The following is a 103,538-nucleotide window of genomic DNA, read 5'->3' on the forward strand; positions in this document are numbered from 1 at the left end:
ATTAATTAATGCAGGAGTTAATACGAAAGAAACGACTAGGTCAGGTGGGACAGCACTTATTTCTGCATCTGAGCGTGGCCATGTAGAGGTTGTTAAAGAATTATTAGAGCATACAGATATTGATGTGAATTATAAAAATGAACGTGGTGGAACAGCGTTATTAGAAGCAATTGTATTAGGAAATGGTAGTGAAAACCATAAGAAAGTAATTCAATTACTTATTGATCACGGTGCAGATGTAAACATGGCTAACAAGGAACATCTGACACCACTGCAATACGCTGAAAAAAGAGGTTTTAAAGATATTGTAAATATGTTGAGGGTAGCTGGAGCGAATGAAGTAGTACAGCCACAACAACCAGTAGAGTAAAAAACGAAAAATAATCCCATTTAGATAGACAGAATGAAGAAATCAGTTAGTATGATGGATTCAGTAATGTGTATTTGAATGGGATTTTTATTTTGAACATGAAAAATAGATTATGAATGGATGGTAAATGGAGTAAATAAGGAGGCAACCTTATTTGGCAATTGTAAAAAATGAAAAAGTAGTTTCTGTTTGTTGCAGTGCCAGAAGTACGCCCGTAGCTGCTGAGGCAAGTGTGGAAACTTTAGCGGAGTTTCAAGGGAACGGATATGGTACTGATGTTGTTACAGCCTGGGCCATATCAATACAAGAGAAAAGGCGCATTCCACTTTATAGTACTGCTTGGGATAACTTTAGTTTGCAAGCAGTGGCAAGCAAACTAAAAATCATTAACTATGGAATGAATTTACATATTGATTGAATTTTAAGTATTGTTTCGTTCTATTTATTTATATTTTAATATCTAGATTAATGTAAATGATGATATGGTGAATATTAACATTCGATTAACACCTAATTAACAATCTATCAAAACTGACTTAATAAATGCGTAATATAGTAAAGGTAACAAAATAACTAGGGTAGAGAACATTTGAGAACACCCACTTACATATAATGTGCCACTTTCTTAGGTGTGCTCTATTCCCTAGAGTTCAAATAAGGAGAAAGGCGTTCTATGTAAGTAGGTGTTTTTAGTTTGGATAAAAATAGAACAGTTAGGTGGAATAAATGTTTAAAGAACCTTATATTGCGATGATAAAGGATTGGAAAGGATACAAAGCATACAAAAAATTGCCGAAAACAGTTTTTCTTATGACTGGTTCAATGCTGGAATTACCAGAGCGTGTATATGAATTGCAGAAACATGGACATGATGTATTTCTTCATTGTGATTTTATACAAGGCTTAAATACGAATACAGAGGAAGCGCTTTTGTATATTCAAGATGTTATCGGGGCACAAGGTATTATTTCAACAAAGGGTTCAACAATTCGAAATGCTAATAAAATTGGATTGAAAACAATTCAACGTATTTTTATTGTAGATACTTTATCTCTTACTAAATCAATTGAAAATTGTAAAACGACTAAACCAAATGCAGTAGAGATTATGCCGGGGATTATGCCTTCTATTATTAAGCAGCTAGTAGAGGAAATAGAGTTTCCTATTATTGCAGGAGGGCTGATTCAAACGCGAGAAGATGCGGAAATTGCAATTCGTGCAGGAGCAAGTGCGATTTCAACAAGTCATTATGAAGTATGGATACAAGAAGAAAAAAGGAGTGCAACCTTGTGATTGAATTGAAAAATGTTTCAAAGGTATATAAAAATGCAGAAGAGACAGCGGTTAAAGGCGTATCGGTTCATATTAAGAAGGGTGAATTTTTTGTTTTAGTTGGACCTTCGGGATGCGGGAAAAGCACATTATTACGAATGATCGCTGGCTTAGAAGAGATTTCTTCAGGAGATTTAATTATTAATGAACGTGTTGCAAATGATCTAGAGCCGAAAGACCGTAATCTATCAATGGTATTTCAAAATTATGCATTATATCCACACTTATCTGTAGAAGAAAATATTTTATTTGGACTTAAGGTAAGAAAAGTACAAAAAGAAGAGCGACAAAAGCGATTAATGGAAGCTATTGAAATGGTAGGACTGAAAGAGTATGTGAAAATGAAACCAGGCCAATTATCAGGCGGACAAAGACAGCGTGTTGCACTTGCCAGGGCAATTGTGAGTCAAGCGCCAATCTGTTTAATGGATGAACCACTTTCGAATTTGGATGCGAAATTACGTGCGCAAATGAGAATTGAAATTAGAGAAATTCAGCAGCGATTAGGAATTACGATGATTTACGTTACCCACGATCAAATAGAAGCGATGACTATGGGTGATCGTATCATGGTTTTAAATAAAGGAAGTATACAGCAAGTTGGAACACCACTTAACATATATAACGAACCAGCAAACGAATTTGTTGCAAGCTTTATAGGTTCTCCTTCTATGAATATAAATGATGGGGAAGTAAATAAAGAAAAAGGTGTATTACATATAGGACAATTGCAAATTCCATTATCTATTAGACAGTTAAAGCAATTACCAGAAGGAACAATTCGCATAGGCATGCGCCCTGAGCATATTGCACTGTCTGAGGAGGGACAAGAAGTGACGTTGCAATCTGTAGAAGTATTAGGGAATGAATCTATATTGAACTTTGCGGTAAATGGAACAACTTGGAGTGCGAAAGTTATCGGACAGTTACTCCTGAACAAAGGTGACAAAGTAAAATTATTATTCTCGCAAGAAAAGTTATGCTTCTTTAACGAAAACACGAATGAACGCTTAAAAGTGGTAGGTGAAGAAGAGTTGAAAGTGGTGGCGAAATAATGATCGAAGTAAGTAAGTTACCAGTTCAAACAAAGGTGTCAAAAAAGAAAAAATTATGGGAGAGAACGAAAGATTTAAGAATAGGATTATTGTTTTTGGCGCCATCTATTTTGCTATTTTCGATTTTTCTGTTCTATCCATTGTTTAGGACGATTTATTATAGTTTTTATTTAACCGATATACATGGAGAAGCTAATCTTTTCGTTGGCTTAGAAAATTATCAATATTTATTCTCTGATCCAGCCTTCTACAAAAGTATAAAATCAACTTTATTATTTGTTTTATATACAGTTCCTACGAGTATTATATTTGCTTTGTTTCTTGCATTGATTGCAAATGGAAAGGTAAGAGGTATTGGGTTATTCCGAGTTCTGTTTTCTTCGACGATGGGAATATCAGTAGCTGCTAGTGCAGTGATTTGGCTATTTTTATTTCATCCAAGTGTAGGATTATTTAATAATATATTAGCCTCTATGAACCTTCCTGCAATCGCATGGTTAACGAGTCCGGACTGGGCACTATTCTCTGTATCAGTTACAACAGTTTGGGTGAATACAGGTTTTGCATTTTTAGTTATATTAGGTGGTTTACAAAATATTGATACGTCTTTATATGAGAGTGCATCTATAGATGGTGCTAGTTATTTATATAAGCTTCGCCGTGTTACATTACCGATGCTATCACCAACTTTATTCTTTATTGTAACAGTAACATTAATTAGTGCGTTCCAAAGCTTTGGACAAATTGATATTTTAACGCACGGTGGACCAAATGATGCAACGAATTTAATTGTGTACTCGATTTACAAAGAGGCGTTTGTGAATCATCAATTTGGAACAGCAAGTGCACAAGCGATGGTATTATTTGTTTTCATTTTCGTTGCTACATTACTTCAATTTAAGTTTGCTGAGAGAAAGGTGCATTATAAATGATTGTTAAACAGTGGAAACAAAATTTCCTATTATACATGCTACTCATTATTAGTGCAGTGATGGTATTTTTTCCTGTACTGTATGCATTTTTAATAAGCTTTATGACACCAGACGATATTCAAATGAGAAGGTTATTTCCGACCCAGTTTACTTTTGATAATTTCATTAATATTTTTCAAAAAGTACCGCTTTTTACATACTTATATAACAGTTTAATTGTATCGACAGTCGTTATGATTGGACAACTTATCGTATCAAGTTTAGCAGCTTATGCTTTTGTTTTTCTTCAGTTTAAAGGGAGAAACTTAATTTTCTTCCTGTTTATTTCAACGATGCTTATTCCGTGGGAAGCAACGATGGTGCCTAACTTTTTAACGATTCAAAACTTTGGCTGGATCAATAGTTTCGCCGGGATGACAGTGCCGTTTTTTGCAACAGCTTTCGGTATTTTCTTGTTACGTCAACATTTTATGACACTCCCGAATGAACTGAAAGAAGCTGCTTTTATTGAAGGGATTGGAAATATAAGATTTTTATTCAGCGTTGTAATACCGTATTGTAAAACGAGTTTTATTACGCTTGGAGTATATAGCTTTTTAACAACATGGAATATGTATTTATGGCCACTTTTAGTGACCACTGATGAAAAAGTAAGAACAGTGCAAATCGGTGTAAAGCAGCTTCAGTCTCAAGAAGTTGCAACTGATTGGGGAAGCGTAATGGCCGGTGTTACGGTTATCGTTATTCCAACATTGATTTTACTATTTTTAGGGCAAAAGCAATTACAACAAGGATTAACAAAAGGTGCAATTAAATAACTAAGAGAAGGTGAGATTTAAATGAGTCTAGTTAAAAAAGGTGCTGCTCTATTAATGGTAGCAACAATGGCATTATCTAGTGCAGCTTGTTCAAATAGTAAAACAGAGGGAAAACCTGAAGTACAGGCAAAAGTAGCACCAGTTGAAAAAAATGGTGATAAAACTGTAATTCGCTTCTGGCATGCGATGGGTGGAAAAACACAAGGAGTATTAGATGGTCTTGTTGCAGACTATAATAAGTCGCAAAATAAATATGAGATAAAGGCAGAGTTCCAAGGGACATATGAAGAGTCTTTAACGAAATTTAGAACGATGTCTGCAACGAAAGAAGCGCCAGCTCTTGTTCAATCGAGTGAAATTACAACGAAATATATGATTGATAGCAAAAAAATCACACCAATTGATAGCTGGATAAAAAAAGATAAGTACGATACGTCAAAATTAGAAAAAGCAATTACAAATTATTATTCAGTTGATGGAAAAATGTATTCTATGCCATTTAATTCATCTACACCAGTATTAATTTATAATAAAGATGCTTTCGCAAAGGCGGGCTTAGATCCAGAGAAAGCCCCAAAAACATATGCGGAATTACAAGAAGCAGCGAAAAAGTTAACGATTAAAGAAGGCGGAAATGTAAAACAATATGGATTCTCCATGCTTAACTACGGTTGGTTCTTTGAAGAATTGTTAGCGACACAAGGTGCTTTATATGTAGATAACGAAAACGGTCGTAAGGATGCTGCAAAGAAGGCGGTATTTAACGGTAAAGAAGGACAGAAAGTATTTGGAATGTTAGATGATTTAAATAAAGCTGGCGCACTTGGAAAGTATGGAGCAAGTTGGGATGATATTCGTGCCGCGTTCCAGTCTGGACAAGTTGCTATGTATTTAGATTCTTCAGCAGGTGTTCGTGATTTAATTGATGCATCTAAGTTTAATGTAGGTGTTTCACATATTCCGTATCCAGAGGATTCGAAACAAAATGGTGTTGTTATTGGTGGAGCATCATTATGGATGACGAATATGGTTTCAGAAGAAACGCAACAAGGTGCTTGGGACTTTATGAAATATTTAACGAAGCCAGACGTACAAGCAAAATGGCATACTGCAACAGGTTATTTCTCAATTAATCCAGATGCATATAATGAGCCATTAGTAAAAGAGCAATATGAAAAATATCCACAGTTGAAAGTAACAGTAGATCAATTGCAAGCGACGAAGCAATCTCCAGCAACACAAGGGGCTTTAATTAGTGTATTCCCAGAATCACGAGATGCAGTTGTAAAAGCATTAGAAGCGATGTATGACGGGAAGAATAGTAAAGAAGCGTTAGATGAAGCTGCCAAAGCAACAGATAGAGCAATTAGCATTTCAGCTCGTACGAGTCAAAAATAAGAGAAAGCCGTATCCTTAAAAGGGATACGGCTTTCTTTATAGGGAGATAAGGGATCAAAGAAATGATGAAGTCTTATCTCTTTTATATGAGTAAAGGGTCTAGAGTGAATGTTGTCCTTTTCATTATTTATTTAACTCCATTGCGACTTGTTTACCATTTACGAAAACCTCTACTACCGCTACTACAACTTTCATTACTTTTTTCATCTCTCATCTCTCCTTATTTTTTGTTTCATTTCTTACTCTCAGTATAAGGAAATACAGTAATTACAACTATCGAATTGGATGACAAGAGACTTACATTGTTGTAAGGATAATAGTTTAGTTTGTAATAAAGTGAAACTGTAATCAGTGGGGGGCTTACTGCCCGTTAATGCGGGATTTCAATTCTGAACTTTCTGTCGTTTTGAACTATAATTAGAAAGAGGGGGGATAATATGAAAAGAATTCTTGTTATTAGTGATATTCATGGAGAGATAGAAAAGTTCGAACATTTATTGGAAGAAGCTCAATATGATGCGAAACAGGATCAATTAATCTTACTGGGAGATTATGTAGATCGTGGTCCAAATGCGCGTGCTGTAATTGAAAAGGTAAGAGAATTGAAAAAAGATGGAGCACTCATTTTAAAAGGAAATCATGAAGATATGATGATTAAGGCGTTAACGACAAATGAGGAACGTTCATGGAACCATTGGGTAAAAAGAAATGGTGGAGATAAGACATTATATAGCTATGGATTTGTAGAAGAAGATATTGCGGTTAATGAGAAAGACTTCCAAAAACCGATTTTACACTCTCGTGTATTAGAGGAACATATAAAGTTTATTCAAGAATTAGATCATTACATTGAAACAGAAGAGTATATATTTGTACATGCTGGGGTTGAACCGATGAAACGAGTTTCTGAATCTGAACCATATACATTAATGTGGATCCGTAATGAATTTCATAATGGATATAGCGGTGAAAAGGTTATTGTATTTGGGCATACGGAAACAAAAACGCTTCATGGTAGTGAGGATTGCGGAGTGTATTTTGGTAGTAATCGTATTATTGGGATTGATGGCGGGGCTGTGTATGGCGGTCAGCTAAATTGTTTAGAGTTGCCGAGTAAAAAGGTATATGTAATAAAAAATTGAAAGAGATAAGAGGAATCTTATTTCTTTCAATTTTTTATTAAGCTAAATTTAAGACAAAGTTTTTATAATAAAACTTCAAAATTTTAGAAGGAAATAGTTAAAAATGAAATTACGTAATGTAACTACATTCTTTTGTTATGAAGAGAAGAAATGTAATAATAAATAGAATTGAACTATTTGATGGAAGGTGAGAGCATGCGTTTACTTGTAGTAGAAGATAATGCTTCGTTATTAGAGTCTATCGTACAAATTTTACGTGATGAATTTGAAGTAGATACGGCAATAAATGGAGAAGATGGATTGTTTTTAGCTCTTCAAAATATATATGATGCAATTTTGCTGGATGTGATGATGCCAGGGATGGACGGATTTGAAGTGATTCAAAAAATACGAGATGAAAAGATTGAAACACCAGTCCTGTTTTTGACAGCGAGAGATTCTTTAGAAGATCGGGTGAAGGGATTGGACTTTGGTGGAGATGACTATATTGTTAAGCCATTTCAGGCCCCTGAATTAAAAGCGAGAATTCGTGCTTTACTACGCAGAAGTGGTAGTTTAACAACGCAGCAAACAATTCGCTATAAAGGCATTGAATTGTTCGGAAAAGATAAAGATGTTCAAGTAGATGGAAAAGGTATGAAGTTATCATTAAAACAATATGAGCTTCTAGAGTACCTTGTTCAAAATAGCGGAAAGATTTTAATGCGTGAACAAATTTTTGATCGTGTTTGGGGATTTGATTCAGATACGACAGTAGCGATTGTAGAAGTGTATGTGCATCATTTACGTAAAAAATTAGAGCCATTCGGTTATCAGAAAGATATTCAAACCGTTCGAGGTATTGGATATATATTAAAAGAACAATGAAAAAAGGAAGTATGTTTCAAAAAACACGCATTCGTTTGACTATAGTGAACTCATTAGTATTTATTCTATTAATAGGTATATTAGGCAGTATTATTTATTCGTACACATACAAGCGTATTTATAGTGAAGTAGATCAATCTATAAAAATGATAGCTCAGTATAGAGAAAAATTAGATGTTAAAGTACCACCAAGAAAACGCATGGAGAATATCCAAATTGGAGATCCGCGAGTAACTAGAATAACTTGGAATGGGAAAATAGTGAAAATAGAGGGCGATAACCGTAAATTCCGTTCTATTTTTGAAGAGAATTTGGAAAGTTTTTCTCCCGAAAAATTAGAGGAGTTACAAGATATTGAAGTACAAGGACGATATTTTAGAGCATTTTCGCTTCAAAAAGATGGAGAAATAGTTCAAATCGTGCGAGATATAACAGCGGAAGAAAGAATGTTAAATACTTTATTTTTAATCCTTGTTATAGGTTGTAGCATAGGAAGCCTCTGTGCGATAGGTATCGGCTTTTTCCTAGCTGGTAGAGCACTCGTACCTATTCAAAATTCATGGGAGAAACAGCAGCAATTCGTTTCTGATGCATCACATGAACTCAGGACACCACTTGCAGTTATTCAATCAAAAACGGATGTTTTATTCCAGTCACCATCCGCTACGATAGAAGAAAAAGCGATGGATATTTCTACAATTTCAAAAGAATGTAGGCGGTTATCGAAACTCGTTAGTAATTTATTATTGCTAGCACGTTCTGATTCTAATCAAATTGAGATGGATAAGAAAACATTTGAACTTGATAAATTGTTAGAAGAAATAGTAGCTCCATATAAGGAGATTGCTTCTTATCAAGAAAAAGAAATGATGCTAAAAGTAGAACGTGGTGTATCTTTTATGGGGGATAGAGAGCGGATTCATCAAATGATGGTCATACTGTTAGATAATGCGATGAAGTATACAAACGAAGGCGGGCATATTCAAATTGATTGCACGCAAACGAGTAGTGCAATTCGTATACAGGTGAAGGATAACGGGATAGGAGTGAAAGAAGAAGATATTCCGAAATTATTTGATCGTTTTTATCAAGGGGATAAAGCAAGAAGTACGTCAGAAGGAGCTGGATTAGGTCTTTCAATCGCAAATTGGATTGTAGAAAAGCATTATGGAAAAATATCAGTAGAGAGCAAATGGGGAGATGGAACTTGCTTTGAAGTGATATTCCCTAAAAATCAAAGAATATAAGTAAGAAGACGATCTTGTTTTTACAAGGTCGTCTTTTTTTAAGATAAAGTTAAGAAACTATTTATATTATGTATGGCATAAAGAAAGTTCGTTACATGAAGAAGAGACTAGGTGTATGTGAGTGAGTTTTATCAATCATAATGTTATCTCAAGCAGCGATGAGATGTATGTATAGTATTAAAAAAATTATGGGAATGATGGAAAAGAAAGTGTAAGAGGGAGGAATTAATTTTGAAAAAGAAAATGATGACGGTATTCACTATTGGAGTAATGAGTTTAAGCATATTAGGGGGTGCCTCTCCTTCTGAAACATCAAAAGGAAAGACAGATTACACACAGCGCAGTAAAGAACAATTAAACAATGGAAAGATACATGCGGTGAATACAGAAGAAAAAGCGGAGAAACTAGGTATTGAAACGGAAGGAAAAGAACAAATTACGCTAGAAAAAGAAATTCATGAAACAGAAGTAGGAAGAGAAGCAGAGCAGTTAGGCATCTCGATTGAAGGAAAAGATGTTGGAACTCTGTCTGAAGAAATCTATGAAACAAAAGTGAAGCAAGAAGCCTTAAAGCTAGGCATATCGATAGAGAATACATCAATTGTAGATTTAATTAATCAAATTAATACGATTAAAATTAAAAATGAAGCGGATAAATTAGGTATTTCAACAAATGGAAAAGAAATTGAAGACATTGCGGAAGAAATCTACGGAACGAAAGTAAGAGAAGAAGCAGGGAAGTTAGACATTTCGCAAAAAGGGAAGGAAATCGAAGAGTTAGCACAAGAAGTGTACGAACAAAAAGTACAGGAAGAAGCAAAAAAATATCATATTGATTTGTACGGTAAAGATATATATCAAGTGTTAAGAGAAATTAATGAACAAAAGGTGCTACAATTGGCAGATGAGCTTAATATGGACAAAGCGAACATGAATATTCAAGAGCTAACAGAAAAAATAAAAAAAAATCAACCTGAGAGAGAAAAAGAACTAAATTTTGTACCAGTGATTCGAACGGATGCTGACGCATTTTATTCTTATTTAACGAACTAAAAAGGGCGTGAGAGTGATACGGAGGTTTAAGTGGTATATATGTATAGCATTACTAGCTATAGCTGTATGGAGTGTATATACAAATGGAATTACAAAGTATGTGGAGAAGTTGACATTCTTCAATATACAAAATGGAAAAGAACCGGAATTTAGTAATAATGATAAAAAGGCCATTTTATCAGGTGTACCATTAATTCAGCAACTACCAGAGCTAGATAGAGGCTGTGAAGTGACAAGCTTAGCGATGATGTTACAATACGCTGGTGTTTCAGTAGATAAGATGACGTTAGCAAATGAAATAAAAAAAGTTAATTTTATAGAAGATGGTGTGCGCGGGAATCCGAATGAAGGATTTGTAGGTAATATTTATACATTCTCTGAATCAGGATACGGTGTATATCATGGGCCACTTTTTCAGTTAGCGGAAAAATATTTACCTAATAAAGCTGTAGACTTAACAGGGAAGAATATAGAAGAAATTTATAAGAGTGTAAAAGCAGGGCAACCTGTAGTCATGATCACAAATGCAACATTTGCACCATTAGATGAAGATGAATTTACTACATGGGAAACAAATAGTGGAGATGTTTCTATTACGTATAATGAACATTGTGTTGTACTTATTGGGTATGATCAGGAATCTGTATATATTCGAGATCCACTTGAGGATAGCTTAGATGTAAAAGTACCGAGAGAAACCTTTGAACAGGCATGGGTACAAATGGGAAGTCAGGCGATTAGTTATGTAAAGAGCGCTAAATAAATTAGGACGAAGATTTTTAGTAATATGACTATAAGGTGAAGGATAAACATTTGAGGATTATAAGAGAAGTTCTATAGAGTAGACGCTGTTAAGAAATAAGAGAACTTTAGCATATATAATGCTAAAGTTCTCTTATTTTTATGATTAAAATACGTATAAGGAATGAATATGCAAAAATGCATAATTGAAGAAAAAATTACATTTTATCATTATATATTGTTTTATATATGTTAATTGTATAAAATGACACAAGTATCCACATTACATAAAGGAGGCTTATTATGCAAAAAATATTTAACTGGGTTAAATGTATGAGTATCAATAAAAAATTAATCATTTCATTTTTTATTATTTTAACTATACCAGGAATTATTATCGGTGGTGTTTCATATCAAACTGCCAAAACAAATTTTGAACATCAAATGACAGATAAAGCAAAGGAGAATATTTCGATTTTAAATACTGTTATTTCTCAAAATATAGAAGAGAAATTTGTTGATGCGACGTACTTTGCAGACATCTTAACAGAGGATACATATCCAAATGGACAAGAAGAAATAGTAAGAACGAAGTTAGCACAATATATAAAGCTTCATCCAGAAGTAGAAGGTATTTATATTGGAACAGAGACGGGAAAGTTTATAAGAGAACCATTTATCCAAATGGCTGATGGGTATAATCCAACAGATAGATCTTGGTATAAAGAAGCACATGAAAATAAAGGGAAAGTAATTGTTACTGCACCATATCAATCAGCGTCTACAAAAAATATGGTAGTGACAATTGCGAAAGAAGTAAAAGATGGTAAAGGTGTTATAGGAATTAATTTAAATTTAGATAACATCTTAAAAATTTCCAAAATGATTAACATTGGTGAAAAAGGTTATGCAGTTATTTTAGATCAAAATAAGCAAATTGTTAGTCATCCATCTAGAAAACCAGGTGCAAAAGTTACTGATCCTTGGATTAAACCAATTTATGAAGATAAACAAGGAAATGTGTCTTATACAGAACAAGATGATAAAAAGAATTTAATCTTTGCAACAAATGAGAAAACAGGCTGGAAAGTAGTTGGCGTTATGTTCGATGAAGAAATTACTCAAGCTGCCAGTCCAGTGTTTTATAAGACTTTGATTGTCATTGCTATTGCTATTGCATTTGGTAGTGTATTAATTTATTTCATTACAAAGTCTATTACAAGGCCATTACGAAAAATAGCTGAATCGGCATATAAAATTAGTAACGGAGATTTAACAGAGAAAATTACAATCCATTCCAAGGATGACATAGGAAAATTAGGGAATTCATTTAATGAAATGTCTACGTCTTTACAAGATGTTATTACCCAAATTAGCTTTTCAGCAGAACATGTTGCAGCATCGGCAGAAGAGTTAACAGCAAGCGTACAGCAAGCAAATGATGCGACAGACCAAATTACAATTGCAATGGAACAAGTATCAGGTGGGGCCGAATCACAAAGTCAAGGTGTTGAAGAAGGTGCGGCTACATTGCAACAAGTAAATACAGCAATTCAAGATGTAACTGGAAGCGCAGAGTCAATTTCTATTTCCTCATTACATGCGCGAGAAAGAGCAGAAGAGGGAGAAGATTTAGTTGAACAAACCGCAAAACAAATGCAGTCTATTTCTAGATCGGTATCCGAGTCAGATGCTATTATTAAACTTCTTGATGAGAAATCAAAGCAGGTAGGAGCTATTTCTGAAGCAATTCAAAACATTGCTACTCAAACGAACTTATTAGCTTTGAATGCGGCTATTGAAGCAGCAAGAGCAGGTGAACAGGGACGAGGATTTGCTATTGTAGCAGATGAGGTTAGAAAATTAGCAGAGCAATCAGGAGAGTCATCTGGAGAGATTGCAAATTTAATCGCAGAAATTAAGGCGGATATTGAACATACTGTTAAGGCAATGGATAATGTGAATGGAGAAGTTCAACAAGGCCTTGATGTTGTAACAAAAACGAAAGTAAGTTTTACGGAAATTTTAAGTTCTACTACACATATTGTTTCTCAAGTTAATCAAATGGTAGAAACAACGAAGAGAATTGCTGGAGATGCAAATGAAGTGACAAATGCTATTGATGAAATTGCAGCTGCTGCAGAAGAAAATACAGCTAGTATGCAAAGTGTTGCAGCTTCAACAGAAGAACAGGTTAATTCCATGGAAGAAATTAGTTCAGCTTCGCAAAACTTAGCTGAGATGGCCGAAGAACTACAAGCGATGACTAGTAAATTTAAAGTATAATAATAGCAGATAAGTAAGGTGAAAATAATATCACCTTACTTATTTTTCTATTCAGCAATTAGGGGAGTCATTAACGGGATGAACAAAAGAAAAAGACTATGGAATTTGTGGAAAACGATTACATTGTTAGTTTGTACAGTTGTAATTTTTTCTTTACTTGTGACAGATATATTAATTAGTCATAATGTAGAACGGACGACGGAGGATAGCCAAGCAGAGAAAGCAAAAACAATTGCACACATTGTGGCGAATGATTCGATTGTAATCGATGGCTTGGTTGGGAAAGCAGATACCTCTGCAATCCAAACGTATACAAATAGGATATTAAAAAACACAGGTGTTCAATTTATTGTAGTTATGGACATGGATGGAATAAGAAAATCTCATCCAGATCCTCAAAAAATAGGTCATCATTTTATTGGCGGGGATGAAGGGCCTGTATTGAAAGGAAAAGAACATGTATCGTTAGCAGAAGGAACTTTAGGTATTTCCATGCGAGTGTTTGTACCAATATTTTCCGAAACAGGTGAACAACTTGGAGCAGTGGCTGTTGGTATTTCAGCAGATAATGTAAAAGAGAGAGTTAAGGAAAGTAGACATATCATTTATATTGGTGTCGGAGTTGGTGTATTAGTCGGAATTATAGGAGCAATATTGCTAGCTAGACATATAAAGAAAAGCTTATTCGGTCTTGAGCCGCACAGGATAGCAAAAATTCTTGAAGAAAGAAATACGATGCTACAATCTGTAAAGGAAGGTATTATTGCTGTAGATAGAGAGGCTAGAGTAACGTTAATTAATAATGAAGCGAAACGTCTATTTAAAAAAAGCGGACTTGAAGAAGATTTTATCGGTAAAGATGTTGAGTTGTATATGCCAAATTCACGTATAAAAGAAGTATTGCAAACGGGAGAAGTACAATTAAACGAAGAACAAAATATTTACGGAATTACGATTGTGACGAATCGAGTTCCTTTATATGTAAAAGGAGAAATAGTTGGTGCAATTGCAACATTTCGTGATAAAACAGAGATTAGAAAACTAGCAGAGGAACTAACTGGTATTAGACTATATGCAGAAGCATTACGGGCACAATCTCATGAGTTTATGAATAAGATGCATGTCGTATTAGGGCTTACACATATGAAACAGTATGAAGAATTACAGAAGTATATAAGCGGCATGGTATCAGAGCATCAATATGAAATTGGTGGAGTTATGAAAAGAATAAAAAGTCCAGTATTTGCGGGTTTTTTACTAGGTAAGCTCAGCTATGCTAGAGAGAAAAATATAAAATTAATTATAAGTGAAGATTCTTATATGCCGGAAATAGATGATGAAAGTATTGCTCATGAACTTATTACGATTGTTGGAAATTTAATTAATAATGCATTAGAGGCAGTTACGAATTGTGAAAAGAAGCAAGTTGAAGTTAAGATACAACACGGGGATATATTAACTATTACAGTACAAGATACGGGAAAAGGTATACAAGAAAAAGAAATAGAGGAATTATTTACGAAAGGTTATTCCACAAAGGGAGATAACCGCGGTTATGGTTTGTATCTTGTAAAAGAAAGTATACAGCGAATAAATGGGGAAATTCATATGCATTCATTAGTAGGAAAGGGAACAACGATAACAATTGAAATACCTAAAGGTAGGGATGAGAGGCAAATATGATTAAAGTTTTAATTGTAGAAGATGACCCGATGGTAGCAATGTTAAATACGCATTATTTAGAGCAAGTAGGAGGGTTTGAGCTTGTTCAAGCAGTTAACTCAGTAAAGTCGGCGATAGAAATATTAGAGAAATCACGAGTAGATTTAGTATTACTTGATATTTTTATGCCTGAAGAGACTGGGTTTGAGCTTTTAATGTATATCCGGAACCAAGAAAAAGAAATCGATATTATAATGATTTCAGCTGTACATGATATGGGAAGTATTAAAAAAGCATTACAATATGGCGTAGTAGATTATTTAATTAAACCATTTACATTTGAACGATTTAAAGAGGCATTAACTATATATCGAGAAAAACTTACTTTCATGAAAGAACAACAAAAAATTAGTCAATCGGAATTAGATTCGTTAATTTTACAAAAAGAAAAAAGGGAGCCTACTGTCACGAAAGAGCTTCCGAAAGGGTTAACGAAGCAAACATTGCAATTAATTTGGCAGAAGATCGAGTCGTTGAATGGAAGGGTGTTTACAACAGATGAAATGGCACAATTAGTTGGAATTTCAAGAGTTTCTATTCGAAAATATGTAATGTTTTTGACTGACATTGGGGTGTTAGAAAACGAAATGGTGTACCAACATGTGGGAAGACCTGTAAGTAAATTAAGATGTGTTGATCAAAAGAAAATAGAGTTTTACGTATAAGCGACTTAGTATAAGTCGCTTATACTTTTTTTAATTACAAAATCAATTACAAAACTTACAAAAACTATTTTTACTATTGAAAGCGTTTTAATATTGTTATTAAGAAAACGAGGGGGTGCCATATGGGAATTCAAAAGAATGTGGAAGCGGTATCATTTTCTGAAGGAAATGAAGTACAAAGAGAATCTTTCGCTTCTAAAATTATGAATGTAAAAATCGGTGTTATACCTTTACCGTTATATGTAGTATTGGCTGCTATTATTTATGGGGCATCTGTATATAATAAATTGCCAGCAGATATGATTGGTGGATTTGCAGTTATTATGATCATGGGGATTTTCTTAGGCGATATTGGGATGAGAATTCCAATTTTAAAAAATATCGGCGGTCCAGCAATACTTTCGTTATTTATTCCATCATTACTTGTATTTTTTAACTGGATGAATCCAGCTTCAATGGAAGCTGCGACTATGTTAATGAAAAAATCGAACTTTTTATATTTATATATTTCTTGTTTAGTAGTCGGAAGTATTTTAGGAATGAACCGTAAAGTGTTAGTACAAGGTTTCGTTCGCATGTTTATTCCTTTAGTAGTAGGGACGTTAGCTTCTGTAGCAGTAGGGTTATTGGTCGGTTCATTATTTGGATTTGAAATGAAGCACACATTCTTCTTTATCATCGTACCAATTGTGAGTGGTGGTATCGGGGAAGGGATTTTACCATTGTCGCTAGCTTATAGTGATATTTTAAATGAATCGTCAGCAACGTTTGTATCACAGCTTATTCCAGCAGCTATTATTGGAAATATGTTCGCAATTGTAAGTGCAGGGTATATGAAGCGTTTAGGTGAGAAGAAACCGGAGCTTAGTGGTAACGGTGTATTAGTGAAAACAGACAATCAAGCAGAATTATTAAAAGAACAAAATACAGAGAAGCCAATTGACTTCTCATTAATGGGAGCAGGTTTATTAATTGCGTGTACGTTCTTCATCTTCGGAGGATTTGCTTCTAAGTTCATCGGTATTCCTGGGGCAATCATTATGATTTTCTCAGCAGCACTTGTGAAATACTTTAAATTAATGCCAGCAAAAATGGAGCAAGGAGCATTCCATTTATATAAATTTATTTCGAAGAATTTAACTTGGCCTTTAATGGTTGGATTAGGATTGCTATATATTCCGTTAAAAGACGTAGCAGCAGTTCTTTCAGTAGGATATGTTGTTGTGTGCGCATCGGTTGTTCTTACAATGGTAGCATCAGGTTTTCTTGTAGGGAAAGTGATGAAGATGTATCCAGTTGAATCGGCGATTGTAACTGGATGTCATAGCGGTTTAGGCGGAACTGGAGATGTTGCTATTTTATCGGCTTCAAATCGTATGGAATTAATGCCGTTCGCGCAAATTTCAACTCGTTTAGGCGGGGCGGCAATGGTTGTAACGGCGACAATATTATTAAAAATGTTTTCATGATCAAACAAGCTAGCTATATTCGTATAGCTAGCTTGTCAAATTAAGGGGAGATTATAAGTATGTTAGCAAATCAAATTAATGAAAGATCATTGTTATTGCATAAAGAATTAGTAGGGAAAATTGAAATTACAAGTAAAGTGGAGGTAAATTCAGCGGATGATTTAAGCCTGACGTATACACCAGGTGTAGCGGAGTCGTGTAAAGCGATTGCGGCAGATGAAGAAACAGTGTATGACTATACAGCACGTGGCAATATGGTGGCAGTTGTTTCAGATGGAACAGCGGTACTCGGTTTAGGAAACATTGGACCGAAAGCCGCTATGCCTGTTATGGAAGGAAAAAGTATTTTGTTTAAGAAGTTTGCGAATGTAGATGCTTTCCCATTATGTTTAGGCACAACGGATGTAGATGAAATCGTTACCCTTGTAAAAAATTTAGAGCCTACATTTGCAGGGATTAATTTAGAAGATATTGCAGCACCGCGTTGTTTTGAAATTGAAAAACGATTAAAAGAAGAAACGAATATTCCTGTATTCCATGATGATCAACATGGAACAGCTATTGTCGTTTTAGCAGCTGTTATTAATGCATTAAAAGTTGTTAGCAAACAAATGGATAATGTGAAAATCGTTATTAACGGTGCGGGTTCGGCAGGAATTGCAATTGGAAAATTATTATTAAAGGCTGGTGCAAAGCACATTACGCTAGTTAGCCTAGAAGGTATTGTTTGTGAAGGTGAAACATGGATGAACGAAGCACAAATTGAAGTTTCAAAAAAGACAAATCGTGAACATGTGCGTGGAACGTTAAAAGAAGCAATTCACCAAGCTGATATTTTTATTGGCGTATCTGCTCCTAACGTATTAACGAAAGAACTTGTACAGACGATGAATGAGAAAGCAATTGTGTTTGCAATGGCGAATCCAATTCCAGAAATCTTCCCTGAGGATGCATTAGAGGCTGGGGCAGCTGTAGTAGGAACTGGACGCTCGGATTATGCGAATCAAGTAAATAATGTATTGGCGTTTCCCGGAATATTCCGCGGTGCGTTAGATGTGCGCGCAACTGATATTACAGAAGAGATGAAATTAGCGGCAGCATATGGGATCGCTAACATCATTACTGATGAAGAACGTAATGCGAATTATGTAATCCCGAATCCATTAGATAAAAGAGTTGTTCCAAGTGTTGCAGAAGCAGTAGCGAAAGCAGCTATTGATTCAGGCGTGGCACAAATTACGAAAATACCACGTTATTAATAGCGAAAAGCAGTGCCTAAAAGGCACTGCTTTTTTGAGATAAGAAATCAAAATAATGAAGAAGTGTAGAATTATTTATGTTTCTTCACTATTTATTTAATTCCATTGCAACTTGTTTACCATTCACTAAAACCTCAGTTACTGCTACGATCACTTCTATCATTTTTTTCATCTCTCATCTCTCCTCGTTTCATTTCTTACTTTAAGTATAAGAGAAGAGAGATAATTCAACTATCGAAGTACATGACGTAGAAATTACATTGTTGTAAGAAAGTGGTTTATTTTTGTCACTTTACTCAGCAGTGATTACAAACTGATCATAATATTTTTCATTCACATATATATTTAATAACCATAATCCAGATGAAGGTAGTGACATAGTGAGAGGGAGTTCGTTTGTAGTAGAATCGATTGTATTTGAAGTAGTCCAAGTTTGTTTGGAAGTTTCTTTTTGAAAGAGTACTTGTGTCGGAGTTACAGATCCTTGTTTTAGCGCAATAATAGACAATTTTCCAGTTGGTATTTCAGAATCTAGAAAGTGCCACATTATTTCATTTTGTTCATTTGCGATAATAGGACTATCAGCCATTGCGACTTTACCTTCGATGCCTTTTAAAGGCATTTTTCCTTCTACGAAAGAAGGTGTTTCTTCCCAATTTACATCTTTTAAAACACTAAGGTGAAAGAAGGAAGGTGCGTTCACTTGAGTGGATGACGTTGCTATTACGTCTTTTTTTTGTTCTTTTGAATCCGGTTGCGTTTGTGTGCATCCAGTGATGAGGAAGGAGAGAAGTAGCATAGTTCCGATTTTTTTCATGGTGCCACACTCCTAGTTTTTATTGTTAGTGTAATTGTATTTGCTAGAAGGCGGGACAATTCCTTTAAAGTATAAAAAGAGGTCGTAAGTTTTGTACGACCTCTTTTGACATTTTTATCTCGTAAAAGCCCGATTGGTGTAGGTTAATAATTAGTGGGAGATAGTCCCCACTAATTAAAGTTTCATTTTATATTTGTTCCGTTGTATAGGTTGGTTCGGTTTCTTTTTGAGGCATCGTCAAAAAAATAACGGACAGAACGATACATACGCCGCCTAATAATTGATATGTTCCAAAAGATTCATTTAGCCAAGTGATTGAAACGATGGCAGCTACAAGGGGTTCAATGCTAGATAAAATGCTTGTTTCTGTTGCTGCTAAATATTTAAGACTACCGATATATAGAAGGAAAGAAAGGGTACCACTAATAATGATAAGAATAAGCATAGAAAAAGTTTTTAGTGTAAGGGTTTGTGAAAATTGATTCCACCCGAATGAACGATTATAAATAAGTAGTGCAATTCCTCCGATTAACATCCCCCAACCAATTACTACAGTTGTCCCGCATTCTTTAATGAGAGAAGCCGGATGAAGGGTATAAAATGCAAATCCGATTGCTGTTAATAGTCCAAAAATAATAGCTTCTTTGGATAAAACAATATTTTCAATTGAGCCATTTGTAATAATAAAGTATGTTCCTATTAGCGCGGCTATAATTGCGAATAGTTGCATGGAAGCAGGGAATTTTCTTTGTTCAAATGCAACATACATGGTAATAAGAACAGGACCTAGAAATTGAAATAGCGTTGCTGTGACTGCATTACTAATATGAACCGTTTCGATAAAGGCGTATTGCGCACCGAGCATGCCGAGAATAGAGAAAATAATAAGTTGTATAGAATATCTAGGGTGTTTCCAAATTTGAAATATGTTTTGTTTCTTTATAAGTAAGAAAGACAAAATAAATATTCCTGCAAGCAACAATCGAATTGTTAAAAAATCAATTGAGGATACATTAGTATGTTGAAATAGCCACTGAATCATTGGACCAGATAATCCCCATAATGTAGCCCCTGTAATAATCATAATGAGTCCGATACGTCTACCATTGTTCATTATCATGTTTCTCCTCTCCAGTATTTGATTTTTTATGTGTGACATGATAAAAGGAATTATATATAACTTCTGGTACTGTAAAAAGTATCAGATTTTAGTTTTATTAAGGGGTCAGATATTATGTTAGAATTAACGCCTAATTTAAATATGAATAGTAAAAAGGCATTGTATGTGCAATTGTATGAGTATATAAAAAAAGAAATTAAAGATGGATCAATTGTCCCTTTTACGAAATTACCGGCTAAGCGAAAGTTAGCGATACATTTACAAGTAAGTAAAAATACAGTAGAGGCAGCGTACGAACAATTACTTGCAGAAGGTTATATTGAGTCGATATCGAGAAAAGGTTATTTTGTATGCAAGATTGAGCAAATGGTTCATATAGAGGATAGCGGAGATAGAATAGAAGAAGTACCGTTTCAGGAGAAGAGTTATAAATTTGATTTTACACAAACAGGAATTGATACAAATGCTTTTCCATTCAATATGTATCGGAAAATTGTAAATGAAATATGGCAGCCGCATAATAACGAACTTCTCTTTCTAGGACACCCTCAAGGAGAAGCGAGCTTAAGAGAAGAGATTACGAATTATTTGTATGAATCTAGAGGTGTACGTTGTTCAGCTAGTCAAATTGTATTAGGAGCGGGAACACAAATATTAGTGAAACTATTGTTTCAATTGTTAAAGGGAAGCAATTATGCAGTTGAAAACCCAGGGTATCATAGAAAGATGGTTGTTTTTGAACAGGGAGAAGCAAGAGTCCAAATGTTATCTTTAGATAGAGATGGAATTTGTATTGCAGATTTAGAAAATAGCAATGCGAATGTTGTATTTGTTACACCTTCCCATCAGTTTCCGTATGGAATGATTATGCCTATTACGAGAAGGATGCAGCTTTTACAATGGGCCAAGAAAGAAGAGAGCAGGTATATTATTGAAGATGATTATGATAGTGAATTTCGCTATTCTGGAAAGCCTATACCGGCGCTGCAAGGGTTAGATACAGAGGGGAAAGTTATTTATATGGGGACGCTATCTAAAGCATTATTACCATCGCTACGGATGAGCTATATGGTGTTGCCGAAGAAATTAATTAAAAAGTATCAACAGCAATATTTATTTTATACACAAAGTGTTTCAAGAATGGACCAAGAAGTGATTAGAAGATTTTTAAATGAAGGCTATTGGGAAAAACATATTCATAAAATGCGTGTCGTCTACCGAAAGAAGAGAGATCGACTTGTTTTTGAAATAGAGAAGTATTTCTCTAATCGTGTTGAAGTGATAGGAGAAGATTCAGGATTACACATTTTATTAAAAGTGCATAATGGAATGCGGGAAGAAGAATTAATTCAAGAAGCTGCGAAACATAGTATCAAAATATATCCTGTGTCTACGTACTATAAAGACGATACTGCACCTGAAAATGTAGTTTTACTTGGGTTTGCGATATTATCAGAGGAAGAAATTGCGAAAGCGATTCAATTATTACACACGGCATGGTTTACAAGAAAGTAAAAAACATCCTCCAAACATGAGGATGTTTTTTATTATTTATTTTCATCTAAGAATAAGACCATATGCTCTTCGTCCCAATATTGTCCGTTATATTTTAATGAACGTTCTTGTACACCGAATGTTTTAAAACCTAATGATTCATAAAGTTTTTTCGCTCCATCGTTGCCAACAACAACATCAAGCATAACTTGTTCTACTTCTAAAGATTTAGCAAGCTCAAGACATTCTTTAATAAGTGCTTTTCCTGCTCCAAGTCCGCGCGCTTTTGGAGATACATATACAGAACCGATTTTAGCTTTATGTTCTTGTTTTACATATGGTTTCGTTTCCAGTGTTGCAACCCCGATTAATTTTCCATCTTTAAATGCACCTAGCGTATAGTTTTCATCTTGTGCTAATTTTTGTGCTTTATATTCAATCGCACACTCTTTATTAATAATATCTTCATAAGAAGAGCTGAATGCTTCAGGGTTTTGCTTTAATCCTTCTACGCGAAGTTCTAAGTAAATTTCTGCTTCGTCTTTTGTTAATACATGGATATCCAATTATATCACCCTCCAAATCTTTGCAAATGTACCTTTATTTTATATTGAAATAAGAATAATTTCAAAAGCTTAGCTTATATGAGCTGTTTTTATGAACAAAATAACACCAGTAGTGTTTACTACTACTGGTGTTTTCACACGCATATTATTCAAAAGGTAGCTCGATTATAAAGTTTGTTCCCGCTCCTAATTGGCTTGTTACTAGAATAGAACCGTTATGCAATTCTACAATTTCCTTTGCAACAGCTAGCCCGATACCTTTTCCGCCTGTAGCTCGTGTTCTAGATTTATCGACACGATAAAAACGGTCAAATATATGCGGGATATCTTCTTCAGGAATACCTTCACCTTCATCTTGTACACTTATTGTAAAAGAATCTGTTTTTGTAAGTACACGTATCGTAATGGCTGTGTTTTCTGGCGAATGTTGATAAGCGTTGTGTAATAAATTTAACATAACTTGTTCCATACGTCTTTCGTCTATACAAACTTCTAAATCATCTTTGCAATATACATGAAGTTGCATTTGCTTATTCGTTAATGTTGTTTTTGTTTTTTCAACCATTCGTTCTAAAAATGGCTGAAGAAGCACTTTTTGTTTTTTTATAACAAATTGGTGTTGTTCTAATTGTACAAGCATAAATAAATCTTGGACGAGATCGGTTACACTATCCGTTTCATCCTCAATAATTTGTAAGTATTCTTCTCGCTCCTCTTTGGTTAAAGAGTCTCTCTTTGCTACCTTCGCATAACCTTTCATATAGGTCAATGGAGTTAATAGTTCATGAGCGACACTAGCGAGAAATTCATTGCGCTCTTTTTTCATATACGTAAGTTCACTCGATAAATCTTCAATTGTTTTTGCTAAACTTCCGAGTTCATCATTTCGTTTAATACCTAATTGAATTGGCTTGTTTAATTTTGACATTTTTTCTGTCGCTCTCTTCATTTTTACAAGTGGTTCTGTAATAACGCGTGAAAAAACAAAGACAGAAATTGTTGTTAAAATAATTGTTAAAACGCTAATGATAAGAAATTGGTTCATGAGTTTAAGTAACATATTTTCTAGGAAAGATGTTTTTAATAACATATATAGCTTTCCTTGAAACTTTGCTGTGTTAAGTGGGCTTACTGTTGTGATGAACTTTGATTTTTTCCAGTTCCTTTCAACGACCAATCCGCCGTCTGGGACAGTTTCTGTTTTACAAGTAAGTTGTTTTTGCATATCTTTTGTTACGGGTTCTGAGGTGGAAATAATTTTGCCGTTATGGTCAGTAATAATGATAGCTATATCGGAGTTCGAAATTGATTCCGATTCAACTAAGTGTGCAGCCTCATTCGTAATATCGAACTCAGGGTACACAGGACGTTTAGGATTTTTATTATGTTCAGCGTGTTTCATTTCTTTATAATATTCATCCCGTCTCTCGCGGCTTTTAATTTTTTTACTATAGCGATTACCTTTCTCTAAAAGAGCATCTGTTTCCTCTACAATACGCATTTTTGAAAGGCTTTTATAAAAAGATACGAAAGCAATTGTTTCAATACATAAAGCTAATATTAAAAAGTATGTCCCAATTTTAAGGGAAAGTTTACTCATTTTTTCACCATACCTTATTCATAATAAAGAGTCAGTGGTATACGATTTCCCACTGACCGAAGTAATTATTCACTTTTCCATTTATATCCGACTTTATAGACCGTTTCTAGGTAATCTTCAATCGGAAATCCTTTTTTGCGTAGTTTATCACGGATATTACGAATGTGTGAGTCAATTGTTCTATATTCGATATCTGTTTCATAGCCCCAAATTTTTTCGATTAAATCATCTCGGCTATAAGCACGGTTTGTATTTTGTAAAAATAGTCCGAGTAACGAAAATTCGATAGGAGTTAATGAGATTTTTTCATCATAAACTGTGACAGTATGTTTCGTTTTATCCCACTCAATACCATTGAAACTAACAAAGCCATCTTTTTTTGTACGGCGTAATATAGCCTCGATTCGTGCGACTAATACATGCTCATCAAATGGTTTTGTAATATAATCATCTGCGCCCATCGTGAGGCCTTTCACCATATCGTAGTTTTGGTTGCGAGCTGTTAACATAATGATAGGAACGTTGGAAATTTGACGAATTTGATAGCAAGTATCCCATCCATCCATACTTGGCATCATAACATCTAATAAAATAATATCGAATTCTTTTTGTTCGATTAATTTTAGTGCTTCAAGGCCAGAGGTAGCTTTCATACAAAAATAGCCGCGAGGGCTTAAGAACAGATCTAATAATCGTAACATACGTTCTTCATCGTCTACTAATAAAATTTTTACCATAATCTTGTGCACCCCAAACTGTTCATTCTACTTGTATAGTTTACATGAAAATAATAAAAAACTCTTTTTATGTGATTGAATGGAGGGCTGATTTTTTCGCTCAGAGTAATTGACATAAAAAATGCACTAGTTTTGCACAACTATTTTTTATAATAGAAAACGTAGCGACACAAAATACCCTATGTTGCGACATAACGTCATGTCATTTTATTTATAAAATGACAATTCCATTCTATTGTGTATGTGAGATAGAGAGGGTTTTCGTATTCACCTCGCATCGGATAAGAAAAATTTCCTATCTCACACTTTTTTTAAAAGGAGATCATACACATGAATTCAAAAGAAGAAATTTCAAAAAAAGAAAAGCAAGATCGTAATACGGTTGTCATGTGCGTTGCCGTATCTATGGTTATTATTATAAGTTGCGTAAATAAAATTTTGGGGATTTTATAATATAAAAAAAGCTGATTGCTTCTTAAGAAGCAATCAGCTTTTTTCATTGTTAGGGGGAGTGTTCATATAATAAACCAAGGTAAAATTGCTAATCCAGAAGTTACAATTGCTGTAGTAAATATTAAAAGCATAGCTCGTTTGTTTTGTTTCATGTCACATTCTCCTCTACATATCAAGTACATGCGATCAGCGTGGGATGTAGTTCCCCACTGAGTAAAGTTTCACTTTATATTTTTAGTATAATGAATGGAAAGGTTTGGTACGATCGATAAAGGTGACATGAAGATTACATTGTTGTAATGAAAAAAGCATCTTTCTTAATAAAAAGATGCTTTTGGAAAACTATATTGAAGTATTAATCATTTAAGAACAGAACCATATGTTCCTCGTCCCAATATTGACCGTTATGTTTTAATGAACGCTCTTGTACGCCGTAAGTCTGGAAACCTAATGATTCATATAATTTTTTGGCACCAGCGTTACCAACTACAACATCGAGCATAAGTTGTTCTACATGTAATTTATCGGCATTTTCAATAATTGCTTTAATAAGAGCTCGTCCTGCTCCAAGGCCACGCGCTTTTGGGGAAACGAAAACGGAACCGATTTTTGCTTTATGTTCTTGTTTTATAAAAGGCTTTGTTTCTAAAGTAGCAATGCCGATTAAATCATCATCTTTGAAGACCCCTAGAGTATACTTATCCGGATTGCTTAATCGTTTTGCCATAGCAGCTACAGGATCCTCATGTTTCAAAACGTCTTCATAGGAAGAGCTAAAAGCTTCCGGGTTCTTCGTTAAACCTTCCATACAAACTTTTAAATATATTTCTGCGTCCTCTGTCGTTAATAAGCGAATTTCCATAGTTGTAACCTCCTTGGTCGATTTCAAATAAAATAAATCCATTACTTTTATAAGAATGTGTATGTGTTTTGTTAGCAGTCTCTTTTAATTTGTAAAAGAATGAAAAGATATATGCTACAATGTTTTGTTTTTTAATATGTAATGAAATTATATATTAACTTTATTAACTATTCAAGTCTTTAATATATTACATTTTCATAACTAAAATAACTCCTCAATTGAGGAGTTATTTTAGTTATTCGATTGATAACCATCAATTCGATGTGGATGTGTGTAAATATTGCAGGATTCATTTCTGATAAATCCTACGACTGTAATGCCTAAATCGTGAGCGAGTTGCAATGCTAGTTTTGTTGGGGCAGATTTAGATAGAACAATTTCACATCCGATTTTTGAAACTTTGAGTAAAATTTCAGATGAAATACGTCCGCTAAATGCGATAATTTTTCCTATAACAGATATATCGTTGCGCAAACAATGACCATATATTTTATCTAATGCATTATGTCTGCCAATATCCATTCTTGATAGGAGGATTTTGTTTCGATCACAGAGCGCGGTATTGTGAACACCGCCGGTTTGGCGAAAGGTAGTGGAAGATTGTTGTAACGTATTCATTAAGTAAAAACATTCTTCAGGAGTAATTTTTACATGTATATCATGTAAGTCTTTTGCTTTTGCTGCATCGTTTACGAAAATAAAACCTTGTCTACCTTTTCCGCAGCAAGAAGTGACGTATCGTTTATTATATAAAGTTTGATAGAGCGGATTCACTTTTGATGATTTTACATGGACAATTCCGTTATCTTTTTGAACCCATAGTTCTTCAACATCGTTATAGGAAGAAATAATCCCCTCAGAAATTAAAAAACCAATTACCATATCTTCAATATAATTTGGTGTGCATACGACTGTTACATATTCTTCACCATTCAATTTAATAGTAATAGGAGATTCTGTAACAATCTCATCAAGTTGTTTTGAAAATGTACCAGATTGATAACGTACAATTGTATAAGTCTCTTGCGTAGGCCCCATATTTAATTCCCCTTTTATATGTATTTCTCTCCCACATTTATCATAAAACAATGGGAAAAATAAAAACACCTATTAACAAGAAGATCACAGATTATTTTGGTTATTATTGTATATGTACGATATAATAGAACTGTAGAATAGTGATATTTTCAAGCTTTCGTAGTTATACCTTATAACATCTAGAATCGACTTCATAAGAAAGTATTTGGGTAGAGCGTTTCAAAAATATGTACAGTAATGCGATTTTGAAAACGGATTCATGATTGTGTTGTACAGTTGGTTGTAAGGAGAGGGGAAACTATGGCAGAACAGACAGTCCGTGTAACCGTCGATGGTAAAGAATTTTCTGCATCAGGTGAAAAGACGATACTACAATTATTTAACGAGAGTAATTTGGAACATCCTCAAATTTGTCATGTACCAGAAGTAGATCCAATTCAAACTTGTGATACGTGTATTGTAGAAGTAAATGGAAAGTTATTGCGTGCTTGTTCAACGAAATTAGAGAACGGTATGCATATCGAAAGACAGTCCCAGCGTGCAAAAGAGGCACAGACTGAGGCAATGGATCGAATATTAGAGAATCATCTACTGTATTGTACCGTTTGTGATAACAATAATGGTAACTGTAAAGTCCACAATACAGTACATATGATGGGAATTGAGGAACAGAAATATCCGTATGAGCCAAAAGTAAGTGCGTGTGAAGTGGATATGTCACATCCGTTTTATCGATATGATCCAAATCAATGTATTGCTTGTGGACAGTGTGTAGAAGTATGTCAAAACTTACAAGTGAATGAAACTATATCGATAGACTGGAGCTTAGACCGTCCACGTGTTATATGGGACAATGGTGTAAGTATAAATGACTCATCTTGTGTAAGTTGCGGGCAATGTGTAACAGTATGTCCATGTAATGCGTTGATGGAGAAATCAATGTTAGGTGAAGCTGGATTCATGACAGGATTGAAACCGGATGTGTTAGATCCGATGATTGATTTTGTAAAGGATGTAGAGCCGGGATATAGTAGTATTTTAGCAGTTTCAGAAGTAGAGGCTGCGATGCGTAAGACGAAAGTGAATAAAACAAAAACAGTTTGTACATTTTGTGGTGTAGGTTGTTCATTTGAAGTATGGACGAAAGACCGCCACATTTTGAAAGTGCAGCCTGTTTCAGATGCGCCGGTTAACGGTATTTCAACATGTGTAAAAGGCAAATTTGGATGGGATTTTGTAAACAGTGAAGATCGTATTACAAAGCCATTAATTCGCCAAGGGGATATGTTTGTTGAAGCTTCATGGGAAGAGGCTCTTGAAGTTGTTGCATCCAATATGCAGCATATTAAATCAGAATATGGAAGTGATGCATTTGGGTTTATTTCTTCTTCGAAAGTAACGAATGAAGAAAATTATCTTATGCAAAAACTAGCCCGTCAAATATATGGAACGAATAATGTAGACAACTGTTCCCGTTATTGTCAATCTCCAGCAACAGACGGTTTATTTAAAACTGTCGGTATGGGCGGGGACGCTGGAACAGTGAAAGATATTGCGGAAGCAGGCCTTGTCATTATCGTTGGAGCAAATCCGACAGAAGGACATCCTGTACTTGCAACGCGTGTAAAACGTGCTCATAAATTACATGACCAAAAATTAATTGTGGCGGACCTTCGTAAACATGAAATGGCAGAGCGTGCGGATTTATTCATTCATCCGCGCCAAGGAACTGATTATGTATGGCTCGCTGGTATTACGAAATATATTATTGATCAAGATTGGCACGATAAAAAGTTCATAGCTGAAAATGTGAAGAATTTTGATGAATATAGCAAAATGGTAGAAAAGTATACGCTTGATTATACAGAAGAAATTACGGGGATTTCGAAAGAAAATCTGAAAGAAATGGCTCGTATGGTATATGAAGCAGATGGTACTTGTGTACTTTGGGGAATGGGTGTAACGCAAAATACTGGAGGAAGTACAACTTCAGCAGCAATTTCAAATCTATTGCTTGTTACGGGTAATTATCGTCGTCCTGGTGCAGGAGCATATCCATTACGCGGACATAATAACGTACAAGGCGCTTGTGATATGGCAACATTACCAAACTGGCTTCCAGGTTACCAAGCGGTTTCAGATGATGCGCTCCGTGCGAAATTTGAAAAAGCATACGGTACTACAATTCCGAAAGCACCAGGCTTAAATAATATTGCAATGTTACTTGCGGCAGATGAAGGAAAACTGCGTGGTATGTATGTTATGGGTGAAGAAATGGCTTTAGTAGATTCGAATGCCAACCATGTACAACATATTTTAGCGAATTTAGATTTCCTTGTTGTTCAAGATATGTTCTTATCGAAAACAGCTCGTTTTGCTGATGTTATTTTACCGGCAGCACCAAGCTTAGAAAAAGAGGGAACATTTACGAATACAGAGCGCCGTATTCAAAGATTATATGAAGTATTGAAGCCGCTTGGTGATTCAAAGCCAGACTGGTGGATTTTACAAAAAGTAGCTCGTGCGCTTGGCGGGGACTGGAATTATGAAAGTCCAAGTGAAATCATGGATGAAATTGCATCGCTTGCACCTTTATATTCTCAGGCAACATACGATCGTTTAGAAGGATGGAATAGTTTATGTTGGGGTAGCCATGATGGTAGCGATACACCGCTATTATATGTGGACGGATTTAACTTCCCGGATAAACTAGCTCGTCTATCATTAGATGAATGGGTACCACCAGTTGTAGCGCCAGATGAGTATGATTTACTTTTAAATAATGGTCGTATGTTAGAACATTTCCACGAAGGGAATATGACGAATAAATCGGCTGGTATTTTATCTAAAGTATCTGAAGTGTTCGTTGAAATCTCGCCTGAACTTGCCCTAGAGCGCAATGTGAAAGATGGTGGCCTTGTAGAATTAGCATCACCATTTGGGAAAATTAAAGTACAGGCACTTGTTACAGATCGTGTAACGGGGAAAGAGCTATATTTACCGATGCATGCAACGGTAAATGAAGAGGCAATCAATATTTTAACTGGAACGGCGACAGATCTTTATACGTGTACACCAGCGTACAAACAAACGATGGTAAAGATGCGTGTACTACGTGAAAAAGGGAATCGTCCGTTACCATCTTCAAACCCGAGAGATAAAAAGCGTAATCCGCAAAACGGTGTTGAAATCCAGCAAAAATGGCAAAGAAAACAATACGTATCACTTGTGGACTAGGGGGCGGAGATAGTGGCGAAAGAAATTACTGTAATTAAAAAGAAAGTTGTAACAGAGGAAGAACAGAAACAGCAAGTAGCAGATGAACTTCTAAATGAGCTATCTAATAATCGTGAAGCAGTAGAAGAAACGATGCAGCTTTTAGCACAGTTGCAGAAGGCTGGTATATTAGATGCGGCAATTAGTTTACTTGCTGCGAAGGAAGATGTTTCAAAAATCGCTGTGGAGCAATTAAATCGTGAACCCGTTAAAAATGCGTTAAATAATATGATGGGGGCAGGAGAAGCGTTATCTTCAGTTGACCCAGAAATAACGAAGCAAATTACGTCAAGTTTAGTTACAGGATTGCAATTTGCAACAGATGAATTAAATAGTGGCAAAAAAACAAAAGTGATGGATTTCTTTAAAGTATTAAAAGATCCAGATATCAATAGAGCTATTACATTCGGTTTTAGCTTCTTGAAAGCATTTGGACAAGGGCTAGAGAAAAAATAGAATAAATGAAAAAGTGATGGGAAGTAGCCATCACTTTTTTCATTATATGTATAAGTGTGTTCATGTTAAGCGGAATATATTATTATTAAAAAGATGGATTAGAACTGGAAATATGGAATCCATCTCAAATACCGTTTTAGAATTTGGAGGAATATATGCAACACCGTAAAAAACTATCTATACCAGGAGTAATGAGACATTCCTTTCAAACAGTTAAATTTGCCTTTTGGAATGTATTAACTTTTCAACTTGCTTATAAATTATTAGCAGCGATTGTGTTTGTTCCACTATTTGGGATTATTTTTAATAAGTTATTGTATTTTGGTGGTTATGCAAATGCGACAAATGATGAATTATTAGCATTTTTAAAGACGCCTTATGGCATCTTAGCAATCGTAATTTTATCATTGTTAGCACTGTTTCTTATCTTTACAGAATTTGCGGTGCTTATTATTATTTCGTATTTCGCTCATAAAAGACAGAAGGTGAAATTACGTCCGATTTTATATAAAACGGTAACGTATTTACCTACTCTTTTCACATATTGCTTACCAGGATTTATTTTATATGCTGTCGTATTGTTGCCTCTTTTAAATATGGGATATGAAACGGCATTAATCCCGCAAATTCAAATTCCTAACTTTATTACAGGAGAGCTGTTTAAGACAACGATGGGACAAGTTGGTTATTACACGTTCTTTGCTGTAGTCGCGTATTTGAATCTTCGATGGATTTTCGTTCTACCTATTGTTGTTTTAGAGCAAAAACCATTTCGCGTGGCAGCACGTAAAAGTGCAACTTTAGTAAAGGAAAGCTTTTTTAAAGTACTATTCTTTTTAGTAGGATTTTTTATTTCAATTGGAATTGTATATGTCATGTTTTTGGGAATGTATTTATTGTGCCTATGGGGTATTTATGAATTTACAAACCCGAAAGGAACATTTGCATTATTAGCTGAATCAACGATTTCGGTATTTTTAACGAGCACATTGTATTTATTCAGCTTTATCGTGACGCCATTTTATATTATGGCGATTACGCGATTATACTTACAAAAGGTACCGGTTGAAGATGTTTTATTAGAAGAAGGATTAGATTATTCGAAAACGAAAGCAGATAAATGCTTTTTCCAAAAACATCGTTGGAAATTCATTGGCGTATACATTGTAGGGATTATTACTGCGGGAATGGTCGTTGCCTTCATTGTAACGTTTATTTCAAATTCGTATAAAGAACCGATTATTATGGCGCACCGCGGGTATATATCAAAAGGCGTAGAAAATACGAAAGAAGCTGTGCAAGGTGCTATTGATGCAAAAGCAGACTACGCTGAAATAGATGTATTACAAACGAAAGACGGTGAGCTAGCGGTTATACATGATTTGAAGCTGAAACGTCTCGCAAATGCCAATGTACATGTGTCAGATTTAACGATGGCTGAGTTAAGGCAGCTTACCCTTAGTCAAGATGGACTTTCAGGACAAATAAGTACACTTGATGAAATCATTAAGCTAGCAAATGGCAAAATCAAACTTAATATAGAAGTGAAGCTTCATGGGGGCGAAAAAGATTTTGTAAACAAAGTCTTAAAAACGATTAAAGATAATGAATTTGAGAAGCAATGTGTAATTCAAACGTTACACTATCCACTTATTAAAGAGTTTAAGCGTGCAAATCCAGATATAAAAGTAGGGTATATACTGTATGCAAGTAGAGCTAACTTAAAGAATGTGAAGGCTGACTTTTACGTAGCAGAAGAATATATGTTAAATAAGAAATTAGTAAAAGAAGCAAGGAAGTTAAACAAACCAATTTACGTATGGACAGTAAATGATATGGAAAATTTAAAGGCATATTATAAGTTAAACGTAGATGGTATCATAACCGATTACCCTGAAGATGCACGTGAAACAATTAAGATGTTAAAAGAGCAAGAAGCGGAAGAAAGTGATCTGTTTGATAAAATTACTGAAACGACAGATGATTTATTTTCTAAGTTATTTATAAGTTACCCAGCTGCTAGCTAAATGCTAGCAGCTGTTTTTTTGTGAAAAGAATATATCTCTAAAGTATTGAGTAAAGTAATAACTGTATATGTATACGTTATCGCTTAGGTTTCTTACATTGTTAAATTATTGTCAAATAATAAATGATTGCTTTTTATTTTGAAGCAGTATAATAAAAATAGAGTGAAAGATAATGGAATGACACGAAACCTCTAATAGAATCAATGTTTTATATATTTACACTATTCTAAATATAAAAACTTTAGGAAAATGATATGTTAGCGTTTTCATAACTTTTAAGTTATGCTAGAATAAGGACATAAGTTATTAATTATTACAAAAAGAAAAAAGAATCTCTTTTTTCTGTTAATTATAAGGGGGCATTTCATTATGCGTATTGGGGTACCAGCAGAAATTAAAAACAACGAAAACCGTGTGGCAATGACACCAGCAGGTGTTGTACATTTAATTCGTAACAATCACGAAGTATTCATTCAAAAGGGTGCAGGTTTAGGGTCTGGTTTCACAGATGCTCAGTATGTTGAAGCGGGAGCAAAAATTGTTGATACAGCTGAAGAAGCTTGGAATATGGAAATGGTTATGAAAGTTAAGGAACCAATTGAAAGCGAATACAAACACTTCAGTGAAGGCTTAATCTTGTTCACATACTTACACTTAGCTCCAGAGCCAGAATTAACAAAAGCTTTAATCGAGAAAAAAGTTGTTTCTATCGCATATGAAACAGTACAATTAGAAAACCGTTCATTACCATTACTTGCACCTATGAGTGAAGTAGCTGGTCGTATGGCTGCACAAATTGGTGCACAATTCCTTGAGAAAAACAAAGGCGGTAAAGGTATCTTACTTGCAGGTGTTCCAGGGGTTAAACGTGGTAAAGTAACAATCATCGGTGGTGGACAAGCTGGTACAAATGCTGCTAAAATTGCAGTTGGACTAGGTGCGGATGTAACAATCATCGACTTAAGTGCAGAACGTCTTCGTCAATTAGATGACATTTTCGGAAACCAAGTAAAAACTTTAATGTCTAATCCTTACAATATTGCAGAAGCTGTTAAAGAGTCTGATCTTGTAATCGGTGCAGTATTAATCCCAGGTGCAAAAGCTCCAAAACTTGTAACAGAAGAAATGATTAAATCAATGGAACCAGGTTCTGTTGTTGTAGATATCGCGATTGACCAAGGTGGTATTTTCGAAACAACTGACCGTATTACAACTCATGATAACCCAACTTACGAAAAACACGGCGTTGTTCATTATGCAGTTGCAAACATGCCAGGTGCGGTTCCACGTACATCAACTCTTGCATTAACAAACGTAACAGTACCATATGCAGTACAAATTGCTAACAAAGGCTACAAAGAAGCTTGCCTAGGCAACTCTGCATTACTAAAAGGTATTAACACATTAGATGGCTATGTAACATTCGAAGCAGTTGCAGAAGCTCACGGTGTAGAGTACAAAGGTGCTAAAGAATTATTAGAAGCAGAAACAGTATCTTGCTAATAGAAGCATTATACAAAACAAAATCGAACAATATATAAAACAACATGATAAGAGCTAAGAGTGAAGATCTCTTAGCTCTTCTTGGCAAAAGGGGGCATACATCGTGGCCAACCTATTTAAAAAGAAATCCGTTACGCAATTGTTAGGGGAAAGTAAAAGTAAAACTTTGACGAAAACGCTAGGGGCATTTGACCTAACAATGCTAGGGATTGGTGCGATAATTGGTACAGGAGTTCTAGTATTAACTGGATTAGTAGCAGCAAGAGATGCTGGTCCAGCAGTTATTTTTTCATTCATGATTGCAGCCATCGTTTGTGGATTTGCAGCATTATGTTACGCAGAGGTGGCTTCTACACTTCCTGTTTCAGGTAGTGTGTACACATACTCATATGCAACAATTGGTGAGTTTGTAGCTCATTTAATGGGATGGACATTACTATCCGTATATGTTGTAACGACTGCCGCAGTAGCTGGCGGATGGACTGGTTACTTCCATAACTTAGTGAGTGGATTAGGGCTTGAAATTCCAAAAGCACTGCTAACGATTCCGTCTCAAGGTGGTATGGTGAATTTACCAGCAGTTATCGTTACATTAGTTATAACTTGGTTATTATCAAGAGGTACGAAAGAAAGTAAACGCGTGAATAACATAATGGTATTAATTAAAATTGGTATCGTTGTTTTATTCATTGCAGTTGGTGTATTCTACGTGAAACCAGAAAACTGGATACCATTTGCACCGTACGGTTTAAGTGGAGTTTTCGCGGGGGGAGCAGCAGTATTCTTTGCTTTCTTAGGATTTGATGCATTAGCAACTTCTGCTGAAGAGGTAAAAAATCCGCAACGTGATCTACCGATTGGTATTATCGCTTCGTTAGTCATTTGTACAATCATTTATGTTGTAGTTTGTCTCGTTATGACGGGTATGGTTTCTTATAAAGAATTAGATGTACCAGAAGCTATGGCATATGTGTTAGAAGTTGTAGGACAAGATAAAGTAGCAGGTGTAATCGCAATTGGAGCTGTAATTGGTATTATGGCAGTAATTTTTGCTTACATTTATGCAACGACACGTGTATTCTTTGCGATGAGCCGTGACGGTTTATTGCCAGAATCTTTCGCGAAAATTAATAAAAAGACAGAAGCGCCAACATTTACAGTTTGGTTAACAGGAATTGGTAGTGCTTTAATTGCTGGATTTATCGATTTAAAAGAATTGTCGAATTTAGCGAATATTGGAGCGTTGTTAACATTTGCGATGGTTGGTGTGTCAGTTATTATTCTTCGTAAAACACATCCAAAATTACAACGTGGATTTATGGTACCACTTGTACCGATCTTGCCGATTATTTCGATTGCATGTTGTCTATTCTTAATGGTAAATCTACCATTAAAAACATGGATGTACTTCGGTGCTTGGTTAGCAATTGGAGTAGTTGTATACTTTGTTTATTCGAAAAAACATAGTCATTTAAAAGACGATGGAAGTTCGCAGGATAATTTAGAACAAGCTAATTAAAAGCTTAATTAAAAGGGATATAAGTATAGTAAGCCTTGTGCGTCTAGGGAGCGCGCAAGGCTTTTTCTTTTGTTGAAATAAAGGGAATATATATTACTTTGTTGAATTTTTATGTCGGAATATGAAAAAAGGGTGGGAGCAAAATGGAAGAAACAAAAGTTGTAGTTGGAGCAGAGGGTTATAATAATAACCCTGGTTGGTTACATACGAATGAAGAAGAATTAAATTTATTACGGAGAGAAACTTGGCTTGATAAATTTCAACCTAATTCTTTATCAGTAATTTTGGCAGAACATGTATGGGAGCATTTATCATATGAAGAAGGAATTGAAGCTGCAAAAATTTGTTATGAGTTTTTAATGGATAATGGATATATTCGTTGTGCAGTACCAGATGCATTTTTTCCAGATGAAGAATATCAGCAAGGGGTACAAGTAGGTGGACCTGGTCCATTAGATCATCCTGCAGCAAGCCATAAAATTGTTCATAACTATAAAACAATCACGTCCATATTTGAATCAGCAGGTTTTCAAGTGAGGCTCTTAGAATACTGTGATGAAAATGGTAAGTTTCACTATAATGATTGGAATGAGAAAGATGGATTTATTTATCGTTCGAAACGTTTTGACCATAGAAATCGGGATAATCAGTTAGGATTTGTTTCTTTAATTGTGGATGCGGTGAAAATGAAAAGTAAGTAAAAAGGGGTGTGCGAATTGTGCATCCTTTTTTGTATGAGAATATAGAGGATGCGAAAAATATGTATATGACTTATTAAAATGTGAACGGAAAGTTCATAAAAAAAAATCAGATTTCATTGACACATATGAGTAGGCGCTCATATAATAAGAGTATAAGATATATGAATGATTGTTCATATGTTCAATTAAAGAGGTGAGCTATAATGGCTGGAAATAAAGTAGAAACACCACAAGAGACATGTTCTCAAACGATAATTCATGAAGAAGTTGTAGAGCAAGTAAAACAAACAATTCCAACTGATGAAAGTTTAAGTAAAGTAGCAGAACTATTTAAAGTATTAGGTGACCGTACACGTACGAGAATATTACATGCGCTATTTGAAGCTGAAATGTGCGTTTGTGATTTAGCTTATTTATTAGGAATGACACAATCATCTATTTCGCATCAGCTTCGTGTGTTAAAGCAAGCGAAACTTGTGAAGAATCGTAAAGAAGGAAAGGTTGTTTATTATTCGTTAGCTGACCAGCACGTAATTCATATCTTCGAGCAAGCGTTTGAACACGTAAACGAAGAAGAATAAAAAGAACGCGAGGAGGGAGAACGATGGCTGAAGCGTTAGTGAAAAAGAAACTGATGTTAGAAGGTTTAGATTGTGCGAATTGTGCAATGAAAATTGAAAAAGGTGTTGGGAATATAGAAGGAGTAAATTCTTGCTCTGTAAACTTTGCAACAAAGACAATGATTTTAGAAACGGCACAAAATAAAGAAAACGAAGTTGTTATGGAAGCAAAACAACTCGTTACAAAATTAGAACCGCATATTAAAGTGCAAGAAGAACAAAAAAATAAAATTGCTAAAGAAGTATTTATATTAGAAGGTTTAGATTGCGCGAACTGTGCAATGAAAATTGAAAATAAAGTTAAGGAAATGCCAGCTGTCTCAGAAGCAACTGTTGATTTCGTATCGAAGAAACTACGAGTAGAAGTTGCGAATAAAAGAGAACTAGAAGCGACTGTAGCAAATATAACAAATGTCGTTCAAAAGTTAGAGCCAGACGTGAAAGTTGTTCGTGAAGAGAAGAACGGTCATGACCACGGGCATAGTCATGATCATGGTGAAGCAAATGTGAAAAAGATGGTAGGGAGATTAGTGGTCGGCGGAATTTTGACAGCAATTGCTGCATTAGCGGGCTTACCACAAATGGTAACAATTCCGTTATTCGTCCTTGCTTATTTATTAATAGGTGGAGATATCGTTTGGAGAGCGGTAAGAAACATAACTCGTGGCCAAGTATTTGATGAAAACTTCTTAATGGCAATTGCAACTGTAGGAGCTTTTGCAATTCAACAATACTCAGAAGCTGTAGCAGTAATGCTATTTTATCAAGTAGGAGAACTATTCCAAAGCATTGCGGTAAACCGCTCTCGAAAATCAATTACTTCATTAATGGATATTCGTCCTGATTATGCGAATGTAAAGGTTGGAAATGAAACGAAACAAGTATCACCAGAAGATGTACAAATTGGCGATTATATTATCGTTAAGCCAGGTGAGAAAGTGCCGTTAGACGGAAAAGTAATTGAAGGAACATCAATGGTAGATACTTCAGCATTAACAGGTGAATCTGTACCACGTGAAGTTGAAGTTGGAAATGATGTATTAAGTGGCTTTGTGAACCAAAACGGTGTGTTGACAATTGAAGTTACAAAAGAATTCGGTGAATCAACTGTATCGAAAATTTTAGATTTAGTTCAAAATGCAAGCAGTAAAAAAGCACCAACGGAAAACTTTATTACGAAGTTTGCACGTTACTACACTCCAGTTGTAGTTATTACAGCGGCAATCATGGCGTTTATTCCACCACTTATTTTAGAAGGAGCTACATTCTCTGAGTGGATTTATAGAGCTTTAGTGTTCTTAGTAATCTCTTGTCCATGTGCGTTAGTTGTATCCATTCCTCTTGGATTCTTTGGAGGTATTGGTGGTGCATCTAAAAGTGGTGTGTTAGTAAAAGGTAGTAACTATTTAGAAGCTTTAAATGATGTGAAATATATTGTTTTTGACAAAACAGGAACATTAACAAAAGGTGTTTTCAAAGTTACAAAAATGGAACCGAGCGAAGGTACTACAAGTGAAGAGTTATTAGAGTATGCGGCATTTGCTGAAGTATATTCTAACCATCCAATTGCCCAATCTATTCGAAAGGCATATGGAAAATCAATTGATGAAAAAATAATCGATGATTATAACGAAATTTCTGGTCACGGTACAGTCGTAAAAGTACAAGGAAAAGAAATTTTTGCAGGTAATGCAAAATTAATGAGAAAAGAAAATATTGAATTTAAGCAACCAGAAACAGTAGGTACATTAGTTCACGTTGCTGTAGATGGAAGATATGCAGGTTATATTGTTATCTCTGATGAGGTAAAAGAGGATTCGAAACAAGCGATTCAAAAGTTAAAAGAACTAGGTATTAAAAAGACAGTAATGTTAACTGGTGATGCAAAACCAGTTGGTGAAGCTGTTGGTAAAGAATTAGGCTTAGATGAAGTTCATGCGGAATTACTACCGCAACAAAAAGTAGAAGAGATTGAAAAAATTGATGCAGCGAAGCACGGAAAAGAAAAAATTGCCTTCGTTGGTGACGGTATTAACGATACACCAGTATTAGCCCGTGCAGACGTTGGTATTGCGATGGGTGGTTTAGGGTCAGATGCAGCAATTGAAGCGGCAGACATCGTTATTATGACTGATGAGCCTTCAAAAATTGCGACAGCTGTAAAAATTGCAAAACGCACAAGAAGTATAGTGTGGCAAAATATCATCTTTGCTCTAGGTGTAAAAGGGATCGTTTTATTACTTGGTGCCTTTGGTATTGCAACAATGTGGGAAGCTGTTTTCTCAGATGTTGGTGTGACACTACTTGCAGTGTTAAATGCAATGCGTGTATTACGAGTGAAAGATTTATAAAAAAGAGGACGCGAACCGCGTCCTCTTTTTTATTGGTGATTTTGTTGAAATTGACTCAATAAAATAATATCAAATATTATTTTACTTTAAAATAGTATAATATTAAAATTTAAAAATAAAATACATTCGTCTTATTATTTTAATATATTTTTTACAAATATCCATATAGTATTGAAAAAACAGAGAAGGGGAAACTTCTCTGTTTACTTTTGTATGTTTTTTTCAACTTGTTCTCGAACTGTTTGAATGTAATTCATTTTATGATCCCAGCACTCTTGGCTTAAATCGACAGGGTATTCTTCAGGGTTTAAAGTTCGCATATATTCTTCCCAAAATAGAGAGAGGCTCTGTTCATTATATTTTTGAATATCTAATATACTTGGTAGTTCATATGTTCTTTCACCGTTAACGAAAATGTCTTTATGCAGTTCACGGGCTTCAAAGTCTGTTACGAATTTACTTATATATGTGTGAACTGGATGGAACATTTTTAAGCGCTCTTCTTTTCCTGGTTCTTCAGAATCTAACGCAATATAATCGCCTTCTGCATGATCGTTAACCCGATTGACAATACGATAAATTCGTTTCAGTCCTGGAGTGGTAATTTTTTTAGGGTTAGATGAAATTTTAATCGTATCATTTAATTTTCCGTCAGTATCTTCAATCGCAACGAGTTTGTAAACAGCCCCCAATGCAGGTTGCTCAAAGGACGTAATTAATTTCGTTCCAACGCCCCATACGTCAATTTTTGCTCCTTGAGATTTAAGGTGCATAATTGTGTATTCATCTAAATCGCTAGAAGCGATAATTTTTGTATTTGTAAACCCTGCTTCATCTAGTAGTTTTCGTGCCTTTTTCGATAAATAAGCCATATCACCACTATCAAGACGTATGCCATAGAAATCAATACGATCCCCAAATTCTTTTGCAACACGAATCGCATTTGGAACACCAGATTTCAATGTGTCATATGTATCAACGAGAAAGACGCACTTTTTATGAGTTTCAGCGTATTTTTTAAACGCGACGTATTCATCGCGATATGCTTGAACGAAAGAGTGAGCGTGTGTGCCAGCTACAGGGATGCCAAAGCGTTTCCCAGCACGAACGTTGCTTGTAGAGGAGAAACCACCAATAAAGGCAGCACGCGTCCCCCAAAGGGCAGCATCGAACTCATGGGCACGTCTTGTGCCGAACTCTAAAAGCTCATCATTACTTGCAGCATGTTTCATACGTGCTGCTTTTGTGGCAATTAATGTTTGGTAATTCACAATATTTAAGAGGGCAGTCTCAATAATTTGTGCTTCACCAAGTGGTGCATCAACACGTAATAAAGGCTCGTTATTAAATACAACTTCACCTTCTTGCATACTGCGAATCGTCCCAGTGAATTTCATATTTTGTAAATAATGAAGGAATTCTTCTTCGAATTGTAATTCTGCTAAGTAAGCGATATCGCTTTCAGTAAAACTGAAATTTTCTATGTACTCTACAATTTTCTCAAGGCCAGCAAAAACAGCGTAGCCGTTCTCAAATGGAAGCTTTCGAAAATATAAATCAAAAACAGAACGGCGATTATGAATACCATCTTTCCAATATGTATAAGCCATGTTGATTTGATATAGGTCTGTATGTAAGGCATAACTATCGTCTTTATAATGAGTCATCGCGAGAACACCTCCATAATTTGGTTATAGTATACCAATTTTTCACCATTCGTAGCAAAGAAGAGATATTGATGTGAAGTCAAGAGAGAAAAAAATGAAATTATGCATATTTTTTAGAAAATTTATATTTATCAATTTATATTTCTCCAAATTTTATGTATTATTAGAGTAATGGGGGTAATGAGAATGGAGGAGGACAATGCAACAAACATTAGAAAAAATAGGCAAACAAGTCTTTTATAAACGGCTCCAGCAAAAAATGACACAAGAAGAATTATGTCAGGGCATTTGTTCTGTCTCATACTTAAGTAAGATCGAAAATGGAAAGATCGAAGCATCAGAAGAAATTCTACAATTGCTCTGCACAAGACTAGAAATTGCTGTGACGGATTTGAGAGATGTAGAAGAAGATGTGAAGGGGAAGCTAGATGAATGGTTAAATGCACTAGTTCATTTAGACAAGCAACAAGTAGAACGTATATATGAAGAGTTGCAAGGTGAAATGAAGCATGTGTTGGATTTTGAAATTATAAATTATTATAAACTGCTGTATACACGTTATTTAATTATGAAAAGGGATTTTCCTGCTGTCGAAAAAGAGTTAGAGAGCTTAAAGAAGATGTACAAAAAGTATTCACCATTCCAAAAATTATTATATACGTATAGCAAAGGGTTATATTATTTTTTACAACATAGATATAAGAAGGCATTGGAGTATTTGACTCGAACAGAAGTAATGGCAAAGGAACAAGGTTATCATGAGAATGGAATATATTTCAATTTGGCTCTTGTTTATAATGAATTAGAAGTTGAACATATGACTTTACATTTTGCTAATGTAGCAATGGAAGGATTTAAGAATGAATATAAATTCCGTTATGTGATAAATTGCCAGTTACTTATTGCGTTGAGTTATATACAAAAAAAGCAATATAATGAAGCACTATCTATTTATAATAATATTTTGAGGGAAGCAAATTCTTTTGCTGATAAAGAAAGTATAACAGCTATTGCTTTAAATAATTTAGGCTTCTTGTACTATAACTTAAAAGATTATGCAAAAGCAAAAGATTATTATTTACAATGCCTAAAGTACAAAAAGGAAGAGGATTTAAATTATATTGATGCAGTGTATGAGATCGCTTTGCAGTGTATTGAATTAAAAGAATTTGAAGAAGCGAAAGATTGGATTAATAAAGGAATAGATGTTGCCAAGAGGGATGAAAAGTATAAAAGTATGCTATATATACTTTCAATGCTTAAGAATAAATACTTTGAAACGAAAGATGTTTATAAAAGATTTTTAGAAGTTGAGGCAATCCCATTTTTTAGAGGCGAAGAAAATAAAAAGGAATTAAAAATGGTGTATTTAGAACTAGCAGGATATCACGAGGAATTACTAGAATTTAAGGAAAGTAATAACTACTATAAATTAGCAATTAATTTATTAGAAGAAAAGGGAGGAAAATAATATGAAAAAAATAATTATTGGTGCTTTGGCTTTGGTAGCTGTATTAGTGGTATTGGAACCGCAATATGCTTGGACATCGGATATTTATGGTCAAGGCGAAAAAGTAGTAGAATTAATAAATTCTTAACAGAAACCCCTTTCCAATCGGAAAGGGGTTTTTCAATATTTGTTCCTCAAAATTCTACAAAACTTGAGAAAAAAATTATTTGAATTTTTAGTATATTAATAGTGGAAACATAATGCTAATATGAAACTACTCTTTTTCAAAAAAATTTTTATTAGGGGGAAGGTTCATGAAAAAGAAAAGTTTAGCATTAGTGTTAGCGACAGGAATGGCAGTTACAACGTTTGGAGGGACAGGCTCTGCATTTGCGGATTCTAAAAATGTGCTCTCTACGAAGAAGTACAATGAGACGGTGCAGTCACCTGAGTTTATTTCTGGTGATCTAACTGAAGCAACTGGCAAGAAAGCAGAATCTGTTGTGTTTGATTACTTAAATGCAGCAAAAGGTGATTACAAGCTAGGGGAAAAGAGTGCACAAGATTCTTTCAAAGTGAAACAAGTGAAGAAAGATGCTGTAACTGATTCAACAGTAGTACGTATGCAACAAGTTTACGAAGGAGTGCCTGTATGGGGTTCTACTCAAGTAGCTCACGTAAGTAAAGACGGTTCTTTAAAAGTATTGTCTGGAACAGTTGCACCTGATTTAGACAAAAAGGAAAAGTTGAAAAATAAAAATAAGATTGAAGGCGCAAAAGCAATTGAAATCGCGCAGCAAGATTTAGGGGTAACACCGAAATATGAGGTAGAACCAAAAGCGGACTTATATGTATATCAAAATGGTGAAGAAACAACATATGCATACGTTGTAAATCTAAACTTCTTAGATCCAAGCCCAGGAAACTACTACTATTTCATTGAGGCAGACAGCGGTAAAGTATTAAATAAGTTTAATACAATTGATCATGTGACGAATGATGATAAGTCACCAGTTAAGCAAGAGGCTCCTAAACAGGATGCGAAAGCTGTTGTAAAGCCTGTAACAGGAACGAATAAAGTAGGAACTGGTAAAGGTGTATTAGGAGATACGAAGTCGCTTAATACAACGTTATCTGGATCATCTTACTACTTACAAGATAATACACGCGGGGCAACAATTTTCACATATGATGCGAAAAACCGTTCAACATTACCAGGAACATTATGGGCAGATGCAGATAATGTTTTCAATGCAGCGTATGATGCAGCAGCAGTAGATGCTCATTACTATGCAGGTAAAACATATGATTACTATAAAGCTACGTTTAATAGAAATTCTATTAATGATGCAGGAGCACCGTTAAAATCGACAGTTCATTACGGAAGTAATTATAACAATGCATTCTGGAACGGATCACAGATGGTATACGGAGATGGTGATGGTGTAACGTTTACTTCATTATCTGGTGGAATTGATGTAATTGGTCACGAGTTAACGCATGCTGTTACGGAAAATAGTTCAAATCTAATTTATCAAAATGAATCTGGGGCTTTAAATGAAGCGATTTCTGATATCTTTGGTACTTTAGTAGAATTCTATGATAACCGTAACCCGGATTGGGAGATTGGTGAAGATATTTACACACCTGGTAAAGCAGGAGACGCACTTCGCTCTATGAGTGATCCTACGAAGTATGGTGATCCAGACCATTATTCTAAGCGTTACACTGGTTCAAGTGATAACGGTGGCGTTCATACAAACAGCGGCATTATTAATAAACAAGCTTATTTATTAGCAAATGGTGGTACGCATTACGGTGTAACTGTAACGGGCATTGGTAAAGATAAGTTAGGTGCAATTTATTACCGTGCAAACACACAATATTTCACGCAATCTACTACATTTAGTCAAGCTCGTGCTGGTGCAGTACAAGCTGCTGCAGACTTATATGGTGCAAATTCTGCTGAAGTAGCAGCAGTTAAGCAATCATTTAGTGCTGTTGGTGTAAACTAAGGCTTTAAGGAAGAGCTAGTAATAAAATACCTCAAAAATAAAGAAGGAGCATAGGCTCCTTCTTTATTTTTTTCTCCATTTTTTCCACAAATAAAACAATCCAATAACGCCTGCGATTGTTACAACCCACTTCGCTTCATTTGTTCCGTTCATGACTTGGTATGCCGAATATACTTCAATCAATAAGGCCGGTATTTTACCTATTGTACTGGCAATACTGAAGGAGAGTAATGACATTTTCCCTAGAGCTGCAAATAAAGTCACGATACTTGATGGGATGAAAGGTATCAATCGAAACGATAGAACGAGTAGAAAGGCCTCTCTACCTTCTACATAAAGAAGACGCTCTACCTTTGGGTACTTATTTACTTTATCGTGAGTGAACTTTTGAAGGCCCAGGCGGTAAATATAAAACGAGATAATAGCCCCTAAGGCCTCACCTGCGATCGAAATGATTGTGCCATTTGTTACACCGAAGAGCTGTATATTAATGGCGGTTAAAAAGATGCTAGGAATAACACCTAAAAGACTAATGATGATGTTAATTAAGATACTAAGTGGAATTGCGATTGAATAGTATTCTGTTAAGAAATTTTGAATCGTTTCAGCCATTGTTTAAAATCCTTTATCTTTTTTTGCATTACACCATATTTCGATTGTATAGGCAAGGGGAAATTTACATAATGTAGAAAAACGTTGATAAGAAGGGGTACTGATACCTTATATAGGTATTAGGTATATAAAAATAGGGGTATTTTAAATCGTTTTGAAAAACAGTATAAAACCCTTTTTATAAAAAGGTTTTATACTTATATTATTGGTGATTTTATTCGGGAAATAATTATAAAATATATGGGGTATATATTATAAAAGGCGAAAAATAGAGGGTTGATGAAATTGCTGGAGTAAATATGGAAAAATAGATAAAAAAATGAAAACTGATAGATTTTTTCGTTGTGAAATTGACTTTTAGTGAAGTTGCGATAATAATCATGGAAGAGGTGATATGATGAAACGAATAAGTAGTCTTTTCTTCAGTAGTTTATTGGCATTAATGCTGATCTTAAGCGGATGTGCAGGAAAAGAACAAAAAACAGAGAAACAGACAGGGAATCAAGCTACATCAGTAGAAAAAATTAGTGATAATATTTTAGATGAAATGGAAGGACCACCTAAAAATGGTCATACGATTGAAAGACATGTAGGCAAGTCAGAAGAGGATTTGAAGAATCGCTTGAAGACAGATAAAGTGTCAGCCGCAAGTACATACTATGATAAAGAAACAGCGACGAAAGCTGTAAAAGATAGCTTGAAGCAACATGACAAGGAAATTCAAGATTGGTTAAAAAATTCTAAAGAGGCTCGTCTCGTATTAAATACAACTCATTCATTTCCTGTTGGAAAAACGGTAATAAAGAAAAATATGAGTGTAAAAGACAAGTTAGTAAAAACTGTTACTGTTTTAGCAAGAGATAAGTCAGGAGAATTAGGGTTTAAGATTATTACTTCTTATCCATCTGATAAATAAGAAGGGGGAGTACATTATGTATACGACATTACAATACTTTCTTAAATCGTACTGTACGTTAAGTATTCATGAGGATGAAATAGTAAGCGTGATGGAAGAGTTTATTGAACAAGAAGACGAAGAAATTTTTTTGAAATTACGTGATGAATTAATAAATATGAAGAAAAAGAACGCGTGGGAAGAGGCGTGTGTATTAGCTGCGAAGCAAGGAAATCGTATGTGGTCTTTAGAAGAAACGAAAGACCATCTTGAAACTTTTTTACTATTACTGCAAAAGAAAAAGGCGTGATTTAATCACGCCTTTTTCTTTATGCTATTCGGTTGATATTATCTATTCTTTTGGAGCGCTTTTATATACGCTTTTTGAAATTTGTCCATTTGATATTACTTCCCCGTTTTGTGTTACTTTTTTATACGTAACCGCGGTGATTTTATCACTAGTTCTACTAATTACTTGAGAAGAAACTTCAACATTTTTACCAGTATTTGTACCGAAAATGCGTGTAGTAATACTACCTCCATTTGAAAATGCTTGAATATAAATATGATTGCCTGTATTATTTTTAAATTTTAAATCTGGACCATAATCTGCTACTGCTGCATCTTGCCCAAGTGGTAAATAATTTACTGGCATAGAATGATTGCTTCGAGAAACAATGCCTAAATCTGCCCTTAAAGCTGCACTGTATAATGTACTACTGACTTGGCAAACTCCTCCGCCTGCACTTTGTATTACTTTACCTTGTGAATATACTGCTGCAGATTTGTAACCATGTGCAGCATCAGTTACGCCAACGCGACCGTTAAAACTAAATGTTTCATCAGGTGCGACAATAACCCCACTTAAAGTATTAGCTGACTTATTTACGTTAAATGATTGATTTCCGTTACGGCCAGCCATTGGAGTAGAATATTCAGCAATGACTTCTTTAATACCCATTTTCTGTATGTCTTCTGTAGAACGTTCTGGTTTTATGAATGTAACTGGTAATGTAACATCTGATTTACCAGTAGTAATAGCTTCATTTGTTAAACCGCTTAGTTTCCCTTTATCAATTTTTTCTCCGTTTTGGCTTTGACTAACATTTACTGTTGAGCCTTCAATACTTAATTCTGCGTTAACAGGATTTTTTAATGTTTCATTATATTTATCTTTTATAAAGGTTTCATAAGCTGTTGCATTTAATTGTGGTGTTAATTTATAGTCACGTTTTAATTCACCGTTTTCAGCTTGCTTACGCATTTTATAACGATTCATTACGTTTCCTTCTTGTTCTTTGAAGATTTTTTCAATAATATCTTTCTCTTTATAATTTATCCCTAAATCTTTCCATGTGTAAGTTTGTTTATCGTTTTGGAATATGTAGGTAAGGGATTTTTGATCTAATTCAGCTACCTTTTGATTAATAATTGCTTGAATATCTTTCTTATTTTTTCCATCGAGAGAAATACCTTCAAATGTAGTATTTGGTAATGCAGTAGTATCTAATTGATTATTTAATTTGGATACATATTGATATCCTCCAACACCGCCTACACAAAGTAATATGCCCCCAGCAATTGCAGAACCGATCAGTATTTTACTTAGCTTCATTTATTTCCCCCCAGAAATTTATGTATAAATATATGTATTACATTTTTTGTATAAAAATGATGAAAATAACATTATGTACGTACTAGTATACTATTATTTTCACTGTGTGTGTAATGTTTTCATAAAAAATGTTACACCGTTGTAATAATTGTCACTTCTTGTCACAATGTGTATGAAAAATATGTTGAAAAATATAATAAAAAGGCTGTCTAGAAAGATCTAGCAGCCTTTTTATTATAATTTTTTATGTTCATTTTTATTCGTAACACCGAGATGTTTTTGAAGGGTAGTTGAAATAGTATCGACGCTTTTTTCATTTGGAACGTAATAATAAATACCACCTATATATTTATCTGTACCCTCTACTTGCATTTTTTCCATTTTTAAATTTGAATCCATTGAATTTTTTGTAATTGTCATCATATCATCAAAAGTTAAATTAGTTTTTAAATCTTTATCGACAGCGTCTAGTAGGCCACCGATTTTATTAATGGAATTAAGAGATAGTGCCTTTTCAGCAATGGCCTCTAATACAAGCTGTTGACGTTGACCACGCATATAATCACTATCGATATGACGAGTTCTAGCTAGTGCCAGTGCCTCTTCTCCATTTAAATGTTGACGTCCTTTTTTTAGATGAATGGCATCTGCTTCATCTTTACTATTTTGCTCTGTGAACTCAACTGGAACGTCTACAGTAATACCACCAAGAGAATCAACAATTTTAATAAAGGATTTAAAATTGAATTTTACATAGTAGTCAACTGGAACATCTAAAAAGTTCTCTACCGTATCAATTGTGCTGTCTACACCACCGAATACGTGCGCATGTGTGATTTTATCGTATTTATCACGTGATTTAATGTAGACGCGTGAGTCACGTGGAATGCTTACAAGTTTAACGGATTTATCGTTTTTATTAATTGTTGCAAGTAATAACGCATCTGTTCGAGTTGCTTTTCCATAACCTTTTTCCCTAATATCACTTTCATCAACACCCATAATTAGTACGGAAATATTGTCGGTCATAGGTTTAACAGCTTTTTCACGTTTACTGGACTTATCTCCTCGACCTAGTTCAGCATAAGCGTTATTTAAGACGGACTTTGCTTTACTGTATATATGGAAGGAGTAGCCTCCTGCTCCAAGTGCTACAATTAGTAATGGAATAAGAAGGAACCAAAGTAGGCGTTTTTTCTTTGAGCGTCCTTTTTTGGCTCGCGTATTGTTGTTCGTGTCGGATTTCATCATTTTTTCTCCTTTAAAACTATCAAAGTGTATACATTTAGAAGTGTATTCAAACACATAAAAAATATTTTACGCTAAATAAAAGCGATTGTACATGTATAAAAAATAGATGTCTTGATTATTTATAAGACACCTATTCGTTATTGTATACAAAAGATAGGGATAAGAAAATGATAAAATTTTACCTAATTACAACATAATGCTTACGATAATTGCAGATAAAATACTAACGAGAGTAGCTCCATATAGTAATTTAAGGCCAAACCTCGCAACAACGTTTCCTTGTTCTTCGTTTAGTCCTTTTACCGCACCTGAAATAATACCAATGGAAGAAAAATTGGCAAAAGATACAAGGAAAACAGAAATAATACCAACTGTACGGGGAGAAAGGCTATTAGAAATTTTACTAAGGTCCATCATTGCGACAAATTCATTCGTTACAAGCTTTGTTGCCATAATGCTGCCAGCCGCGACAATTTCAGAACTGGGTACACCGATAAGGAATGCGATAGGTGCAAATACATAGCCGATTAATTGTTGGAACGTAATACCGAATATAATGAGGAACAGGTCATTAATGCAACTAATTAATGCGACGAATCCGATGAGCATAGCGCCGACAACAATGGCTACACGAAAACCATCAAGAATGTATTCTCCAAGCATTTCAAAAAAGCTTTGTTTTTCACCTTTGATTTCTAAAATATCTTCGTCATCTTTAACGTCGTAAGGGTTAATGATGAGTATGATAATAAAACCGCTAAATAAATTGAGAACGAGTGCAGTTACTACATATTTAGGTTCAATCATTGTCATATAGGCACCTACGATAGACATAGATACGGTTGACATAGCAGAGGCACAAAGTGTATAAAGACGGTGTTTGGGAATTTGAGCTAATTGTTTTTTCACTGTAATAAAAACTTCTGATTGGCCGACAATGGCAGAGGCGATAGCGTTGTAAGATTCTAATTTACCAAGACCATTTATTTTACTAAGAAAGTACCCGATCCAACGAATAAAAAATGGTAGTATTTTGAAATGTTGTAATATACCAATTAAAACAGAAATAAAGACGATTGGTAATAATACAGTAAGGAAAAATGGCATTTCACCTTTATTTGCAAGACCACCAAATACGAAATTTATTCCATCAGCAGCATACTCGAGTAGCTTGGTAAACAAACTGGAAATGATTCTAATAAGTATGAGGCCGATTTCTGTATTTAATAGTAAATAGGTTAAAATTAACTGTATAATAAGCATGATAAAAATTGGTTTAAATTTAATATGCTTCTTATTATTGCTAGCAATATAAGCGAGCAAGAAAACAACAATTAGTCCGACGAAAAAAGTAATGAATTTCATGGTAAGCCCCCTAAAAGAGATATTCTGCTATATATGTTTTTCATTTCAAGGGAGAATATGCATCTTTGGTAAAGAAAGGAATAGAGAGAGCATGAATATATGTAGAGTGCATCACGTTGCAATTATTTGTTCGAATTATGAGATGTCAAAGGATTTTTATACTAGGATATTAGGGTTTAAAGAGATAAATGAAGTATATAGAAAGGAACGAGATTCTTATAAATTAGATTTATGTGTAGGAGAAGAGTATCAAATCGAATTATTTTCATTTCCAAATCCGCCTGAGCGCAAAAGTTTTCCAGAAGCAGCCGGTCTTAGACATTTAGCATTTGCTGTTACAAATATAGAAGAAGCTGTGAAGCATTTAAACCAATGTGGTGTTGAGACGGAACCGATCAGTATTGATGAAATAACGGGGAAGAAATTCGTCTTTTTCCAAGACCCTGATGCTTTACCTTTAGAATTGTATGAGGTTTGAAAATTGGTGGATTTTATATAGAGTTGCTGTCCAATAATTGAAGAAACTAAAGTGAAACTTCTTTTTAAAAGGAGGTGTAACTTTAGCTAAGAAAGCTAAAGAGCATATGTGGATATTTTAAAATTATTGATGGTAGTCATTCTTATTGGGTTAACAGCATTTTTTGTGGCTGTTGAATTTGCAATTATTAAGGTACGTAGCAGTCGTATTGATCAACTCGTTAGTGAAAAAAGAAGAGGTGCACTGGCAGCAAAAAAGGTAACTTCAAATTTAGATGAATATTTATCGGCCTGTCAGCTAGGCATTACAATTACTGCTTTAGGGCTCGGGTGGTTAGGGGAACCAACCATTAAACATTTACTCGAGCCGTTGTTTTTAAAATTAAAATTCTCACCTGCAATTTCCAGTACAGTTTCATTTATTATTGCCTTTGCAGTAATTACATTTTTACATGTTGTCATTGGGGAGCTTGCTCCAAAGACATTTGCTATACAAAAAGCAGAACAAGTTAGCTTATTGTTATCGAAACCACTTATTTATTTTTACCGAGTTATGTATCCGTTTATTTGGGCTTTGAATGGTTCAGCGAGGGTTGTAACTGGTTTATTCGGATTACATCCAGCTTCTGAACATGAAGTAGCTCATTCAGAAGAAGAATTAAGGTTAATCTTATCTGAAAGCTATGAGAGCGGAGAGATTAACCAAAGGGAATTTAAATATGTAAATAATATTTTTGAATTTGATAATAGAGTAGCAAAAGAAATTATGGTACCTCGCACGGAAGTTGTAGGCTTATATGAGGACGAACCATTTGAAACACATATTAAAGTAATCGCGCAAGAAAAGTACACGAGATATCCTGTATTTGGTGAAGATAAAGATGAAATTATTGGGATGGTTAATGTAAAAGATTTATTTATTCGTTATATGGATGGTAATCGGGATGAGGAGTGCTCAATTATGCCATATACAAGGCCAGTTATTGAAGTGCTAGAAAATATTCCAATTCATGATTTACTATTACAAATGCAAAGAAAACACATTCCATTAGCTGTATTGTATGATGAATATGGTGGTACAGCTGGGATTGTTACACTAGAAGATATTTTAGAAGAAATTGTTGGAGAAATTCGAGATGAATACGATGAAGATGAGAATCCCCCTATAGAGCATATAAGTGAAGGTTATAAAATCGTAGAGGGAAAAGTGCTTATTAGTGAAGTAAATGATTTGCTTGGCATACATTTAATTGCTGATGATGTAGATACAATTGGTGGCTGGATTATGGTACAAAAACAAATCGTTGCTGAAGGAGATATTATTGAGAAACACGGTTTTTATTTTAAAGTCCTTGAAAAGGATATGCATCAAATTAAACGAGTGGAAATAAGGAAAGTAGAAGAATGATTTTCTATAAACTTTAATAAAAAGGATATACAGAAAAATAAATGTTTGCGCTTTCAAAAAAGGTGCTATATAGTGAAGGTGGATACTGAAAAATTCTTCTGAATGATACTCGTGTTTTTAGAGGGCGGATTTTTTGGATAAGGATTTAGAATGAAAAAGTATAGGTGATAAAAATGATAGCAACGAAGGATATACGTATAGAAAAAGATTTTTTAGGTGAAAAAGAAGTACCAAGTGCAGCTTATTATGGTGTACAAACATTACGTGCCGTAGAAAACTTCCCAATTACAGGATATCGCATTCATCCATCACTCATTACAGCAATGGCAATTGTGAAAAAAGCGGCGGCGCTTGCGAATATAGATACTGGTTACTTAGCTAAAGACATTGGACATGAAATTGCAGAAGCAGCGCAAGAAATTGTTGATGGAAAGTTTCATGATCAATTTATCGTGGATCCTATTCAAGGCGGAGCCGGAACTTCTATTAATATGAATACAAATGAAGTAATTGCGAATAGAGCGTTAGAACGTATGGGATATGAAAAAGGGGCGTATGCGAAAATTAGCCCAAACACTCATGTGAACATGGCCCAATCAACGAACGATGCGTTTCCAACAGGGATTCATATTGCAACTCTTATGATGTTAGAAAAGCTTCTTATTACAATGGAAGAACTTCATTCTGCTTTTCGTAAAAAAGCAAAAGAGTTTGATCACGTTATTAAAATGGGACGCACACATTTACAAGATGCAGTTCCAATTCGCCTTGGACAAGAATTTGAAGCGTATAGCCGAGTGCTTGCGCGTGATATAAAAAGAATTAAACAGTCTCGTCAGCATTTATATGAAGTGAATATGGGGGCGACAGCTGTTGGTACAGGATTGAATGCAAATCCTATGTATATTGAACAAGTGGTAAAACATTTAAGAACGTTTAGTGGATTCCCACTTGTTGGTGCAGAGCATTTAGTTGATGCAACGCAAAATACAGATGCATACACAGAAGTATCTGCAGCACTTAAAGTATGTATGATGAACATGTCTAAAATTGCAAACGATCTTCGTATTATGGCGTCTGGACCACGTGTTGGGTTAGCTGAAATTCAATTGCCAGCACGTCAGCCAGGTTCATCGATTATGCCAGGTAAAGTAAATCCAGTTATGGCAGAAGTGATTAACCAAGTCGCATTCCAAGTAATCGGAAACGATCATACAATTTGCTTAGCATCAGAAGCAGGACAATTAGAGTTAAACGTAATGGAGCCTGTGCTTGTATTTAATTTAATTCAATCTATTAGTATTATGAATAATGGATTCCGTGTATTCCGTGAATATTGTATTGAAGGAATTACGGCAAATGAAGAATTGCTGAAGCAATATGTTGAGAAAAGTGTTGGAATTATTACAGCAGTTAATCCTCATATTGGTTATGAAGTAGCATCTCGTATTGCACGTGAAGCAATTGAAACAGGGAAATCTGTTAGGGAGTTATGTTTAGAACATGGTGTACTGACAGAAGAGGAATTGGATATTATTTTAGATCCATTCGAAATGACTCACCCTGAAATTGCTGGAGCTTCTTTATTAAAAAATAAAAAAATGTAATGTGAAAAACACCGATCCACTTGGATCGGTGTTTTATTTTTAAAAGATATTAAATACAGCGTTTAATTGAAGTAAGCTAATAACAGCTAAGAAGATTAAACTGTATTTCATTGCTGTTTTAAATAGAGCAGATTCTTTACCAACTAGTCCAACTGCGGCACAAGCAACTGCTACAGATTGTGGTGAAACCATTTTTGCCATTGTACCACCTACTACGTTTAAGGCAACGAGTGTAGAAGGAACGATGTTTAATTGGTCTGCTGTTACTGCTTGAAGTGGTGCGAATAAAGAACCACTTGAAACTACTGAACCTGTAATGAATACGCCAATCCATCCTAAGATTGGAGAAAGAACTGGGAATGCATTACCAGTAGAAGAGAATGCAAGTCCAAGTGTAGATGACATACCAGAGTAGTTTTCTACGTAAGCTAAAGCGATAACGCTACAAATTGTATATACTGGAGCTTTTAATTCTTTCATTGTTTCAATCATTAATTCTTTAACCATTTTACCTTTTACGCGGTAAACGATAAGTGAAACGATAATTGCTAGTACAATCGCAGTAGTTGTAGAAGAGAATACATCAAATTTGAAAACAGCTGCGAAAGGTGTATCAGCTTTTGTAATTGGTGTAGTTTTCATAACAGCATTATGAAGACCAGGGAACTGAATGTTAAATACTAAGTTTGCTAACGCACCATCTGGAGCAAATAAAGCTTTAATCGGTTTTAAGTTAAAGATTGTTACAAATGCAGTTAAGAATACGAATGGAGACCAAGCGTATAAAATTTGATTGAATGTATGTGATGCTTTAGTTTCTTGTTTTTCTTCTTTAGTAGAAGATTTTGGTTGCCAAACACGTAAGAATAATGCAAGAGCAATCATACTTACAACTGCTGCGAAAATATTAGTAAGTTCTGCACCTAAGAAGTAAGTCACAGCGAATTGAGTAATAGCGAAAGAAACACCACTTACAAGAATACCTTGCCAAGTTTCTTTAATACCTTTAATTCCATCGACCATTGAAACAAGTAAGAAAGGTAAAATAATACTAATGAAAGGTAAAATAAGAACAGTTTGACGACCAATAGTTAATGCGTCAAGTTGAGTTAATTGTGCTGGCACTGTAACTGGAATACCCATAGCACCCATAGCACCACCAGCAATATTAGCTACTAAACAAATACCTGCTGCTTTTAATGGATTAAAGCCCATACCTACAAGTAGTGCGGCTGTAATAGCAACTGGAACCCCTAGACCAGCTGCACCTTCTAAGAAAGCACCGAAAGAATAAGCGATTAATAATACTTGTAAACGTTGATCATTTGTAATGCTTGAAATACTATCGCGAATAATATTGAATTGCTCTGTTTTAACAGTTAATTTGTAAAGGAAAATTGCGGCGATAACGATAGTACAAATTGGATAAAATCCAGATAAAACACCGAATCCAGCAGATGCTACAGCTACTGTTGCTGGCATTTTATAAACAAATATTGCAAGGATAATAGCGACAATCACACTATAAAGACCAGCCATGTAACTTTTCATTTTGAATCCCATTAAACAAATGATGAAACAAAAGATTGGAAGTGCTGCGATTAGTGCAGATAACCAAATATTGTTTAATGGGTCATAAATTTGTGTCCAAGTACTCATAATAATGACAACTCCTATCTATTATATGTGAAGAAATTCACATTATTTGTGAAACTATTCACAATCAACTTACATGCTTAGTATATTCTCCTTCAACACTATTGTCAACGTAAAAAAGTATAATTATTCCATAATAGTGTTAAAAGAAAAGCTTTGTTCATAAAGTAGACAAAAAACACACTCAAATGAATTTAAGTGTGCTGTATAAACTATTTGCATATTATTTTGCTTATTCAGCTGGCATGTTTCCTATAAGTGTATATTAGATGCCATCTTTTATATCGAGTATAAAGTTTGATATATGAACTGATCTGTCCTATTTGATCTAGTGTGAGGGAGGATTGGTGAGTGGATTTAAATAGGAAGTTTTGCACAACAGTCCAACCGCTTGCAATACGAATAAAAAATTAGAAACAAATTTTTAATATCACATCATCTCTTTTTACTGAAAATTCCTTTTAGCGTAACAAAGAGGTTAATTATAGTTCAACTACATTACGATAGGTTATCAATTATAGACGGTATTTTACAATACCGTTACTGTGCGTTTCAATGAGGTGAAAATATAACAAAAAGCTTGATAAAACAACGTTTGCAAGCAAAGTATTCGTAGGCCATTATTTTGCTTTTTCGTTATATCATATAGTATAATATTCAAAATCAGCAAGGATTTTTTCCTGAATTTTTGCTGATAAAGATGGAAAAATTTTTCGGCTTTATAGGTTGATAAAGTTATGTCGTAACAGGAAATATAAGAACAGATATATAAATAAATAAAAAGAACATAAAAACGCAAATAAAAACGAAAATGAGGGGAACTTTATGAGCCAAAATCAATTCGAATGTCGTATTTCAGAAGAAGATGTACAAATGTTAAGAGCGTTAGCTCACCCACTTCGTCTACGTCTAGTAATGGAACTTATGCAAAGAGGAACATGTAATGTAACACAGCTACAGGAAGTATTAGAAATTCCACAATCAACTGTTTCACAACATTTAACGAAGTTAAAGCAAAATAAAGTAGTACGCTTTGAAAGACGAGGATTAGAAGTGTATTATCAAATCCATAATGATAAAGTAAGTGCGGTAGTAAAAACATTATTTTCTTAAAATTTGAATATTATGGAAAAAGACGTATGGAATATACGTCTTTTTTTATTTGTTAGAAAGGTAGCGAGAGAGTAAATATTAGCATGTGAGGAAGAAATGACTATCAATCAACATGCTGCCTTACGGAATATATTCTAAAAGGAAAAGAAAAAATAGAAAGGAGTGTAGTAAGCAAAAGGAGGGATAGTAGTATGGATGTGAAACGTGTGAAACAAATCTTATCTTCTTCAAGTAGAATTGACGTTACATATGAGGGCGTACCAGTATGGATTGAGAGCTGTGATGAGCAGAAGGGGAGTGCTCAAGTGTATGATGTATCTAATCCTGGTGAGAGCGTTCATGTGGACGTGACAGCTTTAGAGGAGAATTAATAAAAAAGACGCTTCTAATTTTAGAAGCGTCTTTTTGTTATTCCATCATATGTGCAATTTTCTTAGAGAACATAAGAAGTACTAATCCCAGTACAATTACGATAATACCGATGCTTGCGAATACTTCTAAATATCCTAAAGATTGAGTGAAAGCGGCTAATTGTCCTGCTAATAAGTTTGCGAAGCCAGTACCAGCTAACCATACACCCATTAATAATGATGCTAATTTAACAGGAGCAATTGCACTTACCATAGATAATCCGATTGGTGATAAGAATAACTCACCGATTGTGTGGAACATGTAAGTGAATACAATGAATAGTAAGTTTGCTTTCATTGTAATGTTACCTTCATCGCTACCAGTTTTTAAAACAGCTAAAGTTAGAACTAAATATCCAATCCCTAGTAAAATCATGCCTAATGCCATTTTTGTTGGGATTTTCAAATCGCCATTTTTTGTTTTTGAAAGCTTAATCCATAACGCAGAAACAGGTAATGCTAGTAAGATAATGAATAGTGGGTTTACAGATTGGAACCAAGGTGTTGGAATTGTAAATCCACCAATTGTACGATCGACGAACTTATCTGTGTAAAGTGTTAAAGAACTACCAGCTTGCTCAAATCCTGCCCAGAAGAATACTACGAAACAAGTTAAAATTAAAATTGCAGCAGTACGTTTTTTCTCTTGTGTTGTTAAAGGTTTTTTCTCAATTGCTTTTGCATTTTTTTCTTTAGATTGTTTACCTACAACAGTTGTTCCGATAGACCCTAAGTAACGAGGTGCTAAGAAATTAAAGGCAAGCTGCCCAATAATCATACCGATACAAGCTGTTAAGAAACCGTATCTATAATCTGCAAAGTAACCGCAAATGAATGGAGCGATAAGAGCTCCTAAGTTAATCCCCATGTAGAAGATAGTGAAGGCACTATCACGACGAGAATCATTTTCGCTATATAATTGACCTAATAAAGTCGAAATATTTGGTTTGAAGAATCCGTTACCAATAACTAATAATCCTAATCCTAAGAAAAGTCCAGTTTTTGTGTTCATTGAGAATAATACAAAGTTACCAATTGCCATGATGATACCACCAATAGTAATGGCATGTCGCTTCGTAATGAAATGGTCAGTTAACCAACCACCAATAATAGGTGTGAAGTATACTAACATTGTGAAAATACCGTAAATTTGAACTGCAACTGCTTTATCAAATCCTAAACCGCCGCTTACTAAGCTCGTTGTTAAATAAAGAACTAATAAGCCACGCATTCCGTAATAACTAAATCTTTCCCATGCCTCTGTAAAGAACAACAAGTATAACCCTGGTGGATGTTTTTTTGGTGATTGTTGCTCTCCAGCTTTGTCTAATTTTAAAGCTGCATCCATTTTTGTTTCCCCCTAATCCTGTATAACGGATATTTATGTAATCATTTTAATTTACAAAATATTTAGAAGTCAATAGAATTATATGGAAATAGAAAGAAAATTTCTAAAAAAGTTCTATTTTTCTTCGACCGTTACTGTATTTTGCCCTGAAAACGAGATGATAAGCGTTTTCAAATGTAATAATTGAATTCTAAAAGAAAATAAAATAGTGATTAATCAGAAAATTTAGATTAAAACATTTATTCTGATATAAAGAAAATATATTCTATTTACTTTCTCAATATAACATATTGGGAATAAAAATACAAAACGAAATAATGTGACATTTAAGTGAATTGAAAAATAACCAGCTCCACAGAAGGGAGCTGGTTAAGGAAATATTATTTAACAAAGCGTTTTTCGATGTCATCTAGTAATAGGTTAGCAGCAATTACACCGCCAGCTGTATTCCAAATAACATCGTCGACTTTGTATGCTTTACCATTCTTTACGGCATTTAAATTTTTAAATAGAGGATCGTTTATATATTCTTTTTCTAGTTCAGATCCTTTTTTCTCATTTCCTTTATCGAATGTGAAGTAGAATAATACGTCACCATCCATAGCAGAAATACGCTCTTTAGATACGTTACGCTCTGCAAAATCATCTTTGTTTTGATCTCCAGGACGTTTAAATCCAAGTTCTTTTAAAATAACACCAGAGAATGTATCGCCATGATAAATACGAACATCACCAGGCATGAAACGAACCATAGAGATTTCTTGATTTACTTTATCGCCAAGTTTGCCTTTTAAATCTTTCATACGTGATTCGTAATCAGCTACAACTTTTTGACCTTCTTTTTCTTTATTTAATGCTTTTGCATAAAATTTGAAGTTATCTTTCCATTCACCACGTAATGTTTCTGAGAACACAGTAGGTGCAATTGCTTTTAATTGTTCGTACACTTTTTCGTGACGCATTTTGTTACCGATAATTAAGTCTGGTTTTAAAGAAGCGATTGTTTCAACGTTAACTTGTCCTTCATCACCAACAACTTTTACATCTTTCATTTTATCCTTAATATGTGGATACCATGGGTCACCAGTCCAAGACTTTACAGCACCAACTGGTTTCACACCTAATTCAAGTAAAGCTTCAGTTCCTTCATTTGTTAAGATAACTACACGTTTTGGATTAGCAGGAACTTCTGTTTTACCCATTGCATGTTCTACAGTAACCACTTCTTTTTTATTATCTTCTTTTGTAGATTCTTCTTTGTTATTTGATTTTCCACAAGCGCTTAAAAGCATTGAAAATGCTAGTAAAAATACAAATACTGTAAACGATTTCTTCCGCATGAAATTCATTATGTACCCCCTATATGTTGAGAATATTTTTCAATAGCAAGCATGATATTAAGCCTTTATCTTTTGATTGTCAATACATATGGTTGAAAATAATTCTCATTTCCGTTGACAATGAGAATTAAGTTGAAATACACTTACAACGTATCATTATACATTGAAGGGGAAACGCTGCATGTTATTAAAAACAAATCAAGCAAAATGGATTGGATTATTTGTTGGAATCATTGCAGTCGTTATTTGTATTTGGGGAAGTATTATTTTCGGATATACAAATACGAGCTGGAAATTAGCGCTAGATGCTTTTTTCCATTTTAATGGTTCTAATGAACATATTATTATTCAAAATGTGCGCCTTCCAAGGGCACTTATAGCAGCAAGTGTTGGTGCTAGTTTAGCCATCGCGGGTTGTCTTATGCAAACTTTAACTAAGAATCCACTTGCTTCTCCAGATTTTATTGGATTAAATTCAGGTGCTGCGTTCTTCATAGTTGTAGCAATTGTAATCTTTTCAGTAACATCATTATCAGCTTTCACATGGATTGCCTTTTTAGGAGCTGCGGTTGCAGCTGTACTTGTATTTGCTTCTAGTTCTTTAGGAAAAGAAGGGACTACTCCTCTTAAGTTAACGTTAGCAGGGGTCGCAATTAGTGCGTTATTTTCATCATTAACACAAGGATTACTTGTGTTAAATGAAAAAGCACTTGAAGAGGTATTATTTTGGCTTGCTGGATCTGTGCAAGGGAGAAAGTTAGAAATTTTACAATCTGTATTCCCATATTTATTAATAGGATGGATTGCATCTCTTATGATGGCAGGGAAAGTAAATACATTGATGATGGGAGAAGACGTCGCGAAAGGACTTGGACAACGAACAATTTTAATGAAATCATTCGTGTTACTTATTATTGTACTGTTGTCTGGTGGTTCAGTTGCGGTTGCTGGCCCAATTGGATTTATTGGAATTATTACTCCGCATTTTGCGAGATTTCTTGTTGGAGTTGACCACAGATGGAGAGTGCCTTATAGCGGATTGTTAGGTGCAATACTACTAATATTGGCTGATATAGCAGCAAGATATGTCATTATGCCACAAGAAGTACCAGTAGGAGTTATGACAGCATTTATTGGAGCTCCATTCTTTATTTATATTGCACGTAAGAGAGGGCTTAGCAAATGAAGAAATATATTCCGTTTCGTATAGGAAAAGGTGAGCTCTCGTTTTTAATGTATAAACGAGCTTGTCTCGTCTTGTTAAGTTTACTAGTTGTTTTAATAGGATTATTCTTTGCGAGCGCAGGTATGGGAGACATGAAAATTGCTCCTTATGACGTATGGCAAGCAATTACCGGAAATGGCGATGCAATGTCAAATATGGTTGTAAATAAGTTTCGTATGCCACGTATTTTAATTGCTATCCTCGTAGGAATTGCGCTTGCGGTAGCGGGCTGTATTTTACAAGGGCTCGTTCGAAATCCACTTGCTTCTCCTGATATCATCGGGATTACGGGCGGGGCAAGTGTCGCAGTTGTATTATTTTTAGCGCTATTTAGTGATAAAAATAATGCGCTAACTGTAAGCATTCATTATATGCCGTTAGCAGCTTTTGCAGGAGCAACGATTGTAGCGGTTTTTGTATACTTATTTGCATGGAAAAATGATGGATTATCACCAATTATTCTCGTTTTAATTGGTGTTGGATTTTGGGCATTAACGAAGGCGGCAACAACATTATTTATGTTGTTAGCACCAATTTATCAAGCGAGCCAAGCGAATGTATGGATTACGGGTACCGTTTATGGCTCTTCTTGGCAAAATGTTATGGTACTTGCACCGTGGGTTCTCATTTTAACAGTAATATCATTTATAGCTGCTAGACATTTAAATGCGCAAGAGCTAGGGGATGATATTGCGGTAGGACTTGGTGTTCCTTTAACGAAGTCACGCGTATTCATGTTATTACTTAGTACGGCTTTAATTGGGGGAGCAGTTGCCTTCGCCGGAGGGATTGGATTTGTCGGTTTAATGGCACCTCATATTTCACGAAGGCTAGTTGGTTCTTTATACGGTGCATTGCTCCCAGTTGCAGCTATTGTCGGTGCAATTCTAGTACTTGCTGCAGATTTAATAGGGCGTACAATTTTCACACCACTTGAAATTCCAGCAGGGGTATTTACATCAGCAATTGGTGCACCTTATTTTATTTATTTACTTTATAAAAGTCGGAATTCATAAAGGGAGATGAATATGCAAAAAGCATTGGAGACGAAACGCTTGACGTTGTCTTATGGTGAAACAATTATTATTGATGAGTTGAATTTAGAAATTCCAAAAGGTGAAATTACAATCTTTATCGGTTCCAACGGTTGCGGGAAATCAACTTTATTACGTTCACTAGCTAGATTATTAAAGCCAACAACTGGTGACATTTTGTTAGATAATCAAGCTATTCAAAGTATGCAAACGAAGCAAATTGCTCGTCAAATGGCAATTTTACCGCAAGGACCGCAAGCACCAGAAGGGCTTACAGTATTGCAACTTGTAAAACAAGGACGCTATCCATATCAAACATGGCTGAAACAGTGGTCAGAAAAAGATGAGGAAATGGTACAGAAGGCACTTGCAGCAACAGGTATGACAGAATTTGCTGAGCGTGATGTGCATGCTCTTTCAGGTGGGCAGCGTCAACGTGCTTGGATCGCAATGACACTTGCACAAGATACAGATATCATTTTACTGGATGAGCCAACTACATACTTAGATATGACTCACCAAATTGAAGTGCTAGATTTATTATTCGAATTAAATGAAACAGAACAAAGAACAATTGTTATGGTATTACATGATCTGAATTTAGCATGCCGCTATGCAGATAACATTGTAGCAATTCAAGATAAACAAATATATGCACAAGGTAAACCTGAAGAAGTGGTAGATGAGAAACTAGTACGTGATGTATTCCGAATGGAGTGTCAAATTAGTACGGATCCGTTGTTTGGAACACCGCTTTGTATCCCTCACGGAAGAGGAAGACGTGTAGTTAAAGAAGTTGCTCAGGCAATGAGATAAAAAAACGATGAGTGATTCATCGTTTTTTTTATTTGGTACAAGAAAATAAGAGGAAGAGAGGAATACGTAAGCGACGTTTATACTCTTCTTCATCTTGAAAATAGGTTGGATTTGGTGTAGCTTCTTTTAATGATGTAATGGTAAATCCGGCTTGCTGTAATAATGTGAAATACTCTTCCGTTGTACGATGATATTTAATAACTTCTTGGTCAATCCATGGTTCAACCCGTTTGCCTAGTTTAAAGTAATCATCGACGAGCCAACTCGTTCTTTTACCACTTGTTTGTAAGCTTTCAAATGAAGAAGTAATAACGGGATGTTGAACGCTAAAGGTAAAGGTGCCATTTGTTTTTAAAGTTTGAAATACATTTTGAAAAATAGTATCAAGATGTTCAATATAATGTAAGGCGAGTCTAGATGTTACTAAATCAAAAGTGGAAGAGGGGTAGGTATAATCTTTGAGGTTTAAAAAATGAACAGATCCATTTTTATTTTCTAGTTGTTTTTTAGCTTTTTCATACATAAGTTCGGAGCCTTCAATGCCGGTGTAAGAGTAGCATCCCTTCTCTAATAATTCCGCGCCAAACTTAGCATCACCACAGCCTAAATCGAGAATTTGTTTTCCTTGTACATGACCAATGAGCTGAAAGAATACTGGTTTTTCAATGGATTCATTTGGGCTATTTTCTCGGTATCTTCGTTTCATATATTGTTCGAAAAATGCTGTGTTATTGTATACATCAGATTCTGTAAATGCCATGTTTGAAACCTCCCGAAATATTTTTTTAATTCTATCAAATATGAAAAGTAAATGATAGATTTATTGTAATGAATCATATATAATCTAGAATTGTAAGCGGTTACTTTAAACTATTTTTCTATAATAAATTCTGAAAACGTGTTAAGCTAGTAGAGGGATTATTAGAACTATTAAGACAATAATCCGCTTACATGAACGATGGGAGGCTTCACGATGTCTAGTAAAACACTTGCGAAATTTTTAGAAGAAAATTTAGAGGATTTAAAATCAAAGGGGCTTTATAACGTAATTGATCCGCTTGAGAGTTCAAATGGACCGATCATTACAATTGGCGGAAAAGAATATATTAACTTATCTTCAAACAACTATCTGGGATTAGCAACAGATAGCCGTTTGCAAGAAGCAGCAATTGGTGCTATTCATAAGTACGGTGTTGGAGCAGGGGCTGTTCGTACAATTAACGGTACTTTAGATTTGCATATTAAGTTAGAAGAAACAATTGCAAAGTTTAAACATACAGAAGCAGCAATTGCTTATCAATCAGGATTTAACTGTAATATGGCAGCGATTTCAGCTGTTATGGATAAAAATGATGCGATTCTTTCAGACGAATTAAATCATGCATCTATTATTGACGGTAGTCGTTTATCAAAAGCAAAAATTATTGTTTATAAACATTCTGATATGGAAGATTTACGCCAAAAAGCAATCGCGGCGAAAGAATCAGGTCTTTACAATAAATTAATGGTAATTACAGATGGTGTCTTTTCGATGGATGGAGATGTTGCAAAACTACCAGAAATTGTTGAGATTGCAGAAGAGTTAGATTTAATGACATACGTAGATGATGCACACGGTTCAGGTGTACTTGGAAAAGGTGCAGGAACTGTAAAGCACTTCGGTCTTTCTGATAAAGTTGATTTCCAAATTGGTACATTATCAAAAGCAATTGGGGTAATTGGTGGATATGTAGCAGGGAAACAAAACTTAATTGACTGGTTAAAAGTTCGTTCACGTCCATTCTTATTCTCTACAGCATTAACACCAGCTGATGCAGCAGCTTGCATGAGATCAATTGAAATCTTAATGGAAAGCACAGAGTTACACGATCGCTTATGGGAAAATGGCCGCTACTTGAAACAAGGATTAAAAGAACTTGGCTTTAACATTGGGGAAAGTGAAACGCCAATTACACCTTGTATCATTGGGGACGAAGTATTAACACAAGAATTTAGTAAACGTCTAAATGAAGAAGGTGTATACGCAAAATCTATCGTGTTCCCAACTGTAGCAAAAGGAACAGGGCGCGTTCGTAATATGCCTACAGCAGCTCATACGAAAGAAATGTTAGATGAAGCAATTCTTAAGTATGAAAAAGTAGGAAAAGAAATGGGCATCATTTAAGTAACGACATCTTTTGAATAGCTTGCAAATGAGGAGTGGGGAAAATGAAAAAAATTCTAGTAACCGGTTCTTTAGGGCAAATTGGTTCTGAACTAGTAATGAAACTTCGTGATGTATACGGCGCATCAAATGTTATTGCAACAGATATTCGTGAAACAGACAGTGAAGTAGTAACGTCTGGTCCATTTGAAACGTTAGATGTAACAGATGGACAAAAACTACATGATATCGCAAAGCGTAATGAAGTAGATACAATTATTCATTTAGCAGCTTTACTTTCAGCAACAGCAGAAAAAAATCCGTTATTTGCATGGAATTTAAATATGGGTGGACTTGTAAATGCTCTAGAAGCAGCTCGTGAATTAAACTGTAAGTTCTTCACGCCAAGTTCTATCGGTGCATTTGGTCCATCGACGCCAAAAGATAATACACCGCAAGATACAATTCAGCGTCCTACTACGATGTATGGGGTAAACAAAGTAGCAGGAGAATTACTATGTGATTATTATTATCAAAAGTTTGGTGTAGATACGCGCGGTGTCCGTTTCCCAGGTTTAATTTCTTACGTAGCTCCTCCAGGAGGCGGAACAACTGATTATGCAGTTGAAATTTATTATGAGGCGATTAAAAAAGGTGCATACACCTCATACATTGCTGAAGGAACGTACATGGACATGATGTATATGCCTGATGCTTTACAAGCGATCATTTCATTAATGGAAGCTGATCCAAGTAAGCTAGTGCATAGAAATGCATTTAACATTACAGCAATGAGCTTCGAGCCAGAGCAAATTGCAGCGTCAATTCGTAAACACATTCCGACGTTTACAATGGATTATGCAGTAGATCCAGCTCGTCAAACAATCGCTGATAGCTGGCCAAACTCTATTGACGCAACAGCAGCAATGAAAGAGTGGGGCTTCAAAGCAGAATACGATTTAGACAAAATGACAACTGACATGCTGGCTAAGTTAAAAAAAAAGCTCACAGCTGAGTTAGTGATGAATTAATAGGAAGAGTCGATTCTTAGGAATCGGCTCTTTTTATTTGTATTTTGGTAATATACAAATAATTACAAATGTGATAGAATGAGTTAATTTGTGTGTAAAGGGGAGACAGGGAATGGAGAAATGGGAATTAGCAAAGGAAATTTACAGTACGTCACGTTTAACGGGAACATTTAAGCTTCGATCAGGACAAGTATCAAATCAATATTTTGATAAGTACTTATTTGAATCTAATCCAGTACTGTTATTAGAAATTACTAAACAGTTGAAAGAGCTCATTCCTCCTGATACAGAAGCACTCGCTGGTTTAGAGATGGGAGGAATTCCAGTAGCAACGGCATTATCTTTACAAACAGGTATACCGGTCGTATTTGTAAGAAAAGAAGCGAAGAAGTACGGCACATGTAAGTTAGCAGAAGGCGTTAATATTGCTGGGAAAAATATTTGTGTTGTTGAGGATGTTATTACGACAGGTGGTCAAATATTATTAAGCACGAAAGATTTAAGAGAACTAGGTGCGAAAGTACATCATGTTCTAGGTGTGATTGAACGAACGAAAGAGGGAAGAGAAAACTTATTAGCAGATGGTTTACAACTACATTCTTTATTTACAATGGATGAGTTAATTGAAGGAGAAAAGCAACATGCAAAGAGTTGATGTCGTATATGCACTAATACATGACGAAGAAACAGATAAAATATTAATGGTACATAATGTAGAACAAAACGTTTGGTCATTGCCAGGTGGGGCTGTGGAAAAAGGTGAAATATTAGAGGAAGCACTAATAAGAGAAGTGAAAGAAGAGACAGGTTTAACTGCTACGTTAGGTGGACTTGTTGCGATCAATGAAAAATTCTTTGAAGAATCAGGGAATCATGCGCTATTTTTTACATTCCGAGCGAATGTAGAAAAAGGTGAACTTATTGCGGAAGATGAAGGTGAAATTTCTGCAGTAGAGTGGGTGGATCGAACAATTGCGAATGAGCGCTTCCCATACTATGACGGAGGATTTGAATATTTGTTAGAAGTAGCCATTCCATACAAGTTTCAACCAGAAACAAAGTAATTGAACGAAAAAACAGGAGCCACAAGGCTCCTATTTTCTATTCAATCGTCTTCAGTAATAATTTTTTCAGTAATGGTTTAATCTTCAGTCGTAAATCTTCAGCGTGATTTGCAACTAAGAAGTGATGGTTATAAATGTTTTTCATCAATTGATAAGTTGCTTCTTTCGCTTCGCCTTCTTCGATGAAGATACCGATTACTTCCATACCACTTTTACGCGCGAGTTTAACAGCTTCATGCGTATCTAAAATTCCGTCTTGTTGATAGTCTAGCGCAGAAGGCTCACCGTCTGTGAAGACTAGTAAGAATTTATGTTTCTCAGGTCTTTTGGCAAGCTTTTCAGAAACGATACGAATAATATATCCGTCGCGGTTATCTTCTTCTTCACGAAGTTGCATAATTTCTGGACCAACGTTTGGTAACGTTGAGTTTTTATAATTTACAACTTCATGGATAACGTTCGGCTTATCTTCAGGTTTAGCGCTAGAGGCATCTTCCCAAAATCCGCTAATAGCGTGCGGGATTTTTAAAGATTTTAAAGCTTCATGGAATAGTACAACACTCTTCTTCGTTTCTTCCATTTTGTTATACATAGAACCAGAACAGTCAACTAACAGTTGGAATGCAACGTCGAGCTCTTGTGATTCTTGCCCTTTTTTATAAAACATGCGAGGCTGCTTTTCAGTATAAATACGAAGGAATTTCTTACGAAGTCTTCCGTAATATTTATCACTATTTGCATTCGTTTTATTTTCAATCGTTTTTTCGATAATTTTCTTTAATTCTTTTACATCTTTATTAACGACTGATTTGATAGCTTGGTAATCCTTTTTCTCATCAGGATTTGGTTTACGTGCTTCTTTAAATGTATGAGAAGCGCCAGTGTTATATTTACCATATGCACCATCATTTTGACTAGAAGCGTGTGAAGCCCTTGCTTCTTCTGTATCAGCGCCATCAAAGTTGGATTGTGTACTTTTTTGAGAAGTACCTTGTACAGAACCAAGTGCTTGGTCGCCATCTTCTGATTCACGAGCAGTATCGCCCATCATGTTTGTTTTTGTTCCGCTTTCTAATTCAAAGCGTAAAAAGTTCTCGTTTTCGTTATTTTTATTTTCACGATGCCATGTGGAGAAACTTTCATCCATTTTGTTTTTATTTTCATCGTCATCTATAAGCTGCGTATCATCATTTGCTAAATCTTCGACGCGACAGTTCTTTTCGTCTGCAAGAACAGATAAATAAAGCGGTGCATGTCCGAAATAGTTGTTAAGCATATCACTTTCAAGAAGCTCCTCTAAGCGGTAGCGAATTTTCTCAACGATATACATAATATCTTCCGTATTACGAGCTTGGAATGTTTCATGCAAAATAGCTTCAATTTGTTCGAAATATTCATTATTAAACATTTCATATTTATCGCTCGTTAATGAAAGATAGCATAGGCAAAATAGACGATCACCGTGATAGTTACGAACGCGATTGATTTCATTTTGTGAGCTAAAGTAATTGCGATACATTTCTTTTCTTCTTTTAAAAACATGCTTCGTGCCAGGACGTAAGTTCTTTACAATTTCCTCAACGCGTAAATCTTCTAATAGAACAAATAATTGTGTTAAAAACTTTTTTAGGGGCGATTCTTGCAATTCAATCGCATAAGAACGAATTAAAGTCATGTCCGAGTAATGTTTATTACCAAGTGCTTTTAAGAACACTTCGCTTTTTAATCCGATTACTGTATCTTCTTCTTTTCGATCATCCCAAAAGTGACTAATGACAACTTTCTTTTCAATTTCGTCGTAGTATGCTTTATAGCCATATTCAAGATAGGCATCGTCTTCTTTTAGAAGGGCATACATTAAGTTTTCCATTTGTAGAAACAGCGACGCATCAATTTTTTTGTCACTAAAAATTTGTCTCATAAATTATCCCTCAAAGAAATAACTTTCTGCTAATTCACGGACAGTCATTTGTTCTGTTTCATCATTAAGTTTTGCAATTATGCTTCGTTCAATCGCTCGCATAACAGGAATATATACACCTAAATCACATGCGTCGATAATGCCACGAATACTTGCCGCTTCTTCACTTACACGTCCATCGCGAGCTAAAGGCATAAGGTCGCTTGCAAAGGCAACGAACTTTTCAATTGTTGCAACATCTTTTAATTTTGATTCTGCTAATAATAATTCTTTTAATGTATCACCTTGAATGTAAGGAACTTCAATAATAACGAAACGGTTTTTTAACGCTTCGTTTAGTTCACTTGTTCCAACGTAACCTTCGTTAATCGCAGCAATTACACGGTATTCGTCATCACCGTATACAACCTCTTGTGTAAATGGGTTTGTGATCATTTTACGGTAATCTAATGCGCCGTGAAGAAGTGGTAACGTTTCAGGTTTTGCCATATTGATTTCGTCAATATATAGGAAGTGACCGTTCTTCATTGCTTTCATAAGAGGACCGTTAACGAATGAAACTTCAGATGCACCATCTTTCGTTTGTAGTGTGTTGTATCCTAAAATACCCTCTACATCTAAGTCGACAGAGCAGTTAATGCTATGCATTGGTTTTTGGAATAAAGAAGAAAGAGTTTCCGCTAGTACTGTTTTACCACTACCAGTCGGTCCTTTTAATAGAATGTTCTTGCCAAGAAGAAGTGCTGTAATCGCATCTTCAATAATGCTATTATCAGACGCTTTATATATTTTCGTTCCGATTAAATGTGCATTTTCACCAGCTTCTTGCTTATTCTTTTCATGAATCGTAGAAAGCTGTTGTTTTAAATCAGCATGTATATGAAATTGTTCTAACATGTATTTCCCACCTAACATTATTTTCATAAAGTAATACATCTTATGATAACTTGTTTTAATATGGTATGCAAAGAAAAGGAAGGGGGATAAAGGGAAAAGAAAAAGCAATCAAGATGAAGTTGATTGCCTACAGTAAAGGAGAAATAAGCCTCATGAAAGACTCCAATATGCGTTTTTTTATACTTCTTTTTTGGAAAGAGTTCCATTTAATTTCAGTTGAATGTTTAAAATCTTCTTCAAAATCACGTTTAATATCGTGAACTGTTTTTGATTCATAAAGTACACTAATAATTTCGTAATTCAATTCAAAGCTACGTACATCCATGTTCGCTGTTCCAATAGTTGCAATTGTATCATCAACGAGTACAATTTTTGCATGCATAAAACCATCTTTATAACTGTAAATAGAAGCACCAGCTTTTAAAAGCGGAGTGAAATAGGATTGAGATGCTTGATCACTAATGATGCTATCACTTTTACCTGGATATAAAATCCGTACATCTATTCCGGCAATTGCACTTAAGCGTAATAATGTTAAAGTTTCTTGATCTGGAATAAAGTAGGGTGTAGCGATCCAAATGGATTTTTTTGCAGAGCCCATAACAGCTAATAATGTATTACGAATACTTTTATCATCGGAGCTTGGTCCGCTTGCTACGATTTGAACAGCACCTTCTGCATTTGAAATCTCTTTACCTGGGAAGTATTGTCTATTCATGAATTGATCCCAGGAATAAGTATTTAAACCACTAGAGGCATAGAGCCAGTCTTCTAGAAAGATTGCTTGTAATTTATATAATGCTTTTCCTTCTATTTTTAAATGACTATCACGCCAAACAGGAAATTTCTTGGAACGGCCAAGATATTCATCACCGACATTGAGTCCTCCGGTAAAACCAATTTCGCCATCTACAATAACAATTTTTCGATGGTTACGATAATTGACAGTTTCAAGTAACCAAGCTGAAAAAATAGGGTCAAATTCTACAATTTCAATCCCAGCTTCTTTCATAGGGTGCAAAAATCGTCGTCTTAACGTATTACTTCCAAGGCCATCATAAAGGAAGCGTACAATAACACCATCTTTTGCTTTTTGTATTAAAGCATCTCGAACTTTTGTACCAATTTCATCAGATTTATAAATGTAGTATTGAATATGTATATGATGTTTTGCTTGCTCTATAGCTCGCAAAATTTCTGAAAATGTTTGATCTCCGTTTGTTAAAAGTTTTGTAGTTGTTTTATCTGCAGCAGGACCGCCTCCAAATTTTTGTATGACTTCTGTTAAATGTATGGAACGTTCATTTAGTGGGACTGTGAGTAATAACTCTAGTCTTCTTCCTTCTAATATTTCACGGAATAATTTTCTTTGTTCTTCTGAACGATGGAGATGTTTTTTTCTTCTCCAGCGGCTGCGCCCGAAAATAGCGTATAATAGCACACCTATAATAGGAAGAAGTGCTAATACTAAAAACCATGCTAATGTACTTTGTGGAGATCTATTTTCTATAAAAATAACGAATGAAATTCCTACGATTGTGATGGACCATAGAGCACCGACAAATGTATATAACGAGATATACGATGTATTTAATAGGAACAGAACGATAGATACAATTGTAAATATTAATAGTAATTGAACGATAGGCTTCTTCATTTCTATATAATTCCCCTAATCTTTTTTCAATATAGACTTCTTAAATAGAAGATGTAATATGACATCTTTATTATAAGGTGTTTTGCTTTTTTTACAAAATATAGACATTTCACCTATACTTTCCGCATTTGTCCTACATACAGTGTACTATCCCATTTTTTATCCCACTCTTAACGCATATGAAAATGAAAAAATCGAAAAGGAGCGGAGAAACATGAATTATATAGAAAATAATGGATTGTATTATCGAAATCATCATGGAGGACACAATCATGGTGGGCACAATCATAACGGTGGACATCATCACCATGGAGGACACAATCACTATGATCACCATCATCATCACGGAGGCGGATGGGGCTGGGGTGGTGGTAGTTCATGGGGAGGCGGATTTTTCCCTGGAAGCTTTGCAGGAGGAGTGTTAGGCGGACTGACAGCTGGTGCATTAACAGGTGCAACAAGTGGAGGGTATTATCCGGCTCCATATCCAGTAGCTTATCCGTCGCCATACCCTGTAACGTATCCAATGCCATACCCAGGTTATCAGCAAATACCATATTCGTATTAAACTAAAAAAGAGGCTATCCTCTTTTTTAGTTTAATACGGTATTTATTTATAAAATACTTCCAAAATTAAGGTGAAAATATGTTAATATTTTGTTATTGTAATTCAAAAACGTATACATTGATGTAGAGTTTTATATTATTATTCGTGAATAGTTATGTAGTATGTTCTAATTTCTATTTCGTTATTAAAAACAAAGAGATCAGATGTGAGTGGTATTAGTTGGAAACAAGGCTTGCATAGAGCCACTTAAAGGGATTGCAGTATAATAAGGTACGAAATAATTAGGGAGATGAGAAGCTACTATTTATAATTAGAACGGTATAATATTGCTTTTTATTACAAATAATATTATGTTATTTTAATCGGTCTATTCAAAAAGATAATTTATGTAATGGGCTAGTATTAGAAAATGAAATATCTCTATTTCTATGAAGAGAAACAGGTTGTGTTTTAGTCAGATAGAAGCAAGGAGAGATGCGCATGCTAGAACAGAGAGGTCATGCATTATATGACTCTTCATTGCGAGATTTAAAGTTAGCATTAGATGAGTCTTCAATTGTTGCAATTACAGATCGAAAAGGTCTTATTACATATGTAAATGATAAATTTTGTGAAATCTCTAAATACAAAAGAGAAGAATTAATTGGAAAAGATCACCGTATTTTAAATTCAGGACATCATCCAAAAAACTTTTTTCAAGACTTATGGAAGCGTATTTTGAATGGGAAAGTATGGACAGGTGAGATTCGGAATCGAGCAAAAGATGGTACATATTATTGGGTCAAAACAACAATTGTTCCATTTTTAAATGAAAAAGGAGAGCCATACCAGTTTATCGCAATTCGAAATGATATTAGTAGTAGAAAAGAAGCGGAACATAGATTGCGGCTAAGTGAAAGTCGTTATAGGGAACTTGCCTATCATGATGCTTTAACGAGTTTGCCTAACCGTTTACAATTAATAACGACCGTTAACGAATTGATTGCAGATAAAAAAGAATTTGGTATGATTTACTTTGATTTGGACCGTTTTAAATTAGTAAATGATACATTAGGTCATATGATAGGGGATTTACTTTTAAGTGAAGTTGCTTCAAGGTTGCATTATGTACTAGGAGAGAAAGATGTTCTGGCTAGGCTAGGTGGCGACGAATTTGTGCTGTTAACAAAAAATCATAGACAAGATGATATGAGTCAGTTAGCGACATCTGTGTTGTCATGTTTTCAGGCACCATTTATGCTGGAAGGCCATGAAGTATACATTTCAGCTAGTCTGGGACTTTGTTCTTATCCACAAGACGGACAAGATGTGGAAACGTTATTGAAAAACTCTGACTTAGCTATGTATAGTGCAAAAGAACAGGGGAGAAACGCTGCGTGTTTCTTTACAGATGAGCTACGCGCGAAAATAAATCGTAGAATGAAAGTTGAGTTTGCTTTGCAAAAGGCAATTCGTGATGAAGAGTTAGATGTAGCATTGCAGCCTATTATTGATTTGAAAACGAAGAGATATTCTGGTATAGAAGCTCTAGTACGTTGTATGACAGAAGACGGACCTATTTCACCAAGCGAATTTATCCCTGTAGCTGAAGAGTCTGGACTTATTATAAAACTAGGAGACTGGGTATTAGAAAAATCATGTCGCTTGTTTAAAACATTGCCGAATTATCAAGAAGGACTAAAGTTATCTGTGAATTTATCTATACAACAATTAATGCAGAAACGTTTTATTTTATCAGTACGTAGCATTTTAAAGAGAACTGGTTTTCCTCCGAACCGTTTAATATTAGAAATAACGGAAAGTATTGCAGTCCGCCATTTTGATTATATTATTGCTACATTACAAGAATTAAGAAATATGGGTGTTTTAATTGCTTTGGATGATTTCGGAACTGGCTATTCTTCCTTATATTATTTAAAACAACTACCACTGGATATTGTAAAAATTGATCGTAATTTTATTCGTGAATTTCATTATGATCACGCACAACCAGAACGAACGATTGTAAAATCCGTTATTGAAATTGCTCATAGTTTAAATTTAGCAGTAGTTGCTGAAGGAGTAGAAACAGTAGAGCAAGAGAGCTTGTTGCAATCAATGAGCTGTGATTATGTACAGGGATTTTATTATGCGAAACCTTTATCTGTAGGAGAGCTAAAAGAAAAGTTAATTACAGATTTTTAATAAAAAAGAGAAGCCAGCAGCTTCTCTTTATTTAATCCGTTTTTTGTGAGTCTTTCATTAGTACTGGATAAAGAATAAGACCTAATACGAACAATCCAATTCCTAAGAAGAATGTTTTTAAATCAGCAGTTCCCGTTTTGATAACCCAAATGGAGTATATCAACGCTAATGTCGTAATGATTCCATCTTTTACTCGAGATCCTGGCAGTATATCATACGTTTCTCCTGTAATAACTAATTTTAATTGGTACAAGGTAGAAACAAGGTATGGAATTAAATAGGCTAATGTTGCTACGACGATAGCGAAACTATACGCTTCTGAAACAGTACCAGAAATCGTTGAAAATAAGAAAATTTGCGTCATTACATTTGTAATCAATAATGATTTTGAAGGACTACCTTTTTTATTTGTTTTCCCGAAAAACTTAGGGAAAAGTCCATTTTTTGCTGCCTGGTAAGGTACCTCTGAACTAACAACAATCCAGCCAACTGTAGATCCAAATAAAGATATAAGAGCGAGTAAAGCCATTATATATGCACCTTTATTTCCAATTGCTAAATTTAATGCGTCTACTAATGGTTTTTGAGACTCTTTTAAAGCATCTTGCGGAAGAGCTCCCATTGTAAGTAAAGTAATTGACATGTAAATAAGAAGAGCGATAATTAATCCGAAAATCGTAGCTTTTTTTACATCGCGCTGTGATTTTGCACGATTAGAAAGCATAACTGCTGATTCAATACCGATAAATGCCCAGAGTGTTGCAATAGCAGCTGAATTGATTTGTCCACCTAATGAGATTGATTGTCCTGCTTCATTCATAAAGGTTTGACCGTCTCCGAAATTAGAGGCGTTGAAAATGAATAATGTAATTACAATAAACATTGTAAATCCAATAATTTTTGCAATGGTAGCAAGTAGATTCATGTTTCCAGCTCGATCAATATTTTGAGAAAGAATATATTGAATTCCCCACAGCATAAGGCTACATACGAGGAAAGTTAATCCTTTTCCGAGTTCCAGTGAAAATCCATTTATTGAAAAAAGAATTTGCTTACTTTGTAAAACTGGAAAGAATGTTGATAAATATCCAGCAAAGGAAATAATAACAGATGCTGTTGCAGCCCAGTTAGCAGCCCAATATCCCCATGCCATACTATATCCTGCAACTTTACCAGCTTTTTTTGAAGGAAACATCGCTTGAGCATAGCTTTGTGGTCCAGCTTTTAATTCTGGTTTCCGAATCGCTAAATTTCCAAATACAAGTGCAATCATAAATACGCCAAGGCCTGTAATACTCCATGCGAGTGTAGAACCCATTGGCCCTGATACTTGTGCTAAATTTGCTGGAAGCATAAATACGCCACCGCCAACCATATTCCCGATAACAAATGCTGTTAAAACCCATAATCCCCATTTTTTCGTTTCCATTTTTGTTAACTCCTTTGTAGTAAGTTTTGCTTAAACATCATTTTTTACTAGCTTTTTGACAATAAAAAAAGAGCCATGTAGATAAAAAAATACCTACATGGCTCTTTCGCCAAAGCGTAGGTACAACGGGAATAACCCTTGTACCTACGCGTAATTTTTCCGCTAGGTTTCAAGGGTTACGTATGATGATGATGTTTTTGTGCAAATGTAACTACAGTTGTTGTATAAGTAAGCATAGTTCTTTGCTCCCTTTCTCCTCTGATTTTGAAGTTAGTATACTACATGTTTTTTTGAATGAAAAGAAAAATATAAAAATTTTTATAAAAATACGTTTTAAAGATTAAATATTTACCTATATTTTTCTTGTACTGGAAAATAAGTGAGAGATTGGCAGAAGAGTGAAGCATGTTATAATACATATAGAATTAGAAGGTGACAAGGGGCTATTGTAGATGATGAGTAAGTATGAACAAATTTATACAGAAATCAGTAAATCTATTGATAATAAACAATTAAAAGAGGGATGCAAAATCCCATCAGAAACAGAATTAATGAAGCAGTATGAGGCAAGCCGAGGCACGGTAAGAAAAGCTGTAGATTTACTGCAAGAGCGTGGATATGTGCAAAAAATTCATGGAAAAGGTGTTTTTGTTTTAAAGCGAAAAAATATTGAATTTAATTTTGGCGGTATTGTAAGTTTCCAAGAAGAAAATGAACGTTTGGGACGTCATTGTATTACGGAAGTTGTGGAAATGGACAAAGAAAAAGCCACAAAAGAAATTGCGAAATTATTAAATGTAAAAGAAAAAACAGAGATTGACCATATTAAACGTGTACGAAATATTGATGGAGAAAAAGTAATTTTAGATATAAATCATTTTGTATCTGAGTTTATTCCAGGATTAACGAAAGAAATTGCAACTGCATCGATTTATAAATACATCGAGAAAGAGCTTGGGCTACATATTAGTTATTCGCAGAGGGTAATAGAAGTACAGCCATGTACAGAGGATGACAGAAAGTATTTAGATTTAAATGGAACAGACTATGTTGTCGTTGTGAAAAACTTTACACATTTGTATGATGGAAGTCAGTTTGAATATACAGAATCACGCCACCGTTTAGATATTTTTCACTTTTCGGATGTGGCACGCAGGAAGTAAAGAGGTGGAACAAAATATTGTTTCATCTCTTTTTTTTATAAAAAAAACACAAACTCGTATATACGAGTGTTGACTAACTTATATATACGAGTTAATATGTAATTGTAAACGGTATCAAAAAAAGAAAAGAGGGACGGGAATATGGGGAAAGACTATCGTAAAACAGCAGAGGAAGTGTTGCAGTATATTGGTGGGAAAGACAATATTGAACAAGCTGCACATTGTGTGACGAGGCTCCGTATCGCTTTAAAAGATGAAAGTAAAATAGATAATGATAAATTACAGTCTGTTTCATTAGTGAAAGGAGCGTTTCATAACGCTGGTATATTTCAAATTGTAATTGGTCCAGGGGATGTAGATCGTGTTTACGCTGAATTGATAACGCTTGCAGGTATGAAAGAATCGACTGTAGCGGACGTAAAAGACTCTGGAAATCAGAAGTTAAATCCAGCTCAAAAGTTTGTGAAAATATTTTCGGATGTATTTATGCCGATATTACCAGCGATCGTAACAGCTGGTTTACTAATGGGTATTAACAATCTATTAGGCGCAAAGGACTTATTTTTTGATGGGAAAAATTTATTAGATGTTTATCCGAACTTAGGCGGGCTTTGGGATTTAATTAATATGATGGCCAATACAGCATTCGTATTCTTACCAGCACTTGTCGGTTGGTCAGCAACGAAGCGTTTTGGTGGTAGTCCAATACTAGGGATTGTTATGGGATTAATGCTTGTGCACCCGGCCTTATTAAACGCTTGGGACTATGGAAAAGCAGCGACTGGTTTAGAGGGTCAAAAGATTGAGTACTTCAATATTTTAGGACTATTCCAAATTGAGAAGGTAGGATATCAAGGACAAATTTTACCTGTTTTAGTAGCAGCATTTGTATTAAGTAAAGTGGAAATTTTCTTAAAGAAACATGTACCAAATGCAATTCAATTATTAGTTGTACCAATTACAACAATCGTTGTGACAGGTGTGTTAGCACTAGGAATTATCGGTCCGGTTACACGTCATATTGGAGATTTATTAACAGTAGGATTAGTAGGTGTATATGAAACAGTACCAGTAGTTGGAGCAGTATTATTTGGAGCGTTATATGCACCGCTTGTAATTACAGGTATGCATCATATGTTTATTGCAATTGATTTACAATTGATTGCACAACATGGCGGGACATTTATTTGGCCGATGATCGCTCTTTCTAACATTGCGCAAGGTAGTGCGGCACTTGCGATGTTCTGGATTTCTAAAAATCAAAATGATAAAAGTATGGCATCAACATCAGCCATTTCAGCATACTTCGGTATTACAGAACCAGCGATGTTTGGGGTGAATTTACGAAATAAGTTCCCGTTCTATGCAGCGATTATAGGATCTGCTGTGGCAGCGATATTCATTACATTAAATGGTGTATTAGCGCCTGCTATCGGAATTGGCGGATTGCCAGCATTTATTTCTATCATTCCGAAATCGATTCCAATGTTTATTGTAGGAATGATTATTGCAGTTGTAATCCCGTTTACTTTAACATGGTTATTTGCAAAAAGAGTCAAACAGAAGTAGGAGGAAGTTAAACATGAAGGATTGGCATAAAAGTGTAGTCTATCAAATTTATCCGAAGAGCTTTAATAGTTATTATAATAGAGAAACCGGGGATATAAAAGGTGTTACAGAGAAACTAGATTATTTAAAAGAACTCGGAGTGGATTATATATGGTTAACACCGATATACCAATCACCACAAAATGATAATGGATATGATGTAAGTGATTACTACAGCATTGATCCATCTTACGGAACGATGGAAGAGTTTGAAGAACTTTTAGCAGAAGCGAAAGTACGTAACATTGAGATTATGCTTGATATTGTTGTAAATCATAGTTCGACTGAACATAAGTGGTTTAAAGAAGCGAAGGAAGATAAAAATAGTCCATATCGTAATTACTATATTTGGCGTGATGAAAAAAATAATTGGCAGTCTAAGTTTGGTGGATCTGCTTGGAAATATGATGAGAAGACGGAGCAATATTATTTACATTTATTTGATGAAACACAAGCTGATTTAAATTGGGAAAATGAAAAACTTCGTGAAGAAGTATATGATATGATGCGTTTTTGGCTGGATAAAGGAGTAACAGGATTCCGATTAGATGTCATTAACTTAATTTCAAAAGACCAATGTTTCTTAAACGATGAAGGTAGTACTGCGACAAGTGATGGACGCAAGTATTATACAGATGGTCCGCGTGTTCATGAATATTTACAAGAGATGAACCGAAATGTTTTTGCAGGAAAAGATGTAATTACAGTTGGAGAAATGTCATCTACGACAATTGATAATTGTATTAAATATTCAAACCCTGAGCGTAATGAATTAAGTATGACGTTTAGTTTCCATCATTTAAAAGTAGATTATCCGAATGGTGATAAGTGGACGAAGGCTGATTTTGATTTTATTAAATTAAAAGAGATTATGTCTAGCTGGCAAATTGAAATGCAAAAGGGCGGAGGATGGAATGCGTTATTTTGGTGTAATCATGACCAGCCTCGCATCGTGTCACGCTTTGGTGATGATGGAAAGTACCGAAACGAATCTGCAAAAATGTTAGCGACAGCCATGCACATGCTGCAAGGAACGCCTTATATTTATCAAGGGGAAGAAATCGGTATGACGAATCCTAAATTTGAGTCCATCGAGAAATATCGTGATGTGGAATCGTTAAATATATACGATATAAAGCTAAAAGAAGGGCTATCAAAAGAAGAGATTATCGGGATTTTAAAGCAAAAATCTCGTGACAACTCTCGCACTCCGATGCAGTGGAATGAAGAGATGAACAGTGGTTTTACAACAAGTACACCTTGGATTTCAGCGGCTGAAAACTTTAAAGAAATAAACGTAGAGAAGGCATTAGAAGATAAAGAGTCCGTATTTTATCATTATAAAAAGTTAATAGAACTTAGAAAAATATATGATGTAATTACAGAAGGAGAATATGCTATTTTGGATAAAAATGACCCTAAAATTTGGGCATATACTCGTACTACAGAAAGTGAAGTACTACTTGTTATAAATAACTTCTATGGAGAAGAAATAACGTACTCTGTACCAGCGCACGTTCAATTAGATGGAATGAAACAAGAAGTACTACTGTCGAATTATAAAGATGCTAGCAAGGATATTGCAAAACTTAACTTAAGACCATATGAATCAATTGTGTATCGATATACGAAATAAAAAGGTTGTATGCCCATGCGGCATACAACCTTTTATTTTAGGACACCACTGTACAAAATGTTTACCTCTACCTCAGGTTTGAATTTTACTTTTGCATAATCTTTATTCCAATTTTTCTTCTTCCATAAGTCAGGGTGGTAGGCGATAAGGTGTCTGCCGATACCGAAAGCATCACAGTTTGCTTTTTGTAACTTTTTCGTTATCTTTTTAGCTTCTTTCGTAAGTTGTTTAGACAATTCTTTATTTAGTTTTTTTCTTTCATCCATTTTGTAAAGATTATCTCTCGGAGCTTCAAGCGCTATAACTTTTAGTTGGAGCTTAATGTGAGCATAAACATTTCCTTTTTTATCTGTTGTTATTTTTAAGTCTCGTTTTAACTTTCGGTTGCTAATTTCCATTGTTAAATAATCAGATGTTTTCTCTGATTCATCGCTAGTAAGCTTCTGGGTTATACGGGCACTTGTTCCCATTTTTCCGGTTAATAATACGAATAAAACAGATTGTTTCAAAGGTAAATGCCCAGTTAATTTATCATTGTTAAATAAAGCTAGACCGTTTGTAATTACTTCTTTTCCTTTTATTTTTATAGAAGGGAGGGTAAAGTCTTTACCGGGATCTAACATTTTTGTAGCAGCTGTCTCTAAAGTTTCTTTTGGAAATACACTCATATCTTCTAAGCTTTTCACTTTTTTCTTTAGAAAATCTCCAATTAGTAAATTTCCTACTTTCTTTTTTTCTAGTACCTCGGATGTTTCACCGTCTACTGCAATAAGTTTTACTAAAGCAGTTGGGTTTGTTGGGTCCCGAAAGCTGACATCTAAATAAGGTAATATACCTTTTTTTAGAATTTTGGTTCCTAGTAATTGAACACCATATTTAAAATAGCGAATATTCCCAGTAACATTTTTTTTTAGGGCATCGCTTGTATCCCTTATGTTATGCCCCGTTGCTGAATGTATTTCATTTTCGAATGAAGATTGCTCTCCGCTTGAACTTTTTACGAGCTCGATTGTTTGCTGGAGTTGATTCTCTTCCGTAATATCAGATCCAATACTATAAGCTAACCTTGCCTCCCTTAATGGTTCTTGATCCCAGCATCCAGAAAGGAGGGAACTAGTACATAATACAAAAAGTAATTTAACTCTTTTTTTGAACATACTGTTCTCCTTTCTTATTTCGTATCACAGAATAAAGTAGAAATAAAAGAGGAAGGACAACTATGAAAATATAGGTGAACTTATCGGTGAAAGTTGAGATTACTTTTAATTCTTCAGGTGTATCTATAAATAAGGCTACACTAAAAGCAATAATACCAATGATTGGAACAGCTTTTTTATGATTAGCAAGATTGAATATATGCCCAACTCCGATTGAAGCAGCGCAATAATAACTAGCAATAGAAGCCACAACTGTTATCATCCATATTGGTATAAATAGTAAATCAGTCCGGTCTATAATCCCGATATGTAAGGAGCGTAATAAGTAAGCAACTGGTTCTGGAATAAGCTCAATTTGTTTTGGACTAAATACGATAAAGCAAATCCAAACAGTAAAAGTATAAAAAAGTGTTACAAATCCATTAGCGATAGAAATGGCCTTCAGTTTTGCGACAGAACTGCCATTTACTTTTGGAAAAGCGATAAGAATGATTTCAAAACCATACATGGCTGTAATTGTTTCCTTGGATGCTTGAATTATATTCCACCAGCCGGCTTCTGTAATGGGAAAAATATAAGAGAAATCAGCTCGGGAAAGCCCTAGGGCAATTAAAAGGGCCATTGGAATAATGAGGATAGAGGCCATGACATAAAATCGTACGATGACTTTAAAAGTGTTATAAGCTACATAACAACAAGCTATTGTAAATAGCATGAGAATGGCAGACCAAGGAGTAGCTTGTAATATCCATACTTTAATGACATTACAAGCATTCAACATAACCGTCATACCAATAAGCGTAAAATAAAAAACATAAGCAAAACCTAATAGTTTTCCAAACTTATTACCAAATAGCATACAAACGCTTTCATACATATCTGCATCAGGAAATCGCTTTAAGAAAAGCCACATAAGTAAAATAATAAGTTGAATTGCAAGCCCAGCGACGAGAGCGGAAATCCATCCACCTCCTTTTGCTATTGGGTGAAGACGGTTAGGTAGAGAAAGGATACCAACTCCGATTTGGCATTGAATAACGAAAAAGGTAAATTGAACGAGCGAAATTTTACTTTGCGTGTTTGTCACCGTCCTCATCCTCTCTCGTTACATGTTGTCGTTGCATTTTTTTCGGTTTTGGATCATGTGGTCGTTCCCAAAACGACCAAATTGGAAGTCTTACGAAAGAATCTTTCATATCTTTTATCCGCATCGGGGCAACAGGAGAAAGATATGGCGTATGAAATGAATGTAATTGACATAAATGAACGAAAGTTATAATTAGACCGAATGATATTCCGACGTATCCGAATATAGCAGCAAGAATCATTAATGGAAAACGAAGAATTCGAACTGCTGAACTCATATCGTTTGATGGAACGAGAAAAGATGAGATGGCAGTTAAAGCTACAACAATAATCATCGTATAAGAAACAAGTCCAGCTTTTACAATTGCATCACCAATTACTAAACCACCTACAATACCGATTGTTTGTCCAACTCGGCTTGGTAAGCGAATACCAGCTTCCCGTAATAATTCAAAGATTAATTCCATTAAGAGAGCTTCAAAAATAGGAGGAAGTGGTACTTTCTCTAATGAAGCTTTAATTGTATACACAAGTTCGAGCGGCAATACATCAGGATGAAAGGCTACGGTTGCGATATATATAGCTGGTAAGAGAAAAGCAATCAAGAAACTCACTAAGCGAATCATTCGGACGAAAGAACCGACAATCCAGCGGTTATTATAATCGTCTGGTGATTGATAGAAAGCAAATAACGTAACAGGAACGATAAGCGCTGTGGGATCTCCATCAGATAAAATAGCAACTCGTCCTTCCATTAAATTTGCTGCGACTCTATCTGGACGCTCTGTATTTAATTGCTGCGGAAATGGTGAGAAAGATGTATCCTCTATAAATTCTTGTATATATCCTGGAGGCATAAGTGCATCTGTCTTAATCGTTTCTAACCTTCTTTTTACTTCTGTAACTAAATCGTCATTCGCTATGTTTTGCATATAAGCAATAGCTACTTTCGTGTGCATTTCTTCACCGAGTGTGAAATATTTAACAACTACATTTGGACTCTTAATGAGTTTACGAATAGAGGCTAAATTCGTTGCTAAATCTTCTACAAAACCAGTATGCGGTCCACGTACAATACCTTCATTATCAGGCTCTGTTATATCTCTTTTTAAAGATAGAGCCGTTTCAAAAATGCAAAAGCTTTCGACATGTTCATGAAAATATAAAGATTTACCTTGTAATAAAAGCTGCACACCATAATTTAAATTCGTTTCTTTTTTCATATTTAATGTAGAAAAAGCTTTATCTAAAGATAAATCCGATCGCGTTAATAATGGCTCAAGAGCTAATTGATGAATTAGATTTGGGTCTGCTAAAGATTCGATATATATGATTATTCCTTTTCCGTTTTGAAATGGGACATCTAATTTTTTTATATCATCTGAGTGACATAGCTTATTTTCAATGTAATTAATATTTTCCGGAAGTGATGGAAACATATGCTTTTTGTTATTATCTTGTTGTGAGTGCTTCTGTTCGGTCATACTTTCCATCTCCTTTACATTGAAATTACTTCTGTTAATTTTTGTTTTTTGTGAGAAAATTATGCTTGGATTTTTTAGAAAAGTAGGGAAATGGAAAGAACGTATATATTTGCGATATTAATATATATCTTTTGTACTATAGGAGAGTAAATCTAGCGGGATGCATAATTACATCATTTGATGAATAGGAAATTTAAGAAAAGCGATTTATAATACTAGTATTGTGTCTTGCCTTTTTAGGTACAGTACACAGCCGGTGATTGGCTAGTGGATGTTCTTCCATTTTGCCAGTGCCGGTTTTTTATTGGATAATAGGGAAAATGAAGTTTTTATAAAGAAAGAAGGGGTTGTTTTGAAGGATGTAAATTCTATCTTTATGAGAGAAAAGATTGCTAGTTCTTATCTTTATTTTATTTCTTTTCTTGGTTTGGTTACTATAACTATATCTTTACTTGAAATTAAAATCCCTTCTCATTCAACAATACTAATAATGTTGTTACTATTTATGGGGATTGCAGAGTATTTTCCTGTAAGATTTTGGAGAGGAACTAGCTCGCTTACTTTTCCGATAATCTATGCTATGAGTTGGCAGTTTGGAATCCATATAACTATTACTGCTATTGTACTCGTAACGCTAATTATTCACCTGCATCGTCGTTCACCGATACAAAGAATGTTATTTAATAGTACTCAGCATGCACTTAGTTTGATTTTGGCCGAATGGTTTTCAAACAAATGTATGTCCTTATTACTTAATAAGATAGTTATGTCAGTTCTATATGAAAATTTAATATCTTTGTTATTATTTTGCGTGTTTTTTTGTTTTTTCAACAATCGTTTTTACGATTTGTTGATGATACTTCTTCCACAGCCATATTCAATATATCAGTGGTATAAAAAAACTGTAACGGTATTTCTTTGCGAAACTTTTGGTTTCTCTTATGCGGCCCTGATGCATGTATTAATTAGTATATATAGTGTGGAAATAAACGAGATTACAGTACTGTTTTTCTTTTTTCCACTTGTAGCAGCTTCAGTTATTAGTTCTTTTTCTGTACGGATAAGGATGGAGAAGGAACGATTATATGAGTTATTTCTTATTACGACCGAAATTAGTCGAGGATTAACTGGAGGAAATTTGAAACATATTAAACAAGCACTTAAAGGTTTTTTTGGCATACAAGCATATGTAATATGGACAAAAGATGATGGGAACTGGAGTATTCTATTAAAAGATGGGAAAGTGCGCTCTTATATTTCTGATGATTCAGAAATATTAAGGGCGTTTGAGAAACTTTCTAAAAATCTTGTATTTAATGATTGGAAAATTGGTACGGCTCCTGGAGATGAAATATTTGATAGTGTTATACGCTCACTTGTATATTTTCCTCTTATAGTAAATGATGAATTAGTCGGAATGTTTGTTGCAGGGAAAAGTAGAAATGCGGGTTTCTTTCCAGAAGATGTACAGTCGTTAGCTACATTTTCTAACCAATTAGCTAACGTTGTTAAAACAAGGATATTGATTTCTGAACAGAAAAAAAGAATGATTTTAGAAGAAAGAAATAGAATTGCCCGTGAAATTCACGATGGTATTGCGCAAACATTAGCGGGGGTAATATTCCAACTAGAATCCGCACGGAAAAAATACCATGATAAACCAAAAGATATGCAGCAAGTAGTTGAGAAAAGCATAAAAGATTTAAGAGGAAGTCTAGGAGAAGTTCGCTATTCTATTTATGCTTTAAAACCATATCCGACACAACAATTAGGCCTTAAGCAGGCAATAGCAAGTAAAATAAAATCTTTAAAACGAGAATATGAACTAGACATTACCTATCATGAAAGAGGTCATGCACGTGCGCTTAGTTTTTCAAAAGAAAGAGTTATATTTGATACATTACAAGAGAGTTTGCAAAACATTGTAAAACATGCACAAGCAAAAAAGGCTGATGTTTTACTCAGTTATCAAAGTGAACACGTTCTTTTAAGGGTTAAGGATAATGGAGTTGGATTTTCACTATTTGAGTCCATGGTTAAAACAAAGAATGAGCCACATTATGGTATATTACATATGAATGAACAAGCTGACCAATTAGGGGCTACTTTACAGATTGATAGTTCTATAGGAAAGGGGACAGAAATTACACTGTTAATTCCAGATTCACAAACAAGGGGTGCGTAAAATGATTAAAATATTAGTAGTAGATGATCATGCTTTTTTACGGGATGCAATTCGGAGCATACTAGAAGATGAATCTGATATGAAAGTGGTTGGAGAAGCTAGCTCTGGGGATGAAGTATTGGGAAAAGTAGAAGAATGCGGACCAGATTGTATTTTGATGGATATTAACCTGCCAGGGAAAAATGGGATTGAAGCTACAGAGTTAGTGAAAAAAATTTATCCGAGTTGCCGAGTACTTGTGTTTACAATGTATGAACATGATGAGTATTTAATGGATGCACTTCAGGCCGGTGCTGATGGTTATTTATTGAAGGATTCCTCATCAGAGCAGGTAGTAGCAGCAATTCGAATGTTATATCGAGGTGATTCAGTTATTCATCCGCGTATGACTAAAAAATTAATTACATATCATCAGCAAAAAATGAAAGTAGAATCAAATGAAAATGAACTGACGGAACGTGAAAAGGAAATTCTCTTTGAACTAGTAAAAGGACTTAGTAATAAAGAAATTGCTGAAGTTTTATATATTAGTGATAAAACAGTTAAAATACACATCAATAAAATTTTTAAAAAACTAAATGTGAAAAGTCGATCGCAAGCAGTGATTTATGCAGTTCGAAATCAATTGGTTCCGCTAGATTAAATAAGAAATCTATCAAAGAACTATCGTGTCGATTTATTCTGTATCACAAAGAATAAAGGACAAGATAGTTCTTTTGTACTATGTAGGCATAGAATCCTTAGAGAAAAGATACTCCTTTTGTTTAATTTTCAGAATAATCAAAATGTGAAATAATAAAAATAGAATTACATTTTAATATTGTTAATAATTCATTTTATGAAAATCTTTTGTTGGAAATAAATGATGGGGGGCTCTTATAAAAAGAGTAAAGTGAGTGGTTAGCTATATGAGGTATGGGGATGGTAGTGGCGTTGGAAATCTTTCATGATACAAAAGATTGAGATTGATAGAGTTTCCGATGCTACATGGGAATTTAAGAATCAATTTGTTTCAAAAAATAATATTAATAATGGGGAGATGCAATATGAAACGAGGGAAATTTGGAAAGGTTCTTATTGGAACGTTAACAGTTGGAATGTTATTGTCTCAAGGGATTCCATATAACGTATTAGCGGAAGAGGTAAATACATCTACTTTAACTGGAATTGATGATGCAGATGCTATCTTAAAAGGCCTTACAAAGGAACAACGTAATGCCTTAAAAACGTTAGATACAAAACCAGGTTTTGTTATTTCGCCAGGTATCAATACAGCAAGTCCTAATAATGTAAATGTGATTATAGAATTTAAGCAAGCGCCTAGCAAAATTGAGGTATTAAAACAAGCGGCTAAAGGGAAAAAGATAGCTCTTTCAAATGCGGAACAAAAGGTAGAGGCATCACATAAAGGGTTTAAAGCAGAGCTTGAACAGCTTCAAAAGAATAAAGAGAAAGGGACAAATGTAAAATCTGCAAAGATAACAAGAGAATATAAGAATGCTTTTAATGGTGTAGCGATTTCTTTACCAGCAAATATAATCGAAGACTTAGTTCGTACCGGTATCGTTAAGCGCGTATGGGAAGATCATGAGGTTAAAATTGATTTGCCGAAAGAAACAGCTAAGACTGCTGTTGAACCAAAAATGGCAGATAGTGTACCACAAATTGGTGTAGACAAGCTACATGATGAAAAAATAACAGGAAAAGGAATTAAGGTAGGTGTACTAGACACAGGTATTGATTACAACCACCCGGATTTGAAAGGTGCATATAAAGGGTATCGTGCAAAACAAGGTGAAGATCCAACTAAAATAGATCCGAACTCAATAAAAGGATGGGACTTTGTTAATAATGATGCTGATCCAATGGAGACAACGTATAAGGATTGGCAAAATTCTGGAGGATATCCTGAGATTTATGAGGGAAGTGCATATTATACATCCCACGGTACGCATGTAGCTGGGACAATTGCTGCAGACAAACAGAATAGTGTGGATTATGCAGTGAAGGGCGTTGCTCCAGATGTAGACTTATATTCATATCGCGTATTAGGTCCATATGGAAGTGGACAAACAAGCGGTATTCTTGCTGCGATTGATAAAGCAGTGAAAGACGATATGGATGTTATCAATTTATCACTAGGAGCGTCTATTAATGATCCTTTATATCCTACTTCTGTTGCAGTGAACAATGCGATGTTAGCAGGTGTTGTTACAGTAGTAGCAGCTGGTAATAGTGGTCCGGAAGAAGGTACTATAGGATCACCTAGTGCAGCAGCACTTCCAATTACAGTTGGAGCCAGTGACGCTGCAGTGAATATTCCAACGTTTTCCGCCGATGCAGGTGATGTACATGTAGATAAGATGATGCTACTTGGAAAAAGCTTTACTGATAAGATTGAAGATTTGAAAGGACAATCCTTATCGGTTGTATATGCAGGGCTTGGGAAATCAGGTGATTTTACAGGGAAAGATGTAAAAGGGAAGTTAGCTCTTATCCAACGTGGTGAGATTACATTTGATGAAAAAATTAAAAATGCTAAGGAAGCAGGCGCAAAGGCGGTAATTGTATACAACAATGTAGATGGGGAAATTACAAGTTATCTTGGGGAAAGTACTTCATCTATTCCATCGTTCCGCTTAACAAAAGTAGATGGTGAGAAATTGCAAGCAAAAGCTGTACAAGGAGATGTGTCGTTAGCATTTGGAGAACTTAGTAATATAAAAACAGAGGGAGATCACTTGGCTGATTTCAGCTCCCGTGGTCCTGCAACTAAAACAGATGATATTAAGCCAGATATTGTAGCACCAGGTGTGTCTATTTTCTCAACTGTTCCTGAATATATTAATGATCCAAAAGATGGAGAAAATTATCCGGTAGCGTATGGACGTATGTCAGGTACATCTATGGCAACTCCTCATACTGCAGGGGTAGCGGCACTTATTTTACAAGAACATCCAAACTATAGTCCATTTGAAGTAAAAGAAGCACTTATGAATACCGCAGTTGACCTAAAAGAAGAGCGTTCTGTATTTGAGGTGGGCTCTGGACGAATTGATGCATATCGTGCAGTTCATGCAGATACATCTATCGAGGTTATCGATAAAACATCAAACGTTGTAGATGATGAAGAAGTAGAAATTGAAGAAAAAACAGGTTCTATTGCGTTTGGGTATAAAAATCAAATTGAAAATGGGCCTATTAAAGATAGTCGAAAAGTCTTAATTAAGAACAGCAGTAAAACTGATGGAAAAGAGTTTAAATTAGAAGTAGAGTTTTCATCTACAAGTGTAGGTGTGCAAGATGCAGCGAAGAATGGTGTGAAGCTAAATGTACCAGATTCTATTAAAGTAGCTCCTAGTACATCAGAGGAAATTAGCCCTGAAATTATCATTCCAGAAAACGCTGAATTTGGTAGATATGAGGGCTATATTCATATTTCAAATAAAAACAATGAAAAAGAAGTATATCAAGTACCATTTGCAGTTAAATTCACAGAAAAAGGGATTGCGTCTGTAGATTTACTGAGAGATGCAATGGCAACAGATGCATCTAAATTCCATCCGTTTATGGAGAGACCAAGTTCGCCTTTGACATTTAAACTAAATAGTCCTCTTGAAACTATTGATGCAGTTGTGAAGGACCGAAAGACAGGAAAGGCATTAGGAGTCGTTGGTACACTTAATGCAAGTAGTCTAACACCGAATATTGAATATATGATGTTTTCTGGTATGGGAGGGTATGTACTTCCATTCACAGGAGATCCAGTTCATCCAATTGGGGATAAACCTGTTATGTTGCCTGATGGAGATTACGAATTGAACTTCGTTGGATATGATAAAGAAGGAAAATCGTATACAAAAGGCGATAGCATTATCATTGATAATGTTATACCGGAAATGAAATTTAAGGATGTACAACCTGGTATACATGAAGTCAATGATTCTATGTTTAAAGAAGAAGACGGCCAACGTGCATTATGGGTGCATGGTAATATTTATGATTCTACAGTAGATGCATTGAAGGCAAAAGGCTTGCAGTATGATCAAAAAGCGAACCAAATTGTATATTATCAAAACTCAGCCTTTCCATCAGGTTGGCTGAATACAATTGAAGCAAATGGTGATTTTAAATTTGGAGTACTTCCAGAGGAAATAAACGAGCCGTTAAATTTAAAATTATTTGGATATGATCTTGCAACTGCAGGGAATATGGCAACTGGATATAAAGATTACGTCTTTGTAAAGGAAGAGACAGAATACGCTGTTCCAAGTTATGACAAAGATAAAATCAAATTAGGAGAGAAAATTACATTAACTTTGAATCTTAATAATGTAAAACAGCTTATGTCAGGTACATTTGAAATTCCTTATTACAAGCAGCTCTTTAAATTTACAGATGTGAAACCAAATCCAGCACTTACGGAATATGTAAAACAACATGGACTGAACCTTAAATTAGAAGATCCGAAGATAAGTGAAGAAGGAGCTTGGGAAAACAAGGTGAAAGTTGGGGCATCATTAGAAGGAAAAGAATTTAAAGGATTAGATGGAGATACACCATTTTTAGATGTTACATTCGAGATGACGAACGATGAATACTTTAATGATTTAACTGCATTTGGAGTAGAGAAGTTCTCTTATACAAAAGCTGTTGCATCAGAAGGCATTGAGATTCCTGCGTTTAAAGATAAATCTTTTGCTATTGTTTCGAAACATTCAACGATTACAGGGTATATTGGCCCGGAAGCGTTCTTGAATGAAGAGGGGTATTTAGGTAAGAAAGACTATACAAAACTAGGAGCAAAAGTGTACGCAGTTGGCAAGGATGGAAAGAAATATACAGGAACGATTGGTGATAACGGGCAATTTGAAATTCATAGTGTCCCAGTAAGCGATAAAGAATATGATATTTTCGTAGAAATGCCAGGTCATTTAAATAGTAAATTAACAACAAAAATAGGGAAGGTGCAAGACGGTGAATTAGTGGGACAAAACTTTAGAGTTGACATGGATGATAACCTTGCAGGTGATGTAAATGGAGATAAAATGGTAGACATTCAAGATGCTAGAATAGCAGCTTTATCGTATGGAAAAGGAAAAGTATCTGTAAAAGATGGAGATATAAATCAAGATGGTGTTGTAGATGAAACAGATATTCGTTTTATTGAGAAAAACTTCTTGAAAAAGAGTCCAGATGCTAAAGAAAATCAAAAACCGAAAGAAAATGTAGGTCCAGTGACATTAGATAAAATCTTACGCTCTATTGGCTTAGAACCAAAAAAATAAGTGGGCAAACTTCTAGAGTAAATAATGCAATCAGACAATGAATAGTAAATGAAATGAGATTGGCTAACAAATAACCGGTAATGATTTACGGTAACATTACCGGTTATTTTAAAAGTAATAGTCGTTTTGATATATGAAGTAACTAGTTTAAATTTGGTTCACTTTCGCTGTGGGACAAGGTAGTTGCTTAAATTATTTTGTGGGATGGAAATAAGGTTTGTAGTTTGAACTTTAAAAATAGGGGGACTTGTGAAATGAGTATTAAGAAAAAACTTTGTATGGGTGTTGTAACTGCAGCACTTGGCTTATCTTTAATTGGCGGGGGAACATATGCGTATTTTAGTGATAAGGAAGTGTCACAAAACACTTTTGCAGCGGGTACTTTAGATTTGAGTGTGAACCCTGAAGTTGTTATTAATGTCGATAATATTAAACCAGGTGATGAAATGGAGCGTGGTTTTCAATTAGTAAACAAAGGAACTTTAGCAATAGGAGATGTGAAACTCCTGACAGATTACAGTGTAATCGATGCTAAAGGAGATAATGGAAATGCTGATTTTGGTGATCATATCCGTGTTGATTTCTTGTGGAATTTGGATAAAAATGAGGTTCCAATTTGGTCTACTACATTATCTGAATTAAAGGTATCTACGCAAAATGGAAGTATTCCTGATCTTGTACAAAAAGGTGTTGTAGACCGAGAAGGAAATGGACTTGCTCCTGGTGATGATGATACTTTCTATGTAATGTTCACATTTGTAGATAATAATGCAGAGCAAAATGTATTTCAAGGAGATTCATTAAAATTAAATTGGACTTTCAATTCAATGCAGACAAAAGGTGAAGAGAAATAAAAATAAATGTTATATACGAGAATCAATTGATGAAGAATTGATAAATAAAACTTTTAATAATGTAAAGGTTGATTTAGTGAATCAACCTTTTTTGTTTTTAGATTATTCATAGCAGTACTTCTAACATTTGTGTCGAATTAAGAAGATATATAGGAGGGATATATATGGAAATAGCTGTAGAACGTGTTTTTACGAAAGAGATTTTAAAAAGAGCAGCGAATTTGTTTCATGTAACAGTAGAAGAAAAGCCACTTGGAGATTTTGAGAATTATATTTTTAAGGCGAAGGGTGATAATGATGAAGATTATGTATTACGTTTAACACATTCTTCTCATCGTTCTAAACAAGAGGTAGAGGCTGAACTAGATTTTTTACGATATGTTGCGGAGAATGGGGCAAAGGTAGCAGGACCTCTTTATTCAACGTCTCGAAATCTCGTAGAAGAAATCGTAGCAGAGGATGGGACTTTCTTTTTCGCTTCTTTATTTATATATGCAAAAGGTGAGCAAGTAAAAGGAGCAGAATCGCCTTATTGGGGAGATGCTTATTTTGAAGCGTGGGGAAAAGCGATTGGGCAACTGCATCGCCTTACAATGGATTATCCTAAAACAGACTACCGTGATACGTGGGAAGAAGACGAAAGTGGAATTGTTAATGAATTAGAAGATGGTCAAGTGAAAGAGATTGCAGCGGTATTAATGGATGAAATTAAGGCTCTTCCAGTTGAAAGAGAAACGTTCGGTCTTATGCACGGTGATATTCATCAAGGTAATTTTCATTATGATGGTAAAGAGCTAACAATCTTTGATTTTGATGATGCTGCTTATAATTACTTTATACATGATTTAGCGATGGTTTTATACTACTCTGTTCTATTTACACCGTGGACAGCAGAAGAGAAGACAGATTTTGCTCGTAAACAGTTACAAGTGTTACGAAAAGGATATGAGTATGAGCACAGGCTGGCGGATAGTTGGTATGAATCGTTACCACTATTTTTACGTTTACGTGATATAGGTTTATATGGAACGCTTCAAAAGAAGTTTAAAGGGAAAGATATGCCTGATAACTTCTTGAAATTATCAGAAGAGCTATACGAAAGAATTATTAAAAGAGAAGCAATTGTGAATATATAATACATTTAGTTCAAAACAAAGTATATAAAACAAATATATACTTTGTTTTTTTATACAAAAATATGTTTACTTTATTAAAATAATATTGTCCTAGATTCGGTATACATTTATAATTTTATATATATTCTGAATATTCTTTATAAAAAGGAGGGGGAATGTTGGAAGCTTTCGTAAATTGGTTAAATAATATTGTTTGGAGTCCAGCACTTGTTTATTTATGTTTAGGAGTAGGTTTATATTTTTCTATTCGAACGAAGTTTTTACAAGTAAGACATGTAGGAGAAATGGTGAAGCTGACATTTCAAGGGGGAAAATCAGAAGCTGGTGTTTCTTCATTCCAAGCGTTAGCACTTTCGTTATCAGGACGTGTTGGAACAGGGAATATCGCTGGGGTAGCAACAGCGGTTGCATTCGGTGGACCAGGAGCTGTATTTTGGATGTGGGCAGTAGCCTTTTTAGGAGCAGGATCAGCTTATGTAGAATCAACACTCGCGCAAATATATAAGACGAAACATCAAGGGCAGTTTCGTGGTGGACCTGCTTATTACATTGAAAAAGGTTTAGGTGTGAAATGGTATGCTTTAGTATTCGTTGCAGCGACAATTCTTGCAACGGGGCTTTTACTACCAGGTGTACAAGCAAATAGTATTGCTGTAAGTTTAGAAACTGCTTTTGGTATTAATACTACCGTATCAGGGGCTATATTAGTTGTCGTATTAGCTCTTATCATTTTCGGTGGAGTAAAGCGAATTGTTAACGTAGCGCAAGTTGTCGTACCGTTTATGGCAATAGGCTATATTTTAGTAGCTTGCGTCATTGTTGCTATGAATATTGAAAAATTGCCAGAAGCATTTATGTTAATTATAAGAAGTGCATTTGCATTAGAAGCTGCTTTCGGTGGTATTATCGGTTTAGCAATCTCTTGGGGGGTAAAACGTGGTATTTATTCCAATGAAGCAGGACAAGGGACTGGACCACACGCAGCAGCTGCAGCCGAAGTATCACATCCAGCTAAGCAAGGTTTAGTACAAGCATTTTCCGTTTACATTGATACATTATTTGTTTGTTCAGCAACAGCATTTATGATGATTATTACAGGCATGTATAACGTATTTGATGCAAGCGGAAAAAACTTTATCGTTAATAAACTAAACGGCGCTCAGCCAGGACCAGGATATACACAGGCGGCGGTAGAATCTGTTTTCCCTGGATTTGGAAATGGTTTCGTTGCAATCTCGTTATTATTCTTCGCGTTTACAACAATTATGGCGTATTATTACATTGCAGAAACGAATATCGCGTACTTAAATCGTGATAAAGATCGCCCTTGGATGTCCATGGTACTAAAGTTTGTATTTTTAGGAGCTGTATTCTACGGCTGTATAAAAACAGCAGCAACGGCTTGGGCTTTAGGCGACATTGGGGTAGGAATTATGGCATGGGTAAATATCATTGCGATTTTATTGTTACAAAAACCTGCATTAGTCGCATTAAAGGATTATGAAAAACAGAAAAAAGAAGGAAAAGATCCAGTATTCGATCCAGGGCCATTAGGAATTAAAAATGCTGATTTTTGGGAGCATGAATACGGGAAAGATAAGAAAGAAGAAGTATCTTAACTTAATAGAATAGAAATGAAAAAGCAAAGGGAAAATGCCTTTGCTTTTTTTATGGACAAAATGAGGCTGGAAGTTATTTTTTTGCCTATTTTTGAATATAAAAAGAATGTACATGCATTGTTAGGGGAAGGGGGAGTATGTTGATAGAATTTCGTAATGTAAATAAATATTATGGTAGCTTTCAAGTTTTGAAAAATATTAATATGCAAGTGAAAAAAGGCGAAGTGGTGGTAGTTGTCGGGCCTTCAGGATCAGGAAAAAGTACATTGCTTCGATGTATAAATCAATTAGAGGCAATTACAGATGGAGAATTAATTGTACAAAATACAGAGGTACACAATAAAAAAACGGACATGAATGAATTGCGGCGAAATATTGGGATGGTCTTTCAACATTTTTATTTATATCCACATAAAACGGTTCTTCAAAATATTACATTAGCACCGATTAAAGTAAATAAAGTTTCCAAAGAAGAAGCAGAGAAAACAGCAATGTTTTATTTAGAGAAAGTAGGAATCCCGGAGAAGGCTAACGTATATCCACATCAATTATCCGGAGGACAACAGCAACGGGTGGCAATTGCTAGAGGACTTGCAATGCAGCCGGAAATTATGCTATTCGATGAGCCTACGTCTGCTCTTGATCCAGAGATGATTGGAGAGGTACTTGATGTTATGAAAGCACTGGCTAAAGAAGGGATGACAATGGTCGTTGTCACGCATGAAATGGGATTTGCTAGAGAGGTAGCAGATAGGATCTTATTTATGGATGATGGCCAAATTATTGAAGATACAACACCGGCGAACTTTTTTGCAAACCCTGAACAAGAAAGAGCCCGTTTATTTTTAAGTCGGGTGCTAAATCATTAGAGGAGGAATTTCATGCTTAAAATGAAAAAGTTATTTACTTTAATCGTATTTTCATGTTTATTCGTGCTTGTTGTTGCTGGATGCGGAAGTAAGAAAGATGAGGCAAAGGAAACAAATACGAAGCAAGGCGGGGCTGTTGAGCAAATTAAGAAACGAGGGAAATTAGTAGTTGGGGTGAAGAATGATACGAATTTATTTGGATTAAAAAATCCTTCAACAGGGCAGGTAGAAGGATTCGATGTTGATGTCGCCAAGGCACTGGCGAAAAAGATTCTTGGAGATGAAAAGAAGCTAGAGCTGAAAGAAGTAACGTCTAAAACACGCATTCCAATGCTGAAAAATGGTGATATTGATGCAATTATTGCAACAATGACAATTACGGAAGAACGCAAAAAAGAAGTGGATTTTTCAGATGTATATTTTAAAGCAGGACAATCGTTACTTGTGAAAAAAGGAAGCAATATTAAGAGCGTCGATGATATAAAACAAGGCGTTAAAGTATTAGCTGTAAAAGGATCAACATCTACAAATAACATTCGTCAAAAGTCACCAGAAGCGACTGTATTAGAGTTTGAAAATTATAGTGAGGCATTTACAGCGTTAAAGGCAGGTAAAGGTGATGTGTTAACGACAGATAATGCGATCCTTTACGGAATGGCAAAACAAGATTCTAATTATGAAGTAGTAGGAAAAATTTTCACAGATGAACCGTATGGAATTGCAGTGCAAAAAGGGGCAGATGATTTAACGAAAGAGATTAATACTTTAATTAAAGACATGAAAGCAAGCGGGGAGTATGACAAATTATATGAGAAGTGGATTGGACAAAAACCAGAAAAGTAGATAGTAAAAGTGAGAGGATGAGAGTACTCATCCTCTTCTTGTAAAGAAAGAGGGGAGAATATGTGCCTGATTTTTCTATATTAACGAATAACATTGATATGTATTTAGAAGGGTTTAAATATACAGTTATGTCTAGTGTAATTGCATTGATAGGTAGTTTTATTTTAGGAGTAATTTTGGCAGTAATGCGTATTGCACCTATTCGCATTTTAAATTGGATAGGATCAGCTTTTGTGGAGTTTGTAAGAAATATTCCACTTGTATTAATTGCATTTATATTCTATTTTGCTTTACCTGTAATAGGAATTACTTTAAATGGTTTTGTAGCAGGAACAGTTACGCTTACGGTATATACGGCAGCTTTTATTGCAGAAGTAATTCGCGCTGGTATTTTATCAGTTGCGAAAGGGCAGATGGAAGCTGCTCGCTCTTCAGGGCTAACGTATGTGCAGGCGATGTATTATGTTGTCTTACCCCAAGCAGTGAAAATTGTAATTCCCCCTTTAGGAAACCAGTTTCTCAATTTAGTTAAAAACTCTTCAATACTTGGAATTATTGCTGGTGCTGATTTAATGTATCAAGGAGATTTAATTTCAACGAAGACGTTTGTTACGTTTGATGTTTATATATTTGTCGGGATGTTTTATTTAATATTAACAATTCCGCTCAGTATGCTAGTGCGTTATTTAGAAAAACGCTTAGCAAAGGAGGCGGTGTAAATGGATTTCAAGGGAGCAATTACAGGAGATCATATTCTATTTTTATTAAAAGGATTACTTATAACATTAGAGGTAGCGCTCATAGCAATTGTACTTAGTTTTATTATTGGAAGTGTAATCGGTATATTGCGCTACACGAAAATACCTGTCGTCTCACAAGTATTAGGAGTTATAGTTGAAGTGATTCGAAACTTACCACTACTGTTAATTATATTTTTCACGTATTTTGCACTTCCAGAAGCAGGCTTGAAATTAGAAATTATAACAGCTGCAATTGTTGCTTTAACAATATTTGAGGCAGCAATGATATCTGAAATTGTTAGAAGTGGTCTATTGTCTATTGAAAAAGGGCAGGTTGAAGCTGCAAGATCTTCGGGATTAACGTATGTTCAAGCGCTTTGGCATATTATTTTGCCACAAGCATTAAGGAGAATGGTTCCGCCGCTTGTCAGTCAATTTATTTCATTGCTGAAGGATACGTCGCTAGCGGTTGTTATATCACTCCCTGAGCTTATGCATAATGCTCAAATTATTAGCGGGCAAAATGTGAATTACATGATTCCGACGTTTATAGTAGTAGCTTGTATGTACTTTATCGTAAATTATAGTTTATCAATTTTATCGAGAAGATTAGAACTCCGTTGACTCTTACAATATATGTAAGGGTTTTTTCCTTGTTTCTCCTTATTTTCCTCTAAATAGAATCTGAATCTTGCAATAATTCGATTTTTATATTGTTTTATCAGAAAAGTTTTAATTTTATATAGAAAATGTAATCGCTTTCGTGTATATTTTTATTATCAGAAAATTTTAACAGGATATAGGGGTATGGTAGGGGGAGGATTTAGATGCAGCAACCAACGAATGAGAAATTACATCGTACGATGAAGAGTAGACATTTATTTATGATCGCACTTGGTGGTGTAATCGGAACTGGTTTCTTCTTAGGTTCAGGTTACACCATTAATCAGGCTGGACCAGGGGGAGCCATCCTTTCATATTTAGTAGGCGGATTTATTATGTATTTAACAATGCTTTGTCTTGGAGAGTTAACGGTAGCGATGCCGGTTTCAGGATCTTTCCAAAAGTATGCGACGAAGTTTATTGGACCAGGAACGGGCTTTATGATTGGCTGGTTATACTGGCTCGGCTGGGCAGTAACAGTGGGTCTAGAATTAACGTCAATCGGTTTAATGATGAAAAGATGGTTTCCAAATGTTGATGTTTGGGTATGGTGCCTTGTATTCGGTGTTATTTTATATGCTTCAAACGCAATTTCGGCGAAAAGTTATGCCGAATTAGAATTTTGGTTCTCTAGTATTAAAGTAATTACAATTCTTGCATTTGTTGTGCTTGGTGGTAGTGCATTATTAGGATTTATATCATATGACGGAAAAGAAGCAGCACCTCTTTTCTCTAACTTTGTAAGCGATGGTGGACTTTTCCCGAATGGACTAGCTGCCGTATTACTTACAATGATTACAGTTAACTTCTCGTTCCAAGGAACAGAGTTAATCGGAATTGCAGCGGGAGAAAGTGAAAATCCAGAAAAAACAATTCCACGTGCAATCCGTAATACAGTATGGCGCATTATGTTATTCTTCATTTTAACAATGACGATTTTAGTAGGATTAATTTCTTGGAAAGAAGCAGGCGTAATTGAAAGTCCATTCGTAGTCGTATTTGATAAAATTGGTATTCCATACGCAGCTGATATTATGAACTTCGTTATTATTACTGCGTTATTATCTGTAGCGAACTCTGGATTATATGCAGCGACGCGTATACTATGGTCACTTGCAAATGAGGGAATGGCACCAACTTCCTTCCAGAAAGTAAATAAGCGTGGTATTCCAATTACAGCGCTAGTCGTAACGATTGCGGTAGCTGGATTATCTCTATTCACAAGTTTCCTTGCAGAAGATACAGTATACATGTATTTATTATCGATAGCTGGTTTATCGGCTGTTTCAAGTTGGATCATTATTGCTCTATCGCAACTTCGCTTTAGAAGTCAGTATATAAAAGGTGGAGGAAAGTTAGAGGACTTAAAGTATAGAACACCACTATACCCAATTGTCCCGATTTTAGCCTTAATTACAAATAGCATTGTTGTTATTAGTTTAGCGTTTATTCCTGAACAAAGAATGGCGTTATACTGTGGTATTCCATTTATCATTTTCTGCTATATATATTATTATATTAGTAAGAAACGGCAGAAACCGATGAAAGTGGAGATGGAAAAAACAAATGAAACTAACAATCAAACACGATGATATAGAAGCAGATTTATCGTATGGTCAATTAGCGATTGGAAAAGAAAACGGGTATTCACCGTTACAATTACTCATTTCTTCTATCGCAGGATGTAGTGCAATTGTCTTTCGAACAATTTTAGAAAAGAAACGTATTACATATGATACGTTTACAATCGAAACTGAAATTGGTAGAAGTGAAGCTTTATCGAAGCCAGTTGAAAGTGTTCATTTGCACTATAAAATTAAAGCAGAAAACATTACAGAAGAGCAGCTGGACAAGGCGCTGCAACTTGCAGTGAAAAATTGTACGATTGTTCAATCTGTAAAAGATAGTATAAAGGTTACGGAAACAATTGAACTAATAAAATGAAACATAAAAACGTGAGAGCCGTATTCTCACGTTTTTATGTTTTTAGAAAGAGGGGGAAGTGTAGTGGGCTGTTTAGGTTGTAAATTAGCAAACGAAGAGAAAAAAATATATAAAGTATATGAAGATGATTATGTAACTTGCTTTTTAGATCATGCGCCTTTCTACCCAGGACATACTTTAATTGTGCCAAAGCAGCATGTTGTAGAAGTAGACGAATTAGATGATGTTGCTCAATTATGGATGCTTCTAAGCTGATTGCAAAAGCGATTAAGGCATTATATAAACCAGATGGAATTACAGTTTGTCAAAATGGTAGAGTATTTAACGAGTTAACACATTACCATATGCATGTCGTACCAAGATATAAAGAGCGTTCGTTTGCTGAGTTTTATACGGTGCAACCGGAGGAAAAGAAGAATCATAACTTTGAAGAGACAAAGAATTTGTTAAAAGAAGCGATAGAGCAAATACTGCATATTGAAAAGGTGTAAAAGAATTTTTCTTAGAGATACAGTCAGGAAAATTCTAATATTAAAAAGCCCAATTTCTCAGTTACAATAGAGAAATTGGGCTTTTGCTTATTCTATTATTAAATTTTATCTATAAAAAGATTTTGTAGTGTCACAAAGTATAGCGCTCATTCGTTATATAGAGTGAGAGGAGGAATTATATGAAAGTTACAAACAACGATTATGAAAAGATGGAAGAGCTATATGAGTTGTATGAACAAAAGATTTATTATGTAGCGTATTCTATTTTAAATAATATTCAGCAGGCCGAAGATTCGGTTCAAGAGACGTTTATTACTCTTTATAAGAACTTGGAAAAGCTCCATAGCTTGAGTATTGAAGAGCTTAAACGCTACATTTTGAGGGTTGCGAAAAACAAGGCGATTGATAGCTATCGGAAAAATAGACGACATGAAACATTTTTAGAAGAATATGAAAGAGAATCAACAGAAACAGTAGATGAAAATATTGAAAAGTGGGAAAAACGTGTAATGTCCGAGTTTCAAATTGATGCATTGTTAAAAGAGTTAAATGAGTCTAATAGACAGGTGTTTAAGTATAAAGTCTTCTATAACTTAACGTATCAAGAAATTTCAAGTGTCATGGGGATAACGGAGGCCAATGTCCGCAAGCAGTTTGAGCGTGCTCGAAAACGAGTCCAAAATATGATAGGAGGTATACAACATGACGAATTCAAAGAACTCCAAAGAAATATATGAACTTGCTGAAAAAATTGCTTTAGATGATTTTGATAAACTCGAAGAACAACATGAATTTTCACATACATATACGCGCAAAAAGAAATTGTTTATGGAGGAAATGAAGCTGAAGGGCGAGCGACCACAGAAAAAGAGTAAAAGACATCGTATGTTAATCGCTGCTGCCTGCTTATTGATTGGTATGCCGACAACCGTTTTTGGTGCAGTAAAAGTCTATAATATGATTGTTCAAAAACAAAATTATGAAGTAAATGTTTCCTTAACAAATAAGGATTCGAAAAAGAGTGATCAGTGGTATAAGTTGAAGGTTGGTAAATTGCCAGAAAATATGGAAGCAATTGATGACTCTGCTATGAAATATTCATTTAAAGATAACTATGCAAATGGAGGCTTTTCATTCGTTCTTTGGAGAGTAGGGGGAAATTCAGATTTTCCAACTCTGTACTCGAAAAGTTATGAAGAAAAAGAGATAAATGGTAAGAAGGCAGTAATTGTCCATAGAGAAACTGGTAACAAAGATTTAATGATGGACAGGGTAGTTTTTCTATTCTTTGAGGAAGAAGGGATCATGTTACAAAGTTATATTGGAAACGATATAAATGAAGAACAAATGGTGGATGTGTTAGGGAGTATTTCACTTGAGCCTACGTCAAAAGAAAAGGCATCACATATAACAGATTATGATAAAAAGTATTTTAGCGACGAAAGTAAGCCTAAAAAAACTAAGGTGATTCCTTTGAAAAAAGATAGTAAACGACTATTTCATATAGGACAAAAAGTTCCAGTAACGATTATCATGGATAACAGCAAAATTGAATATGTGATAGAAAAGGTTGAAGTTTTTGATTCAATCAAAGATTTTAAACAAGAAAACTTTAATGAACTGGGCTTAGGAATACTAAGTAGGAATCAGGCTTTGGATCAAGCTGGACAATTGATACCATATAGACGGGATGAATATAAAGTTGGAAATGGTAAAGATTCAATTGATCAATTAGTAGAATCAAAATTAATTCATCCTAAATTTGTCTACCTGACAACAACAGTGAAAAATATAGGTAAACAGGCGACAGAAGAAATCTATATGCATCCATCCATACAAGTGCTTAAAAGTAAGGGGAATGTATGGAATTACGCTGAAAGAGATGGAATTACAGAAAAAAATATTATGACGGGCGAAGTTGATTATTTAGAACCTCACGGAGAAGGGAAAAGCTTTTACAATATTGGCAGTATCACACCAGGACAAACGGTGAAGGTTAACTTAGGTTATTTTGTAGATGAGGATAAGCTAGATTCAATCTTCCTTGATGCTTTCCGTTACAGTGGGTTTAGTGGCAATGAGAATATGAATGAGAAAAATCGTTGGTGGTTCGATATTCGTCAACAATCAAAATAATAGAAACAAATCGACGAAAAAGCTGCTTATATTTAGCAGCTTTTTTCGTCTCCATACATATGTAAAATTTCTTTCGCACGTATACGTAAACCATCTATCAATTCTGTCGGTTCTAAAACTTTTGCATTTTTTCCGAGTCTATAAAATAAAGGGGTAATAAAATTGATTTCTCCTTTATCAATTGTTGAATTTATATATCCTGTCCCATCCTCGTTTATTATAACGAATTCCTCAAGATAAGGGACGCTTTTACATTGGCGTACGCCTTCTGTTGTCAGTAAAACATGTAACTGAGTAGGGATGTGTACTACGTTAGAGTTAGAGGCAAACCACTCTTCTAAATTCATGAATGTATCCTCATTTTCTTCCGTTGATAATATGGAAAGAATACGATCGATGCGATACAGTAATACTTTTTTCCTGCCATAGTCATAGGACGGTAAGTACCATAGCCCGTCATGAGCATATACACCGATAGGATGAACATGTTTTGTTTTTAACCCCGATTTAGATTCGTATTGAAAGTGTAAATTTTTATTTTCAATAGCCGCGGTTAACACTTCGTTTAAAAGAGGTGTATCAATTGTGCGCTTCGGATTCCAAAAAGCGATGTAAGAACGTATTTTATCAACTTTCACTTTCGCATCATGTTGTAGGGAGCTATACAGTTTATGTGTAACGGAATTGATTTCTGTGTTAAAAGGTAAGTCGCGATAGTAACTTAAAGATTGAAAAGCAAAAAAGATAGAGACTGCTTCTTCTTCCGTAAATAAAATAGGCGGAATTACTCTATTCGTTAATACTTTATAGCCGCCGTTACGACCTTGTTCTGCGTAAATGGGCAACCCCATATCACTTAAATCTAAAATGTATCTATGAACCGTACGAACGGAAATATTAAATTCATCAGCTATTTCTTGAGCTGTAAATGTTTTTTTCGCA

General features: G+C 34.9%; 86 protein-coding genes and 3 pseudogenes. 65 read left to right on the plus strand and 24 right to left on the minus strand.

The window, feature by feature from the left end; genetic code table 11:
• The 18 genes and pseudogenes from MR107_RS06690 to MR107_RS06770 form a co-directional block, all read left to right on the plus strand.
• The coding region (locus MR107_RS06690) for an ankyrin repeat domain-containing protein (protein ID WP_242292200.1) at nucleotides 1–370 on the plus strand (370 nt) is incomplete at its 5' end.
• Nucleotides 371–512: 142 nt separating this feature from the next.
• Nucleotides 513–788 (plus strand): annotated as a pseudogene (locus MR107_RS06695) (GNAT family N-acetyltransferase); the annotation flags it as partial.
• 308 nt (nucleotides 789–1,096) lie between these two features.
• On the plus strand, nucleotides 1,097–1,663 hold the full coding sequence (locus MR107_RS06700; RefSeq protein WP_000472003.1) for a glycerol-3-phosphate responsive antiterminator: 567 nt from the start codon (nucleotides 1,097–1,099) through the stop codon (nucleotides 1,661–1,663).
• Nucleotides 1,660–2,757 (plus strand): ABC transporter ATP-binding protein, encoded by a 1,098-nt coding sequence (locus MR107_RS06705; protein WP_000571391.1) that lies wholly within the window; start codon nucleotides 1,660–1,662, stop codon nucleotides 2,755–2,757. The genes MR107_RS06700 and MR107_RS06705 overlap by 4 nt, the downstream gene beginning before the upstream one ends.
• Nucleotides 2,757–3,689, plus strand: coding sequence for a carbohydrate ABC transporter permease (locus MR107_RS06710; protein ID WP_000573797.1), 933 nt, complete (start codon nucleotides 2,757–2,759; stop codon nucleotides 3,687–3,689). The genes MR107_RS06705 and MR107_RS06710 overlap by 1 nt, the downstream gene beginning before the upstream one ends.
• Nucleotides 3,686–4,507 (plus strand): carbohydrate ABC transporter permease, encoded by an 822-nt coding sequence (locus MR107_RS06715; protein WP_000635946.1) that lies wholly within the window; start codon nucleotides 3,686–3,688, stop codon nucleotides 4,505–4,507. Before MR107_RS06710 ends, MR107_RS06715 begins: the two co-directional genes overlap by 4 nt.
• 21 nt (nucleotides 4,508–4,528) lie before the next feature.
• Nucleotides 4,529–5,905, plus strand: coding sequence for an ABC transporter substrate-binding protein (locus MR107_RS06720; protein ID WP_242292201.1), 1,377 nt, complete (start codon nucleotides 4,529–4,531; stop codon nucleotides 5,903–5,905).
• A 437-nt stretch (nucleotides 5,906–6,342) separates the two neighbouring features.
• Nucleotides 6,343–7,047, plus strand: coding sequence for a metallophosphoesterase family protein (locus tag MR107_RS06725; protein WP_000821949.1), 705 nt, complete (start codon nucleotides 6,343–6,345; stop codon nucleotides 7,045–7,047).
• Between the two features lie 195 nt (nucleotides 7,048–7,242).
• Nucleotides 7,243–7,914, plus strand: a complete 672-nt coding sequence (locus tag MR107_RS06730; RefSeq protein WP_001238621.1) for a response regulator transcription factor — start codon at nucleotides 7,243–7,245, stop codon at nucleotides 7,912–7,914.
• Nucleotides 7,911–9,161 (plus strand): sensor histidine kinase, encoded by a 1,251-nt coding sequence (locus MR107_RS06735; protein ID WP_305037293.1) that lies wholly within the window; start codon nucleotides 7,911–7,913, stop codon nucleotides 9,159–9,161. The genes MR107_RS06730 and MR107_RS06735 overlap by 4 nt, the downstream gene beginning before the upstream one ends.
• A gap of 231 nt (nucleotides 9,162–9,392) precedes the next feature.
• The gene (locus tag MR107_RS06740; RefSeq protein ID WP_089170389.1) at nucleotides 9,393–10,214 is read left to right on the plus strand and encodes a transporter; all 822 of its coding nucleotides are present in this window, start codon (nucleotides 9,393–9,395) and stop codon (nucleotides 10,212–10,214) included.
• 13 nt (nucleotides 10,215–10,227) lie between these two features.
• Nucleotides 10,228–10,977: a C39 family peptidase gene (locus MR107_RS06745; RefSeq protein WP_462065504.1), complete on the plus strand. Its 750-nt coding sequence runs from the start codon at nucleotides 10,228–10,230 to the stop codon at nucleotides 10,975–10,977.
• A gap of 422 nt (nucleotides 10,978–11,399) precedes the next feature.
• Nucleotides 11,400–12,302, plus strand: a pseudogene (locus MR107_RS31935) (cache domain-containing protein); the annotation flags it as partial.
• A 120-nt stretch (nucleotides 12,303–12,422) separates the two neighbouring features.
• Nucleotides 12,423–13,241, plus strand: coding sequence for a methyl-accepting chemotaxis protein (locus MR107_RS31940; RefSeq protein WP_432804035.1), 819 nt, complete (start codon nucleotides 12,423–12,425; stop codon nucleotides 13,239–13,241).
• Between the two features lie 78 nt (nucleotides 13,242–13,319).
• Nucleotides 13,320–14,924: a sensor histidine kinase gene (locus MR107_RS06755; RefSeq protein ID WP_064531979.1), complete on the plus strand. Its 1,605-nt coding sequence runs from the start codon at nucleotides 13,320–13,322 to the stop codon at nucleotides 14,922–14,924.
• Entirely contained in the window at nucleotides 14,921–15,628 is a 708-nt protein-coding gene (locus MR107_RS06760; protein ID WP_064531981.1) for a response regulator, read from the plus strand. Before MR107_RS06755 ends, MR107_RS06760 begins: the two co-directional genes overlap by 4 nt.
• A 122-nt stretch (nucleotides 15,629–15,750) precedes the next feature.
• Nucleotides 15,751–17,097 carry a 2-hydroxycarboxylate transporter family protein gene (locus MR107_RS06765; protein WP_000512722.1) on the plus strand — a complete coding sequence of 449 codons (1,347 nt, stop codon included), beginning with the start codon at nucleotides 15,751–15,753 and terminating at the stop codon, nucleotides 17,095–17,097.
• A 59-nt stretch (nucleotides 17,098–17,156) separates the two neighbouring features.
• Nucleotides 17,157–18,356 carry an NAD(P)-dependent malic enzyme gene (locus tag MR107_RS06770; protein WP_000880780.1) on the plus strand — a complete coding sequence of 400 codons (1,200 nt, stop codon included), beginning with the start codon at nucleotides 17,157–17,159 and terminating at the stop codon, nucleotides 18,354–18,356.
• A gap of 292 nt (nucleotides 18,357–18,648) precedes the next feature.
• Here the strand turns inward: MR107_RS06770 and MR107_RS06775 are convergent, their stop codons facing one another.
• Nucleotides 18,649–19,173 carry a DUF4871 domain-containing protein gene (locus tag MR107_RS06775; protein ID WP_000719692.1) on the minus strand — a complete coding sequence of 175 codons (525 nt, stop codon included), beginning with the start codon at nucleotides 19,171–19,173 and terminating at the stop codon, nucleotides 18,649–18,651.
• A 187-nt stretch (nucleotides 19,174–19,360) separates the two neighbouring features.
• A complete protein-coding gene (locus MR107_RS06780; RefSeq protein WP_001059054.1) occupies nucleotides 19,361–20,287 on the minus strand; it encodes a DMT family transporter in 927 nt (308 codons plus the stop codon).
• Between the two features lie 120 nt (nucleotides 20,288–20,407).
• On the opposite strand from MR107_RS06780, the gene pdxR reads away from it, so the two are divergent.
• On the plus strand, nucleotides 20,408–21,808 hold the full coding sequence (gene pdxR, locus MR107_RS06785) for a MocR-like pyridoxine biosynthesis transcription factor PdxR (RefSeq protein ID WP_000891877.1): 1,401 nt from the start codon (nucleotides 20,408–20,410) through the stop codon (nucleotides 21,806–21,808).
• A 32-nt stretch (nucleotides 21,809–21,840) separates the two neighbouring features.
• Here the strand turns inward: pdxR and MR107_RS06790 are convergent, their stop codons facing one another.
• From MR107_RS06790 to MR107_RS06800, 3 genes are all read right to left on the minus strand, one after another.
• A complete protein-coding gene (locus MR107_RS06790; RefSeq protein WP_000351212.1) occupies nucleotides 21,841–22,353 on the minus strand; it encodes a GNAT family N-acetyltransferase in 513 nt (170 codons plus the stop codon).
• A gap of 145 nt (nucleotides 22,354–22,498) precedes the next feature.
• Nucleotides 22,499–23,953, minus strand: coding sequence for a HAMP domain-containing sensor histidine kinase (locus MR107_RS06795; protein WP_242292204.1), 1,455 nt, complete (start codon nucleotides 23,951–23,953; stop codon nucleotides 22,499–22,501).
• Between the two features lie 65 nt (nucleotides 23,954–24,018).
• Nucleotides 24,019–24,690 (minus strand): response regulator transcription factor, encoded by a 672-nt coding sequence (locus tag MR107_RS06800; protein ID WP_000238957.1) that lies wholly within the window; start codon nucleotides 24,688–24,690, stop codon nucleotides 24,019–24,021.
• A 330-nt stretch (nucleotides 24,691–25,020) separates the two neighbouring features.
• On the opposite strand from MR107_RS06800, the gene MR107_RS31340 reads away from it, so the two are divergent.
• On the plus strand, nucleotides 25,021–25,143 hold the full coding sequence (locus MR107_RS31340; RefSeq protein ID WP_001085006.1) for a hypothetical protein: 123 nt from the start codon (nucleotides 25,021–25,023) through the stop codon (nucleotides 25,141–25,143).
• A 355-nt stretch (nucleotides 25,144–25,498) separates the two neighbouring features.
• Here MR107_RS31340 and MR107_RS06805 read toward each other — a convergent pair whose 3' ends face one another.
• Both MR107_RS06805 and fdhD read right to left on the minus strand, forming a co-directional pair.
• Nucleotides 25,499–26,005, minus strand: coding sequence for a GNAT family N-acetyltransferase (locus MR107_RS06805; protein WP_000405868.1), 507 nt, complete (start codon nucleotides 26,003–26,005; stop codon nucleotides 25,499–25,501).
• A gap of 231 nt (nucleotides 26,006–26,236) precedes the next feature.
• Complete coding sequence (gene fdhD, locus MR107_RS06810) at nucleotides 26,237–27,043, minus strand: formate dehydrogenase accessory sulfurtransferase FdhD (protein ID WP_086692382.1); 807 nt, start codon at nucleotides 27,041–27,043, stop codon at nucleotides 26,237–26,239.
• A 300-nt stretch (nucleotides 27,044–27,343) separates the two neighbouring features.
• Here fdhD and fdhF point away from each other — a divergent pair, with 300 nt between their 5' ends.
• The 8 genes from fdhF (at nucleotide 27,344) to MR107_RS06850 (ending at nucleotide 39,496) form a co-directional block, all read left to right on the plus strand.
• A complete protein-coding gene (fdhF, locus tag MR107_RS06815) occupies nucleotides 27,344–30,280 on the plus strand; it encodes a formate dehydrogenase subunit alpha (protein ID WP_000840663.1) in 2,937 nt (978 codons plus the stop codon).
• A 12-nt stretch (nucleotides 30,281–30,292) separates the two neighbouring features.
• A complete protein-coding gene (locus MR107_RS06820; RefSeq protein ID WP_001040540.1) occupies nucleotides 30,293–30,775 on the plus strand; it encodes a helical membrane plugin domain-containing protein in 483 nt (160 codons plus the stop codon).
• 155 nt (nucleotides 30,776–30,930) lie between these two features.
• Nucleotides 30,931–32,802: a glycerophosphoryl diester phosphodiesterase membrane domain-containing protein gene (locus tag MR107_RS06825; protein ID WP_242292205.1), complete on the plus strand. Its 1,872-nt coding sequence runs from the start codon at nucleotides 30,931–30,933 to the stop codon at nucleotides 32,800–32,802.
• Nucleotides 32,803–33,171: 369 nt separating this feature from the next.
• Nucleotides 33,172–34,305: an alanine dehydrogenase gene (ald, locus tag MR107_RS06830; protein WP_001219742.1), complete on the plus strand. Its 1,134-nt coding sequence runs from the start codon at nucleotides 33,172–33,174 to the stop codon at nucleotides 34,303–34,305.
• Between the two features lie 103 nt (nucleotides 34,306–34,408).
• Entirely contained in the window at nucleotides 34,409–35,824 is a 1,416-nt protein-coding gene (locus tag MR107_RS06835; protein WP_001284893.1) for an amino acid permease, read from the plus strand.
• 143 nt (nucleotides 35,825–35,967) lie between these two features.
• Complete coding sequence (locus tag MR107_RS06840; protein WP_226368584.1) at nucleotides 35,968–36,525, plus strand: class I SAM-dependent methyltransferase; 558 nt, start codon at nucleotides 35,968–35,970, stop codon at nucleotides 36,523–36,525.
• A gap of 203 nt (nucleotides 36,526–36,728) precedes the next feature.
• Nucleotides 36,729–37,106, plus strand: coding sequence for an ArsR/SmtB family transcription factor (locus MR107_RS06845; protein WP_000918378.1), 378 nt, complete (start codon nucleotides 36,729–36,731; stop codon nucleotides 37,104–37,106).
• Between the two features lie 23 nt (nucleotides 37,107–37,129).
• The gene (locus MR107_RS06850; RefSeq protein ID WP_226368583.1) at nucleotides 37,130–39,496 is read left to right on the plus strand and encodes a heavy metal translocating P-type ATPase; all 2,367 of its coding nucleotides are present in this window, start codon (nucleotides 37,130–37,132) and stop codon (nucleotides 39,494–39,496) included.
• A gap of 203 nt (nucleotides 39,497–39,699) precedes the next feature.
• Here MR107_RS06850 and MR107_RS06855 read toward each other — a convergent pair whose 3' ends face one another.
• Nucleotides 39,700–41,163, minus strand: coding sequence for a nicotinate phosphoribosyltransferase (locus tag MR107_RS06855; RefSeq protein WP_242292206.1), 1,464 nt, complete (start codon nucleotides 41,161–41,163; stop codon nucleotides 39,700–39,702).
• 199 nt (nucleotides 41,164–41,362) lie between these two features.
• Between MR107_RS06855 and MR107_RS06860 the strand changes: the two genes are divergently transcribed.
• The 3 genes from MR107_RS06860 (at nucleotide 41,363) to MR107_RS06870 (ending at nucleotide 44,628) form a co-directional block, all read left to right on the plus strand.
• Nucleotides 41,363–42,634 (plus strand): helix-turn-helix domain-containing protein, encoded by a 1,272-nt coding sequence (locus MR107_RS06860; RefSeq protein WP_001187959.1) that lies wholly within the window; start codon nucleotides 41,363–41,365, stop codon nucleotides 42,632–42,634.
• 1 nt (nucleotide 42,635) lies between these two features.
• Nucleotides 42,636–42,761 carry an NprX family peptide pheromone gene (locus MR107_RS06865; protein ID WP_000720172.1) on the plus strand — a complete coding sequence of 42 codons (126 nt, stop codon included), beginning with the start codon at nucleotides 42,636–42,638 and terminating at the stop codon, nucleotides 42,759–42,761.
• A 166-nt stretch (nucleotides 42,762–42,927) separates the two neighbouring features.
• Nucleotides 42,928–44,628 carry a M4 family metallopeptidase gene (locus MR107_RS06870; protein ID WP_000730369.1) on the plus strand — a complete coding sequence of 567 codons (1,701 nt, stop codon included), beginning with the start codon at nucleotides 42,928–42,930 and terminating at the stop codon, nucleotides 44,626–44,628.
• A gap of 63 nt (nucleotides 44,629–44,691) precedes the next feature.
• Here the strand turns inward: MR107_RS06870 and MR107_RS06875 are convergent, their stop codons facing one another.
• Nucleotides 44,692–45,240, minus strand: a complete 549-nt coding sequence (locus MR107_RS06875; protein ID WP_000852232.1) for a TVP38/TMEM64 family protein — start codon at nucleotides 45,238–45,240, stop codon at nucleotides 44,692–44,694.
• A 397-nt stretch (nucleotides 45,241–45,637) separates the two neighbouring features.
• Between MR107_RS06875 and MR107_RS06880 the strand changes: the two genes are divergently transcribed.
• The gene (locus tag MR107_RS06880) at nucleotides 45,638–46,156 is read left to right on the plus strand and encodes an RNase A-like domain-containing lipoprotein (protein WP_000822694.1); all 519 of its coding nucleotides are present in this window, start codon (nucleotides 45,638–45,640) and stop codon (nucleotides 46,154–46,156) included.
• A 16-nt stretch (nucleotides 46,157–46,172) separates the two neighbouring features.
• Nucleotides 46,173–46,445, plus strand: coding sequence for a hypothetical protein (locus tag MR107_RS06885; RefSeq protein ID WP_086404042.1), 273 nt, complete (start codon nucleotides 46,173–46,175; stop codon nucleotides 46,443–46,445).
• 42 nt (nucleotides 46,446–46,487) lie between these two features.
• Here the strand turns inward: MR107_RS06885 and MR107_RS06890 are convergent, their stop codons facing one another.
• The 3 genes from MR107_RS06890 to MR107_RS06900 all read right to left on the minus strand — a co-directional run bounded on the left by MR107_RS06890 (nucleotide 46,488) and on the right by MR107_RS06900 (nucleotide 50,366).
• On the minus strand, nucleotides 46,488–47,750 hold the full coding sequence (locus MR107_RS06890; RefSeq protein WP_086404043.1) for a VanW family protein: 1,263 nt from the start codon (nucleotides 47,748–47,750) through the stop codon (nucleotides 46,488–46,490).
• Nucleotides 47,751–47,984: 234 nt separating this feature from the next.
• Nucleotides 47,985–49,001, minus strand: a complete 1,017-nt coding sequence (locus MR107_RS06895; protein ID WP_002163841.1) for an LCP family protein — start codon at nucleotides 48,999–49,001, stop codon at nucleotides 47,985–47,987.
• A 186-nt stretch (nucleotides 49,002–49,187) separates the two neighbouring features.
• A complete protein-coding gene (locus MR107_RS06900) occupies nucleotides 49,188–50,366 on the minus strand; it encodes a NupC/NupG family nucleoside CNT transporter (protein ID WP_000668866.1) in 1,179 nt (392 codons plus the stop codon).
• 91 nt (nucleotides 50,367–50,457) lie between these two features.
• Here MR107_RS06900 and gloA2 point away from each other — a divergent pair, with 91 nt between their 5' ends.
• The 3 genes from gloA2 (at nucleotide 50,458) to aspA (ending at nucleotide 53,858) form a co-directional block, all read left to right on the plus strand.
• Nucleotides 50,458–50,844, plus strand: a complete 387-nt coding sequence (gloA2, locus tag MR107_RS06905) for an SMU1112c/YaeR family gloxylase I-like metalloprotein (RefSeq protein WP_086404044.1) — start codon at nucleotides 50,458–50,460, stop codon at nucleotides 50,842–50,844.
• Between the two features lie 108 nt (nucleotides 50,845–50,952).
• Nucleotides 50,953–52,251: a hemolysin family protein gene (locus tag MR107_RS06910; protein WP_000353313.1), complete on the plus strand. Its 1,299-nt coding sequence runs from the start codon at nucleotides 50,953–50,955 to the stop codon at nucleotides 52,249–52,251.
• Nucleotides 52,252–52,424: 173 nt separating this feature from the next.
• On the plus strand, nucleotides 52,425–53,858 hold the full coding sequence (aspA, locus tag MR107_RS06915) for an aspartate ammonia-lyase (RefSeq protein WP_000562128.1): 1,434 nt from the start codon (nucleotides 52,425–52,427) through the stop codon (nucleotides 53,856–53,858).
• Between the two features lie 39 nt (nucleotides 53,859–53,897).
• Here the strand turns inward: aspA and MR107_RS06920 are convergent, their stop codons facing one another.
• On the minus strand, nucleotides 53,898–55,517 hold the full coding sequence (locus tag MR107_RS06920; protein ID WP_017673740.1) for an L-lactate permease: 1,620 nt from the start codon (nucleotides 55,515–55,517) through the stop codon (nucleotides 53,898–53,900).
• A gap of 822 nt (nucleotides 55,518–56,339) precedes the next feature.
• On the opposite strand from MR107_RS06920, the gene MR107_RS06925 reads away from it, so the two are divergent.
• A complete protein-coding gene (locus tag MR107_RS06925; protein ID WP_000081428.1) occupies nucleotides 56,340–56,627 on the plus strand; it encodes an ArsR/SmtB family transcription factor in 288 nt (95 codons plus the stop codon).
• A 191-nt stretch (nucleotides 56,628–56,818) separates the two neighbouring features.
• Nucleotides 56,819–56,998 carry an acid-soluble spore protein H gene (locus tag MR107_RS06930; protein ID WP_086404046.1) on the plus strand — a complete coding sequence of 60 codons (180 nt, stop codon included), beginning with the start codon at nucleotides 56,819–56,821 and terminating at the stop codon, nucleotides 56,996–56,998.
• 37 nt (nucleotides 56,999–57,035) lie between these two features.
• On the opposite strand, the gene MR107_RS06935 is transcribed toward MR107_RS06930, so the two are convergent.
• Both MR107_RS06935 and MR107_RS06940 read right to left on the minus strand, forming a co-directional pair.
• A complete protein-coding gene (locus tag MR107_RS06935; protein WP_000338314.1) occupies nucleotides 57,036–58,385 on the minus strand; it encodes a peptide MFS transporter in 1,350 nt (449 codons plus the stop codon).
• Between the two features lie 380 nt (nucleotides 58,386–58,765).
• Nucleotides 58,766–59,734, minus strand: coding sequence for an ABC transporter substrate-binding protein (locus tag MR107_RS06940; RefSeq protein WP_001010276.1), 969 nt, complete (start codon nucleotides 59,732–59,734; stop codon nucleotides 58,766–58,768).
• A 172-nt stretch (nucleotides 59,735–59,906) separates the two neighbouring features.
• Between MR107_RS06940 and MR107_RS06945 the strand changes: the two genes are divergently transcribed.
• The 3 genes from MR107_RS06945 to MR107_RS06955 are packed head-to-tail and all read left to right on the plus strand — an operon-like array spanning nucleotide 59,907 to nucleotide 62,800.
• On the plus strand, nucleotides 59,907–60,911 hold the full coding sequence (locus MR107_RS06945) for a FecCD family ABC transporter permease (RefSeq protein ID WP_000925211.1): 1,005 nt from the start codon (nucleotides 59,907–59,909) through the stop codon (nucleotides 60,909–60,911).
• Nucleotides 60,908–61,966: a FecCD family ABC transporter permease gene (locus MR107_RS06950; RefSeq protein ID WP_000760056.1), complete on the plus strand. Its 1,059-nt coding sequence runs from the start codon at nucleotides 60,908–60,910 to the stop codon at nucleotides 61,964–61,966. Before MR107_RS06945 ends, MR107_RS06950 begins: the two co-directional genes overlap by 4 nt.
• A 12-nt stretch (nucleotides 61,967–61,978) precedes the next feature.
• Nucleotides 61,979–62,800, plus strand: coding sequence for an ABC transporter ATP-binding protein (locus MR107_RS06955; RefSeq protein WP_001167962.1), 822 nt, complete (start codon nucleotides 61,979–61,981; stop codon nucleotides 62,798–62,800).
• Nucleotides 62,801–62,828: 28 nt separating this feature from the next.
• Here MR107_RS06955 and MR107_RS06960 read toward each other — a convergent pair whose 3' ends face one another.
• On the minus strand, nucleotides 62,829–63,560 hold the full coding sequence (locus MR107_RS06960) for a class I SAM-dependent DNA methyltransferase (protein WP_000885972.1): 732 nt from the start codon (nucleotides 63,558–63,560) through the stop codon (nucleotides 62,829–62,831).
• A 213-nt stretch (nucleotides 63,561–63,773) separates the two neighbouring features.
• On the opposite strand from MR107_RS06960, the gene MR107_RS06965 reads away from it, so the two are divergent.
• The 4 genes from MR107_RS06965 (at nucleotide 63,774) to MR107_RS06980 (ending at nucleotide 67,038) form a co-directional block, all read left to right on the plus strand.
• Complete coding sequence (locus MR107_RS06965; protein ID WP_000095905.1) at nucleotides 63,774–64,964, plus strand: glycine C-acetyltransferase; 1,191 nt, start codon at nucleotides 63,774–63,776, stop codon at nucleotides 64,962–64,964.
• 44 nt (nucleotides 64,965–65,008) lie between these two features.
• Nucleotides 65,009–65,974, plus strand: coding sequence for an L-threonine 3-dehydrogenase (locus MR107_RS06970; protein ID WP_000723149.1), 966 nt, complete (start codon nucleotides 65,009–65,011; stop codon nucleotides 65,972–65,974).
• 112 nt (nucleotides 65,975–66,086) lie between these two features.
• Nucleotides 66,087–66,629, plus strand: coding sequence for an orotate phosphoribosyltransferase (gene pyrE, locus MR107_RS06975; protein WP_000417037.1), 543 nt, complete (start codon nucleotides 66,087–66,089; stop codon nucleotides 66,627–66,629).
• Nucleotides 66,616–67,038, plus strand: a complete 423-nt coding sequence (locus MR107_RS06980; protein WP_001189941.1) for an NUDIX hydrolase — start codon at nucleotides 66,616–66,618, stop codon at nucleotides 67,036–67,038. Before pyrE ends, MR107_RS06980 begins: the two co-directional genes overlap by 14 nt.
• Before the next feature lie 37 nt (nucleotides 67,039–67,075).
• On the opposite strand, the gene MR107_RS06985 is transcribed toward MR107_RS06980, so the two are convergent.
• The 3 genes from MR107_RS06985 to MR107_RS06995 form a co-directional block, all read right to left on the minus strand.
• Complete coding sequence (locus MR107_RS06985) at nucleotides 67,076–68,959, minus strand: vWA domain-containing protein (RefSeq protein WP_001248875.1); 1,884 nt, start codon at nucleotides 68,957–68,959, stop codon at nucleotides 67,076–67,078.
• Nucleotides 68,960–68,962: 3 nt separating this feature from the next.
• Nucleotides 68,963–69,856 (minus strand): ATP-binding protein, encoded by an 894-nt coding sequence (locus MR107_RS06990; RefSeq protein ID WP_000892971.1) that lies wholly within the window; start codon nucleotides 69,854–69,856, stop codon nucleotides 68,963–68,965.
• Between the two features lie 127 nt (nucleotides 69,857–69,983).
• Nucleotides 69,984–71,513, minus strand: coding sequence for a cardiolipin synthase (locus tag MR107_RS06995; protein ID WP_000743025.1), 1,530 nt, complete (start codon nucleotides 71,511–71,513; stop codon nucleotides 69,984–69,986).
• A gap of 214 nt (nucleotides 71,514–71,727) precedes the next feature.
• On the opposite strand from MR107_RS06995, the gene MR107_RS07000 reads away from it, so the two are divergent.
• Nucleotides 71,728–72,081 carry a hypothetical protein gene (locus MR107_RS07000; RefSeq protein ID WP_001106379.1) on the plus strand — a complete coding sequence of 118 codons (354 nt, stop codon included), beginning with the start codon at nucleotides 71,728–71,730 and terminating at the stop codon, nucleotides 72,079–72,081.
• 480 nt (nucleotides 72,082–72,561) lie between these two features.
• Complete coding sequence (locus MR107_RS07005) at nucleotides 72,562–74,265, plus strand: putative bifunctional diguanylate cyclase/phosphodiesterase (RefSeq protein WP_063225515.1); 1,704 nt, start codon at nucleotides 72,562–72,564, stop codon at nucleotides 74,263–74,265.
• A 31-nt stretch (nucleotides 74,266–74,296) separates the two neighbouring features.
• Here the strand turns inward: MR107_RS07005 and MR107_RS07010 are convergent, their stop codons facing one another.
• Nucleotides 74,297–75,694: an amino acid permease gene (locus MR107_RS07010; protein WP_000448447.1), complete on the minus strand. Its 1,398-nt coding sequence runs from the start codon at nucleotides 75,692–75,694 to the stop codon at nucleotides 74,297–74,299.
• 452 nt (nucleotides 75,695–76,146) lie between these two features.
• Between MR107_RS07010 and treR the strand changes: the two genes are divergently transcribed.
• The 3 genes from treR to treC all read left to right on the plus strand — a co-directional run bounded on the left by treR (nucleotide 76,147) and on the right by treC (nucleotide 80,101).
• Entirely contained in the window at nucleotides 76,147–76,857 is a 711-nt protein-coding gene (gene treR, locus MR107_RS07015; protein ID WP_000987242.1) for a trehalose operon repressor, read from the plus strand.
• 141 nt (nucleotides 76,858–76,998) lie between these two features.
• Nucleotides 76,999–78,426 carry a PTS system trehalose-specific EIIBC component gene (gene treP, locus MR107_RS07020; RefSeq protein WP_000513935.1) on the plus strand — a complete coding sequence of 476 codons (1,428 nt, stop codon included), beginning with the start codon at nucleotides 76,999–77,001 and terminating at the stop codon, nucleotides 78,424–78,426.
• 13 nt (nucleotides 78,427–78,439) lie between these two features.
• Nucleotides 78,440–80,101 (plus strand): alpha,alpha-phosphotrehalase, encoded by a 1,662-nt coding sequence (gene treC / locus MR107_RS07025; RefSeq protein ID WP_242292207.1) that lies wholly within the window; start codon nucleotides 78,440–78,442, stop codon nucleotides 80,099–80,101.
• Between the two features lie 32 nt (nucleotides 80,102–80,133).
• Here treC and gerKC read toward each other — a convergent pair whose 3' ends face one another.
• From gerKC to gerKA, 3 genes are read right to left on the minus strand one after another with little or no spacing between them, the layout of a single operon-like run.
• Nucleotides 80,134–81,258, minus strand: a complete 1,125-nt coding sequence (gerKC, locus tag MR107_RS07030; protein WP_242292208.1) for a spore germination protein GerKC — start codon at nucleotides 81,256–81,258, stop codon at nucleotides 80,134–80,136.
• Nucleotides 81,239–82,345, minus strand: a complete 1,107-nt coding sequence (locus MR107_RS07035; protein ID WP_149178166.1) for a GerAB/ArcD/ProY family transporter — start codon at nucleotides 82,343–82,345, stop codon at nucleotides 81,239–81,241. Before MR107_RS07035 ends, gerKC begins: the two co-directional genes overlap by 20 nt.
• Nucleotides 82,326–83,828, minus strand: a complete 1,503-nt coding sequence (gene gerKA / locus MR107_RS07040; protein ID WP_242292209.1) for a spore germination protein GerKA — start codon at nucleotides 83,826–83,828, stop codon at nucleotides 82,326–82,328. Before gerKA ends, MR107_RS07035 begins: the two co-directional genes overlap by 20 nt.
• Nucleotides 83,829–84,180: 352 nt before the next feature.
• Here gerKA and MR107_RS07045 point away from each other — a divergent pair, with 352 nt between their 5' ends.
• From MR107_RS07045 to MR107_RS07115, 15 genes and pseudogenes are all read left to right on the plus strand, one after another.
• Nucleotides 84,181–86,013: a GAF domain-containing sensor histidine kinase gene (locus MR107_RS07045; protein ID WP_242292215.1), complete on the plus strand. Its 1,833-nt coding sequence runs from the start codon at nucleotides 84,181–84,183 to the stop codon at nucleotides 86,011–86,013.
• A gap of 1 nt (nucleotide 86,014) precedes the next feature.
• On the plus strand, nucleotides 86,015–86,656 hold the full coding sequence (locus MR107_RS07050; protein WP_000590668.1) for a response regulator: 642 nt from the start codon (nucleotides 86,015–86,017) through the stop codon (nucleotides 86,654–86,656).
• A gap of 403 nt (nucleotides 86,657–87,059) precedes the next feature.
• Entirely contained in the window at nucleotides 87,060–91,301 is a 4,242-nt protein-coding gene (locus MR107_RS07055) for a S8 family serine peptidase (protein ID WP_242292210.1), read from the plus strand.
• 254 nt (nucleotides 91,302–91,555) lie between these two features.
• Entirely contained in the window at nucleotides 91,556–92,155 is a 600-nt protein-coding gene (locus tag MR107_RS07060; protein ID WP_242292211.1) for a TasA family protein, read from the plus strand.
• Between the two features lie 164 nt (nucleotides 92,156–92,319).
• Nucleotides 92,320–93,291, plus strand: coding sequence for a phosphotransferase enzyme family protein (locus tag MR107_RS07065; protein WP_000401644.1), 972 nt, complete (start codon nucleotides 92,320–92,322; stop codon nucleotides 93,289–93,291).
• 158 nt (nucleotides 93,292–93,449) lie between these two features.
• Nucleotides 93,450–94,910, plus strand: a complete 1,461-nt coding sequence (locus MR107_RS07070) for an alanine/glycine:cation symporter family protein (RefSeq protein ID WP_242292212.1) — start codon at nucleotides 93,450–93,452, stop codon at nucleotides 94,908–94,910.
• A gap of 137 nt (nucleotides 94,911–95,047) precedes the next feature.
• Nucleotides 95,048–95,779, plus strand: coding sequence for an amino acid ABC transporter ATP-binding protein (locus MR107_RS07075; RefSeq protein ID WP_050551988.1), 732 nt, complete (start codon nucleotides 95,048–95,050; stop codon nucleotides 95,777–95,779).
• Between the two features lie 12 nt (nucleotides 95,780–95,791).
• On the plus strand, nucleotides 95,792–96,622 hold the full coding sequence (gene glnH / locus MR107_RS07080) for a glutamine ABC transporter substrate-binding protein GlnH (RefSeq protein ID WP_000916491.1): 831 nt from the start codon (nucleotides 95,792–95,794) through the stop codon (nucleotides 96,620–96,622).
• Nucleotides 96,623–96,684: 62 nt separating this feature from the next.
• Nucleotides 96,685–97,341 (plus strand): amino acid ABC transporter permease, encoded by a 657-nt coding sequence (locus MR107_RS07085; protein ID WP_001112667.1) that lies wholly within the window; start codon nucleotides 96,685–96,687, stop codon nucleotides 97,339–97,341.
• Nucleotides 97,342–97,986 (plus strand): amino acid ABC transporter permease, encoded by a 645-nt coding sequence (locus MR107_RS07090; protein ID WP_000345960.1) that lies wholly within the window; start codon nucleotides 97,342–97,344, stop codon nucleotides 97,984–97,986.
• A gap of 203 nt (nucleotides 97,987–98,189) precedes the next feature.
• Complete coding sequence (locus tag MR107_RS07095) at nucleotides 98,190–99,617, plus strand: amino acid permease (RefSeq protein WP_001187097.1); 1,428 nt, start codon at nucleotides 98,190–98,192, stop codon at nucleotides 99,615–99,617.
• Entirely contained in the window at nucleotides 99,592–99,969 is a 378-nt protein-coding gene (locus MR107_RS07100) for an OsmC family protein (protein ID WP_000778831.1), read from the plus strand. Before MR107_RS07095 ends, MR107_RS07100 begins: the two co-directional genes overlap by 26 nt.
• Before the next feature lie 63 nt (nucleotides 99,970–100,032).
• A pseudogene (locus tag MR107_RS07105) lies at nucleotides 100,033–100,460 on the plus strand (HIT family protein).
• Between the two features lie 179 nt (nucleotides 100,461–100,639).
• Nucleotides 100,640–101,197: an RNA polymerase sigma factor gene (locus MR107_RS07110; RefSeq protein WP_025687262.1), complete on the plus strand. Its 558-nt coding sequence runs from the start codon at nucleotides 100,640–100,642 to the stop codon at nucleotides 101,195–101,197.
• Nucleotides 101,163–102,596 (plus strand): anti-sigma factor, encoded by a 1,434-nt coding sequence (locus MR107_RS07115; RefSeq protein ID WP_242292213.1) that lies wholly within the window; start codon nucleotides 101,163–101,165, stop codon nucleotides 102,594–102,596. Before MR107_RS07110 ends, MR107_RS07115 begins: the two co-directional genes overlap by 35 nt.
• Nucleotides 102,597–102,628: 32 nt before the next feature.
• Here MR107_RS07115 and MR107_RS07120 read toward each other — a convergent pair.
• On the minus strand, nucleotides 102,629–103,538 hold a 910-nt coding region (locus tag MR107_RS07120), incomplete at its 5' end, for a helix-turn-helix transcriptional regulator (RefSeq protein ID WP_242292214.1).

The sequence above is a fragment of the Bacillus cereus group sp. BfR-BA-01441 genome, from assembly GCF_022663075.1.
Classification (GTDB): domain Bacteria; phylum Bacillota; class Bacilli; order Bacillales; family Bacillaceae_G; genus Bacillus_A; species Bacillus_A cereus.

Excerpts from the sequence above, each read along its gene's own strand:
- MR107_RS06920 (WP_017673740.1), bottom strand. The coding sequence starts at position 55,517 with ATGAGTACTTGGACACAAATTTATGACCCATTAAACAATATTTGGTTA.
- MR107_RS06795 (WP_242292204.1), bottom strand. The coding sequence starts at position 23,953 with ATGAGTAAACTTTCCCTTAAAATTGGGACATACTTTTTAATATTAGCT.
- MR107_RS06800 (WP_000238957.1), bottom strand. The coding sequence starts at position 24,690 with ATGGTAAAAATTTTATTAGTAGACGATGAAGAACGTATGTTACGATTA.
- MR107_RS07115 (WP_242292213.1), top strand. The coding sequence starts at position 101,163 with ATGACGAATTCAAAGAACTCCAAAGAAATATATGAACTTGCTGAAAAA.
- gloA2 (WP_086404044.1), top strand. The coding sequence starts at position 50,458 with ATGAATATATGTAGAGTGCATCACGTTGCAATTATTTGTTCGAATTAT.
- MR107_RS06940 (WP_001010276.1), bottom strand. The coding sequence starts at position 59,734 with ATGAATTTCATGCGGAAGAAATCGTTTACAGTATTTGTATTTTTACTA.
- MR107_RS06990 (WP_000892971.1), bottom strand. The coding sequence starts at position 69,856 with ATGTTAGAACAATTTCATATACATGCTGATTTAAAACAACAGCTTTCT.
- MR107_RS07110 (WP_025687262.1), top strand. The coding sequence starts at position 100,640 with ATGAAAGTTACAAACAACGATTATGAAAAGATGGAAGAGCTATATGAG.
- MR107_RS06840 (WP_226368584.1), top strand. The coding sequence starts at position 35,968 with ATGGAAGAAACAAAAGTTGTAGTTGGAGCAGAGGGTTATAATAATAAC.
- MR107_RS06760 (WP_064531981.1), top strand. The coding sequence starts at position 14,921 with ATGATTAAAGTTTTAATTGTAGAAGATGACCCGATGGTAGCAATGTTA.
- fdhF (WP_000840663.1), top strand. The coding sequence starts at position 27,344 with ATGGCAGAACAGACAGTCCGTGTAACCGTCGATGGTAAAGAATTTTCT.
- MR107_RS07095 (WP_001187097.1), top strand. The coding sequence starts at position 98,190 with ATGCAGCAACCAACGAATGAGAAATTACATCGTACGATGAAGAGTAGA.
- MR107_RS06765 (WP_000512722.1), top strand. The coding sequence starts at position 15,751 with ATGGGAATTCAAAAGAATGTGGAAGCGGTATCATTTTCTGAAGGAAAT.
- MR107_RS06950 (WP_000760056.1), top strand. The coding sequence starts at position 60,908 with ATGAAGAAATATATTCCGTTTCGTATAGGAAAAGGTGAGCTCTCGTTT.
- MR107_RS06880 (WP_000822694.1), top strand. The coding sequence starts at position 45,638 with ATGAAACGAATAAGTAGTCTTTTCTTCAGTAGTTTATTGGCATTAATG.
- MR107_RS07065 (WP_000401644.1), top strand. The coding sequence starts at position 92,320 with ATGGAAATAGCTGTAGAACGTGTTTTTACGAAAGAGATTTTAAAAAGA.
- MR107_RS06845 (WP_000918378.1), top strand. The coding sequence starts at position 36,729 with ATGGCTGGAAATAAAGTAGAAACACCACAAGAGACATGTTCTCAAACG.
- gerKC (WP_242292208.1), bottom strand. The coding sequence starts at position 81,258 with ATGTTCAAAAAAAGAGTTAAATTACTTTTTGTATTATGTACTAGTTCC.
- MR107_RS06925 (WP_000081428.1), top strand. The coding sequence starts at position 56,340 with ATGAGCCAAAATCAATTCGAATGTCGTATTTCAGAAGAAGATGTACAA.
- MR107_RS06770 (WP_000880780.1), top strand. The coding sequence starts at position 17,157 with ATGTTAGCAAATCAAATTAATGAAAGATCATTGTTATTGCATAAAGAA.
- MR107_RS06955 (WP_001167962.1), top strand. The coding sequence starts at position 61,979 with ATGCAAAAAGCATTGGAGACGAAACGCTTGACGTTGTCTTATGGTGAA.
- aspA (WP_000562128.1), top strand. The coding sequence starts at position 52,425 with ATGATAGCAACGAAGGATATACGTATAGAAAAAGATTTTTTAGGTGAA.
- MR107_RS06825 (WP_242292205.1), top strand. The coding sequence starts at position 30,931 with ATGCAACACCGTAAAAAACTATCTATACCAGGAGTAATGAGACATTCC.
- MR107_RS07050 (WP_000590668.1), top strand. The coding sequence starts at position 86,015 with ATGATTAAAATATTAGTAGTAGATGATCATGCTTTTTTACGGGATGCA.
- MR107_RS06860 (WP_001187959.1), top strand. The coding sequence starts at position 41,363 with ATGCAACAAACATTAGAAAAAATAGGCAAACAAGTCTTTTATAAACGG.
- MR107_RS06865 (WP_000720172.1), top strand. The coding sequence starts at position 42,636 with ATGAAAAAAATAATTATTGGTGCTTTGGCTTTGGTAGCTGTATTAGTG.
- MR107_RS06885 (WP_086404042.1), top strand. The coding sequence starts at position 46,173 with ATGTATACGACATTACAATACTTTCTTAAATCGTACTGTACGTTAAGT.
- pyrE (WP_000417037.1), top strand. The coding sequence starts at position 66,087 with ATGGAGAAATGGGAATTAGCAAAGGAAATTTACAGTACGTCACGTTTA.
- MR107_RS06775 (WP_000719692.1), bottom strand. The coding sequence starts at position 19,173 with ATGAAAAAAATCGGAACTATGCTACTTCTCTCCTTCCTCATCACTGGA.
- MR107_RS07055 (WP_242292210.1), top strand. The coding sequence starts at position 87,060 with ATGAAACGAGGGAAATTTGGAAAGGTTCTTATTGGAACGTTAACAGTT.
- MR107_RS06855 (WP_242292206.1), bottom strand. The coding sequence starts at position 41,163 with ATGACTCATTATAAAGACGATAGTTATGCCTTACATACAGACCTATAT.
- MR107_RS06710 (WP_000573797.1), top strand. The coding sequence starts at position 2,757 with ATGATCGAAGTAAGTAAGTTACCAGTTCAAACAAAGGTGTCAAAAAAG.
- ald (WP_001219742.1), top strand. The coding sequence starts at position 33,172 with ATGCGTATTGGGGTACCAGCAGAAATTAAAAACAACGAAAACCGTGTG.
- MR107_RS06985 (WP_001248875.1), bottom strand. The coding sequence starts at position 68,959 with ATGAGACAAATTTTTAGTGACAAAAAAATTGATGCGTCGCTGTTTCTA.
- MR107_RS06755 (WP_064531979.1), top strand. The coding sequence starts at position 13,320 with ATGAACAAAAGAAAAAGACTATGGAATTTGTGGAAAACGATTACATTG.
- MR107_RS06805 (WP_000405868.1), bottom strand. The coding sequence starts at position 26,005 with ATGGAAATTCGCTTATTAACGACAGAGGACGCAGAAATATATTTAAAA.
- MR107_RS06930 (WP_086404046.1), top strand. The coding sequence starts at position 56,819 with ATGGATGTGAAACGTGTGAAACAAATCTTATCTTCTTCAAGTAGAATT.
- MR107_RS06850 (WP_226368583.1), top strand. The coding sequence starts at position 37,130 with ATGGCTGAAGCGTTAGTGAAAAAGAAACTGATGTTAGAAGGTTTAGAT.
- MR107_RS06895 (WP_002163841.1), bottom strand. The coding sequence starts at position 49,001 with ATGATGAAATCCGACACGAACAACAATACGCGAGCCAAAAAAGGACGC.
- fdhD (WP_086692382.1), bottom strand. The coding sequence starts at position 27,043 with ATGGGGCCTACGCAAGAGACTTATACAATTGTACGTTATCAATCTGGT.
- MR107_RS06870 (WP_000730369.1), top strand. The coding sequence starts at position 42,928 with ATGAAAAAGAAAAGTTTAGCATTAGTGTTAGCGACAGGAATGGCAGTT.
- MR107_RS06995 (WP_000743025.1), bottom strand. The coding sequence starts at position 71,513 with ATGAAGAAGCCTATCGTTCAATTACTATTAATATTTACAATTGTATCT.
- MR107_RS06900 (WP_000668866.1), bottom strand. The coding sequence starts at position 50,366 with ATGAAATTCATTACTTTTTTCGTCGGACTAATTGTTGTTTTCTTGCTC.
- MR107_RS06725 (WP_000821949.1), top strand. The coding sequence starts at position 6,343 with ATGAAAAGAATTCTTGTTATTAGTGATATTCATGGAGAGATAGAAAAG.
- glnH (WP_000916491.1), top strand. The coding sequence starts at position 95,792 with ATGCTTAAAATGAAAAAGTTATTTACTTTAATCGTATTTTCATGTTTA.
- treC (WP_242292207.1), top strand. The coding sequence starts at position 78,440 with ATGAAGGATTGGCATAAAAGTGTAGTCTATCAAATTTATCCGAAGAGC.
- MR107_RS31940 (WP_432804035.1), top strand. The coding sequence starts at position 12,423 with ATGGAACAAGTATCAGGTGGGGCCGAATCACAAAGTCAAGGTGTTGAA.
- MR107_RS07060 (WP_242292211.1), top strand. The coding sequence starts at position 91,556 with ATGAGTATTAAGAAAAAACTTTGTATGGGTGTTGTAACTGCAGCACTT.
- gerKA (WP_242292209.1), bottom strand. The coding sequence starts at position 83,828 with ATGACCGAACAGAAGCACTCACAACAAGATAATAACAAAAAGCATATG.
- MR107_RS07090 (WP_000345960.1), top strand. The coding sequence starts at position 97,342 with ATGGATTTCAAGGGAGCAATTACAGGAGATCATATTCTATTTTTATTA.
- MR107_RS06780 (WP_001059054.1), bottom strand. The coding sequence starts at position 20,287 with ATGAACAATGGTAGACGTATCGGACTCATTATGATTATTACAGGGGCT.
- MR107_RS07100 (WP_000778831.1), top strand. The coding sequence starts at position 99,592 with ATGAAACTAACAATCAAACACGATGATATAGAAGCAGATTTATCGTAT.
- MR107_RS07010 (WP_000448447.1), bottom strand. The coding sequence starts at position 75,694 with ATGGAAACGAAAAAATGGGGATTATGGGTTTTAACAGCATTTGTTATC.
- MR107_RS31340 (WP_001085006.1), top strand. The coding sequence starts at position 25,021 with ATGAATTCAAAAGAAGAAATTTCAAAAAAAGAAAAGCAAGATCGTAAT.
- MR107_RS06730 (WP_001238621.1), top strand. The coding sequence starts at position 7,243 with ATGCGTTTACTTGTAGTAGAAGATAATGCTTCGTTATTAGAGTCTATC.
- MR107_RS06960 (WP_000885972.1), bottom strand. The coding sequence starts at position 63,560 with ATGGCATTTACAGAATCTGATGTATACAATAACACAGCATTTTTCGAA.
- MR107_RS06875 (WP_000852232.1), bottom strand. The coding sequence starts at position 45,240 with ATGGCTGAAACGATTCAAAATTTCTTAACAGAATACTATTCAATCGCA.
- treR (WP_000987242.1), top strand. The coding sequence starts at position 76,147 with ATGATGAGTAAGTATGAACAAATTTATACAGAAATCAGTAAATCTATT.
- MR107_RS06700 (WP_000472003.1), top strand. The coding sequence starts at position 1,097 with ATGTTTAAAGAACCTTATATTGCGATGATAAAGGATTGGAAAGGATAC.
- MR107_RS07075 (WP_050551988.1), top strand. The coding sequence starts at position 95,048 with ATGTTGATAGAATTTCGTAATGTAAATAAATATTATGGTAGCTTTCAA.
- MR107_RS06935 (WP_000338314.1), bottom strand. The coding sequence starts at position 58,385 with ATGGATGCAGCTTTAAAATTAGACAAAGCTGGAGAGCAACAATCACCA.
- MR107_RS07005 (WP_063225515.1), top strand. The coding sequence starts at position 72,562 with ATGCTAGAACAGAGAGGTCATGCATTATATGACTCTTCATTGCGAGAT.
- MR107_RS07000 (WP_001106379.1), top strand. The coding sequence starts at position 71,728 with ATGAATTATATAGAAAATAATGGATTGTATTATCGAAATCATCATGGA.
- MR107_RS06720 (WP_242292201.1), top strand. The coding sequence starts at position 4,529 with ATGAGTCTAGTTAAAAAAGGTGCTGCTCTATTAATGGTAGCAACAATG.
- MR107_RS06715 (WP_000635946.1), top strand. The coding sequence starts at position 3,686 with ATGATTGTTAAACAGTGGAAACAAAATTTCCTATTATACATGCTACTC.
- treP (WP_000513935.1), top strand. The coding sequence starts at position 76,999 with ATGGGGAAAGACTATCGTAAAACAGCAGAGGAAGTGTTGCAGTATATT.
- pdxR (WP_000891877.1), top strand. The coding sequence starts at position 20,408 with ATGTTAGAATTAACGCCTAATTTAAATATGAATAGTAAAAAGGCATTG.
- MR107_RS06735 (WP_305037293.1), top strand. The coding sequence starts at position 7,911 with ATGAAAAAAGGAAGTATGTTTCAAAAAACACGCATTCGTTTGACTATA.
- MR107_RS06970 (WP_000723149.1), top strand. The coding sequence starts at position 65,009 with ATGAAAAAAATTCTAGTAACCGGTTCTTTAGGGCAAATTGGTTCTGAA.
- MR107_RS06945 (WP_000925211.1), top strand. The coding sequence starts at position 59,907 with ATGTTATTAAAAACAAATCAAGCAAAATGGATTGGATTATTTGTTGGA.
- MR107_RS06965 (WP_000095905.1), top strand. The coding sequence starts at position 63,774 with ATGTCTAGTAAAACACTTGCGAAATTTTTAGAAGAAAATTTAGAGGAT.
- MR107_RS06890 (WP_086404043.1), bottom strand. The coding sequence starts at position 47,750 with ATGAAGCTAAGTAAAATACTGATCGGTTCTGCAATTGCTGGGGGCATA.
- MR107_RS06980 (WP_001189941.1), top strand. The coding sequence starts at position 66,616 with ATGCAAAGAGTTGATGTCGTATATGCACTAATACATGACGAAGAAACA.